General features: G+C 58.8%; 107 protein-coding genes (2 of these 107 only partly in view). 60 read left to right on the top strand and 47 right to left on the bottom strand.

Going from position 1 to position 115343, the window contains the following annotated elements:
* On the bottom strand, positions 1-1246 hold the 5' portion of the coding sequence (gene dauA / locus EDB94_RS12020; RefSeq protein ID WP_108018480.1) for a C4-dicarboxylic acid transporter DauA. It extends 506 nt beyond the left edge of the window; the window shows 1246 of its 1752 coding nt (coding positions 1-1246); its start codon is at positions 1244-1246; the stop codon falls past the left edge of the window.
* A 112-nt stretch (positions 1247-1358) separates the two neighbouring features.
* Here dauA and EDB94_RS12015 point away from each other — a divergent pair, with 112 nt between their 5' ends.
* Together EDB94_RS12015 and EDB94_RS12010 are read left to right on the top strand one after the other, a co-directional pair.
* Entirely contained in the window at positions 1359-1538 is a 180-nt protein-coding gene (locus tag EDB94_RS12015) for a hypothetical protein (RefSeq protein ID WP_062786146.1), read from the top strand.
* An 88-nt stretch (positions 1539-1626) separates the two neighbouring features.
* Positions 1627-2571 carry a ChaN family lipoprotein gene (locus EDB94_RS12010; protein ID WP_108018479.1) on the top strand — a complete coding sequence of 315 codons (945 nt, stop codon included), beginning with the start codon at positions 1627-1629 and terminating at the stop codon, positions 2569-2571.
* Between the two features lie 9 nt (positions 2572-2580).
* Here the strand turns inward: EDB94_RS12010 and EDB94_RS12005 are convergent, their stop codons facing one another.
* On the bottom strand, positions 2581-3114 hold the full coding sequence (locus tag EDB94_RS12005) for a macro domain-containing protein (RefSeq protein ID WP_108018478.1): 534 nt from the start codon (positions 3112-3114) through the stop codon (positions 2581-2583).
* Positions 3115-3230: 116 nt separating this feature from the next.
* Between EDB94_RS12005 and EDB94_RS12000 the strand changes: the two genes are divergently transcribed.
* Entirely contained in the window at positions 3231-3941 is a 711-nt protein-coding gene (locus tag EDB94_RS12000) for an SIMPL domain-containing protein (protein WP_014578449.1), read from the top strand.
* A 9-nt stretch (positions 3942-3950) separates the two neighbouring features.
* Here the strand turns inward: EDB94_RS12000 and EDB94_RS11995 are convergent, their stop codons facing one another.
* A complete protein-coding gene (locus EDB94_RS11995) occupies positions 3951-5018 on the bottom strand; it encodes a beta-N-acetylglucosaminidase domain-containing protein (protein WP_041645662.1) in 1068 nt (355 codons plus the stop codon).
* A gap of 118 nt (positions 5019-5136) precedes the next feature.
* On the opposite strand from EDB94_RS11995, the gene EDB94_RS11990 reads away from it, so the two are divergent.
* From EDB94_RS11990 to EDB94_RS11965, 6 genes are all read left to right on the top strand, one after another.
* On the top strand, positions 5137-5595 hold the full coding sequence (locus tag EDB94_RS11990) for a hypothetical protein (RefSeq protein WP_062786140.1): 459 nt from the start codon (positions 5137-5139) through the stop codon (positions 5593-5595).
* 145 nt (positions 5596-5740) lie between these two features.
* On the top strand, positions 5741-6817 hold the full coding sequence (locus EDB94_RS11985) for a TRAP transporter substrate-binding protein (protein WP_014578452.1): 1077 nt from the start codon (positions 5741-5743) through the stop codon (positions 6815-6817).
* A 102-nt stretch (positions 6818-6919) separates the two neighbouring features.
* Complete coding sequence (locus EDB94_RS11980) at positions 6920-7465, top strand: TRAP transporter small permease subunit (protein WP_008173316.1); 546 nt, start codon at positions 6920-6922, stop codon at positions 7463-7465.
* Positions 7462-8757 (top strand): TRAP transporter large permease subunit, encoded by a 1296-nt coding sequence (locus tag EDB94_RS11975; RefSeq protein ID WP_053113144.1) that lies wholly within the window; start codon positions 7462-7464, stop codon positions 8755-8757. Before EDB94_RS11980 ends, EDB94_RS11975 begins: the two co-directional genes overlap by 4 nt.
* Before the next feature lie 225 nt (positions 8758-8982).
* The gene (locus EDB94_RS11970) at positions 8983-10296 is read left to right on the top strand and encodes a cyclopropane-fatty-acyl-phospholipid synthase family protein (protein ID WP_062786137.1); all 1314 of its coding nucleotides are present in this window, start codon (positions 8983-8985) and stop codon (positions 10294-10296) included.
* Positions 10296-11420: an NAD(P)/FAD-dependent oxidoreductase gene (locus EDB94_RS11965; RefSeq protein WP_014578455.1), complete on the top strand. Its 1125-nt coding sequence runs from the start codon at positions 10296-10298 to the stop codon at positions 11418-11420. Before EDB94_RS11970 ends, EDB94_RS11965 begins: the two co-directional genes overlap by 1 nt.
* A gap of 63 nt (positions 11421-11483) precedes the next feature.
* Here the strand turns inward: EDB94_RS11965 and EDB94_RS11960 are convergent, their stop codons facing one another.
* Positions 11484-13208 carry a choice-of-anchor I family protein gene (locus tag EDB94_RS11960; RefSeq protein ID WP_108018477.1) on the bottom strand — a complete coding sequence of 575 codons (1725 nt, stop codon included), beginning with the start codon at positions 13206-13208 and terminating at the stop codon, positions 11484-11486.
* Between the two features lie 157 nt (positions 13209-13365).
* Complete coding sequence (locus tag EDB94_RS11955; RefSeq protein ID WP_014578457.1) at positions 13366-13839, bottom strand: Dps family protein; 474 nt, start codon at positions 13837-13839, stop codon at positions 13366-13368.
* 229 nt (positions 13840-14068) lie between these two features.
* Here EDB94_RS11955 and EDB94_RS11950 point away from each other — a divergent pair, with 229 nt between their 5' ends.
* Positions 14069-14344: a DUF2061 domain-containing protein gene (locus EDB94_RS11950; RefSeq protein ID WP_202945859.1), complete on the top strand. Its 276-nt coding sequence runs from the start codon at positions 14069-14071 to the stop codon at positions 14342-14344.
* An 18-nt stretch (positions 14345-14362) separates the two neighbouring features.
* On the opposite strand, the gene EDB94_RS11945 is transcribed toward EDB94_RS11950, so the two are convergent.
* Positions 14363-15805 carry a dihydrolipoyl dehydrogenase gene (locus EDB94_RS11945; RefSeq protein ID WP_108018476.1) on the bottom strand — a complete coding sequence of 481 codons (1443 nt, stop codon included), beginning with the start codon at positions 15803-15805 and terminating at the stop codon, positions 14363-14365.
* A gap of 173 nt (positions 15806-15978) precedes the next feature.
* Here EDB94_RS11945 and EDB94_RS11940 point away from each other — a divergent pair, with 173 nt between their 5' ends.
* Entirely contained in the window at positions 15979-16650 is a 672-nt protein-coding gene (locus EDB94_RS11940) for a LysE family translocator (RefSeq protein WP_108018475.1), read from the top strand.
* Here the strand turns inward: EDB94_RS11940 and EDB94_RS11935 are convergent.
* On the bottom strand, positions 16595-17647 hold the full coding sequence (locus tag EDB94_RS11935) for a 3-deoxy-7-phosphoheptulonate synthase (RefSeq protein WP_108018474.1): 1053 nt from the start codon (positions 17645-17647) through the stop codon (positions 16595-16597). The two genes, EDB94_RS11940 and EDB94_RS11935, sit on opposite strands and share 56 nt — an antisense overlap.
* Positions 17648-18007: 360 nt before the next feature.
* On the opposite strand from EDB94_RS11935, the gene EDB94_RS11930 reads away from it, so the two are divergent.
* Entirely contained in the window at positions 18008-18796 is a 789-nt protein-coding gene (locus EDB94_RS11930; RefSeq protein WP_108018473.1) for a secretin N-terminal domain-containing protein, read from the top strand.
* Between the two features lie 2 nt (positions 18797-18798).
* Here the strand turns inward: EDB94_RS11930 and EDB94_RS11925 are convergent, their stop codons facing one another.
* Positions 18799-19305, bottom strand: a complete 507-nt coding sequence (locus tag EDB94_RS11925; RefSeq protein WP_008173338.1) for a hypothetical protein — start codon at positions 19303-19305, stop codon at positions 18799-18801.
* 226 nt (positions 19306-19531) lie between these two features.
* Here EDB94_RS11925 and EDB94_RS11920 point away from each other — a divergent pair, with 226 nt between their 5' ends.
* Both EDB94_RS11920 and EDB94_RS11915 read left to right on the top strand, forming a co-directional pair.
* Positions 19532-20632, top strand: coding sequence for an efflux RND transporter periplasmic adaptor subunit (locus EDB94_RS11920; RefSeq protein ID WP_108018472.1), 1101 nt, complete (start codon positions 19532-19534; stop codon positions 20630-20632).
* On the top strand, positions 20632-23721 hold the full coding sequence (locus EDB94_RS11915; RefSeq protein ID WP_108018471.1) for an efflux RND transporter permease subunit: 3090 nt from the start codon (positions 20632-20634) through the stop codon (positions 23719-23721). Before EDB94_RS11920 ends, EDB94_RS11915 begins: the two co-directional genes overlap by 1 nt.
* A 64-nt stretch (positions 23722-23785) precedes the next feature.
* On the opposite strand, the gene EDB94_RS20900 is transcribed toward EDB94_RS11915, so the two are convergent.
* Together EDB94_RS20900 and EDB94_RS11905 are read right to left on the bottom strand one after the other, a co-directional pair.
* Complete coding sequence (locus EDB94_RS20900; protein ID WP_227497821.1) at positions 23786-24379, bottom strand: helix-turn-helix domain-containing protein; 594 nt, start codon at positions 24377-24379, stop codon at positions 23786-23788.
* A 462-nt stretch (positions 24380-24841) separates the two neighbouring features.
* The gene (locus EDB94_RS11905) at positions 24842-26530 is read right to left on the bottom strand and encodes a bifunctional diguanylate cyclase/phosphodiesterase (protein WP_108018469.1); all 1689 of its coding nucleotides are present in this window, start codon (positions 26528-26530) and stop codon (positions 24842-24844) included.
* Between the two features lie 238 nt (positions 26531-26768).
* Here EDB94_RS11905 and EDB94_RS11900 point away from each other — a divergent pair, with 238 nt between their 5' ends.
* The 5 genes from EDB94_RS11900 to EDB94_RS11880 all read left to right on the top strand — a co-directional run bounded on the left by EDB94_RS11900 (position 26769) and on the right by EDB94_RS11880 (position 32406).
* Positions 26769-28400, top strand: coding sequence for a PAS domain-containing methyl-accepting chemotaxis protein (locus EDB94_RS11900; RefSeq protein WP_062786114.1), 1632 nt, complete (start codon positions 26769-26771; stop codon positions 28398-28400).
* Between the two features lie 50 nt (positions 28401-28450).
* A complete protein-coding gene (locus EDB94_RS11895) occupies positions 28451-28765 on the top strand; it encodes a DUF3301 domain-containing protein (protein ID WP_108018468.1) in 315 nt (104 codons plus the stop codon).
* A 129-nt stretch (positions 28766-28894) separates the two neighbouring features.
* Complete coding sequence (locus tag EDB94_RS11890) at positions 28895-29821, top strand: triacylglycerol lipase (RefSeq protein ID WP_108018467.1); 927 nt, start codon at positions 28895-28897, stop codon at positions 29819-29821.
* Between the two features lie 7 nt (positions 29822-29828).
* Positions 29829-30932 carry a lipase secretion chaperone gene (locus tag EDB94_RS11885; protein WP_108018578.1) on the top strand — a complete coding sequence of 368 codons (1104 nt, stop codon included), beginning with the start codon at positions 29829-29831 and terminating at the stop codon, positions 30930-30932.
* Positions 30933-31011: 79 nt separating this feature from the next.
* On the top strand, positions 31012-32406 hold the full coding sequence (locus EDB94_RS11880) for a sensor histidine kinase KdpD (RefSeq protein WP_108018466.1): 1395 nt from the start codon (positions 31012-31014) through the stop codon (positions 32404-32406).
* On the opposite strand, the gene EDB94_RS11875 is transcribed toward EDB94_RS11880, so the two are convergent.
* Entirely contained in the window at positions 32339-32998 is a 660-nt protein-coding gene (locus EDB94_RS11875; RefSeq protein WP_108018465.1) for a response regulator, read from the bottom strand. The two genes, EDB94_RS11880 and EDB94_RS11875, sit on opposite strands and share 68 nt — an antisense overlap.
* Before the next feature lie 229 nt (positions 32999-33227).
* Between EDB94_RS11875 and EDB94_RS11870 the strand changes: the two genes are divergently transcribed.
* From EDB94_RS11870 to EDB94_RS11860, 3 genes are all read left to right on the top strand, one after another.
* The gene (locus tag EDB94_RS11870) at positions 33228-34526 is read left to right on the top strand and encodes a substrate-binding domain-containing protein (RefSeq protein WP_260312571.1); all 1299 of its coding nucleotides are present in this window, start codon (positions 33228-33230) and stop codon (positions 34524-34526) included.
* Between the two features lie 113 nt (positions 34527-34639).
* Positions 34640-35935, top strand: coding sequence for a pyridoxal phosphate-dependent aminotransferase (locus EDB94_RS11865; protein WP_014578472.1), 1296 nt, complete (start codon positions 34640-34642; stop codon positions 35933-35935).
* A gap of 56 nt (positions 35936-35991) precedes the next feature.
* A complete protein-coding gene (locus EDB94_RS11860; protein WP_108018463.1) occupies positions 35992-36816 on the top strand; it encodes an inositol monophosphatase family protein in 825 nt (274 codons plus the stop codon).
* Between the two features lie 523 nt (positions 36817-37339).
* Here the strand turns inward: EDB94_RS11860 and slmA are convergent.
* The 9 genes from slmA to EDB94_RS11815 all read right to left on the bottom strand — a co-directional run bounded on the left by slmA (position 37340) and on the right by EDB94_RS11815 (position 45879).
* Complete coding sequence (gene slmA / locus EDB94_RS11855; RefSeq protein ID WP_108018462.1) at positions 37340-37927, bottom strand: nucleoid occlusion factor SlmA; 588 nt, start codon at positions 37925-37927, stop codon at positions 37340-37342.
* Positions 37928-38017: 90 nt separating this feature from the next.
* On the bottom strand, positions 38018-38827 hold the full coding sequence (locus EDB94_RS11850) for a thiazole synthase (RefSeq protein ID WP_008173361.1): 810 nt from the start codon (positions 38825-38827) through the stop codon (positions 38018-38020).
* Positions 38828-38893: 66 nt separating this feature from the next.
* On the bottom strand, positions 38894-39094 hold the full coding sequence (thiS, locus tag EDB94_RS11845) for a sulfur carrier protein ThiS (RefSeq protein ID WP_008173362.1): 201 nt from the start codon (positions 39092-39094) through the stop codon (positions 38894-38896).
* Positions 39095-39119: 25 nt separating this feature from the next.
* Positions 39120-39479 (bottom strand): DUF423 domain-containing protein, encoded by a 360-nt coding sequence (locus tag EDB94_RS11840; RefSeq protein ID WP_108018577.1) that lies wholly within the window; start codon positions 39477-39479, stop codon positions 39120-39122.
* 43 nt (positions 39480-39522) lie between these two features.
* Positions 39523-40323 (bottom strand): symmetrical bis(5'-nucleosyl)-tetraphosphatase, encoded by an 801-nt coding sequence (locus EDB94_RS11835; RefSeq protein ID WP_108018461.1) that lies wholly within the window; start codon positions 40321-40323, stop codon positions 39523-39525.
* A complete protein-coding gene (rsmA, locus tag EDB94_RS11830) occupies positions 40316-41146 on the bottom strand; it encodes a 16S rRNA (adenine(1518)-N(6)/adenine(1519)-N(6))-dimethyltransferase RsmA (RefSeq protein WP_008173367.1) in 831 nt (276 codons plus the stop codon). The genes EDB94_RS11835 and rsmA overlap by 8 nt, the downstream gene beginning before the upstream one ends.
* Positions 41143-42153 carry a 4-hydroxythreonine-4-phosphate dehydrogenase PdxA gene (pdxA, locus tag EDB94_RS11825; RefSeq protein ID WP_014578478.1) on the bottom strand — a complete coding sequence of 337 codons (1011 nt, stop codon included), beginning with the start codon at positions 42151-42153 and terminating at the stop codon, positions 41143-41145. Before pdxA ends, rsmA begins: the two co-directional genes overlap by 4 nt.
* A complete protein-coding gene (locus tag EDB94_RS11820; RefSeq protein WP_108018460.1) occupies positions 42153-43493 on the bottom strand; it encodes a peptidylprolyl isomerase in 1341 nt (446 codons plus the stop codon). The genes pdxA and EDB94_RS11820 overlap by 1 nt, the downstream gene beginning before the upstream one ends.
* A 64-nt stretch (positions 43494-43557) precedes the next feature.
* Complete coding sequence (locus tag EDB94_RS11815) at positions 43558-45879, bottom strand: LPS-assembly protein LptD (protein WP_108018459.1); 2322 nt, start codon at positions 45877-45879, stop codon at positions 43558-43560.
* A gap of 243 nt (positions 45880-46122) precedes the next feature.
* Here EDB94_RS11815 and EDB94_RS11810 point away from each other — a divergent pair, with 243 nt between their 5' ends.
* From EDB94_RS11810 to EDB94_RS11800, 3 genes are read left to right on the top strand one after another with little or no spacing between them, the layout of a single operon-like run.
* Positions 46123-47181, top strand: a complete 1059-nt coding sequence (locus EDB94_RS11810) for an aminoglycoside phosphotransferase family protein (protein ID WP_108018458.1) — start codon at positions 46123-46125, stop codon at positions 47179-47181.
* Positions 47178-47876, top strand: a complete 699-nt coding sequence (gene murU / locus EDB94_RS11805; protein ID WP_108018457.1) for an N-acetylmuramate alpha-1-phosphate uridylyltransferase MurU — start codon at positions 47178-47180, stop codon at positions 47874-47876. Before EDB94_RS11810 ends, murU begins: the two co-directional genes overlap by 4 nt.
* Positions 47863-48624 (top strand): DnaJ domain-containing protein, encoded by a 762-nt coding sequence (locus EDB94_RS11800; protein WP_260312570.1) that lies wholly within the window; start codon positions 47863-47865, stop codon positions 48622-48624. Before murU ends, EDB94_RS11800 begins: the two co-directional genes overlap by 14 nt.
* On the opposite strand, the gene EDB94_RS11795 is transcribed toward EDB94_RS11800, so the two are convergent.
* Complete coding sequence (locus tag EDB94_RS11795; RefSeq protein WP_108018456.1) at positions 48621-49577, bottom strand: DUF3530 family protein; 957 nt, start codon at positions 49575-49577, stop codon at positions 48621-48623. The two genes, EDB94_RS11800 and EDB94_RS11795, sit on opposite strands and share 4 nt — an antisense overlap.
* Positions 49578-49694: 117 nt before the next feature.
* Between EDB94_RS11795 and rpe the strand changes: the two genes are divergently transcribed.
* The 6 genes from rpe (at position 49695) to trpC (ending at position 55411) form a co-directional block, all read left to right on the top strand.
* The gene (gene rpe, locus EDB94_RS11790; protein ID WP_008173385.1) at positions 49695-50381 is read left to right on the top strand and encodes a ribulose-phosphate 3-epimerase; all 687 of its coding nucleotides are present in this window, start codon (positions 49695-49697) and stop codon (positions 50379-50381) included.
* Positions 50378-51067 (top strand): phosphoglycolate phosphatase, encoded by a 690-nt coding sequence (locus EDB94_RS11785; RefSeq protein WP_014578485.1) that lies wholly within the window; start codon positions 50378-50380, stop codon positions 51065-51067. The genes rpe and EDB94_RS11785 overlap by 4 nt, the downstream gene beginning before the upstream one ends.
* A 232-nt stretch (positions 51068-51299) precedes the next feature.
* Positions 51300-52787: an anthranilate synthase component I gene (gene trpE, locus EDB94_RS11780; protein WP_041646392.1), complete on the top strand. Its 1488-nt coding sequence runs from the start codon at positions 51300-51302 to the stop codon at positions 52785-52787.
* A 16-nt stretch (positions 52788-52803) separates the two neighbouring features.
* A complete protein-coding gene (locus tag EDB94_RS11775) occupies positions 52804-53385 on the top strand; it encodes an aminodeoxychorismate/anthranilate synthase component II (protein WP_108018455.1) in 582 nt (193 codons plus the stop codon).
* Between the two features lie 11 nt (positions 53386-53396).
* A complete protein-coding gene (gene trpD / locus EDB94_RS11770; protein ID WP_108018454.1) occupies positions 53397-54425 on the top strand; it encodes an anthranilate phosphoribosyltransferase in 1029 nt (342 codons plus the stop codon).
* Between the two features lie 164 nt (positions 54426-54589).
* The gene (gene trpC, locus EDB94_RS11765) at positions 54590-55411 is read left to right on the top strand and encodes an indole-3-glycerol phosphate synthase TrpC (RefSeq protein ID WP_108018453.1); all 822 of its coding nucleotides are present in this window, start codon (positions 54590-54592) and stop codon (positions 55409-55411) included.
* A 134-nt stretch (positions 55412-55545) separates the two neighbouring features.
* Here the strand turns inward: trpC and EDB94_RS11760 are convergent, their stop codons facing one another.
* The 4 genes from EDB94_RS11760 to EDB94_RS11745 all read right to left on the bottom strand — a co-directional run bounded on the left by EDB94_RS11760 (position 55546) and on the right by EDB94_RS11745 (position 58785).
* Positions 55546-56163: a DUF4202 domain-containing protein gene (locus EDB94_RS11760; protein ID WP_108018452.1), complete on the bottom strand. Its 618-nt coding sequence runs from the start codon at positions 56161-56163 to the stop codon at positions 55546-55548.
* Between the two features lie 36 nt (positions 56164-56199).
* Complete coding sequence (locus EDB94_RS11755) at positions 56200-56817, bottom strand: glutathione S-transferase family protein (protein ID WP_014578490.1); 618 nt, start codon at positions 56815-56817, stop codon at positions 56200-56202.
* Between the two features lie 91 nt (positions 56818-56908).
* Entirely contained in the window at positions 56909-57643 is a 735-nt protein-coding gene (locus EDB94_RS11750) for an alpha/beta fold hydrolase (RefSeq protein ID WP_108018451.1), read from the bottom strand.
* A 41-nt stretch (positions 57644-57684) separates the two neighbouring features.
* On the bottom strand, positions 57685-58785 hold the full coding sequence (locus EDB94_RS11745) for a M14 family zinc carboxypeptidase (protein WP_008173407.1): 1101 nt from the start codon (positions 58783-58785) through the stop codon (positions 57685-57687).
* A 299-nt stretch (positions 58786-59084) separates the two neighbouring features.
* On the opposite strand from EDB94_RS11745, the gene EDB94_RS11740 reads away from it, so the two are divergent.
* From EDB94_RS11740 to EDB94_RS11725, 4 genes are all read left to right on the top strand, one after another.
* A complete protein-coding gene (locus EDB94_RS11740; protein WP_008173409.1) occupies positions 59085-60050 on the top strand; it encodes an ABC transporter substrate-binding protein in 966 nt (321 codons plus the stop codon).
* A 96-nt stretch (positions 60051-60146) separates the two neighbouring features.
* Positions 60147-61181 (top strand): proline/glycine betaine ABC transporter permease, encoded by a 1035-nt coding sequence (locus EDB94_RS11735; RefSeq protein ID WP_008173411.1) that lies wholly within the window; start codon positions 60147-60149, stop codon positions 61179-61181.
* An 11-nt stretch (positions 61182-61192) separates the two neighbouring features.
* Complete coding sequence (locus tag EDB94_RS11730) at positions 61193-62251, top strand: glycine betaine/L-proline ABC transporter ATP-binding protein (protein ID WP_014578493.1); 1059 nt, start codon at positions 61193-61195, stop codon at positions 62249-62251.
* Between the two features lie 82 nt (positions 62252-62333).
* Positions 62334-63176 (top strand): ABC transporter substrate-binding protein, encoded by an 843-nt coding sequence (locus EDB94_RS11725; protein WP_108018450.1) that lies wholly within the window; start codon positions 62334-62336, stop codon positions 63174-63176.
* On the opposite strand, the gene EDB94_RS11720 is transcribed toward EDB94_RS11725, so the two are convergent.
* Positions 63152-64126, bottom strand: coding sequence for an META domain-containing protein (locus EDB94_RS11720; RefSeq protein WP_260312569.1), 975 nt, complete (start codon positions 64124-64126; stop codon positions 63152-63154). The genes EDB94_RS11725 and EDB94_RS11720 overlap by 25 nt on opposite strands.
* Positions 64127-64266: 140 nt before the next feature.
* Here EDB94_RS11720 and EDB94_RS11715 point away from each other — a divergent pair, with 140 nt between their 5' ends.
* From EDB94_RS11715 to modC, 6 genes are all read left to right on the top strand, one after another.
* Positions 64267-65013, top strand: coding sequence for a glutathione S-transferase family protein (locus EDB94_RS11715; RefSeq protein ID WP_108018448.1), 747 nt, complete (start codon positions 64267-64269; stop codon positions 65011-65013).
* Positions 65014-65121: 108 nt separating this feature from the next.
* Positions 65122-66108 carry a sterol desaturase family protein gene (locus EDB94_RS11710; RefSeq protein WP_108018447.1) on the top strand — a complete coding sequence of 329 codons (987 nt, stop codon included), beginning with the start codon at positions 65122-65124 and terminating at the stop codon, positions 66106-66108.
* Positions 66068-67036, top strand: a complete 969-nt coding sequence (locus EDB94_RS11705) for an alpha/beta hydrolase (protein ID WP_108018446.1) — start codon at positions 66068-66070, stop codon at positions 67034-67036. The genes EDB94_RS11710 and EDB94_RS11705 overlap by 41 nt, the downstream gene beginning before the upstream one ends.
* On the top strand, positions 67020-67823 hold the full coding sequence (gene modA / locus EDB94_RS11700; protein ID WP_108018445.1) for a molybdate ABC transporter substrate-binding protein: 804 nt from the start codon (positions 67020-67022) through the stop codon (positions 67821-67823). Before EDB94_RS11705 ends, modA begins: the two co-directional genes overlap by 17 nt.
* Complete coding sequence (gene modB / locus EDB94_RS11695; RefSeq protein WP_108018444.1) at positions 67823-68503, top strand: molybdate ABC transporter permease subunit; 681 nt, start codon at positions 67823-67825, stop codon at positions 68501-68503. The genes modA and modB overlap by 1 nt, the downstream gene beginning before the upstream one ends.
* Positions 68500-69582 (top strand): molybdenum ABC transporter ATP-binding protein, encoded by a 1083-nt coding sequence (gene modC / locus EDB94_RS11690; protein ID WP_108018443.1) that lies wholly within the window; start codon positions 68500-68502, stop codon positions 69580-69582. The genes modB and modC overlap by 4 nt, the downstream gene beginning before the upstream one ends.
* Before the next feature lie 82 nt (positions 69583-69664).
* Here the strand turns inward: modC and crp are convergent, their stop codons facing one another.
* Positions 69665-70306, bottom strand: a complete 642-nt coding sequence (crp, locus tag EDB94_RS11685) for a cAMP-activated global transcriptional regulator CRP (protein ID WP_007153756.1) — start codon at positions 70304-70306, stop codon at positions 69665-69667.
* A 265-nt stretch (positions 70307-70571) separates the two neighbouring features.
* Between crp and EDB94_RS11680 the strand changes: the two genes are divergently transcribed.
* The 3 genes from EDB94_RS11680 to EDB94_RS11670 all read left to right on the top strand — a co-directional run bounded on the left by EDB94_RS11680 (position 70572) and on the right by EDB94_RS11670 (position 73020).
* Entirely contained in the window at positions 70572-70994 is a 423-nt protein-coding gene (locus tag EDB94_RS11680) for an OsmC family protein (protein WP_014578500.1), read from the top strand.
* Between the two features lie 247 nt (positions 70995-71241).
* The gene (speD, locus tag EDB94_RS11675) at positions 71242-72036 is read left to right on the top strand and encodes an adenosylmethionine decarboxylase (protein ID WP_008173437.1); all 795 of its coding nucleotides are present in this window, start codon (positions 71242-71244) and stop codon (positions 72034-72036) included.
* A gap of 135 nt (positions 72037-72171) precedes the next feature.
* On the top strand, positions 72172-73020 hold the full coding sequence (locus EDB94_RS11670; protein ID WP_108018442.1) for a pirin family protein: 849 nt from the start codon (positions 72172-72174) through the stop codon (positions 73018-73020).
* A gap of 4 nt (positions 73021-73024) precedes the next feature.
* On the opposite strand, the gene EDB94_RS11665 is transcribed toward EDB94_RS11670, so the two are convergent.
* Positions 73025-73891: a phosphoribulokinase gene (locus EDB94_RS11665; RefSeq protein ID WP_008173441.1), complete on the bottom strand. Its 867-nt coding sequence runs from the start codon at positions 73889-73891 to the stop codon at positions 73025-73027.
* Positions 73892-73909: 18 nt separating this feature from the next.
* Positions 73910-77671, bottom strand: a complete 3762-nt coding sequence (locus tag EDB94_RS11660) for a DUF1631 family protein (RefSeq protein WP_008173443.1) — start codon at positions 77669-77671, stop codon at positions 73910-73912.
* Between the two features lie 171 nt (positions 77672-77842).
* Between EDB94_RS11660 and EDB94_RS11655 the strand changes: the two genes are divergently transcribed.
* Entirely contained in the window at positions 77843-78913 is a 1071-nt protein-coding gene (locus EDB94_RS11655) for an aminopeptidase (protein ID WP_108018441.1), read from the top strand.
* Here EDB94_RS11655 and argA read toward each other — a convergent pair.
* From argA to coaBC, 7 genes are all read right to left on the bottom strand, one after another.
* Positions 78887-80194: an amino-acid N-acetyltransferase gene (gene argA, locus EDB94_RS11650; protein WP_014578504.1), complete on the bottom strand. Its 1308-nt coding sequence runs from the start codon at positions 80192-80194 to the stop codon at positions 78887-78889. The genes EDB94_RS11655 and argA overlap by 27 nt on opposite strands.
* A gap of 205 nt (positions 80195-80399) precedes the next feature.
* Entirely contained in the window at positions 80400-81569 is a 1170-nt protein-coding gene (gene argE, locus EDB94_RS11645) for an acetylornithine deacetylase (RefSeq protein ID WP_108018440.1), read from the bottom strand.
* A gap of 26 nt (positions 81570-81595) precedes the next feature.
* Positions 81596-82846 (bottom strand): acetylornithine deacetylase, encoded by a 1251-nt coding sequence (locus tag EDB94_RS11640; protein WP_108018439.1) that lies wholly within the window; start codon positions 82844-82846, stop codon positions 81596-81598.
* 24 nt (positions 82847-82870) lie between these two features.
* Complete coding sequence (gene argB, locus EDB94_RS11635) at positions 82871-83767, bottom strand: acetylglutamate kinase (RefSeq protein WP_008173452.1); 897 nt, start codon at positions 83765-83767, stop codon at positions 82871-82873.
* A 57-nt stretch (positions 83768-83824) separates the two neighbouring features.
* The gene (locus EDB94_RS20970; protein ID WP_108018438.1) at positions 83825-86467 is read right to left on the bottom strand and encodes a phosphomannomutase/phosphoglucomutase; all 2643 of its coding nucleotides are present in this window, start codon (positions 86465-86467) and stop codon (positions 83825-83827) included.
* A 95-nt stretch (positions 86468-86562) separates the two neighbouring features.
* Positions 86563-87024, bottom strand: a complete 462-nt coding sequence (dut, locus tag EDB94_RS11625) for a dUTP diphosphatase (protein WP_008173456.1) — start codon at positions 87022-87024, stop codon at positions 86563-86565.
* A gap of 41 nt (positions 87025-87065) precedes the next feature.
* Positions 87066-88265, bottom strand: coding sequence for a bifunctional phosphopantothenoylcysteine decarboxylase/phosphopantothenate--cysteine ligase CoaBC (coaBC, locus tag EDB94_RS11620; protein ID WP_014578509.1), 1200 nt, complete (start codon positions 88263-88265; stop codon positions 87066-87068).
* Between the two features lie 186 nt (positions 88266-88451).
* On the opposite strand from coaBC, the gene radC reads away from it, so the two are divergent.
* From radC to rpmG, 3 genes are all read left to right on the top strand, one after another.
* The gene (radC, locus tag EDB94_RS11615) at positions 88452-89126 is read left to right on the top strand and encodes a DNA repair protein RadC (protein ID WP_108018437.1); all 675 of its coding nucleotides are present in this window, start codon (positions 88452-88454) and stop codon (positions 89124-89126) included.
* Positions 89127-89354: 228 nt separating this feature from the next.
* On the top strand, positions 89355-89591 hold the full coding sequence (rpmB, locus tag EDB94_RS11610) for a 50S ribosomal protein L28 (RefSeq protein WP_008173462.1): 237 nt from the start codon (positions 89355-89357) through the stop codon (positions 89589-89591).
* 11 nt (positions 89592-89602) lie between these two features.
* Positions 89603-89758, top strand: coding sequence for a 50S ribosomal protein L33 (rpmG, locus tag EDB94_RS11605; protein WP_008173465.1), 156 nt, complete (start codon positions 89603-89605; stop codon positions 89756-89758).
* Between the two features lie 64 nt (positions 89759-89822).
* Here rpmG and EDB94_RS11600 read toward each other — a convergent pair whose 3' ends face one another.
* The 3 genes from EDB94_RS11600 to EDB94_RS11590 all read right to left on the bottom strand — a co-directional run bounded on the left by EDB94_RS11600 (position 89823) and on the right by EDB94_RS11590 (position 92136).
* Entirely contained in the window at positions 89823-90683 is an 861-nt protein-coding gene (locus tag EDB94_RS11600) for an endonuclease/exonuclease/phosphatase family protein (RefSeq protein WP_062786030.1), read from the bottom strand.
* Between the two features lie 65 nt (positions 90684-90748).
* Positions 90749-91384 carry a thiol:disulfide interchange protein DsbA/DsbL gene (locus EDB94_RS11595; protein ID WP_062786027.1) on the bottom strand — a complete coding sequence of 212 codons (636 nt, stop codon included), beginning with the start codon at positions 91382-91384 and terminating at the stop codon, positions 90749-90751.
* Between the two features lie 143 nt (positions 91385-91527).
* Positions 91528-92136, bottom strand: a complete 609-nt coding sequence (locus EDB94_RS11590; RefSeq protein ID WP_062786024.1) for a cytochrome c — start codon at positions 92134-92136, stop codon at positions 91528-91530.
* A 176-nt stretch (positions 92137-92312) separates the two neighbouring features.
* Between EDB94_RS11590 and yihA the strand changes: the two genes are divergently transcribed.
* On the top strand, positions 92313-92960 hold the full coding sequence (gene yihA / locus EDB94_RS11585) for a ribosome biogenesis GTP-binding protein YihA/YsxC (RefSeq protein WP_014578513.1): 648 nt from the start codon (positions 92313-92315) through the stop codon (positions 92958-92960).
* A 184-nt stretch (positions 92961-93144) separates the two neighbouring features.
* Here the strand turns inward: yihA and EDB94_RS11580 are convergent, their stop codons facing one another.
* Positions 93145-93825 (bottom strand): TetR/AcrR family transcriptional regulator, encoded by a 681-nt coding sequence (locus tag EDB94_RS11580; protein ID WP_053113179.1) that lies wholly within the window; start codon positions 93823-93825, stop codon positions 93145-93147.
* A 192-nt stretch (positions 93826-94017) separates the two neighbouring features.
* Between EDB94_RS11580 and EDB94_RS11575 the strand changes: the two genes are divergently transcribed.
* From EDB94_RS11575 to coaD, 4 genes are all read left to right on the top strand, one after another.
* The gene (locus EDB94_RS11575; protein WP_053113180.1) at positions 94018-95463 is read left to right on the top strand and encodes a coniferyl aldehyde dehydrogenase; all 1446 of its coding nucleotides are present in this window, start codon (positions 94018-94020) and stop codon (positions 95461-95463) included.
* Positions 95464-95632: 169 nt separating this feature from the next.
* On the top strand, positions 95633-96271 hold the full coding sequence (locus EDB94_RS11570) for a hypothetical protein (RefSeq protein ID WP_008173490.1): 639 nt from the start codon (positions 95633-95635) through the stop codon (positions 96269-96271).
* A 28-nt stretch (positions 96272-96299) separates the two neighbouring features.
* Complete coding sequence (locus tag EDB94_RS11565) at positions 96300-97901, top strand: GMC family oxidoreductase (protein WP_108018436.1); 1602 nt, start codon at positions 96300-96302, stop codon at positions 97899-97901.
* A gap of 263 nt (positions 97902-98164) precedes the next feature.
* On the top strand, positions 98165-98641 hold the full coding sequence (coaD, locus tag EDB94_RS11560; RefSeq protein ID WP_062786015.1) for a pantetheine-phosphate adenylyltransferase: 477 nt from the start codon (positions 98165-98167) through the stop codon (positions 98639-98641).
* Between the two features lie 62 nt (positions 98642-98703).
* Here coaD and EDB94_RS11555 read toward each other — a convergent pair whose 3' ends face one another.
* The 5 genes from EDB94_RS11555 to EDB94_RS11535 all read right to left on the bottom strand — a co-directional run bounded on the left by EDB94_RS11555 (position 98704) and on the right by EDB94_RS11535 (position 104768).
* Positions 98704-99993, bottom strand: coding sequence for a DUF945 family protein (locus EDB94_RS11555; RefSeq protein WP_108018435.1), 1290 nt, complete (start codon positions 99991-99993; stop codon positions 98704-98706).
* 21 nt (positions 99994-100014) lie between these two features.
* Entirely contained in the window at positions 100015-102156 is a 2142-nt protein-coding gene (gene ppk1 / locus EDB94_RS11550; protein WP_108018434.1) for a polyphosphate kinase 1, read from the bottom strand.
* Positions 102157-102205: 49 nt separating this feature from the next.
* Entirely contained in the window at positions 102206-103225 is a 1020-nt protein-coding gene (hemB, locus tag EDB94_RS11545) for a porphobilinogen synthase (protein ID WP_108018433.1), read from the bottom strand.
* A gap of 141 nt (positions 103226-103366) precedes the next feature.
* A complete protein-coding gene (locus EDB94_RS11540; RefSeq protein ID WP_108018432.1) occupies positions 103367-104389 on the bottom strand; it encodes a lipase secretion chaperone in 1023 nt (340 codons plus the stop codon).
* Positions 104390-104546: 157 nt separating this feature from the next.
* Positions 104547-104768, bottom strand: a complete 222-nt coding sequence (locus EDB94_RS11535) for a hypothetical protein (RefSeq protein WP_008173503.1) — start codon at positions 104766-104768, stop codon at positions 104547-104549.
* Between the two features lie 272 nt (positions 104769-105040).
* Between EDB94_RS11535 and EDB94_RS11530 the strand changes: the two genes are divergently transcribed.
* The 4 genes from EDB94_RS11530 (at position 105041) to panP (ending at position 109738) form a co-directional block, all read left to right on the top strand.
* Complete coding sequence (locus EDB94_RS11530) at positions 105041-105673, top strand: TetR/AcrR family transcriptional regulator (RefSeq protein WP_008173505.1); 633 nt, start codon at positions 105041-105043, stop codon at positions 105671-105673.
* A 2-nt stretch (positions 105674-105675) separates the two neighbouring features.
* On the top strand, positions 105676-107376 hold the full coding sequence (locus EDB94_RS11525) for an isovaleryl-CoA dehydrogenase (RefSeq protein WP_108018431.1): 1701 nt from the start codon (positions 105676-105678) through the stop codon (positions 107374-107376).
* A 151-nt stretch (positions 107377-107527) separates the two neighbouring features.
* Complete coding sequence (locus EDB94_RS11520) at positions 107528-107872, top strand: DUF503 domain-containing protein (RefSeq protein ID WP_014578525.1); 345 nt, start codon at positions 107528-107530, stop codon at positions 107870-107872.
* Positions 107873-108061: 189 nt separating this feature from the next.
* The gene (gene panP, locus EDB94_RS11515) at positions 108062-109738 is read left to right on the top strand and encodes a pyridoxal-dependent aspartate 1-decarboxylase PanP (RefSeq protein WP_008173510.1); all 1677 of its coding nucleotides are present in this window, start codon (positions 108062-108064) and stop codon (positions 109736-109738) included.
* Between the two features lie 187 nt (positions 109739-109925).
* On the opposite strand, the gene EDB94_RS11510 is transcribed toward panP, so the two are convergent.
* Positions 109926-110192: a hypothetical protein gene (locus tag EDB94_RS11510; RefSeq protein WP_008173512.1), complete on the bottom strand. Its 267-nt coding sequence runs from the start codon at positions 110190-110192 to the stop codon at positions 109926-109928.
* An 89-nt stretch (positions 110193-110281) separates the two neighbouring features.
* Entirely contained in the window at positions 110282-111841 is a 1560-nt protein-coding gene (locus tag EDB94_RS11505; RefSeq protein WP_108018430.1) for an inorganic phosphate transporter, read from the bottom strand.
* A 207-nt stretch (positions 111842-112048) separates the two neighbouring features.
* Between EDB94_RS11505 and EDB94_RS11500 the strand changes: the two genes are divergently transcribed.
* From EDB94_RS11500 to EDB94_RS11490, 3 genes are all read left to right on the top strand, one after another.
* Entirely contained in the window at positions 112049-113152 is a 1104-nt protein-coding gene (locus EDB94_RS11500) for a GGDEF domain-containing protein (RefSeq protein WP_108018429.1), read from the top strand.
* A 79-nt stretch (positions 113153-113231) separates the two neighbouring features.
* A complete protein-coding gene (locus EDB94_RS11495) occupies positions 113232-113678 on the top strand; it encodes a flavodoxin (RefSeq protein WP_062785999.1) in 447 nt (148 codons plus the stop codon).
* A gap of 81 nt (positions 113679-113759) precedes the next feature.
* On the top strand, positions 113760-115343 hold the 5' portion of the coding sequence (locus EDB94_RS11490; RefSeq protein ID WP_108018428.1) for an EAL domain-containing protein. The gene runs 996 nt beyond the window's last position; 1584 of the gene's 2580 nt are visible here — the first part of the coding sequence; its start codon is at positions 113760-113762; the stop codon falls past the right edge of the window.

Below are 115343 nucleotides of genomic sequence, written 5' to 3'. Positions count from 1 at the left end.
GAAAAACCAGGATGTCGCTGCGCGGCGCAGTTTTCAGAAGATGCAGGGACTTGGGGGCCTCACTCATATTCCAGGCCACCATCACCAGCAGGGCGGCCATGGCCGGCATGGGAAGATACGCCAGCAGGCCCGCCAGCGAAACCAGCGCCAGCAGAACGACCAGCGAATGCACCATTGCGGAGACCGGCGACTCGGCGCCGGCCCGGTAGTTGGCCGCCGAGCGGGCGATGGCGGCCGTGGCGGTAATGCCGCCGAAAAACGGCGTGATGATGTTGCCAAGGCCCTGCCCCATGAGCTCGCTGTTGGCACTGTGGCGTTTGCCAGTCATGCCATCAAGCACCACGGCGCACAGGAGGGACTCGATGGCCCCGAGCATGGCGATGGCAAAGGCTGCCGGCAGCAGATCCCGGACCAGCGACCATGACAGCCCGACGGGCTCGCCCGATGCCCCTGCCTGCTGCCACGGCCAGGCGAATTCCGGCAAGAACGGCGGAATACCCGCTCCCTCGGTGCTGTCCGGCAGGAGATAACTGAACCTTGAACCAATGGTATCGATAGCAGCACCCTGGGCATTCAACCAGAGCGCAAGCAGGCTTCCGATCACCACTGCTGGCAGATGCGGGGGCACCGGGGTTTTCAGGCGTGGCCAGAGCAACATGCAGGCAAGGGTGACACCGGCCACCAGGGCACTCATACCATCAAATTCCGGCAGCGCACCGGCCAGCAGGGCCAGCTTGTCCCAATAATGCTCGGGCATATCGCTAACCTGAAGGCCCAGAAAATCCCGGATTTGCAGGGTGGCAATCACCACGGCGATTCCCCCGGTAAACCCCAGGGTTACCGATTCTGGAATGTACTCGATAAAACGACCCAGTCGCATCAGAGCCATCAGAATCAGCAAAACGCCCGACATCAAGGTGGCCAAAAGCAGACCGCCCAGCCCATAGCTCTGGGCGATGGGGTATAGAATGACAACGAAAGCAGCGGTGGGGCCGGAGATGCTGAACCGGCTGCCACCGGTCAATGCGATCACAAACCCGGCAATAATGGCGGTGTAGAGGCCGTACTGGGGTGCAACACCACTGGCGATCGCCAATGCCATGGCCAGGGGTATGGCAATAATGCCCACCGTCAAACCGGCCATCACATCGCGCAGGAAACGGCGACCCCGGTAGGGCTCATCAATACACGCTTCCCGGAATGCGTGGGCCATCCGGAGAGAAAAAAGGTGGGCACGATGCGGCATGAGTGGCTCGTTAATTGCAACTTTTAACAACTAATTATATTCTCATTATATCTACATTCAATGTTAATACAGTTAACATAATCGAAAACCATCCGAGGTAAAGAAAAACCCAATGGAAAACCGCACTGCCCGCCTGACGTTGCTGATCGATCCCGAGAAAAAGGCCGCCTTTGAAGAACTGTGCAAGCAGGAAGATGTGACGCCATCCCAGAAAGTGCGCCAGTTCATTCGGGAATACGTGGAAGAAAGACTGGGAACGGACTGGCGCGAAGACCGTAAAAAGAAATCCTGACGGGGTTCATTACGTAAAGACTATCATGAAACCTATCGCGCCAATCCTGCTGTTTGCCACTCTGTCTGCTTTGAACGGATGCACTGCCATGCCTTCATCGAAAGCCCTCGACACACTGAATTCGGCACCGCAAACCCAGTACGATGCCTTGCTGGTAGACCCGGCAAACAAGACCGCGCTGACTCCGGAAGAACTGGCGCAGCAACTGGCAGACGTCGATGTTGTGGTTGTCGGGGAATACCACGGGCACCATGGCTCACACCTTCTGCAATCCCGGCTTCAGAGCGCCCTGTTTCGGCTGCGGCCGGAGCAGATTCTCAGCATGGAGCAGTTCAACCTGGATCGTCAGGACGAGCTGAACCGTTATCTGCGGGGAGAGACGGGCGAAACCGAAATGATCGAAGACGCCGAAGCCTGGGATAATTACCGTGCCTCCTATCGTCCATTGATGGAATTTGCACGCCGGCACGACCTTCCGGTGATCGCGTCCAATGCGCCGGCCGACGTGGTCCGCTGCGTTGGCCGCAAGGGCCCGGGCTATCTCGACCGTATTTCAGACACCTTGAGACAGAAATTACCCGCCACCCCCTTCATGGACACCCCGGAATACCGGGAAAAGTTCATGGCGGCCATCGGTGCCAGCCACCAGGCAGACGACACCATGAGCGAGCGGATGGACAACACCTACAAGGCCCAGTTGCTCAGGGACAACACCATGGCGACACGTATTCTTCAGGCGCGGACAGAGCACCCGGAGCACCAGGTACTGCACGTGACTGGCACCTTTCACAGTGAAAATAACCTGGGCACCGTGGCACTTCTGAAACAGCGTGCGCCGGAAATCTCGGTTGCCGTCGTAAGCCCGGTGTTCTGGCCTTCGGAGGTCAACGAAGCGCCCCTGGATAATAATCGCGCCAAGGGTGATTTCATCTACTTTATCCAGCCTCTGCCCGACGAATTCCGGGATGCCCAGCGGGAACGCGAGGCGATGACAGCCCGCTTCCGCCGCTCGACCGACAAAAGCTGTGACTGAAACAGCCGGCTACCGGCCTGACAGGCCCGATTCCAACTCAAGAGCCTGTTCAAACACCTTCCGGTCCTCGTCGCTGAACAGCACAAACCGGACAAGGCGAACAGAGTTGAGCTCCGTCAGCGTGTCAGACACCGCCTTCATGGCCACTGCCGCCGCATTCTGCAGTGGATAGCCGAAAACCCCGGTGGAGATGGCAGGAAAAGCGATGGACCCCAGCTTATGCCGATCTGCCAGCAATAGGGCATTTCTGAAACACTCAGCCAGCAAACGGTCGGATGGCTCGTCGACCCCGTAAACCGGCCCCAGACAATGGATTACGTGCTGGTTTGGCAGCTCGTGAGCCGAGCTGATAACTGCCTGCCCCGGCCTGATCGGCGCCAGAGCCCGGCATTCCTCTGCCAGCCCCGGTCCGGCGGCGCTGTGTATGGCGCCTGCCACGCCACTCCCTGGCAACAGTTCGGCGTTGGCGGCATTGACGATCACATCCATATCCTGCTGTTCAGCAATGTTTCCCCTGATGCACTCAACTTTCACAACCGTCATGTTTCCTTCCTTTTCGCTTGGGGCGTGAAACGCTAATCTTGACAATGATCTCAGGATAGCAGCCAGACACCGGGTGCTTTCCGGAACATTCCGGTGACGTAATACAGGGACACCCCATGAAACTTTTTGCCTCAGTGATTCTCGGCGTCAGTGCCATCATTTCTGCCGCCCTGATTGGCAATGGCCTGACCGATCTGCGCACAGGCGACCGCTACGTGACCGTTAAAGGTGTGGCTGAACGGGAAGTGAATGCCGATCTGGCCCTGTGGCCGATCCGCTTTGTCGCCACCGGTGCGTCACTGAGTGAAGCCCAGGAAAGGGCCAGAAGCAGCCGGGACGCGATCATGGCGTTCCTCAAACTACAGGCCATTGACCAGAATGCGGTCGAACTCCAGCGCCTGGATGTCACCGATACCCGGGCTAACCCCTACCAGGCCAACAACGGAGAGCAGAAGTTCATCATCAGCCAGACGCTGATGGTGCGCAGTACTGACATCGACCGAATCCGGCAGGCAGCCCAGGGTGTCAGTGAACTGGTGGACTCCGGAGTGGTCCTGTCTTCGGACTACGGCCCGTCCGGCCCGACGTACGTATTTAACGGGCTCAACGACATCAAGCCGGAGATGATTGCCGAGGCCACGGCATCGGCCCGGGAAGCTGCCGACCAGTTCGCCCAGGATGCAAAAGCAGAACTCGGGGGGCTGCGACGTGCCAATCAGGGCGTTTTCCAGATTCTGGCCCGGGATCAGGCGCCGGGCATCATGGAACAGCAACAGCCGGTAAAAACCGTCCGGGTAGTCTCAACCGTCGAATATTACCTTCGCTAGCCCAACCGCCTACTGCGTGGCCACCATCTCATCGGTCACCTGATATTCACCCGCCAGCCAGCGCAGAATCTCGTTGGCTGCAGGGTGGTCAAAGGCATCGTAGGTATGCTGAAGGCTCTGGCGCTTTTCATCACTGATCCGGCCCAAGCCAGCGTCCTGCAGCACCAGTAAATCCGAATGCAGCTGCGCTGCCAACTCCCTGCCCAGCACCTCGCGGGCGACATGGCGGAATGCCTGGCCGTATTGGTAGGAGGGTCCCAGGCGGTAGGACTCCGCCAGCGTGATAGCCGGGATGGCCGTCAGCGTTGGCTGCAGGGCCGGATTGATACCATGGCCGGCAAGGTGCGCCGCGTTGGCCGCCGGTCGCCCGGTGAAGGCTCGCAGGTGCAGATGTTGCGACATCCGGTCGCCGTCGTTGACCGGGTAGTTGTCCCAGAGCACCGGCTTGCGGCCAAGCAGGTCTCCGACACGTTTCAGATGGCCGGGTGACACTTCCCGGGAACACACTTCCTCTCCGGTCCAGAACACGTTCACCGAGTGGTCCAGCTTGCGCCCGAGCGTCTCCAGATAATCCGCCGGACGCTCCCCGAACACGCGGTCGAGAACCGGATCATCGGAATAATAGCTGGGACAGACACTCAGCTGTTTGATTGAAGTACGGTCACGGACCCAGTGCACAATGTCCGTCTGGGTACCGGCAAGGTCCGGAGTGTCTGACCGCATGTCATCGAACAGAATCGCCAGCTCATCTATCCCGATGCGCTCCAGCAGGGCGAGTTTTTCTGCCAGCGCCGCCCTGGCCTCGTCGTCAAACCGGTTGAACACCTCGAACGGACTCAGGCCGACACCAAAACGAACGCCTTCGCTACGGCAAAAGCGCGAGAAATCGGCCAGCTCCGCGGCCATCGCCGGCGGGTGCGGCTGCTGCCACTTCCGACGCAGAAAAACATCCGCCTTCGGGGCATAGAGATAAAATCCGTAACCATGAGGCGCCAGGGTGCGAACCAGTTGCCGCCGCTCCTGCCAGGTCCACATGGGGCCGTAAAATCCTTCAATGATGCCGAGTGTCGTTGCCATGGCCGATTTCCGCTCCGCTGGTTCCCGGGCCCGGTTCAGGTACCCTGTAACCTCCAAGTTTGACTAGACTTACCAGTAAAGCCAACTACAACCGAACTGCCCGACAAGGAGCAAATCAATGGAAATAAAAACGTTCGAGGATCTCATCGAATGGACGAGGCAACTGCACGCGCATCTTGCAAGGTGCCTGAAAGAGTCCGCCAAGCTCAACAACGACGAGCGAGCCAGCGCCCTCCTCGACTACGTTTCCAGCCACGAAACCATTCTCGAGAAAGCCGTACGGGAATTCGAGAAACAGGCAGATCCAAAGGCTCTTAATACCCGCATGTACGACTACCTGAACCACAAACCGATCAGGGCCAGTGCCGACTCCTACACGCACTACGCGTCAATGAGCTTTCAGGATATTGCCAGGGAAATCTTCCAGTTCCACGACCAGGTGATGGATCTCTACGATTCCCTGATTGGCAAGGCAGAGATTCCCGAGGCCAAGGCCTTGCTTGAGGATCTGCTTTCCCTCGAAGAGCACGAGGCCATGCGACTGTCGAGCCAGATCAGCCGCATGGACGACATCTGATCCGCCGTACGACCAAGGTCGTACACCAAGCGGTTTTTGATTTCGTTTGTTAACGATAATTGCTAACGTGAACTAGCATTGAGAGTGATTTTCCCCAAAAGGGGAGACGCTCGACCCACAAAAAAGATAAGAGGATAGAAGAGCAATGAAGATCCGTTCTGTTCTTTCCGCGGCTGTGCTGGCTGTGGCAACAACCTTTGCCTCCTCGCAGGCGCTCGCCCAAGACACCTTCACACTCCGCCTTGCAGAAACCTGGGGGCCAAACTTCCCGATTTTCGGTGACACCACCAAGCGCTTTGCCGAAACCGTCGAGAAAATGTCTGACGGACGCCTGAAAGTCCGCATCGATTCCGCCAACAAGCACAAAGCCCCGCTGGGCGTGTTTGATATGGTCAAGGCTGGCCAGTACGACATGGGCCACTCCGCATCCTACTACTGGAAAGGCAAGGTTCCCGAGACCCTGTTCTTCACCAGCATGCCATTCGGCATGATTGCCATGGAACAATACGCCTGGTTCTACCACGGCGGTGGCATGGAGCTAATGCAGGAAGTCTACGAGCCGCACAACATGCTGTCGTTCCCGGGTGGTAACACCGGCGTTCAGATGGGTGGCTGGTTCCGCAAGGAAATCAACTCCATTGACGACCTGAAGGGTCTGAAAATGCGCATCCCCGGCTTTGCCGGTGAAGTGTTCGCAGAAGTTGGCGTTAACCCGACCAACATCGCCCCGGGCGAGCTTTACACTGCCCTGGAGCGCAACACCATCGATGCGGTTGAGTGGGTAGGTCCTGCCCTGGACTTGCGTCTCGGCTTCCAGCAGATCGCCGACTACTACTACACCGGCTGGCATGAGCCTGCGACCGAGCTCCAGTTCCTGGTGAACAAGCGGGTTTGGGACAAGCTGCCGGCGGACCTGCAGGAAATCATGCGCGTTGCCATGCGCACTGCTTCCTACGACATGCTGGTTCAATCACAGCACGCTAACGCTGAAGCCTGGGCCAACATCAAGGAAGAGTATCCGAACGTACAGATCAAACAGTTCCCGGATGACGTGTTCGACGCTATGTACGCTGCCAACGAAAAGCTGCTGGATGAAGCCGCTGAAGGTAGTGAAATGGCTGCGAAGATCATCGAATCCCAGCAGAACTACCTTGAGAAGAGCCGCGCCTACACAGACATTTCTGAGCGCGCCTACCTCAACACCATGGCCGAAGTCGAGTAAGATATAGGCTTTAACGGAGCCGGGATCGCTCTCTGAGTGATCCCGGTTTTGTCGTTTATAGCAACGGATAAAAGCGCCAGTCCGTCTGGCGGGGGATCATCAATGCGGTGGATTATCAAACTGGACGACGGGCTTGCCCGGCTGTCCATCTTCTGTGGCTGGGTTGCCTGTGTCGCGATGATACTGATGGCAGCCAACGTCTTCTACGACGTAGTGGCCCGATACGCTTTTAACAACGTTTCAATCGGCATGCAGGAAATGGAGTGGCACCTCTATTCTGTGGTGTTCCTGCTGGGTATTCCCTACGCATTGCGCACGGATGGTCATGTTCGGGTCGACGTTTTCTATACCAAATGGAGCAACAAGGCCAAGGCCTGGGTCAACCTTGTTGGCGCCTTCATTTTCGTCATTCCCTTCGCTTACCTGATCGGCATTTACGGCTACGATTTCGCCCTCGACTCTTACAGCATGGGTGAAGGTAGCGGTGATCCGGGCGGGCTGCCGCACCGCTGGATTATCAAATCGGTTATCCCTGTCAGTGCCGTCTTCATCGGTATTGCCGGCCTCAATATGGCGACTTACGCCGTACGAGTGATGGCGGGGGACAAGGAGTATGAAGGTGAACACAGCGGAGGAGGCCTCGCATGATCGGTATGATTATGTTCGGTGTGGCCCTGCTGATGCTGATGCTGGGCTTCCCGGTTGCATTCACCTTCGGTGGCGTTGCGCTGTTTTTCGGAATTTTCGCCGAGGGCATGGATCTCTTTGCCTTCATGCCCTATCGCATCATGAGCGTGATGCAGAACACCGTTCTGATGGCAGTACCGCTGTTTATCTTCATGGGCGTGGTGCTCCAACGCACCAGGCTGGCGGAACAACTGCTGACCTCCATGGGCCGTCTGTTCGGTGGCCTGCCCGGTGGCCTGGCTATCTCGACGATTCTGGTCGGTGCACTGCTGGCCGCCTCTACCGGTGTTGTAGGCGCCAGCGTGGTTGCCATGGGTCTGATCTCGCTGCCGGTCATGCTGGCGCATAAATACGACAAGAGACTGGCCACCGGTACCATCTGTGCGTCCGGCACCCTCGGTCAGATCGTGCCGCCATCCATCATCCTTATTATTCTGGGCGATGTCCTTGGCCTTCCGGTTGGGGATCTGTTCAAGGCCGCGGTCTGGCCCGGCGTTGTGTTGGTGGGGCTCTACATCATCTACATCCTGGTGCTGACCAGACTGAAACCTGAAACCGCGCCGGCCATGCCGGATGAGCCAGGCGTTTCCCGTAAAAAGGAAGTTTTCAATGCGCTGTTGGCGATCATCCCGCCGCTGGCACTGATTGTGGTGGTTCTGGGCTCGATCTTCACCGGCATTGCCACGCCAACCGAGTCATCCGCTCTGGGCGGCGTTGGCGCCGTGGTTCTGGCCATCATCTACCGCCAGTTTTCCTTCAAGATGGTATGGGATGCATCCAAGGATACGGTCAAGGTGACCGCCATGGTCTTCGCGATCCTGATCGGTGCAACAGCCTTCTCCATGGTGTTCAGCTACACCGGCGGCGACTATCTGCTGGAAGAGTGGCTGCTCCAGCTGCCCGGCGAGAAGTGGGGCTTCATCATTCTGGCCATGGTGGTCATTCTGGTATTGGGTTTCTTCATCGACTTCGTTGAAATCTCTTTCATCATCGTGCCGATCCTTGCCCCGGTGGCGGAAGCTATGGGCATCAACATGCTCTGGTTCGCCATCCTGATCGCCATGAACCTGCAAACGAGCTTTCTGACGCCACCGTTCGGGTTCTCGTTGTTCTACCTCAAAGGCGTCGCACCGCCGGGAGTGCGAACGACCGATATTTATAAAGGCGTACTGCCCTTCATCCTGATACAGATGTTCGTGCTGGCGCTGATTGTGATTTTCCCTGAATGGTTTGGTATGAGCTCCTCATACTGACCCGAATAATGCCGGGCCCTGGGCCCGGCATTTTTTTATCCGCCTATTTTCGCTCTTCGCTATCCTTCCAATAGTTTTCCTCTATTTTCAGCCAACCTGACAAAATCTCACTGTTTTCTATACTGAACGGACAACCGGCGATTCTCAGACTGGTATTCGGGAACCCTGGCGCGCGCGCATCGACAAAAACATTGATGTTGAGGTTATCAAGGGAGAGCGGAGTCCATGAACCAGAGCACTGCCCAGAAAACCCGTGACAACGGGCAAGAATCCAAAAGCCATGTTCTGACCCTGCCACTGGAAAATACCCACGTGGACCGGTCACCGCACACTTACGAGCGCTGGCTGATCGCCAAGCTCATGCGGATGGCGGGATCACCGCCGCTGCGCTTCCGGCTCTGGAACGGCGATGTGATCGAACCGGAGGGCCAACACGCGCAGTTCACCCTGCATCTGACCGACCCCAAAGCCCTTTACGCGCTGGTAACCAATCCCAACCTGGCGTTCGGAGACCTCTACAGCGCCGGTCGCCTGGAGGTGGAAGGTGACCTGCCGGACCTGATGGAAACCCTCTACCGGTCCGTTCACCAGGCGCGTCAGAAGTGGCCGAAATGGCTGGAGGCCCTGTGGCGCAACCACAACCCCCGATCCACCGGCATCCCGGAAGCCAAGGAAAACATTCACCATCACTATGATCTGGGCAACGAGTTCTATCAGCTCTGGCTGGACAGCGCCGAAATGCAGTACACCTGCGCCTACTACGAGACGCCGGATCTGAGCCTTGAACAGGCCCAGTTAGCCAAACTCGAGCACGTTTGCCGCAAACTCCGGTTAAAGCCAGGCATGACGGTGGTCGAGGCCGGCTGCGGCTGGGGTGGCCTGGCCCGCTACATGGCCCGCAATTACGGCGTGAAGGTCCATTCCTACAACATCTCCAGGGAACAGCTCGCGTTTGCCCGCGAAGAAGCTCGCAAGCAGGAGCTCGATCATCTGGTGGAGTATATCGAGGACGATTACCGAAACATCAGCGGGCAATACGACGCCTTCGTATCCATCGGCATGCTCGAACACGTGGGCAAGGAGAATTACGAGGCCCTGTCCGAGTTGATCAAACGCAGCCTCAAGCCTGACGGCATTGCCCTGCTGCATAGCATTGGCCGCAACCGCCCGATGCTGATGAACGCATGGATCGAGAAACGCATCTTCCCGGGTGCCTATCCGCCGAGCATCGGCGAATTCATGCAGATCTGTGAGCACGGCGATTTTTCAGTCCTGGACGTCGAGAACCTGCGCCTGCATTACGCCCAGACCCTGAGTCACTGGATGGAGCGCTTCAACCAGAACGAGGACAAGGTCACTGCCATGTACGACGGCCACTTCACCCGGGCCTGGCGCATGTATCTGGCCGGTTCCATCGCCGCCTTCCGGGCAGGTTCTCTGCAGCTGTTCCAGGTGGTCTTCAGCCATGGCGACAATAACCAACTTCCCCGGAACAGACGGGATCTTTACGACTTTCCTGCGGCACCCGAGGAGGCCTGATGGACTACTACGACCTGATCATCGTTGGGGCCGGCCCTGCCGGATCCACCCTGGCCAGCGCCCTCGAAAACAGCGGCAAAAAAGTGCTGATCATTGATAAACAGAACTTCCCCAGGGACAAAACCTGCGCAGGCTGGGTTACGCCTGCCGTGATGGAGACCCTGAACATTGACCCGGAGGAATACTCCCGCGGACGAACCCTGCAACCCATCCGGCGGTTTCGCATCGGGATGATGGGCCAGCCGGCCGTGGAGAACGATCACGGTGACGTAGTCAGCTATGGTATTCGCCGGTGTGAATTTGACGACTACCTGCTCAGCCGCGTCAACGCTCCGAAACAGCTGGCCACGCCGGTCAAATCCATCGTTCGTAAAGACGGCAACTGGGTCGTCAATGACACCTGGGAAGCGCCTCTTATTGTCGGTGCCGGCGGTCACTTCTGCCCGGTTGCGCGATTGTTGGGGGATGGCCCCGGTGGCCATGAAACCGTTGTGGCGGCCAAAGAGGTTGAATTTGAAATGACACCGGACCAGGCTTCAGCCTGCCTGGCCCGGGGCGATACGCCCGAACTCTGGTTCTGTCGGGACCTGAAGGGCTATGCCTGGGTGTTCCGTAAGGGCAATTTCCTGAATATTGGCCTGGGCCGGGAAGACAACCACAAACTGACAGGGCATCTGGAAGCGTTTGTTGAGGAAATGAAATCCACCGGCCGGATTCCACAAGACCTGCCCGGACGCTTCAAGGGCCACGCCTATCTGCTCTACGCCCATGCCGACAGACCCCTGGTGGACGACGGTGTGATGCTGATTGGCGACGCCGCTGGCCTCGCCTACACCCAGAGTGGCGAGGGTATCCGGCCGGCGATCGAATCCGCCCTTCTGGCAGCCGATGTGATCGGCGAGGCCACCGACTACTCAGCCTCCTCCCTGCAGATTTACGGTGATGCCATTGCCGAACGCTTCGGCACTCGCGCCTCCGAGCCAGACCAGGGCTGGCAGGTTCCTGACTGGGTCAAGATGCCTCTGGCCAGCAGCCTGATGCGCTCCCACTGGTTTACCCGCAAGGTGGTTACAGAGAAGTGGTTCCTGCACCAGGAGGTGCCACCGTTGAAAGTTGCTGTCTGAGGCGAAAAGCAAAACCCGGGAGCACCTATCATGATGCTTCCGGGTTTATTTCAGGGTCAGAACTCAGTTTGCAGTCAGTTCAATTCCGTCGATGCTGTACAGCGTCGTGGTGCCGCTCACTTCGTTGCCAACCGCCAGCATTGGCTTACCGCTGGGGCTGTCATCCGCAGAAATGAACGCCAGGCCTTCCGGTCCAAGATCACCGGCCATACCCGCCTCCAGATCCGCCTGGGATACCGAAAAATCTCGATTATTCAGATATTGGACAAACTCCGGATTCTGGGGATTAGTAACGTTGTAGACCATGATGCCGCCAACTCGCTCCAATCCAATAAACGCGAAAGTCTGGCCATTGATTATGCCTACGGCCACCGCCTCCGGCTCAGGGCCCTTGTCGTCCGATCGATTGTCGAAGGAATTTTCGTCATTGTTGCCGTTGAAGTTGTCGGGGATCAGGCTAGCGGTGACTCGTTCGAATTCGCTGCCGCTGTCGAAAACACGCTGGCCGTCAGCGCTCCAGATACTGAATGAGCGTGCCCCATAGCTGTACAGGGTGTCGTATTCGCAGCTGTTTTCCACGTAGAACTTGACGTCGTCCACGTCCACATTGGTGTCACCGTTCAGGTCGCCGAGTTCAGCGGGCAGCTGTGATGGGTTGCAGCCGTTGCTGATGCCCATGGTGGAGGTGGTGTTGAGACGACCCAGGTTTTCGTCTTCCAACAGATTGGTTATGGCCGCCAGCTCACCGGCTGGGTTCAAGGTCAGGTCGCCCATGCGGAATTCTTCGGTCCAGCCATCGTAATCCCGCGAATCACCCTCGTTGGCGGTGATGTAGTAGGTTTTACCGTTGTAGCCGTAGCTTGCGATGGCGTCGGGCATGTACATGCCTTTCACTGGCCAGTTGCGAATGTTGATACCGCTGTCACGGTTGCTGGCGTCCAGTTCGTTGCCGATGATGCTGTGGTCCTTGAAGCCAAGCGGCACGATGGCCGTGATTTCACCGGCAGCGATGTCCAGTTCGGCCACGGCGTTATTTTCCTGCAGGGCTACCCAGGCTTTGGTGTTGTCGATGGAAACGGCTATGTATTCCGGCTCCATGTCCTGGGCCAGTGTGGCGTCTGGGCCGAAGACCCGCAGGCCCGCAGTTACCAGGTCGGCCTGGTCAGCATTGAAACCGGTGAAATCGGCGGTGGTCACGGTGGCAGACGCTACGCCGTTGGACAGATCAATAATGCTGACTGAGCCTTCAGGATCTACGCTATAGTCGTCACTCGGCTCGCCTTCGTTGGCAACCAGCACTTTCATGCCATCCCGCGTGAAGGTCACCATGTCGGGCAGCGCGCCAACCACAACTTCACCAACTTTGTTGAGGTCCGTGCTGTTGTAGAACACAACCTTGCCATTTGCCTGCTTGTTCTCGGCTTCAATGGCCACTGCCACAAGATCACCATAAACCGCGACGCTATTTGCAGCAGCACCCTCAGCTGTGGCGTCAATCGTGCTCAGTTTCACAGGCATCGCTGGATCATTGATATCGAGCACATCGATCGTACTGGCGAGGGCATTCACTACGAATAGTCGCTGATTCGAGGGGTCGTGGGCGACAATCTCGGCAGCACTCTCGTCAAAAACCTCTCCTTCCGCCTGATAGGAGCCCACCACATTCAGCTCAATGAGCGTCTGACTGGTGCCAGGTGCACCGTCTGTGCCGTCGTCGCCGTCACAGCCGGCAAGGCCGAGAACTGTTGCCAGTATGGCGGTACCAAGGAGGGATTTACGCAGTTCCATATTCGCCTCGTCTTTTAAAGTGTGTTGGTTCACGACACACGTTATTGAGGCAAGGTGACATAACTGCGTCAGACAGAAGACAATCTGATGACAAACGCATTGCAGCGACAAAAAAATGGCGACCCCGCAGGGTCGCCATTCATTCAGCGCACTCGGCTCAGTGACCGAGGTAGCTGCGATACATCCACACCGTCTTCTCTTGCTGGGAAATATAGTCGCTCATCAGGGCAACGGTACCCTCGTCGTCCGCTTCACCGGCCAGACTGAGCAGTGTCCGCTGTTTGCCAATCAGCTTGGCAAAACTTTCAACGATGTTGTCCATCGCTTCCTTGCCGTCGGAAACATCTTTTCGCTCCGGCACTTCCGAACGCTCTATGTAGGTACTGTAGGCATGAGCCGGGCGATGGCCGAGCGTCAGAACCCGCTCTGCGATCTCGTCGATCTTGAGTAGCAGATCGTCGTAGAGCTCCTCGAACTTTACATGCAGCTCAAAGAAGTTGTCGCCTTTGATGTTCCAGTGATAGCCGCGAACATTCATATAAAAGATCTGATAGTTGGACAGCAGATCATTCAGGGAATCAGCAAGCTTTGCCGTTTTCTCGGTATCAAGACCAATGAAATTCTTACCCATAACGCTTCTCCTTGGCGGTTATATAACAGGTTTATATATGAATATACGCCTGATCGGCGGTCGTCAGGAAGTTTAGTTTGCTAATCTCGATGATAGGAGCGATGCATGACCCTATAGAAGAAGAAATAAAGATAGCTCTAACCTATCAATCATCTCAATACATTTCATTTAACAATCATTCTCACCCGGCGTCTAATGATCACATTAAAGAACGACACCGGAGACAATCATGAGCGCGTTAAAACTATTCGTACACAACCATGGCACGAATGGCGACCAGTCGCTGATCAAGACGGTAACGTTCGCCCTCACCCATTTTACCGTCGCTTTTACCGTGGCTTACCTGCTCACTGGTGACCTGCTCATCGGAAGCCTAATAGCCATGGTGGAACCGGCCATCAACACGGTTGCCTATTTCTTCCACGAAAAGATCTGGGCGCGGCGCCAGCGAAATACAAGGGTTCCAGAGGGAACGCTGAGCGAGGCGAGGCCTCATATCTGTTGATTCCTTTTAAGGGCCGGCTCAGACACCCGGCCCGCAATCGGTGCACCCCTCCTCTGGCGCCGGTCCGATGCTGAGGTTGCGGTTCAGGTCCTTGAGTGCGGTCCTCAGACCTTCTTCGATAACCGGATGATAGAACGGCATTTCCAGCATCTCGGTGACGGTCAGCCTTCGCTGGGCAGACCATGCGAGCAGATGGGCAATATGCTCCGCGGCCGGGCCAAACATCTCTGCGCCCATGAACAGACCGCTTCCATGTTCTCCATAAACTCTGAGCAGGCCCCGGTTCTTGCCGATAACCCGACTGCGACCCTGATCCTCGAAGGACACCTGTCCAACGGCGAAACAGCCGCGGCAGCGCTCATCAACCTGGTGAATCGTCAGCCCCACCGTCGCAATCTGCGGATCGGTGAAGACCACGGCCAACGGCGTGCGGCGAAGCCCGGTTCGCACATCCGGGTATGACCCAGCGTTGTCGCCCGCGATCCGGCCCTCGTCGGCTGCCTCATGCAACAGCGGCAGACTGTTATTGGCATCGCCTGCGATAAATATGTGGCTCTGGCCACAACGCAGGGTATGGGGATCAAACAGCGGCGCTCCCTTTTTATCCAGCTCAATACCGGCGTTCTGAATATCCAGCCCGTCGACGTTGGGACGACGCCCGGTAGCCGCCAGCAGGTAATCGAAGGTTTCCGTCTTTGCATCGGCGTTGCCACTCTCAAAGGTAATGGCAACGCCCTCTTGAACACGTTCAACCTTCTTTACATCCGAATCCGCATCCAGAGGAAATTCTTTGTTAAACGTTTTCAGCGCGTAATTCCGGATGGTTTCATCCTGGATAGGACCAACCGAGCCGCCAACCCCGAACATACGGACACGCACGCCCAGCCTGCTCAGGGCCTGACCCAATTCCAGACCAATCACCCCCGGGCCAAAGACTGCCACCGAATCGGGAAGATCCTGCCATTCGAAGATATCGTCGTTTACAACCAGCCGATCCTTGGCATCTTTCAGGAACCCGGGAACATTGGGTCGGGAGCCTGTGGCGATGATGATACGCCCCGCCTCAACCTCGACACTGCCGTCGACGACCAGACGATTCGGGCTGGCAAACCGGGCGTGGCCTTCAATGCGGTGCGCATCCGGAAACTTCTCGACCGAATCAATCACCGAAGCAACAAAGCGGTCCCGTTCGCTTCGCACCCTTTCCATCACCCGCTTTCCGTCGATCCTGATATCCCCGGCAGACACGCCGAAAAGCTCACCAAGCTGCATCTGATGGGCGTTGTCGGCGGCCGCGATCAACAACTTGCTCGGCATACACCCGACTCTGGCGCAGGTGGTTCCATAATGGCCGCCTTCGATCAGCACAACCTTGTCGGTTACTTTGCGCACGCGCTGGTAAGCCACCATACCGGCGGTTCCAGCTCCGATAATGGCAACGTCTACGGTTCGCTTTTCCATACAAGGGTCTCCTGACAGGCATTCCCGGAATCGGGAACAGGGAAGATTGGGACGGCTGTGCCCCCAGTATAGAAGCCGTGACAAGTTTCACCCACACGATGAAAAACGCACCGATTCCGCCTATGCTGTCAGACTTTTCAGGCAACGGACGTCTCAACGGAGGAATTGGGAAGATGCAGAGTTACTGGCCGGAATTTCTGACGGTAGCCTTTGTCCACCTGCTGGCAGTGGCCAGTCCCGGGCCGGACTTTGCCGTGATGCTCAGACAGGCTCTGTGCCAGACCCGACGAAACGCGCTGCTAAGCGCCATTGGTATCGGCGGGGGCATTCTGGTGCATGTGTGTTATTCCCTGCTTGGCATTGGCCTGCTGATCCAGCAATCGATCATGCTCTTCAATGTTCTCAAGGTGCTGGGGGCACTTTACCTTGCCTGGATTGCTGTCCAGTGCCTGCGGGCAAGGGCCGGCGGCATTCATGTGGAACAGGATCCGACGGGTGGACAGTCCGGTATTGCAGCCCTGCGGTTGGGCTTTCTGACCAACGCGTTGAACCCCAAGGCAACTCTGTTCTTTGTGTCCCTTTTCTCTGTTGTGATCAGCCCAGGCACACCCATTCTGCTCCAGGCCGGCTATGGCATTTACATGGCCCTGGCCACGGCACTCTGGTTCGCCATGGTTGCCATTTTCTTTACCCTGCCCCGCGTCCGCCGCGGGTTTAACCGGTTCGGGCACTGGCTCGACCGGCTGATGGGCGGCGTTCTCCTGTTGCTCGCCGGACAGCTACTGCTGTCTACAGTGAGCGGATCAGAGCCTCCGTCTGCGCCCATCCAAGACACGGATCGGTGATCGAACAGCCGTAGCGCAGATCTTCGCCGTCGTCCTGACGCCCCGGCTCCAGGAAGCTTTCCAGCATCAGACCCCGGATATGGTGGTTACCGGCGCGGCGCTGCGCCATCACGTCCTGGGCAATATCCAGCTGTCGTTCTGACTGCTTGCAGGCGTTGTCGTGACTGCAGTCCACCATGACGGCTGTGGACAATCCCGCCTCTGCCAGGGCGCCCACGGCCTGCTCAATGCTGGCCGCATCGTAATTGGTGATACCGCGGCCACCGCGCAACACCAGATGGGTGTCGGGATTGCCCCGGGTGGTAATCATCACCGGCGCGCCTGTTGCCGAAACCCCAAGATGATGATGGGGATGGGACGCCGACTTCATGGCATTGGTAGCGACAGCGATACCACCATCGGTGCCATTCTTGAAGCCGGTCGGCATGGGTAGCCCACTGACCATCTCCCGATGCACCTGCGACTCGGTGGTTCGGGCACCAATAGCCGTCCAGCTCACCAGATCCCCGAGGTAATCCATGGCGAACGGGCTCAGGGCTTCGGTGGCCAGTGGCAGCCCCATGGCAGCCAGATTCAGGAGCAGGCGGCGGGAGCGACGCAGACCCTCATGCAGATCGCCTGCACCCGTGCGCTCGGGGTCGTACAACAACCCTTTCCAACCCACCGTGGTCCGCGGCTTTTCCAGGTAGGCCCGCATAACGATAAGGAAGCGGTCACTGACTTCATCCGCCAGCGCTTTCAGCTTTTCCCCGTATTCCAGTGCGGCCACCTCATCGTGGATGGAGCAGGGCCCCATGACGATCAGCGTTCTCGTGTCGCTGCCCTGCAGAATCCGCCGGATTGCCTGCCGGTGTTCATCGACCTGCCGGACAATGTCGTCGCTGGCCGGCATCTGAAGTTTGAGCTCCGCCGGCGTTGGCAGAACCACTTCTTCCCGGTGGGTGGCCGGTGATCCGACTACCTGGTGTGTCAGTTCAGTGTTCAAGGACATATTCATGTCAGTGCTTCCGTTTCCCTGCGTCAGAATCAAAAAAGCCCCGGCTGGTGGGCTACCAGTCGGGGCTTTTCGAGTCCGGTGGCAGCCTGGGTTTTCTGCCGGGCTGCCTTCCTCGTTATTCGTTCGATGAAGATCCTATGGGCGGCCCCGGCTCTGGCTAAAATAAAAGCCATAACCAAACCACCAGAAAAACACAGCAGCGACTGCAGCCGCCGGCTTGGCGCCGAAAGCTTGCAAAACATTCAATTGACAGGTCGCGTGTGTCGTCTTCATGCTTTTCAATATATACCCCCGGTTTTCACCTTGGCAACCCGCATGCCGGAGTTTTTTCACCACCGACATCAGGGTTGGGAGCAATCAATGGTCTATTTTGTCCGACGATACCCTCTGCAGCTGGCCCTGGCGTTCTTGCTCGGGCTGATCTCCAGCCAGGTTCTGGCCCAGGCCGAGTCCCGCACCTACCAGCTCAACAACCGGCCGGGCGACGATGTGGCGGTGCAGATCCGCGAGCTCTATCAGGGCTCGCCGGTAACCGTGACTGCAAGGGGGCAACAACTGGTGGTGCGAGGCGAACCGCCCTTGCTGGAGGAAATCGGACGGCTTGTCGAAACGCTGGATGTAGCGCCAGTCCAGGTTCGGATCACCGTTCGCTCCAGAACCGACAGCGGCGGCAAGCGCTCAGGTGCCGGCATCTCCGCGTCCAACGGGCAAGCAGGAATATCCGCAGAGCGTCGCGTTACCAGTACCGGCAGCGCTCAGGAACGATCAGTGATCATGCAGGATGGCCAGTCGGCGCACATCACCTCGGGCCAGGTCCGGACAATCCCCGTCGCTGTTCGTGGTGGCCGAAATCCTGCTGCCTTTCTACAGCAGGTCGAAACGCGCAGTGGCTTTCTGGTCAGCCCCCAGGTTATTTCTGATCAGGCGGTCGAACTGAGCATTGTTTCCTTCGAGGAAGAACCGGCAAACCTGGACGGCTACAAAACGGAGGCGGTGGTCACCATCCGGCGTGTGGAGCCGGGACAGTGGGTAACATTGGGAAGCACCGCAACCCGATCAACCCAGGAGCGCAGTGGCATTACCTATCAGGTGAACAGCAGTCGGTCCGAGAACCGGAGTTTTGAAGTGCGGGTCGACGTTCTGCCCTGATATCAGGCGTGGCGCTTGCCCAGCAGGACCTGCTTGGCTTCGTTCAGCTTGGCCGCCAGGTAGTCGTTCCCGCCGCGATCCGGGTGCAGTTTCTGCATGAGCCGGCGGTGGGCCATCACGATGTCCTCCTCGGCACAACCGGCTTTCACGCCGAGGATATCGCAGGCTTCGCGCTCTGACATCTGGCCGACCAGATCAGCGCCCGGACCAGCGTGATCGTTCCCCTGCGCATGCCCGTCTTCCCGCTGTTTCGACCCCATGAACCGGTTGATTTCAGGGGCAAACTTCAACAAGGCGGGGAGTTTGCGCAACAGCGGAATAACGGCCGCCACCGCCGCTGTAAGCACATGGATCCGGCCCGTTAGCACCATAAACACCAGCAGTGCGCCGCCCACGACCAGGATAACTTTCCAGGTGGCCGCCTTCTTCTTTTCGGCGGACAACGCACCCCATTGTTTCAGAATCACAAACACGGCGGCTGCCAACGCGATTCCCAGAATCCACTGCATGGTTGATCCTCACCCTGAATACCGTCGTAATTCTGTCACTGTCGCCTGTTACATTACCAGTGCCCTGCGCGGAAAAGCCCCCGCCAAGAAAACGACCATGATATCTGTCAAATCTGACCAATCCGAAGTCTAGATAGAAATACTTACAACCCGGTGACATTAGCGACCCTGTTTTGTAGGATGCTATGCTTCCCAAAATCTGACACAGATCCTCAGGACCCGAATCATGCGCACTGCTTCCCGCTTTCTGATCGTCATTATATTTCTCGGCGTAGTGCTCGGAGGCATCTTCGGCTACAAATTCTACCAGTTTGGCCAGATGCAAGAGCAGATGTCCCAGCCCCAACCGCCGGCGCAGATTTCCGCCGTTGAGGCTCAGAACGAAGCCTGGACACCCGCCATCAAGGCCGTGGGCAGTGTTGAAGCCATTAACGGCATCCGGGTGGCCAATGAGGTACCCGGTGTGATTGAGGCCATCAATTTCGAATCCGGCGACGTGGTCAAACAGGGCGATGTATTGATCCGCATCGACGCCGCCATTGATGAGGCTGCCCTTCGCACTCGCCGTGCCGAGGCGCAACTGGCCGAGCAGGAATTCAAACGGGTATCGGACCTGTTACCCAAGCGCGCAGTGTCGCAGTCCCAATACGATGAAGCCAAGGCCAATTTCGACGCCGCCCGCGCTCGGGTCAATGAAGCCGAGGCCCAGTTGAGCAAGAAAATCATCCGCGCGCCCTTCGATGGCACGCTCGGTATCCGGATGGTCGACCAGGGCGAATACATTGCCACCGGCACCCCAATTGTCGAGATCAACATGCTGGATCCGATTTATGTCGACTATACCCTCTCCGAGAAAAACCTGCCGAACGTAGCAACAGGCTACCCGGTGGTCGCCACCGTCGCAGCTGTTCCGGAGCAGGATTTCGAGGGTTCCGTCAGCGCAATCAACACCTCGGTTAACCCGGAGACCCGGACTGTCCGGGTCCGCGCCACGCTGTCTAACCCGGACAACCTCCTGCGCCCGGGCATGTTTGCCACCGTGTTGACGCAGCAACCGGAAGACAACGAGGTAGTCACGGTGCCGCGCACCGCCATCTCCTACAACACTTACGGCGACTTTGTGTTTGTCGTTGAAGAGAATGACGACGGGAATCTGGTGGTTAATCGTCGCACGATAACCACCGGCGAAACCCGCAACACCCGCGTAGCCGTTCTGTCCGGGCTGGAAGCCGGTGAAACCGTTGTAGAGAAGGGGTTGCTGCGCCTTCGCGCAGGTCAGAAAGTTGCCATTCAGGACGAAGAGCAGAAGCAGGGGGCGTCTGAGTAATGCGCTTCACCGACATTTTTATCCACCGTCCCGTGCTGGCGACGGTGGTCAGCCTGCTGATACTGCTCCTGGGCGCCCGCGCGGCCATGGAAATGGAAATCCGGCAGTACCCTGAGCTTGAAAGCACCACGGTGACCGTGACAACGGCCTACCCCGGTGCCAGCTCCGACCTGATCAAAGGCTTTATTACCACGCCGCTGCAGCAGGCCATTGCCGAGGCGAGTGGCATTGACTATCTCACATCCACAAGCTCGCAGGGCACTTCCACCATTGAAGCCAAAATGGTGCTGAACTATGACGCCAACGCAGCCCTTGCTGAAATCCAGGCGAAGGTGGCGAGCCAGCGCAACGTGCTGCCGGCGGAGGCCCAGGACCCGGTCATCACCTCCACCACCGGTGACTCCACCGCCCTGATGTATATCGCCTTCTACAGTAACGAGCTGGCGGTGCCCGAGATCACCGACTACCTGACCCGCGTTGTCCAGCCCCGACTGCAGGCGCTTTCCGGTGTTGGCAAGGCCGAACTGCTGGGGCGTAAATTTGCCCTTCGGGTTTGGCTGGATCCGGAGCGCCTGGCGGCCGTCGACATGACACCGCAGGAGGTAGTCGCAAAGCTCCGCGCCAACAACTATCAGGCTGCCGTAGGTAACACCAAGGGCACCTACACCGAAATCAGCATGACCAGCGACACCGACGTCGCTGATCCGGATGCGTTCCGCAACCTGGTCGTCAAACAGTCCGAAGGCACCCAGATCCGACTGCAGGACATCGCCCGAGTCGAACTGGGCTCGGAGACCTACGATCAACTGGCTCTTTACAAGGGACAGCCTGCCACTTACGTGGCGATTGAACTGGCCCCCGGAGCCAACCCGCTGACCGTCGCCGGCCTGGTGAAGGGCGAGCTGCCGGACATCGAAAGCCAACTACCTTCGGGCCTGGATGTTCGCCTGGCTTACGACGCCTCAGACTTTATCGAAGATTCCATCAACGAGGTTATCCAAACACTGCTGGAAGCCATGATCATCGTTCTGGTGGTGGTGTTCCTCTGCCTCGGCTCGGTTCGGGCTTCGATTGTTCCGTCGGTTGCGGTGCCGCTGTCACTGATTGGCGGCGCCTTCATCATGTTGATGTTCGGTTTCTCGCTGAACCTGCTTACCCTGCTGTCGATGGTTCTCGCCATCGGTCTCGTTGTGGATGACGCCATTATCATGGTAGAGAACGTTCACCGGCACATTGAGCAGGGAGAATCCCGTTTTGACGCCGCAATCAATGGTGCGCGGGAAATGGCGGTTCCCATCATTGCCATGACCACCACCCTGGTGGCGGTGTACGCCCCGATCGGCTTCATGGGCGGGCTTGTTGGCTCCCTGTTTACGGAGTTCGCCTTCACGCTGGCCGGTACCGTGGTTATTTCCGGCATTGTTGCCCTGACGCTTTCTCCGATGCTGTCGGGCAAGGTTCTCAAACCCCACGGCAACCCGGGTAAATTCGAAAACCTGGTAGAGAAAACGTTCAACGGCCTCGCCGCCACCTACAAGTCGGCCCTGAGCTCACTGATGCAAACCAAGTCGGTCGTGGTTTTCTTCGCCGTCGTGGTGCTGGGCTCAATCTATTTCATGGTCTCCATGAGCCAGAACGAGCTGGCTCCCACCGAGGACCAGGGCATTCTGTTCTATCAGGGCCTTGGCCCACAGACGTCGACACTGGATTACCTGCTGGAGCACGGCGATGAAATCCAGGAGCGTATGTCGACGGTTCCGGGCTACAACGAAGACTTCATGATCATCGGGATCACCGGCCCAAATGCCGTATTCGGTGGTTTCAAGATGGCGCCCTGGAGCGAGCGGGAAATCAGCCAGTTTGAGGCCCAGCCCAAACTTGATGCCGAGCTCAAAAACGTCACCGGACTGCAAACCGCAGTCTTCCCGCGCCCCTCGCTGCCGGGCTCCGGCGGCGGTTTGCCGTTCCAGTTCGTAATCACCACCGGCAACAACTATGAACAGCTCGACCAGGTGGCTGACGAACTGCTCGGCAAAGCCATGGGCAGCGGTAACTTCATGTTTCTGCAGAAGTCCATCAACTTTGATCGTCCGATCACGCGTATCAACGTTGATCGGGACCGGGTGGCGGACCTTGGCCTGTCCATGCAGGACGTCGGCCAGAGCCTGTCGAGCATGCTCGGAGGCGGCTACATCAACCGTTTCAGCATGGAGGGCCGTTCCTACCAGGTCATTCCGCAGGTGGATCAGCAGTTCCGGCTGGACGCCCAGGCACTCAATGAGTACTACATTCGGGCAGACAACGGCGAACTGGTGCCGCTGGGCAGCGTCGTCAGCTTCACCCAGGACGTTGAACCGTCCAACCGGACCCAGTTCAACCAGCAGAACTCGCTGACCCTTCAGGGTGTGGTTATGCCCGGGGTGGCCGCTGGCACTGCCATGGATTTCATGGAGCAGACCGCCGCCGAAGTGTTCCCGCAGGGTTACACCTACGACTACACCGGCCAGACACGACAGTTGGCCACCCAGGGCAGCGCATTGATGGTGACCTTCTTCCTGTCGCTGCTGGTCATCTACCTGGTTCTGGCAGCCCAGTTCGAAAGCTGGCGGGACCCGTTCATCATCCTGGTTTCGGTGCCCATGTCGGTAGCCGGGGCAATGGCGTTCATCGTGCTCGGATTTGCCACCATGAACATCTATACCCAGGTGGGTCTGATCACGCTGATCGGGGTGGTGTCCAAGAACGGTATCCTGATTGTCGAGTTCGCCAACCAGTTGCAGAAGGAGCGTGGGCTTAACAAAGTGGACGCGGTCATCGAGGCTGCCGCCATTCGTCTGCGGCCAATCATCATGACATCACTGGCGCTGATCTTTGCCATGGTGCCTCTGCTGATTGCCATCGGCCCGGGTGCAGAAAGCCGCTTTGCCATCGGCCTGACCATCAGCGCAGGTCTTGGTATCGGCACCCTGTTCACTATCTTTGTCTTACCGGCATTCTATATCCTGCTGGGCCGTGATCATCACAGCTCAGCCTCCGAGGAATACGGTAACGGCTCCGGACCTGAGGAAAAGTCAGCTCCGGCCCACTGATAGGAAGCAAGGTATCAGGCCCGGCCACGGCAACGTGCGCCGGGCCTTTTTTTGCGTGAGACAATCACGTCTCTACAAGTTCCTCCGCGGACGCAACGCTGCGTCGCAGCAGGTTACGGCGCCATTGGACGGTTTCGCTGGGCAGCTCCCCAAAATGCTCACGGTACATGGCGGCAAATCGGCCAAGGTGGGAAAACCCCTCATCCGCGGCGTACCAGGAGATGTGTGGCACCTCACACTGACAGTCAACCAACCGCTCCCGAACCCGGGTCAAACGAGCCCTCTGATAGAACCGATAAGGCGTAATACCCGTTTCCCGCTTCATCAGGTAGTAGAGATTCCGCTCGCTGACCCCGGCGTAACTTGCCAGTTCCTTGAGGTCGAACTCCCAGGCAGGATCCTGCATGATTTTTTCCACGACGCGCTGCAAACGGCGGTCAAGGTTGCGTTCCGAACACACCGCTGCCTTCCGGGGTGTCCAGGGCGTCGCCAACGTATCGAAAAAGCGGTTCGTCAACTGCCTGGCCTGTTCATCCCCCCGAACAAATGGCAAACGTTCCAGGTAACAGTCAATTATTGCTTCAAGAACGGTAAGACATTGATCAGATGATTGCGCGATCCAGTCACCCAGAGCACCAACATCTGGCCTCAGGATCATAACCTTTGTTCCAGGTGCCAGACGAAGTTCGAACCTGTCTTGTGGAACAAGTACAAGCAGTCGGTCCAGAGGCTGCCAGAGGCCTCCCCGAATGGCGATTTCCGGCACCCCTTCTCGGGGTAATAACAGGACAGATTCGGTTGAACGAAAACCCGACACGTCTATCCCTTTGCTGGCTTTGAGCAAAATAACCCGTCCGCGCGCACTATCAAGAGCAGAGAGAGAACCAATACTGCCGCCGCCCGAATGCGGGCGGCATTTTATATCGTCGCAGCCAGACAGCACACGGAGAGCGGTGATCCACTCCTCAAATGAGGCGTTATTCAGCCTCAAATACGCGTCCAGATCCGGTTTTGGAGATATCTTTCTCATTTGAGCCCTGAAACAAAATATTGGGCTACTTCTATAGGAGGCAACACTTTGCCACTAGCCATATCTTGCAAAACCCTGTGAATTTTAGGGTTATTTGCTCTTCTCTTGACCGTGGTCAATCAGATTGGCGCTCCATACTCTCCAGGGAGCCGGCCGCGCCATCAAATATCCCTGTCCTCTCTGGCATTTCAATTCTCTCAGTTTTGCGTGCTGCTCGGCGTTCTCGATTCCCTCAGCAACCACCTCCAGTTCAAGGGCATCGGCAATTGCCAAAATCGCGGAGACGATGCGTGAATCTCGCGATTCCCCACCCAATCTTTGAGTAAACTGACGATCAATTTTCAGCACCTGAACTGGCAACGTGTGAAGGTAGGCAAGCGAAGAGTATCCTGTGCCAAAATCATCAATGGCGACGACAACCCCCTGCTCACAGAATTCCGCCAGTCTGTCGAGACATTGACGTGAAAGATTCATCAAATGGGTTTCGGTAATCTCGATTTCAGGGCGCCACCCCACTGCTCGAATTCTCTCGAACAGTGGGTTCAAGAGGGCTTCAAGACGGGAATCCGTGATCTGCCGGGCCGAAATATTGAGAGCAAGCCGCAGACCACGGAGAAATGAGGCGGGGAATTCGGAGAGATCCGATTCGATGCAACGGACCAAATGCTCCGTTAGCTCGTGGATATGGCCTCGCTGTTCCGCGATCGGGACAAAATCGGCAGGTGACACGGCACCGAATTCGGGGTGGGTCCAGCGTAGAAGTGCCTCCAGCCCGGCCATCTTGCCGGTATCGAGGTGGTACTGTGGCTGGTAAACAACCGTGAACTCCTCCGGTGCCGTTTTCAGTGAAACAATTAACGCCTCGGATAGCAGCTCGGCCTGCCGACCCTGTTCGGTGTCGACCGCATCGTAAATCCGGAAACAGGCCCGCCCCGCAAGCTTTGCTGCGTACATGGCCCGATCCGCGTTCTGCAGAAGCTCGGAAGCCTGACTGCCATGGTCCGGATAGACGGCGGCGCCAACAGATGACGACAAAAAATACTCGCGATGATCGACAATCACTGGCGCCCTGAAGCTCTGAACCATCCGCTGACACACGCTCTCAAGGTCATCATCATTCCGCAGCTCGATGATAGCGGCGAATTCGTCACCCGACAGGCGGGCCACGACATCCCCGCGGCGAAGCACACTCTGGATACATAGAGCTGACTGCTGCAAAACCCGGTCACCACAATCATGTCCATGCAAATCGTTTACGGACTTGAAGAAATCCAGGTCGATATAGAGCACTGCAAACGCCTGACCGTCCTTTACCCTCTGTGAGACACGCGCCTTGAGGAACTCCTGAAACAGCGCGCGATTGGGCAGCTCGGTCAACGGGTCGTAATAGGCCAGCGAGGCGAGGCGCTCATCGTCAGCCGTCATATCACCGACATCCATGAAAACGCCGGCGTAAAACCGATGGTTTTCGTGCTCAACCGGATAGATCATCAACCACTGTGGATAGGTCTCGCCGTTCTTGCGCCGATTCCAGACCAGTCCCTCCCAGCGCCCCTTATGACCAATGGCCCTCCACATGGATTCATAGAACTCGCGGGAGTGAAATCCCGAGCTGAGCACAGAAGGGGGTTGGCCAAGCACCTCGTCCGACCGGTAGCCGGTGACTGAACGGAATTTCTCGTTCACGTAAAGAATCCTTGGCTCCCTGGTTGCCAGCATGATGGCTTTTGGGTGGTTGTCGACGAGAGCCCTGAAATCTTGTTGTTGTAATGCCTGCATGCACTGCTCACTCCTTTTTAGCAGCCCCTGAATCATGTCCGATCAGTTCCACCCACCAGCATAAGCAGTATCTGTCGCCAACCTAGCCACATATTGCAAAAGACGAGAAACCACCAGGGGAAACAGCAAATAGGTGAACATATTTTCATTTATTGCAATAACCGGATATTCAGGACAAAAGAACGGGTTGATAGTAGGCCAACAACGAGAAAAACACTGACCCGTGCAAGGAAACGCCATGCGAGTCAACGAACCGGTCACTCAGAAAGAACAGGTTTACCCGGACCACTACCACCTGATCACCACCACCGACCTTCGCGGTAAGATCACCGCCGCAAACGAAGAGTTTGCCGAAGTCGCTGGCTATACAATTGACGAACTGGTCGGCCAGCCCCACAACCTGATACGGCATCCGGACATGCCGCCGGGGGCATTCGAAAATCTCTGGCAAACCATTAAATCCGGCGAATCCTGGCGGGGTATGGTGAAGAACCGCTGCAAGAACGGCGATCATTACTGGGTGGACGCTTTTGTTACGCCAATTCGCAAAGACGGCGAGATTGTTGAGTTCCAGTCTGTTCGCACACGCCCCCGACCAGATCAGGTTGCCCGGGCGGAGAAACTCTATTCGGCCTGGAAACAAGGCAAAGTCCCCCGCAGATACCTTGCAGTCAGTCCGCCCCTGGCATTGAAACTGGGCTGCCTGTATGGACTGCTGGCGGTTGCCCTGCTCTGGTTCGGACTTTCAGAGCTCGCCCTGTCCCATCTAGTGACATTGCAAGGGCTGCTGCTGGCAGTATTCGCGGTACTGGTCTGGCTTACCCTTCCTGTGATGCGCAGCGCCAGATCGGCTTGTACCGAGACCCACCCGGCCATGCCCTGGATCTATACCGGGCGCAGGGATGAAGGTGCCTGGATCGAATTTGATCGCCAGAAACGGGATGCGGTTCTTCGGGCCGTTTCCGCCCGCATGCACGCCAATGTGGGCAAGCTCCACGGCCGGAAACAGCGGACCGTCGAGTGGGTCGCCAACTCTGTAGCCAGCATCCGCAGCCAGCAGGGCGATATCCAGGACATAACCCGTGCTTTTGAGGAGCTGGCGGAAAGCGTGCGGCGGGTCAGCGAACTGACCGCACGGACCCATGACGCAACGGACGACGCGCGCCAGTCAGCCAACCAGTGTCGCGGACAGATGACATCCATGAATCAGTCGCTGTCCGAGCTCGGCGGGCAGCTCTCTGTGGCCAATGACCGCATGCAGGCGCTGTCCGAGAAGAGCGATGCCATTGGCATGGTTCTGGATGTGATCTCCGACATCGCCGAGCAGACCAATCTGCTGGCTCTCAATGCCGCCATCGAAGCGGCGCGAGCCGGCGAATCAGGTCGCGGCTTCGCCGTGGTTGCCGATGAGGTTCGGGGGCTGGCCCAGCGAACTCACGAATCCACCCGCAAGATCGATGAGATGATTGCTGCCCTGCAAAGCGAAACCCGTGAGGTGGTCGAGGTGATCAACAACGGCACCCACTGCTGTCAGCAAACGGCAGGCATCGCCAATGAGGCCAGCGAGACGCTGGAAGCGACCCTCAGAGATGTGGATCTCATTACGTCCTGCACCCATGAGGTAGCCGGCGCTACCGAACAACAGGCGGCCTTGAGCGTTCAGGTGGAACGTCAGGCAGCACGACTCCTGGAACTCGGTAACCGCTCCGTCGAGAGCAGCGAAAACGCCCGGGAAGAGTCGGAACACCTCGGCAATAACGTGGATCAGGCCCAGTTGCTGACCAGCCATTTCCTGCAGATGCTGTGTGACCGACTGTTGCCGGCGCCGGAATCCGGGAAGCGTCAGCGATTCCCCGAGCCGACGCAATAGGGTAGGCTGGCGTTCATCCCTCTGAGCAACCGTGGAAGATCGCTGAGACCGTGACTCTTGGAACCCTGTTCTGGCTATTCGTGGCCGGATTCGCTGTCTGGTACTGGTGGCGCGCCAAAGCCATCAAGGATTTCGTGCTCCAGGCAGCGCGTCGCTATTGCAAAAGCATGGACGTGATGCTGCTGGATGATGCGGTATTCCTCCGTGGCCTATGGTTCAAACGCGACGATCAGGGGCGGATCCGAGTCTGGCGCCGCTTCCTGTTCGATTTCACATCCACCGGTGAGGAGCGCTACATCGGCCGTATCATCATGCTGGGCCAGCGCATCCAGCATATGGAGCTGGAACCCCACCGGTTTTCCTGAATACGCAGCCTTCCTGTCCTCACCCATTTGGGCGATTCCTGATCGCTCCTGACATACCAATAATCGACAACGCATCGACGACCGTCGGCTGCCTGATGCAGCCGTCAACAAAAACAACAGGAGTCACACATGCGTATTCGATTTACCACAGCAGTTGTGCTGGGGCTGGCCTTGCTGTCCGCCTCATTTTCAAGCCACGCCGGCTACACCCAGACCCGCCACCCGATTGTCCTGGTTCACGGCGTCACCGGGTTCAACACCATCGGCGGCCTGGTGAACTACTTCCATACCATTCCCTGGAATCTTGAGCGCAGTGGCGGACAGGTCTATTCCGCCAGCGTGTCCTTCGTCAACAGCAGTGAGCAGCGGGGCCAGCAACTGGCGAACTACGTCAACAGCCTCGGCCATTCCAAAGTCAACCTGATGGCCCACAGCCAGGGCGCGCCTACCTCCCGGGTGACTGCAGCCCTGATTCCTCACCGTATTGCCTCAATCACCTCCATCGACGGCGTTAACAAGGGCTCCAAAGTGGCCGATGTGGTCCGGGGAATCCTTCCGCCGGGTAGCTATGTCGAAGGCGGCGCCAACGCCATCGCCAACGCCCTGGGCGATCTGATCAATGCCTTGTCCGGAGCAGACAACCCTCAGAACGGGCTGGCGGCGCTGGAGACCCTCACCACACCTGGTACAACCAGCCTGAACGATGCCCTTGGCTGGAAAGGCGTGAACCGGAATAGCTGCGCCGGAACCAGCGAGGATGTCTGGATAGACGGCAATCGCATCAAGTTCTTTTCCTGGACTGGCCGGGGCGTGTGGACAAATGCGTTCGACATTACCGACCCGTTCCTGGGTATCACTTCACTGGCCTTTGGCAGCGAGCCCAACGACGGGCTGGTAGGCGTCTGCTCAACCATGATGGGCCGGGTGATCGGCACCCACTACGACATGAACCACGTGGACGCTATCAACCACCTTCTCGGAGCCCGTTCTCTGTGGACCAACCCTGTCACCCTTTACCGCACCCAGGCCAACCGGCTTAAAAACCGCGGTCTGTGAGGTGACCATGAAGCGGACATCCATCGAAGCGCGTCGGTGGCTGTTCCCGGGTGCACTGGCGGCCGTCCTGGTCGCCGGTGCTCTCTGGTATGGCCTTGCCGGAACAGCCCAGACAAACGCCGAAATTTCGGCTTCAATGCCACCATCATCCGCGGCCCCGGCGAAGTCGCCAACGCCAGCATCCGAGCACAGCGCCAAACCGGTCCCGGAAGAGCCTTCTTCTGGACAGGAGCAATCCCGAACTCCTGATTCCCTCGGGCCGACCCCGTTTGCGGCGTCGCTATCAGGGACACAAATTGACGGCGCCCTGACAGCCGATGACAACGGCGAGCTGGTTATCAATCTGCGGGTGCGTGACTTTTTCGATTACTTCCTCAGCACGGTCGGCGAGGTGACTCCGGAAACAGCCATTCAACAGATCGAAAGCATGGCCAGGAACCACTTGCCTGAGCCCGCTTCCACCCAGGCGCTGGCGCTCCTCGATGAGTATCTCGCCTATAAACAGGCGTCACTGCAGGTCCTGCAAACCCGACTCGACCCAGCCCGAACAGAGGATCCGGGCTATCAGCTGACGGCGCTGGGTGATGCCCTGGCACAGCTGAAACAACTGCGCGCCAGCACCTTCAGCCCTGATGCCCACCGGGCTTTCTTCGGGCTTGAGGAGGCTTACAGCGAATACACACTGGCGACACTCGCCATTCAGCAGCGCACAGACCTGAGCGAACAGGGCAAACAGGCACTCGTACAGTGGCACCGCAATCAGTTGCCCGAGGAATTGAGGACAACCGAAAAACACCTTCACGCGAGCAGCCGACAACAACAGGCCCGGACAGCAGCCATTGAATCTGCCTCGTCTCCGGAAGCCGCCGGCAGGCAACTGGAAGAGCTTGGCGTGGGTCCGGACGGTATCGAGAGCGTCGTAAAGTATCTCAAGCAGCGTAAGCGCTTCGACCAGCGCTTCGATGCGTTCCGGGAAGCGATGGAACGGGAGGAATCCTCGGGTCTGGCCGAGGCCGACATCCAGGAACAGCAAGAAGCTCTGCTGGAACAGCATTTCCCTGATGAGCAGGACAGAACCTGGGCACGGCTGAAGATGCTCGGTAACGGCTGACCGGAATGTGCTCGGGTTCGCGAAGCCAGTCGGCCGGGGCGGATACAATCCAGAAACCTGCCCGACACTGGAAACGGCCATGACAACCGAGCAGATCAGACAACAACAGGCCGCCGGATTTCGGAACCTGCGCTTTGCGCCCGATCTGGAGGAGGCTTACCGGCGAACCCGGTCCGGACTGATCCGACAGCGAGCCCGGCCCGTTTCAGTGGCCGGCCTGTTCCTTTTTTTGATCTACGCGGTTATGGATGCACTGACCCTGCCGCCCGACCTGGCTCAGGTCACGGTCTCCATCCGGCTCGCCGTCACCTGCCCGGTGATTGCCTCAGTTGTCTGGCTCGCCTACCGCGCGTCTCCCTCGGACAGGCTCTTCGAGCGCATCTATACCCTGGCCTACCTGGTAGGTGGCCTGAGCGTGGTCGCAATCATTGCCTCCGCGCGACAGGTTGCCTTTCCGCTGCCCTACGAGGGCATGATCCTGATGCTCATGTTCGGATACTTTGCCATGGGGCTGCCGTTCTTCAGCGCGTCCATGGTCTCGCTTGTTCTGATCGTCGGCTACCTTCTGACCGAACTCTGGAGCGGTATGTCCGGCTCCGACATCGCGACCAACCTGTTTTTCCTGACCACGGCCAACCTTATCGGCATGGTTGGCGCGTGGACCAGTGAATACCGCCACCGAGCGCACTTTCTGGACCGTAAGCTGCTGGATCAGATTCATCAGGCGGCCCGCGACGAGAGCCGGCGAAAAACGGAACTGATCACCGCAGCCAGCCATGACCTGCGCCAGCCTCTGAACGTGATCGACATAACGCTGGAAAGCCTGTCACCAAGCAAAGACGGCCCCGCAGCGCACCCGGCAACCCAACAGTTGCGGGACATGATTCGTCATCTCCGGCGCCTGCTGGGCACCGTATTCGACAGCGCAAGGCTCAACGAGGGCATGGTGCAAGCCGTTATCCGACCAACCACACTGGCACCGGTATTCCGGGATCTCAACGATTTGCTGGCGGACTCGCTTGGCAATAACAAGATAGAGGTTCGGATTGACCACCCGGGTAGTAATCTCAAGGTTTTGGCGGATCCATCACTGTTGTCGCGGATCCTCCAGAACCTGATATTCAATGCGGTGCAACACAGCGGCGGTACTGCCGTTACCCTGTCAGCAAAAGCCATGGGCTCACATGTGTTGCTGGAAGTCGCGGATAACGGCATCGGCCTGCCATCCGGGCTGGTGGATAACCTGTTCTCACCCTACGTGAGAGGCGCAGGCCCCAGTGAGTATCCGGGTCTGGGACTTGGCCTGACTATTGTTCAGGAATTTGTTGGGCTGATGCGGGGAGAGTGCGGCGCCGAGTCGAAGTCTGGCGGGGGGTCTGTGTTCTGGGTCCGGCTTCCCGCGGCCGTCACAACCACCCACGAGCCCGGGCCAGATTCACGCATTCTGTCCGATTGTGAACACCAAGCTGGGTAAAAATCGCCTTGAGATGGGTTTTCACCGTGTGCTCCGTCAAATTCAGGCTCTGGCAAATCCGTTTATTGGGAAAGCCCTGGGCCAACAACAGGAGCACGTCCATTTGCCTCGGGGTCAATGACAGCCCCGGTGCCACGGTATCGGCACCGCCAGGGAAATACCTCTCACCGCGGCTTACAGAGCGGACCATGCTCACCAGCGCCGACCGCCCGGCAGATTTCGCCAGAAAGCCACTGGCACCGGCTGCCTGCGCAGCTCTTACCGTGGCTTCGTCTTCACTGCTGGAAATGATCACCACCGGAGGTGGCTCCCTGTGGCTTGCCAGCCTGGGTAACAACGCCAACCCTGTTTCGCCCTGCAAAGCGATATCGAGCAGGATCAGCTGAAAATCGTCCTGACGGACCAACAAATCCGAGGCGCCCTCAACGGTGCTGGCGATCACAACGGATTCGGCCAAGCCTTCCTGACGGATCAGGCCCGCCAACCCCTGGGAAAAAAGGGCATGGTCATCGACCAGCAACACCTTCTTCATGGGAACTGGTCGTGCGCCCGCAGCAGGGGCCTGCCCGGCTTTCGATGTTATGGCATCCATGGATGTGCCTCTGCCCGCTGTGTTTATTTTTGTTACGGCGGATGCGTCACTATAGGCCAGCCGAACGCTGCGCTCCGCGCACTGCTTAACATTTTTTTACAGGGACCTGCGGCCTTGTGTCCCAATGTCTAGGCAATGAAACACAAATGTCATATTTCTGAAGCATCCTTCCAGCTTCTCAACCAACTGTCTGGTAAGGGTTTTTCGAAAGATGCCGCGATTCACACGGATGACTGCAACACTCCCGGGACTGCTACTGCCCGCTCTTATGGCCTTTCAGGCCCAGGCCTATGACCTGGAAATTCACGGTTCCAATACCGTCGGCGCTACCCTGGCGCCAATGCTGGTTACCGGCTATCTGGAAGAGCATGGCGGCGGACAGGTTGCAGCCAGGGGTACCGGCGTGGAAAACGAAAAAATCCTGCGAGCGCCTGTGAACAATCGGGCGGCCGAGGTGCTGGTTGCAGCGCACGGATCAAGCACCGGCTTCAAGGCAATGGCCGCAGGCAAGGCCGACATCTGGGCCTCTTCCCGCCCGGTAAAACCGCAGGAAGCAGAGCAATTTCGCGACCGGGCGGATCTCACTGCGCCCGAGAGCGAGCACGTTATTGCCATTGATGGCCTGGCCATTCTGGTGCACCCGTCCAACCCCTTAAGCAAAATGAGCATCGAAACCCTGCGCCGCGTATTCTCCGGGCAGATCCGGAACTGGTCCGAGCTGGGCGGCCCGGACCGCCCGATTCATCTCTACGCCAGAGATGACCGTTCCGGAACCTGGGACACCTTTAAATCCCTGGTTTTTGGAAAACAGTTCGAACTGGACAGCAACGCCAGGCGCTACGAATCCAACGACCAGCTGTCGGATGACGTAAGCAGGGATCCTTCGGGTATTGGTTTCTCCGGCCTCGCCTCAGTGCGTAACAGCAAACTCCTGGCGATCTCGGAAGGCAATGCCCCAGCGCTTCACCCCAACCAGCTCACCGTTGCCAGCGAGGATTATCCGCTATCACGACGCCTGTTCATGTACACGCCCGGGAGTGACGTCCCGCCACTTTCCGCAGGTCTGATTGGCTTTGCCCTCGGCCAGCAAGGCCAGGCACTGGTTGCAGAATCCGGATTCATCTCCCAGAACCCCATCGCGGTCAAGCCGGAATTCGACGAATCGACGCCCGAGAGTTTTCGCCGCCTGACCGGCAACTACCATCGCCTGACGGTCAATTTCCGTTTCTCCGAAGGCCGGACCAAGCTCGACAACAAGGCCCGCCGGGACCTGCAGCGAGTTCAGCAGTATCTGAACCAGAACGGCCGATCCGCTGACGACCTGTTACTCATCGGGTTCGCCGACACCCAGAGCCATGAATTACGCGCCCAGATGATTTCCGAGCTCCGGGCCCTGTCGGTCCGCAAGGCTCTGCAGGAAGTGAACGTGCCGGATGTTGCCTACACGGGTTATGGCCAGTACATGCCGGTGGGCGGCAGCGGCAGCCCGCGCAATGGTCGGGTGGAAGTCTGGATCAAATCCCGATAGCCGAGACCAAAGTCTGAGGAAAAACTGCGGCAATCACCTATCCGCCACGACATCACAGATATGTTGGGGTTTCCTATACTGACGGGGTCATTTCCAACCAACAGACAGGGACAATGGACATCCAAAACGACCACCGTTACGCGATCAACCTGAACGTCCGGGGTATTCAGCCCTCGGCCACCCTTCGAATCAATGAGCTGAGCAATCACCTCAAATCCGAGGGCAAGGACATTATCAAACTCGGGCTGGGGCAGTCCCCTTTCCCGGTTCCCGATCGCGTGGTGGAGGCGCTCAAGGAGCACGCCCACGAAAAGGACTATTTGCCGGTAAAGGGGCTCAAGGGCTTACGCGAGGCAATCGCCGGCTACATTCGCCGTAGTGAGCGCATGCACTGCACCTGGGAAGACGTGCTGATTGGCCCGGGCTCCAAGGAACTGCTGTTCATGCTGCAGCTGGCCTACTATGGTGATCTGCTGATCCCGCGTCCGAGCTGGGTTTCCTATGCCCCGCAAGCCCGGATCATCGGCCGCTCGGTTCACTGGCTGCCAACCCATGCCGAGAACAACTGGCAGCTTACCGCCGAAGAGCTGGATATCATCTGTCGGGATGATCCCTCGCGGCCCCGGATTTTGATCCTGAACTACCCGTCCAACCCGACCGGCTGCACCTACACCGACGACCAGCTACTCGCCATTGCCAATGTGGCCCGAAAATACCGGCTGATCCTGCTTTCCGATGAGATCTATGGTGAGGTGCATTTCGAGGGCAGGCACAAATCCATTGCCCGGTATTACCCGGAAGGCACCATCATCAGTACCGGCCTCAGTAAATGGGCCGGTGCCGGCGGCTGGCGCCTTGGTACATTCATTTTCCCCCGGGAACTGAGGCCGCTGCAGGACGCCATGGCCATCATCGCCAGTGAAACCTACACAGCGACGAGCGCACCGATCCAGCACGCGGCCATTGCAGCGTTTAACGGTGGTGACGACATCGACGAATACCTCAAACAGTCCCGTCGGGTACTGAAGGTTGTTGGCGAGTACATGCACCGTCGACTGAGCGACATGGGCGCGGTGGTCCAGAAACCGGAAGGCGCGTTCTACCTGTTCCCGGACTTCTCCGGCTTCCGCGAACAACTGGCCAGTAAAGACATCAAGACCAGCCAGGCCTTCTGCCAGGCCCTGCTGGAAAACACCGGCGTGGCCATCCTGCCGGCCAGCGATTTTGGCTTCGTGCCGGATCATCTGGCGGCGCGCCTGGCCTTCGTCGACTTCGATGGCGCCGAATCCCTGGAGCTCGCCGGCGGCGACTATGCCGAACAGGAACTAGGCGACGACTTCGTGAAACAGGCTTGCCCGCGGCTGGTCACCGCCATGGACAAGATGGAGCAGTGGCTGAACAGCCTCTGATCCTGCCGTGTTAGACTGGCGCCCTCATTCTCTAACGGGATATCAACGGGGGCGCCATGTCTGATTCAGTTTCTCTGCTCGAGATTACCGACTTTGCCGAAAACCTGGCCCGCGAGGCCGGCGAACTGATTCGCCGCGAGCGGGACAACAACGCCCTGCGCACCGATTACAAGCATCAAACCGAGCTGGTAACCCACGCCGACGTGATGGCGGACGAATTCATCACCGGCGCCATCCGCAAACGCTTCCCCGGCCACCGGATTCTCTCGGAAGAGACCATGCCGGACCTTAGCCAGGCCGAGGAGCTGGATACCCCCCTCTGGATCGTCGACCCCATCGATGGCACCGTGAACTATGCCTATGGCCATCCCCAGGTAGCCGTCTCCATCGCCTATGCCGAAAAAGGTCGGGTTCAGGCCGGTGTGGTGCATGCGCCCTTCCCCGGCGAAACATTCCGGGCGACCCGCTCAGAGGGCGCCACCCTGAACAACCATCCGATCCGCCACAGCGGCGCCACCGTGCCCCGTGATGCCCTGTTTGCAACCGGCTTCCCCTACACCAAAGACGCCCTGGAACCACTGGTCAAACGCCTGGATGCGATGATTCACCAATGCCGCGACCTGCGCCGCATCGGTTCCGCGGCACTGGATATCTGCTGGGTGGCCTGTGGCCGACTGGATATCTACTATGAAAACGTCAGCCCCTGGGACTTCGCCGCCGCCCGCCTGATCGCCCTGGAAGCAGGCGCCACCGCTGGCCATTTCAGTGAAGTGCCTGAGGGCTACCCTGCCGACCTCTGGGGCCGCGATATTCTGATCTCGGCACCGGCTCTCTGGGAGCCTGTTCGGTCTATTCTGAGGTCGGCCTCCGGATACGAATGATTGTAATACCGTGGGCCTCGGAGTTATTTCGGTAGCCTGCTCGTTTAAGGGAAGGCACAGGATGAGAACCTGCTCCCCGGAACCGCTACGAGCACATCCATGTGCGCTTGGCGTCGGCCATCCTTGGCCGTCGACATTCCGGGGAGCAGGCTCTCATCCCGTGCCGGCGGCGCTGCGGTGATAACGCGAATTCATCTTGGGGGATTTGGTAGGTCGGATTATACGAAGTCGTAATCCGACACAGTGAAGGTATTCCCAAAGTGTTTTGTTGGATTGCGGCTTAGCCTAATCCTACCTATAGCGTGCAACGCATGCCCAACAGACATGCCTGGTTCTTGGGGGGCGATATCGAAAAGGTTTGAAAGGCGGAGGCAGGAAGGGCTTTCCCGAAATGTCGGCGGCCATGGATGGCCGACGCCAAGCGCACATGGATGTGCTCGTAGCGGTTTCGGGAAAGCCCTTCCTGCCTCCGCCCCACCACCCGACAAAGCAGGCTAGGGATTTAAAGCGGCGACCGAAAAATTTAGCCCCAAACACCCTCGGCAACCAAACCCCAACTCTCGTCGAAGTCGGTCGAGGGCAACCGCGAGAACGAAGATCGGATAAACCGCTGAATCCGGCCCTCAACAAACACCAGGACAAAGTCCGCGCCGCGAGCAGACGTCGTCCGGGGCCGCAGACCCTGGCGGATTTCGCCTTCTTTGAGGGTTTGCCGTACCTGGGTTTCCAGGCGCTCGAAGAACTGGGAGGCACGCTTGCGCAGGTTGTCGTTCTCGCCCATCAGGGCATCGCCGGTCAGCACGCAGCACAGGCCAGGGTTGCGCTCGGCGAACACCAGCACCAAATGCACCAGCTGTTGAAGGCGAACGCGCACGTCCTCCTGCTCCTGCAGTATCACCTGGCAGCGGGAGAACACGGCCTCTTCAGCAAACTCGATAAGCGCCTCGAACATTTTCCGCTTGCTGGGAAAGTGCCGATACAAAGCGGCCTCGGTAACGCCCACGGATTTGGCGAGACCGGCAGTGGTGATACGGGCGCCCGGATCGGTCTCCAGGAGTTCCACAAGAGCATGGAGAATCGCCTCGCGGCGACTGGGTTTCTGGTCAGTCATGGCAGGACAGCAGCGCTCTGATTTATCGTTGTCGGGGCCGGTCGTTCAGCGCCGGCCCTCGGTTATCGTTAGTCAGGATTGTGCCCGAGATCAGAAGAAGGTGCCATCAATGGGCGAGGATGCGCTGGCATAGAGCTTCTTGGGCATCCGGCCCGCCAGATAGGCTTCACGACCAGACTCAATGGCCAGGCGCATGGCATTGGCCATTCGGATCGGGTCTTTGGCCTGGGCAATGGCGGTATTCATCAGTACGCCGTCGCAGCCCAGCTCCATGGCGATGGTGGCATCTGACGCGGTGCCAACACCGGCATCCACGAGTACCGGAACATTCGCATTCTCTACGATCAGACGGATGTTATACCGGTTCTGGATACCCAGGCCGGAACCGATCGGGGCACCAAGGGGCATAATGGCCACACAGCCCATCTCTTCCAGACGCTTGGCCAGCAGCGGGTCGTCCGAGCAGTAGACCATGACCTTGAAGCCGTCCTTGATGAGCTCTTCGGCGGCAACCAGGGTCTCAGTCATGTTCGGGTAAAGGGTTTTCTCCTCACCAAGGACTTCCAGCTTCACCAGGTCGTGGCCATCCAGAAGCTCGCGGGCCAGCTTGCAGGTGCGGACGGCGTCTTTAGCGGTATAGCAGCCCGCCGTGTTGGGCAAAATGGTGTAGCTGCTTGGGGAAATCACATCCAGCAAATTCGGCTCATCCGGGTTCTGGCCTAGGTTGGTGCGGCGCACCGCAACGGTAACAATCTCGGCACCGCTGGATTCGATGGCATGGCCGGTTTCCATCATGTCACGATATTTGCCGGTCCCGACGAGCAAACGGGACTGGTAGACCCGTCCGGCAATTTCGAGCGGTCTGTCTTCTGGAAGCTGGAGTTCGGATGTCTCTGTCATAGTGTTCCTGAATCGTTTGTTACGGGAGGATGGGAACCGCCGTCATGGGTGGGCTGGGCAGACTGTTCAGCCGCCGCCAATGGCGTGAACGACTTCTACACGGTCGCCATCGCTCAGGGTAAATTCCGGGTGCCGGCTTCGTGGCACTATGTCCTCGTTAACCTCAACCGCAAGCCGCTTGCCGGCCAGCGCCATCTTTTCAATCAGCGTGGCAATGGTGGCGCCACTCGGCAGCTCCATTTGATCGCCATTTACCTGAACCTGCATCGTGACTCTTGAACCTCTGTATTCTTCACTTGTTCCGGCGGAGACCGGAGGTTATTAACAGCGCCCAGCCCACCATGAAACACAACCCACCAAGGGGCGTGATCGGACCGATCCAGCGGATGTCTGTCAGCACCAGAAGGTAAAGACTGCCACTGAATAACAGAATGCCGGCAAGGAAAAACCCGACCGACCAGGCCAGTAGCTTTCTGGACAGGCCCTGTGCAGCCAGCAATGCCAGCAGAACCAGCGCAATGGAATGATACATTTGATATGTGACGGCGGTCTGGAAAACTTCAAGGCCCCGCTCACTGACCAGATTGCGCAGCCCGTGTGCACCGAAAGCGCCGGCCATCACTGCCACCAGGGCCAGAAAAGCACCTGCCACCAGCGGTAACCGAAGAATGCCGCTTCTGGCCGGTTGTACGGATTCAGCAGTCACAGTGGATCTTTTCTCCCGAATCCAGGTTCATCATGGTCAGTGCGCCACCCCAGACACACCCGGTGTCCAGGCCGACAAAACGGTCACTGCCGGTTTTTCCTTCCAGGGCTGCCCAGTGGCCAAACACCACCCGTACATCGTCATTGCGGGGAAAATGAAACCACGGCTGGTAACCTTCCGGCGCGCTGTCGACGCTTTCCTTGGCCGCCAGTTCCAGAGAGCCATCCTCGGCAATAAAGCGCATGCGGGTGAAATAGTTGGTAATGACCCGCCAGCGGTCCATTCCCTGCAGGGACTCGTCCCAGCGCTCGGGCTGATTGCCGTACATATGGGTAAAGTATTCCTCGGCGGTTTCGCCCCGGATCACGGCTTCAACTTCCCTGGCACACTCCATTGCCTGGCTGACCGTCCAGATATGGGGCAAACCGGCGTGGGTCATCACCAGATTCCGGGCCGGGTCGTGAACACAGAGATGCTGCTGCCGGAGCCAGTTAACCAGCCGCTCGTGATCCGGAGCGTCAAGGATATCGGACAGGGTGTCTTTGCGACGCGTCTGATGACCGCCCAGGGACACCGCCAGCAGATGCAGGTCGTGATTGCCAAGCACGACGACCGCCGAATCCCCAAGGCTCTCGATATATCTCAGGGTTTCCAGCGAAGACGGGCCGCGGTTGATCAGATCGCCGGCCACCCATAGACGGTCACGGGAGGGAGAGAAATCCACTTTCTCCAGGACATCCCTGAGACGCTCGTAACAGCCCTGAATATCGCCGATCGCGTAGTCAGTCATCACTTACCTCGTTTGCCGGATTGGCTGCACCCTTCTCGGTAAAAAGCAGGTCGGCTATCGCCACGAAATCGGCCAGCGCGAGGTTCTCCGGTCGCAGACCGTCATTGATGCCAAGGCTCCGGAGCTGTTCGGCCGACACCATGCCGCCCAGTGCCTTGCGGAGAGTTTTCCGCCGGGCGTTAAAGGCTGTGCGGACCACAGCCTGGAGTGTCGTCAAATCCTTCGCCGGGTGCGGCAGGGTCTTGTGAGGCACCAATCGGACAATCGCCGAATCCACCTTGGGCGCCGGTCGGAAAGCGCCGGGCCCCACTTCAAACAGCGGCTGAACCCGGCAGAAATACTGGGTCATGATGCCAAGACGCCCGTAATTGTTGTCACCCGGCACCGCTGCCATTCGTTGAACCACCTCTTTCTGCAGCATGAAGTGCATATCCTGCACAACACCGGCCTGGGACAGCAGGTGGAAAATCAGCGGTGTGGAAATGTTGTACGGCAAATTACCGATGATCCGCAAGGGGCGATCCACCATGAGCTGGCTGAAATCAAACTTGAGTGCGTCCGCCTCGTGAATCCGGAATTCGGGATAGTTGAAGAACTTGGTGCGCAGCACGGGAATCAGGTCCCGATCCAGTTCTACCACCTGGAGCTTCGGGTTCACCGCCAGTATTTCCTCGGTCAGTGCGCCCAGGCCAGGGCCAATTTCCACGATGGCGTCATCGGGTTTCGGGTTAATGGCGCGGATGATCTGCTCTATGACCCCCGGATCATGGAGGAAATTCTGGCCAAACCGTTTTCTGGCCTGGTGGCCGGCTTTGTTGCTCACGAACGGGTCTCTTCAATTGCAGATTTTCGACAACGAGCCATTTGCTCGCCTACCTTCAGGGCCGTATGCAGACTGCCGGCATCGGCTCGACCGGTTCCCGCCAGATCCAGAGCCGTGCCATGATCCACGGACGTGCGCACAATCGGCAGCCCCAGGGTAATGTTCACCGCACGCCCAAAGCCCTGAAACTTCAGCACCGGCAGCCCCTGATCATGATACATGGCCAGAACCGCATCGGCCTGGTCGAGCCAGTGCGGAGTAAACAGGGTATCCGCAGGTAAAGGTCCGGTCAGAGAAATGCCTTCGGCACGCAGAGCCTCCAGGGTTGGCTCGATGGTGTCGATTTCCTCCCGACCAAGGTGACCACCTTCGCCGGCATGAGGATTCAGGCCGGCCACCAGTATCCTGGGCCGGGCAACACCGAAGAACTTTTTCAGATCAGCATCGAGAATTCGCGTTACCTGAGTCAGGCGCTCCGGGGTAATGGCGGCGGATACGTCCTTGAGCGGTAAGTGGGTGGTAACAAGCGCAACCCGCAACTCTTCGGTCGCCAGCATCATGACCACACGATCCACACCGCAGAGCTCCTGCAGGAACTCGGTATGGCCGCTGAACGCGATGCCGGCATCGTTGATAACGCCCTTATGGACAGGCGCCGTCACCATGCCGTCAAAATCGCCGCTGAGGCAGCCGTTCGCGGCGACTTCCAGCGTTCTGAGCACATAAGCACCGCTGCCGGTATCCAGTGTGCCCGGTTCATGATTGGCACAACCGTCCACATGCAGAACCGACAGCAGGCCTGCCTCCATTTCCGGCGACTCTCCGGGCTGCCAGGCACGCAGTTCAACCGCCAGGTTCATTTGCTTCGCCCGGGCCTCCAGCAATGGCCGGCTGGCAACCACCACCACACCTGCGCTCCGGGCTTCAAGAGCCAGTTGCAGGCACAACTCCGGACCAATGCCGGCAGGTTCGCCGGCCGTCAGTGCCAGCACCACGGGATTACTCATCAGGAGACTGGCTCTTCTTCGGCCGGTTCGTCCTTGGCGTACTCGCCCTTGAACTCGACAAAGGCCTCATCGCGGATCTCCTGAAGCCAGTTCTGCAGTTCGGTCTCGAACTTGCGGCGATAGATGGCCTGGCGAGCCTCGGCGTCGCGCACATCACCGCTGATGTCTTTCTGGCGGCGCTCCTGAACCTGCAGAATGTGCCAGCCAAACTGGGAACGGAACGGCCCGCGCAACTCGCCAATATCAGCATCGAGCATGGCCTGCTCAAACGCCGGCACCATCTGGCCCGGGCTTACCCAGCCCAGATTACCGCCATCGGAGCCAGACACCGGATCATCGGAGTACTCTCTGGCCAGCGCACTGAAGCTGGCTCCATTCTGAAGCTGCTGGTACAGATCCCGGATCACGGTTTCAGCCTGGCTGTCCGTCGTGGCTTCGGAAGGCCGAACCAGAATGTGACGGACACGGTGCTGCTGGATCATCTGCTGCTGCTCGCCGCCGCGCTTGTCCATCACCATTACCAGGTGGAAGCCACTGTTGTTTTCCAGGACGCCTGAGGGCTCACCCACCGGCAGCTCCGGCACGACCGGAGCAACCAGAGACGGCAGCTGACCCTCGGCACGCCAGCCCATATCGCCACCTTCCAGGGCATTACTGGCATCAGACTCGGCAACAGCCACTTCGCGGAAATCACGGCCATTGGCGATCTCACTGCGCAGCCGCTCGGCTTTCTCCCTGGCGGCATCCACCTCCGCCTCATCAGAGGGGTCGTCTACGCTCACAAAGATGTACGCCAGCCGGTACTGAGCGTTATTCCCTCCACGGGCCTCCAGACTTTCCAGATAGTTTTCAACTTCTCGATCAGTCACCCGAACCCGGTTGCCGACCTGGCGCTGCTGAACCCGGCTGGTCAGCATTTCCTTGCGGATCTGTTCGCGGGCCTGGTTGTAAGTCACGCCTTCGGCTTCGAGCTGGTTTTCAAACTGCGGCAGGCTCATGCCATTGCGTTCGGCAATGTTGGCCATGGTTTCGTTCAACTCGTTATCGCTGATGCGCATACCGGCCCGATCTGCCATCTGCATCTGGATCGATTCGGTGATCAACTGGTCAAGCACACGCTCTTCGAGGACCTGCCTTGGCGGCAGCGCCGTGCCCTGTGCACCAAGGCGACTGGTGATGGTGTTGATTCGGGCCTCCAACTCGGTCTGAAGGATGACATCCTCATCGACGATGGCCACTACCTGGTCCAGCAACTTACGCTCGGCCTGAACAGACAACGGGGCCAGGACGGCTAGAAGAACCAGTAACGCTTGTACACCATGGCGAAGGGTCGCCTTCATAATCACCTCTACAAATAGAATTTGAGCTTTTCTGGCGTTTTGGGGGCCTTAGTCCGGGATCCAGTCAGGGAGTTCCAAAACGACGACGCTCCCTTTCATCAAAACCGTAAATGGCCTCGGAAATACTCGATGAGGCACCATCGCTGCCGCCCAGGCCCTTTAGCTGGATCTGGAACAGTATGCGGCTATCGAGCTCCCGGTCATCAGTCAGATAGTTCTGGTGAACCACCTGAACACTCCAGCAGCAGTTATTGTATTCCAGCCCGGCCAGGGATCCGACGGTTCGATCAAGGTCGGAGTCGTAGACCCAGCGGCCGATCAGACTAACACGGTCCGAGACCGGGAAAACCGCCGCGATATCCGACTGTTCCAGTTCGCCCCGGCTGTATGTGTGCCCGACACTGGCCAGATACCGGTAGTCAGTGGAGTGAAAGGTTAACTGGCTGCGGCCTTCCTCGGTATCCCCGGTATCAGGATCCCACAATCCGGAGGAGCGGATTTCCAGGGTATCGAGTGGATTCAGCACGACTTCGCCCGCCAGCGGTGAACGGCTCCGGGTACCGGCACCCTCGCCGAACAACGTCACTTCGCGATCCTCGAAATACTGTACCTGTCCAATACTGAATCGGGCACGCTCCGCACCGGTGAGGAGGTCATTGAAACGGCTGGTCAGGGCAACGGTCAACTGGTTGGCATCGCCTACCCGGTCACCGCCGGTGAACCGGTCCGGTCGAAACAGCTGTTCAAAACGGAAGGTCTGGAGGTCGGTGTCAAAATCCGGGATGTCGTTCTGATCCGGATCGGCATCGGACCAGGCGTAATATAGCCGGGGCTCCAGAGTCTGGTTGTAGGGCACATCAAACAGGCGGCTCTGTCGGTCGAAATACAACCCGTTATCCCACTCGGCAACCGGCACGGTGCGATCGAAACTGCCATCCCCCAGCACGTAGTCGTCCAGGTTGTAGCGGGTGTAATCCACGCTTACCGACGGCCGACTGAACCCCCACAACGCCCGCATGGGCAACGCCAGTTCCGGCCGCGCCCGGAAACGCTGCCCGTTGGCCCGATCCAGACCGGTCAGTGCTTCGTTGTCCCGGTAAAACACTGTGTACTGGCTTTCCAGGTTCGCCTCCACAATCCCTGCGCCGGTCTGGCCTGCGTAGATCACTTCCGGCAACTGGGCATAGGGCTTGTCCACATCGGCAATGCGATCACTGATGGTCTGGTAATCGTTGAGGTAGGCATCGAAATACTGCTTGTCGCTTCGGTAGGTAACCCCGCCCTTTCTTTGCAAGTGAGTGGCCTGGTTAATCTCCAGGCTGCGGTTCAGATCGCTGAGATAGTCCTCATCGCTCACCACGGAAAAATCTCCGTAGCCCCGCCAGCCACGGCCAAAGGCAGCCCGGGTTGTGGCATCCAGGGCCCAGCGCTCACCGGATTCACCGGGGCTTTCCTCCTGAAACGCCGAATCGTTGCCGATGTATCCCAGCTGCAGGGTAGTTTCCCCGAGAGAGCTGAGATACCGGCCCTCGACTTCGTTGAACAGGCCCCGGCCATGAATGTACTGGGGCGTCAGCGTCGCGTCGTAATGGGGTGCCAGATTGAAGTAGTAGGGCACGGCAAGAAAGCCACCGCTGCCGGCACTGGAAGAGCCGAACTGCGGGTAAAGGAAACCGGACTTGCGGCGGTCATCAATAGGAAAGCTTGCCCACGGCCAATAGAACACCGGCACATCAAGGACTTCCAATCGAACGTGTTTGGCGGTACCGAATCCTTGCGCCCGATCCAGCCTGATATCCGAGGCCACGATGGCCCAGTCATTCTGGCTGGGGCCGCAGGTGGTCAGAAAGCCATCTGCAATGACGACCTGCTCCTCGCTGATGCGCGACAGGCTGCCTGCACGACCGCGCATTTCCGGACCATGCAGCAGGAATGTCGCAGTGTTGATGTCCAGGCGTCCGCTATCGACGTCGTAGTTCGCGTTCTCACCGGTGAGAAGGAAACCCTCGCCGCGACTGACCAGCGGCCCCTGCACCGATACTGCACCCTCCTGCTGGCTGTAGCGGGCCTCTGAACCGGTTACCTGAAAGCCGCCCTGGCGAATGCGGACATCACCCTCAAGAAACAGTGTCCGGTCTATCTCATAGCGGGCGTTCAAGCCGCTTGCTTCCAGCGGTTGCTCGGAATCGCTGCCAACGGCAAACGCATTGCCAACACCATTGGCGCGACCGGAAGGCAGATACCCCCCTTCGCAGAAAAGGGGCAACGAGGCCCGGGCCTCGGCTGGCAACTCTGCTCTGGGCCGCCAATCTATTTCCGCCGCAGACGGCGGTGTCTGGGCATGCCCATCCGTAACGCCCAACCCAAAAACCGCGGCCAGCAACACACGGCCATACCGGCTCTGCCACCGGGTTTCCGGCGATTGCAGTGGGCGTTCGGGACATGGCACGGTGGCTGGATCCTGTTCCGGGTGAATTGGAGGACGGGCAATGATAAACGCCGCCTAGTTTACACGTGCCCTGAAGGGTTGTTAACGGAAACTCCGCTGCAAAACCGATTTACCCTCTTTATACTCGTCTGCTAACTTTCGCTGTCAGCGACAACTTTTTTCAGGATCGCAACCCGAACTATGGATACCCGCCTGCAGTTGCTGACCAACTGGGTCAGACAATTTCCCGGCTTCGAACAGTGCGAAGCCGAACCGGTTTCCGGCGATGCCAGTTTTCGCCGTTATTTCCGGGTCTGGCAGCACGCAAATCCGACGACCGCTCCCGGGGACGGTGCACCGTTTATCGTGATGGATGCGCCCCCGGAACATGAAAACTGCGAGCCCTTCGTGGCCATTGCCCGGCACTGGCACCGCCAAGGTATTGCGGTGCCGGACATTGTGCAGGCTGATCTGAAGCAGGGCTTCCTGCTACTGGAGGATTTTGGCGACCAGCTGATGCTTGGCCGACTGAACACGGAGTCCGCAGACAAGCTCTACAGGAACGCTCTGCAAGAGCTGACCCTGATCGCGAGCCAGACCTCCCCCAGTGATTACCCGCTACCGCCTTACGATGCCACCCTGCTTGAGCGGGAAATGGCGCTGTTCCCGGACTGGCTTCTGGAGAGGCATCTGGGCATAAACCTGGAAAACAGCGAGCGAGCCCTGCTGGACACGACCTTTTCCATGCTGCGGGAAAGCGCCCTGGCGCAACCGGAAGTGACGGTCCACCGGGACTACCATTCCCGAAACCTGCTGGTTCGCCAAGACCAACCTCGCCCGGGTGTCATCGATTTCCAGGATGCGGTTACTGGGCCCGTCACTTACGATGTGGTCTCGCTGCTGAAAGACTGCTACGTCCAATGGCCAGAGAAGCGCATCTGCGAATGGCTGGAAGACTACCGCCAGAGCAGCCTCGAGGCTGGCCTGCACCGTGCGGACCCGGAGACCTTCCGCCAGTGGTTTGAACTGATGGGCATGCAGCGGCACCTGAAAGCTGCCGGCATTTTTGCCCGGCTATCGATCCGCGATGGCAAGCACGGCTATCTCAAGGACATTCCCCGAACCGTTCAGTACCTGATCGTTGCCAGCGGTCGACAGCCAGCCCTGCGTCACTTCCACGAATGGCTGAGCGATACGGTTATGCCCCGGATCGAGACGAGCATCGGCCCGGCCCCGGGTCAGGAGCACTTGCCCCAGTGAAGGCCATGATTCTTGCTGCCGGCAAAGGTGAACGCATGCGGCCACTGACGCTGGCCACACCAAAGCCCCTGTTAAGGGCCGCTGGCAAGCCTCTGATCATCTATCATCTGGAGCACCTGCGGCGGGCGGGAATCCGTGAGGTGGTGATCAATCATGCCTGGCTGGGCGACCAGATTGAGGAAACCCTGGGAAACGGCGAAGGGTTCGGGCTATCCATTCAATATTCCCGGGAAGGCGAGCCGCTGGAAACCGCCGGTGGCATCGTGCGCGCTCTGCCTCTGCTTGCAGGTGACAAATCTGACTGGTTTCTGGCGATCAACGGCGATATCTGGAGCGATTTCGACCTGTCTCGACTGACACCGCCGCCTGACGCAGACGCCCTGCTGGTGGTCACCAGCAATCCGCCACACCATCCGGAAGGTGACTTTCACCTCACTGACCAGGGAGTACTCCATAGTGATGGCCCGGACAAGCTGACCTTCACCGGCATTAGCCTGTTACACCAGCGCCTGTTCGAGGGGCTGACCGATCAGGCGGGGAAACTGGGGCCGGTGCTTCGCGATGCCATGAGCAGAGGCCGGGTAAAGGGTCTTTTCCATCCCGGACAATGGGTGGACGTCGGCACCCCGGAACGCCTGCAGGCGCTCGACCGGCAACTGGGCTCCAAGGAACCTGAAAGTCATGGCAGGCGATAACAGACAACCGGCACTGCCGCCCCGAATGGAAGCCGAATTTTCCAGCTTGATGCGGGAACTCTCGGCCTGTGGTCACCAGGCCCCCGCTCTGATTGAGCGCGCCCGCCTTCCCCGCTGGTGCCGACATTCCCTGTTTTTCTTCCTCGGCTATATCGCCAAGGCAGACGGACGCGTCACCGAAGCCGACATCGGTTATGCCGAGTCGCTGATCAAGGCCATGAGGCTGTCCAGACGCCAGCGCAGGCGAGCCATTGGCTGGTTCCAGCAGGGCAAGTCGGCCGGGCAGCTGCCGTTCATCCGCGGGCTGGCCATGCGACTTTCCCGCCGTCTCTGGCCCGCTCCCGCGTTGAAAACCGCCATCTGTCTCTGCCACGCCAGCCAGCTTAACGGCCGCCCCGGCAAACCCAGGCGTTATCGCTGCGAGGACGCCATTGACCAGATTGGTCTGCCGGTAAGCATCAGCGAGGATATTTTCGACAGTTATGCCAGCAAGGTCTGGACCCGGCACAGCGAGAACCTTTCCAGACCCACCAGCTATCAGCAGGCCTGTGAACTTCTAGGCGTTACCCGCCGGGATTCCCTGGAAGTGATCAAACGGGCCTACCGCAAGAAGATATCCGAGTGCCACCCGGACAAGCTTGCCCAACAGCAGGTCGGTGACCGCGACCGAAGCCTGGCCAAGGAACGCCTGCTCCACTACCAACAGGCCTGGGAGCTGATAAAGCGCCACAACACGCTCCGTCCCTAACGCTCGCGGGATTCCAGCCAGGCGGCAACACGACTGGCCACGCCATCGCCCAGAGTCTCAGGCGCAGGGCTGATCCAGGCAATCGGTTGTCGCTCAAAGCCGCTCATTCCGGCGCGCCGCAACTGCATGCCAATACTCCAGCCCGATTGATCATCAGCCGTCCCTTGTGGATACAGCTCCAACAAATCAGTGCCGAGCGACTCCAGACGGTCCGGCAGACCTGACCGGTCAACGGGATAAAACTGTGGCACCACCCAGATCAGGGCAGAGGCATCGGCGCCATCCAGTACCCGGTTGGTCACATGGATACTGGCTCGCCCGACACCAAGAACTGCCGGAGCTTCATAGCCCCGCTCAACCAGCAGGGCCAGCCCTGCCTGCAGCATCTGGTTGATGCGGCTTCTGTAGCGCGCCTCAAGATCATCGGCACTCTCGGATGAGGCCATGACATCGATCATGACTGAATCTGATGCCCCCTCCTCACCTGCGCCTGCTTCAGCCGCCGGCGGCTCCATCACGGGTCGCATCAGGAACTCATTCAGAACCGGAGAGGGCGACTCCAGACCAAGCGTCAGCACGGCCCAGCCCCGGGAAGCCAGCCCCGCTGCCAGTGAGCCGGTTACCCCGGAAGCGGCAGTTTCACCTTCGTCCGACAGAACCAGCACCGCACCGCGAGCCGGCAACCTGGCTTCCGGGTAGAACAGGCCCAGCGCCCTATCACCCTCCTCAAGCTCCAGCCATACCGCTGATTCGGGAAAACACTGGATCAGGGAGCGTTCCCCGGTGCCTGTCCAGATCAGGGCCCGACTCGCAGACTCTGACGCCTCGACGCCTTCGGCCTCACCGGCCGTCCCGCTCTCCTCCTGCCCGAGGGTGATGGACGGTGCGACACACATCAGCGCCAGGATAAAAAGCCAGAACACGCCGGGCCGGTAAATCTCGAATCTCTGCACAGATACTGATCCTTTGACTGCGAAAAAACGCCACTGAGCTGTTAGACTAGCAGCCATCCTGAACGTGCGGCAGGGACCGCTGACCAAGCCATTATCCATTGTTGTGAGAGAGCCGTCATGAACCCTTACCTGATTGCCCCATCCATCCTGTCCGCCGATTTTGCCCGTCTTGGCGAGGAAGTCGATAACGTGCTGGCCGCCGGCGCCGACGTGGTGCACTTCGATGTGATGGACAATCACTACGTACCCAACCTCACCATTGGCCCCATGGTCTGCGAGGCGCTGCGCAAGCACGGCGTGACCGCCCCCATCGATGTGCACCTGATGGTGTCGCCGGTGGACGACCTCATCCGTATGTTTATCGACGCCGGGGCCAGTTACATTACCTTCCACCCGGAAGCGACCAACCACATTGATCGCTCACTGCAGCTGATCCGCGACGGTGGCTGCCAGGCGGGCCTGGTGTTCAACCCGGCCACGCCGCTGCATTACATGGATCATGTGATGGACAAACTGGACATGGTGCTGATGATGTCGGTAAACCCCGGCTTCGGTGGCCAGAAGTTCATTCCCGGCACGCTCGACAAACTCCGGGAGGCCCGCAAGCGCATCGATGCCAGTAACTACAATATCCGCCTGGAAATCGACGGTGGCGTGAAGACCGAGAACATCCGGGAAATCGCCGAGGCCGGTGCCGACACCTTCGTGGCGGGATCTGCCATCTTTAACACCGACGACTATAAGACCACCATTGATGCCATGCGCGAAGAACTGGAGCAGGCCCGCAGGGTGATCAGCCAATGAGCCTGGCAGGGCTGTTCAATCCACGCTGGCCGGGGGTTGCCCTGTTTGATCTCGACGGCACTCTGGTGGACAGTGCACCGGATCTGGCGGCCGCCGTGGACCAGATGCTGGCGCATCTTGGGCGCTCACCGGCAGGCATTGACCGGGTACGGAACTGGGTAGGCAATGGCGCCAGCGTTCTGGTGCGCCGGGCCCTGGCCGGCCAGGTGGACTGGGAACCGGCGCGACCAAAAGACGAGGCCCTGTTCAAGGATGCCCTGGCGATTTTCTATCACGCCTACGGCACGCTCAACGGACAGCATTCGGTAGTCTACGCCGGCGTCGAGGCCTGTCTCACGCACCTGAAGAACCAGGGCTGCCGGCTGGGCATCGTCACCAACAAGCCGGAACAGTTTGTGGCACCGCTGCTTGAGCAAATGGGACTGGATCACTGGTTCGACCTGACCGTGGGTGGTGACACCCTGCCGGTCAAGAAACCGGACCCCGCTCCCCTGCTTCATGCCATGGAAACCCTGGGGGGCACCCGCGGAACCACAGTCATGGTAGGCGACTCCGCAGCGGATATTAACGCGGCGCTGGCCGCGGGCATTCCCTGTGTGGCGGTGCGGTACGGGTATAACTACGGGCCTGCGGTGGATACTCTGGGCGCCGACGCGGTTGTTGATTCGCTGGCCGAGCTTTTGTAATCTCACAAGGAACTTACATTGAGCACTTCTTTACGGGAGATTCCTGCCGTGCAGGGACTGAATCTGACTGCAGCGCGAGGCATCCTGACAACCCGCGCAACACGATGGTGGCGATGGCGCACCGGCTGAGCAAGCCCGGAGGCTGACTGGCGTCTGCTGGTCGAGCCCGCAGCACCTGATGGAAGCACAGGCTTTCATCCACAATGCAGATCAGATTTCAGGAAACCGTACCATGACACCCGAGCAATTCATCGAGCTCGCCGACGCCGGCTTTAACCGCATCCCTGTGTATCGTGAGGTACTGGCCGACCTCGACACGCCCCTGAGCACCTACCTCAAACTCGCCAGCGGACCCTATTCCTACCTGTTCGAATCCGTTCAGGGCGGAGAGAAATGGGGCCGGTATTCGATCATCGGCCTGCCCAGTCACGAAGTACTGAAGGTCTTCGACCACCGGGTGGAGATCAGCCGCGGCGGCGAGGTTGTTGAAACCGAGGAAGTGGACGATCCGCTCGCCTTTGTCGAGGCCTACCAGAAGCGCTTCCATGCACCGGATCTGGATGAGCTGCCCCGCTTTAATGGCGGCCTGGTGGGCTACTTCGGCTACGACACCGTGCGCTACATCGAAAAACGGCTGCGCAAGAGCTGTCCGCCGGACAAAATCGGCACGCCGGACATCCTGCTGATGGTGTCCAACGAGATCGTGGTATTCGACAACCTGCGGGGCAAGCTGCATCTGATTGTCCATGCCGATCCGGCCATTGAGGGCGCCTTCGAAACGGCACAGAACCGCATTGATGAGCTGGAGAACCATCTGCACCGGCAGACCGCTGACGCGCCCCGCACCCCAGAACACCTGCGCGGAAAAGCCGTGGACGAGAGCGACTTCATTTCCGGCTTTACCCAGGACAAATTCGAAGCCGCGGTAGACAAGATCAAGGGCTACGTGCTCGACGGCGATGTCATGCAGACAGTGATATCACAGCGCATGTCGATTCCCTTCGAGGCACCGCCGCTGAACCTGTATCGCTCGCTTCGAGTGCTGAATCCTTCCCCCTACATGTATTTCCTGGATCTGGGTGATTTCCACATCGTCGGCTCCTCCCCAGAAATCCTGGCCCGGGTGGAAGACGAGGAAGTGACGGTTCGGCCGATCGCCGGCACCCGCAAGCGCGGCGCCACCGATGCCGAAGACAAGGCGCTGGAAGCAGAGCTGCTGGCTGATCCGAAAGAAATTGCCGAGCATCTGATGCTGATCGACCTGGGCCGTAACGATGCCGGCCGGGTGTCGGAAACCGGCACGGTCCGGCTGACCGACAAGATGATCGTGGAGCGCTACTCCCATGTGATGCATATCGTCTCCAACGTCACCGGCCGGCTGAAAGACAACACCAGCTGCCTGGACGTGCTGCGCGCCACCCTGCCTGCTGGCACCCTCAGCGGTGCGCCCAAGATCCGGGCCATGGAGATTATCGACGAACTGGAGCCGGTTAAGCGTGGGGTCTACGGCGGCGCCGTGGGCTATCTGTCGTTCAACGGCAACATGGATACCGCCATTGCCATCCGCACCGCGGTGATCAAGGACAACACCTTGCATATCCAGGCCGGCGCCGGCGTGGTGGCCGATTCGGTGCCCCGCCTCGAGTGGAAGGAAACCATGAACAAGGGCCGCGCCATTTTCCGGGCGGTGGCCATGACCTACAACGATTTCGACCACTGAGGCGGAGGAACAGATTATGTTGCTGATGATCGATAACTACGATTCCTTCACCTACAACGTGGTGCAGTATCTGGCTGAACTGGGTGCCGACGTGCAGGTGCACCGCAACGATGAAATTACCATCGAACAGATTGAGGCCCTGAACCCGGAACGGCTGGTGATTTCCCCCGGGCCCTGCACCCCGAACGAGGCTGGCATCTCCATGGCGGCCATCCGGCATTTCGCCGGCAAGCTTCCGATCCTGGGCATTTGCCTGGGTCACCAGGCCATCGGCCAGGTCTACGGTGGTGACGTTATCCGCGCCGGCCGGGTCATGCATGGCAAGGTGTCCCCGGTATTCCACAAGGACACCGGCGTGTTCCGGGGCCTGAGCAACCCGCTGCAGGCGACCCGCTACCACAGCCTGGTGATCGACAAGGCCACCCTGCCCGACTGCCTGGAAGTGACCGCCTGGACCCGCAACGACGACGGTTCCATCGAGGAAATCATGGGGGTTCGCCACAAGACCCTGCCCATCGAAGGCGTGCAGTTCCATCCGGAGTCTATTATGACGGAACAGGGCCACGAGCTGCTGCGCAACTTTCTGAGAACACAATAAGAGGCCGACACATGGACATGAAAGAAGCTCTCAACCGCATTGCTTCCAACCTGGACCTGTCCCGGGAGGAAATGAAGGACGTGATGCGTATCGTCATGAACGGCGAGGCCACAGACGCCCAGATCGGCGCTTTTCTCATGGGGTTGCGTCTGAAGAGCGAAACGATTGACGAAATCACCGGCGCCACCGAGGTTATGCGCGAGCTGGCCACCAAGGTTACGGTCAAGGCCGAACCCCTGGTGGACATCGTCGGCACCGGCGGCGATGGCGCCAACCTGTTCAACGTGTCTTCCGCCGCCTCCTTCGTGGTGGCAGCAGCCGGCGGCTTTGTGGCCAAGCACGGCAACCGGGCAGTTTCCTCCAAGAGCGGCAGTGCCGACCTGCTGGAAAAGCTGGGCATCAATCTGAGCATGAAACCGGAAGAGGTGGCCCGCTGCGTCGAGGAAATCGGCGTCGGCTTCATGTTCGCCCCGGCCCATCACGGCGCTATGAAACATGCAATCGGCCCCCGTAAGGAGCTGGGCTGCCGGACCATTTTCAACATCCTGGGCCCGATGACCAACCCGGCGGGTGTTAAACGCCAACTGGTGGGCGTGTTCAACCGGGAGCTGTGTCGCCCGATGGCGGAGGTGCTGCATCGCCTTGGGGCCGAGCACATCATGGTCGTTTGCTCCAAAGACGGCCTGGATGAGATCAGTCTGGCAAGCGCCACCCACGTGGCGGAACTGAAAGACGGCAAGGTCACCGAATACGACATCACCCCGGAGGATCTTGGCATCAAGAGTCAGGCTCTGGTGGGCCTGACCGTGGACACCGCCGACGATTCCTTAAAGCTGATCAAGGCAGCCTTCGGTCGTGGCCACGACGAAATGGCTGAAAAAGCCCGGGACCTGATTGCCCTCAATGCCGGCGCAGCGATCTATGTCGCTGGTTTGGCCAAGACGCCGAAAGAAGGTGTGGATATGGCCCTCGACGCCATGGGCTCTGGCCTCGCTGCCGGCAAGATGTCGGAGCTGGCTGATTTTTCTCAGTGCTTTTGATCCCGGCCTGCTGATTTTGCAGCCGGACGAGCCGGAGGGGAGGGAGCTTCCAAAACACGCCCGTGAATACGTCCATGTAGGGCTTGGCTGCAGCCATCCGTGACTGCAGACAGTTTTGGAAGCTCCCTCCCCTCCGGCTCTCGCTAACTTTTTACGAGCCTGATATGACTGACAGACATCTGGATAAAACACCGACGATCCTTCGGAAAATTGTTGATCGTAAGTGGGAAGAAATTGACGAGCGCAAGCGCCAAGTCTCGATTGCAGATCTGAAGGCCAAAGCTGGTGATCAACCGGCAGCCCGAGGTTTTGCTAATGCTCTGCGCAGCCGAATTGAACAGCAGACTCCCGCTGTTATCGCAGAAATCAAAAAAGCCTCACCAAGCAAGGGCATTCTGCGGGATCCGTTCGAACCAGCGGTCATTGCCGAGAGCTACGAGAAAGGCGGCGCCGCTTGTCTTTCGGTACTGACCGACCGCGACTTCTTCCAGGGCCACGAGGACTATCTGGTCGCTGCCCGTAATGCCTGCAGCCTGCCGGTAATTCGCAAGGACTTCATGGTCGCTCCATACCAGGTCTACGAAAGCCGGGCTCTCGGTGCCGACTGTATTCTGCTGATCGCCGCCTGCTTGACCAAAGACCAGATGCAAGAGCTGGAAGGTATCGCCCATGAGATCGGGCTGGATGTGTTGGTCGAAGTGCACGATGGCGAGGAGCTGGACGATGCACTGACGCTAACGACGCCTCTGGTGGGCATCAACAACCGGAACCTGCATACCTTTGATGTGTCGTTGGACACCACTTTTGATTTGCACGAGCGGATCTCCCAGGACAGGCTGACGATTACCGAGAGCGGCATCATGACCCGCAATGACGTCGAGGCCATGACCGGCCGCGGCATCTTCGGGTTCCTGGTGGGCGAATCGTTTATGCGGGCCGAGGAGCCTGGTTTGAAATTAAGGGAGCTGTTTTTCCCTGCAGGCTGACTCCCTCAGATGGGGCGAATCGGCGGGTGGAGTTTTCCAAAATCGTGCGGAGCCAGGGATGGCGGAGCCGAGCGTACAAGGATGTATTCACAGCGTATTTTGGAAAACTCCACCCGCCGATTCGCATGCTCCCATCAGGCATCAGGCTCCGCCAAAGCCTCCTGCAACAACTCCAACAAGTGCGCCGGCATCCCCTCTGCCAGCTTGAGTGCCGCCTCGTGCCCACGGGGCGACATCTTGCCCCAGGTCCGGCGCACTATGCGTAGCCACTTCTCCCGATCGTAGTCCGCTTTTTCCTCATAGAAATCCGCGAAGTATCGTTCCAGGAAGACCATGCAGGCCACGTCCTCCAGCAGTTGAGTGTCGGCATCCTGCCTCAGTTCGCGCTTGGTCAGGATGGTCTCCACCCGCTCGCACTCCTCCTTCGGGTAGCCACAATCCGCCATGATTTCCCCAGCACGCTGGCCATGCATACGGCCACAGGCCTGGCGCCACTGGTAATAGGCTTTACGACCTTCCGGATAGTCCTTCCGCGGCATGGTCCAACGCTCGATGTGCTGGGCGCGGCAGGCGATCTGCATGCGTTCGGAAGGATCGGATTCAAGCTCGAACAGCCAGCGGGTCATGTGCAGGCTGTAGGCGTATTCCTTCGGGAGGCGTTCGTTGTCGAAAGACTCCTGATTGGGATCGGCCTTATTGGCTGCGTCAATAGACGCCAGCGCGCACTGGAGTCTTGAATCCGTTGTGGTCATTAAGATCTCTCTTCTGGTTTCTGACTGGCCTGTGGCTCAGACCTGGGCAGAGGGGCGTTCCTTGATGCGGTCGTACCAGGCCTGCAGATTGGCCTGCTCAGGTTTGATCCGGATGCCCACCACCCGCGCGAATGCCACTGTTGTGAAGGCGTTGATATCGGCGGCCGTGAAGCGGTCGCAGCAGATGTATTCCTTGCCTTCGAGCTGCTTGTCGAGGAAGTGCATGAACTTCTCAACGCTCTTGCCGCATTCCTCACCCCACTCCTTGATGGGGTTCATCCGATCCTTGAAGTAGCCGGTGGTGTGCTGAAAACACATGCCGGTGGGCATGAAGAAGAACAGCTCGATCCACCGGAGCCACTGCTCAAGCTGGGCTTTTTCAAGCGGGGTGTCGCCCATCAGGGTTGGCGTGTCCGGGTAGCTCTCTTCGAAATAGCGGCAGATTGCCATGGTCTCGGCAATACAGGTGCCGTCATCCAGTTCCATCACAGGCACTTTCTTCATCGGATTTCGGGCCACAAATTCAGGTGTCAGGTTTTCACCCTTCTGCAGGTCAATCTCGATGAATTCGGCCTTTTCCAACAGGCCTTTCTCGGCCATGAACATGCGCACGCGGCGGGGGTTAGGGGCGGTTTTGGTTTCGAAGATTTTCATTATTATCGGCTCCGTTCCTGATCAATGGCGGCTTTGACGGTTCAAAACGAGAAGACTGACCGGAAAGAAGAGTTGCGTCAAGCAACCGGCGTTACCGGGGCAGCCAGTTGCGGATCTGCTGGATAATCCACTCCGGATCGTCCAGTGGAAGGTCATGGCCAGCATCCGGATGCAGTTTCATGGTCCATTGCCAGCGCTCCTCCAGCGTGGAACTGCAGCGCCAGTGAACGATGCGATCGCCGCGACTGGCGAGAATCAGGGCATCTGGCACAGGACGCTTTTCACCGGGTTTGTAGCGGGCGGCAGCCGCCAACTGGTTGATCGCATTGCGGGTACTGACGGGGCGTTGTCGTTGTATGCTGTACCACTGTTTTGCCAGTGACAGAGGCACCTCACGGTTAGACGTGAGCCGGAGAATATCCCGCTCACGGTCAAACAACTCCTGACGGGCCAGCAGCCGCAAAATTCGCGGCCAGACCCCGGGCCGCATGCGTTGCCAGGGCGGGCTGAAGCCGGAACTGGTATTGATCAGGACCAGGTTCTGGATCTGACCATCCGCAGCCTGCTGGGCCCAGTCCAGGGCCACCATACCGCCCATGGAAAGTGCCAGGATGCTGAAAGGACCGGGGATATGGCTGGTGTGCCTGGAGACGGCCTCCCGAATCGCCGCTACCGTTGCCGGACTGTCTTCTCGATATCGCACGCCCGTCCCGGGCAGGTCGACCAGATGGAACTGGTGCTCGGGAAATGCCTCCCCAAGGCGAGCCGGGAAGCTGCCCCAGTGGGCGTGTTCCCGAGTCAGACCCCGCAACAGAATCCAGTGCATACGATAGTTCCGATTGATGGATGCCAGGGCCGGCTGGATCGCTAGAGAGTATCGCGATACCAGTGCATGATCGCGGCTTCTTTCAGCATGGACTCCTCATCCCGAGCCGGCAACCAGTTTTCGTGGCTGGCGGCGGCGTTAATCAGGAAGTCCATCCAGGTCAGGTGACTGCGCAGGACCCGCTTGTGCCGGTGCGGAACCAGGGGATTGAAAAAGCCGTCGAGTCTCAGCAACTGACGGGGCCGCTTGCGAATCCAGCGCCAGGAGCCCATTTCCAGGGTCAGGGGCAGGAAAACACCGGCATTTTCGCGATTGACCTGTTTGTAGAAGTAATCCCACAAGTCGCCATGGGTGAGATAGTGGCGGGACTGGGGCTCGAAACGGTAGTCGTGATTTGGGTATGACTGCTCCCAGATAAGCTTCAGCGCCATAACCGATGCGACTCGACGCATGGGTCGACGCCGGTAAGCGTAGGGAAACCAGATCTGGTCCTGCATCCCGAATCCGGAATGGCAGTCCAGTGCCACACTGAACGGCCGCCCCGGCAGCAGCTGTTTTATGACCGCCTCAAGAGCCAGGTTTTCGGGCTCCATGCCCTGTTCAGGGTCACCGGTGTACCACGGCAATCGGGGTGAAATTCTCTGGCCGCCAAGCAGGAATGCGCTACGTTCCTGAGCCTGGATCGGCGCATTGCGCATCAGGTCCACGCCGTTGGGATTACTGCGCTGATTCAGGTACATACCGCCCGGGTTAAGGATTGGCAAAAGAGTAATTCGAACCTTCTGCAACAACCCCAGCAAATGTTCATCCCAGGTCACTCTGGCGAGTAGCGACTTCAGCCAGGCCATCACTACCTGGCTTCCAATGCGTTCAAGCCCGTGCACTCCACCAACAAGCAATACCGCTGGCACATCGGGCCGGGAAGAGCCGATATCGACACGGTAGATGGGCAAGGAGAGGTCCTTGAGGGCGACCCGCTCCACCACTTCGGTTGTGATGAAATCCGGCGCTTCCGCCAGGATGCGCTCCAGGCCAACGAGCTCCGGCAGGAAGGTTCTCAGGAGCCTTCGCTGACGCCCATCCCGGGAGGCCTGCTCGTGGCTGATTGATGTGTGAGGTGTCAGGTCGCGCAGCTCTGTCATGCTGTTCTCCGGGTTCAGGTACCCGGAGTGTATCCATCGATTACTACACCTTCTTGACAGTTCTCCCGGGGCATAATGTGTCTCTTTTAAAGACGCATTTGGAATACGCCCTTGTAACTGAGCTGAGGTTCGTTATCCTTACAGTTAAGTATTAACCGAGACCTCGTGATTTGTTCGACCTTAACAGCGACCATGAAAGAGCTGTTTTCCCGATCCTTATGGATCGCGGTCCCCTCGTATCGGCACTAACACCGACAACACCCTCCAAAAATCACAAACCCTGAAAAGGAGAAGTGACTATGCGAAAGCTTAAGTCTGCTGCACTGCTTTGCGCGCTATCCGTTCCCGTCGCGGCCCAGGCCAATTGCGGCGAGGTATCCATTACCGAAATGAACTGGGCGTCCAACACGGTCGTCACCAACGTGGCCACCTTCATCATGGAGCAGGGTTACGGCTGCGACGTCACCATCGTTCCTTCCGATACCGTTCCGGCGGTAACTTCCGTTGCCGAAAACGGTGAGCCTGACATCGTCACCGAGCTGTGGCTGAACTCCGCGGGCGAGGCCTACCTGCGCCTTGAAGAACAGGGCAAAGTGGAGCGCCTTGGCAAGGTTCTCGATCCGGGCGGTGTTGAAGGCTGGTGGATTCCCACCTACCTCGCGGAAGAGCATCCGGAGCTGAAGACCATCGAAGGCATCATGGCCAATCCTGAGCTCGTTGGCGGCACCTTCAACAACTGCCCGGACGGCTGGGGCTGCCGAGTTGTGAGTGACAACCTGGTTCGTGCCCTGGATCTGGAAGAGTCCGGCATTGACGTATTCAACCATGGTTCCGGTGAGACCCTGGCGTCCTCCATGGCGTCTGCTGTCCAGAACAAAGAGCCCTGGTTCGGCTACTACTGGGGTCCGACCGTTCCCCTCGGCAAGTACGACATGACCCGGGTTGATCTCGGCGACATCAAGCCGGACGTGCACCAGAAAAACCAGACGCCGGATGTCGACAATCCGGGCGTATCCGACTTCCCGGCGGCAACGGTTCTGACGTCGATCACTACCAGCTTCAAAGAGCGCGAGCCGGAAGTGGCCGAGATGCTCAGCAAGCTGACGTTCAAAACCGAGACCATGAGCAGCATCCTGGCCTGGATGGACTCCAACAATGCCTCGGGCGAAGAAGCTGCGGTTTACTACCTCAGCAACAACAGCGACGAGTGGTCAACCTGGCTGAACGACTCCGCGCGTGAGCGTCTGGCCAACGTTCTTAACTGATTGACCTGCCCCTCCCGGGGCATCCTTCGGGATGCCCCGGGTCGTTTCCCGAAAACCGTTCTGATTCCAGACGTGCGCAGGAGAGACTGACCGCCCATGGCAACCTACGATTCCCTTTTTTCATCGCTCGGCCTTGAGCAATGGTGCTCGGAAGGCAAAAGCAGCGGCCCCATGTCGATGGCCGACCTGCTGAATAAAACCAAGGGAGAGAGCGCCGAACCGGCCTCTATATGGGAACTCCCGTTTCCGTCCATGGACGCCCTGAACGAATCCTGCTCCGCCTTCCCCCAGTCCCGGGAACTTACCAAGGGCCTGGAACAGGGATTTCTGGCAATAAAGGACAGCCTGAGTCTGGTTCTCGATCCATTAACCCAGCCTCTTAGCTGGTTCCTGGATGGAGCACTTTACGCCATGCTGAACACGCCCTGGTGGATCGTGATTCCACTGTTACTGGCGGTTGTTTACGTGGTCACCAAATCCTGGAAACTGATGCTCTTTGTAGGCGGCAGTATCGTGCTACTGGCCTTCATCGACCATTACGATTACGCCATGCAAACACTGGCGATCATTTTTGTATGTGCCTTCCTCTGTGTCTTGCTGGGGGTACCCATAGGCATCGCCATGGCACGCAGCAATTCCCTGCAACGGATGATCATACCGGTGCTGGACATGCTGCAGACGCTGCCACCTTTTGTGTATCTGATCCCGCTTATCTTCCTGTTCAGTGTTACCGAATCAAAGCTGTACGGCATCGCCATCATCCTCTACGCGATTGTTCCTGTGATCCGGCTGACGAACCTGGGCATCCGGCTGGTAGACAAGGACGTGATTGAGGCCGCAGACGCCTTTGGCATGACGCCCCGACAGAAACTCTACAAGGTGCAGATCCCGTTGGCTCTGCCCAACATCATGGCAGGGGTTAACCAGACCATCATGATGAGTCTTGCCATGGTTGTTATCGCATCCCTGGTTTCCGCGCCCGGGCTTGGCGTTCTGGTCCTGCGGGGCATCCGTAATCTGGAACTGGGTGTTGGCCTGGTCTCCGGCCTTGGCATCGTGATCCTGGCGGTTATTCTCGACCGGGTAACCAAGGCGTCCCTGGCACGAATTAACGTCTCCCAGAAGCAGTGAGGAAAGCCCCCATGGCAAAAGACATCAAGATTTCGATCCGGAACCTTTACAAGATCTTTGGCCCGACCCCGGATGTTGCCCTGGAGTATGTTCGCAAGGGCATGGGCAAAGCCGATCTGCTGGAGCAGCAGCGACACGTCCTCGGTCTGCGGGATATCAACGTGGACATCCACGATGGCGAGATCACGGTCATCATGGGCCTTTCCGGCTCCGGAAAGTCCACACTCATCCGGCACCTGAACCGACTGATCGACCCCACGGCCGGCGAAATCCGTGTCGATGGCGAAGACATCATGAGCTACAGCGAAGAGCAGCTGCGAAAGCTTCGCCGCGAGCGGATGTCGATGGTGTTCCAGAAGTTTGCCCTGCTGCCCCATAAAACCGTGCTCGAGAACGCCGGCATGGCCAAGGACATTCGCGGCTATACGACATCGGACTTTGAGGCCGACGCCCGAAAATGGCTCGCGCGGGTTGGTCTGGAGGGTAACGAATACCAGTATCCACACCAGCTGTCCGGTGGCATGCAACAGCGGGTGGGCATCGCCCGAGCCCTGGTGTCCGACGCCCCGATCATGTTGATGGACGAAGCTTTCTCGGCACTGGATCCGCTGATTCGGTCCGATATGCAGGACCTGTTGCTGGAGCTTCAGGAAGAACTGCAGAAAACCATCGTGTTCATCACCCATGATCTTGATGAGGCCCTGAAACTGGCCGACCACCTGGTCATCCTGAAAGATGGCGAAGTAGTGCAGCAGGGAGATCCCCAGGAAATCCTGCTCAATCCCGGCGATCCCTACATCGTCGACTTCATCAGCGATATCAATCGGGCACGGGTGCTGAGGGTACGATCGGTCATGAGTCCCCCGGATGACGGTGAGGCCACGTTCGCCGGTGACATCTCGGAAAAGGACAACCTTGAAACGGTACTGCTGAAATCCGACGGGGATATGTCTCTGAATTTCCGGGTAGTCCGGGACGATCAGCACGTGGGCACCCTGCACATGAAAGACCTCGCCCGGGCGCTGGTGCCGACCGCCGCGTCGGCTGACAGGAACAAAACCGCAGCCTAGGGGCTTTTAGCCATTACAAAACCGCGACCAGGGTCTATGCTTCAGGGAGAGCCGACGTCATCGGCATCCCGGTTTTATCACCATGGCAAAAACCCTGGTTCTTTCAATCGCGCTCTTTCTTGCCGCCTGCTCGCAGCCAGAAGACCCGCCACCGCTGGTTCCTGAAACAGCGGCAAAGGCAACGAAGACCGCTCCCGCTGCGCCGGCTCCCACAGAGCCGCGCCAAAGCGTTGTCATTGCCGCTGATCCCTGGTGTCCTCACAATTGTGAAGCCGGCTCCGAGCACGAAGGCTATATGATAGATATTGCCAGGGAGGCGTTCGGACTCGCCGGTATCGATGTCGAGTACGTGAACATGAGCTGGGCACGGGCCCTGCAACAGGCCCGGGACGGGTATATTGATGCGGTTGTAGGAGCCCTTCCGGGGGATGCGCCGGACTTCGTGTTTCCGGACGCCGCTACTGGTTACTCGACGATCGCGCTCTACACCCACCCTGACAACAACTGGCAGTACGCTGGCATCGACTCACTCAGCCAATCCAAGCTGCTGGCGATCAACGGCTACGCTTACTCACCGGAACTGGACAGCTATATCGAGAAGTACCAGGACGATCCGGAGCGGGTCTGGGTGCTGTCCGGGCCGGCACCACTGAGCCGGGCAATCGAACTCCTGCACCAGCAGCGCTCTGACGTATTCCCGGAAGACCGCTATGTGATGCAGTGGCAACTGGAGCAGGAGAACAACACGGAAAGCCTGCGAATGGCCGCGGTGATCCACGAGTCGCCGATCTACGTTGCATTTTCACCGGTCGGCCGTGATTCCGCCCAGCTCGCAGCGCTCATGTCAGAGGGAGCGAGAGCCCTGCAAAGCAGTGGGCGGGTGGAAGAGATCCTGACGCGCTATGGACTGTCGTGGTCAGACTGAAACGCCCGGATAGACTCACCGCCCGGTGTCGACAACAGCAGTTGGCCCTGCTGCCCGATCCGCACTGAACTCACCTGGTCCAGCAGGTTCAGAAACCGCTCTTCCTGATTCATCAGCGCGGGCGCACAGGCCATCCGTGTTGATGCCAGTGGACCTATAGCCATGCCCTCACCCCTGAGTTCATAGGTGCCAGTGTATCGGTTGCAAGATGCCCTGCCCGCGATCCGATTGCCCTCAAGAAACTCGATCGTGATCCGGGACCGATCGATGATGCCTGCGCCCGCAAGATCCTCAACAACCCAGATTGCGCCCCGTAACAGACGTTGGCGATCACCACCACACCCCCTGAACTCATCATCACCAACCTGCAGGCGCACCTGCGCGGGATATTGAGCCCCGGACATGCTGTCGTCACAGAGCTGACGGGCGACTGTCAGGGTAATGGGTAGATCTGCCAGCGTCGCCACAAATGTCCGCCCATGCCGGTTGGCTGTTTTGACTTCAACCGGTACCCGACGGGTTCCCTGTTCCTCGAAAGGCCGTGTTATCAAGAGCTCACCGTCTTCGAGCGTCGCGTGCCAGAAAGGCTCATTCCCCCGCGCCTCAAACGGCATTTCCAGATCGCCTGGCTGCAAACACTCCGGATAGGTTTGCCCCTTCACTGTCAGGGTCGCTTTTTCAGCCTTGCTCCAGAACCGCGTCTGGTCGTCGCCGGGGGCTACGTACAATGCGCCCGAGGCACTTATCTCCGGCTTGAGCAGAATACGTCGATCCAGATAGTCGATGCTGATCAGATCGCTGTCGTCTGTGCCGGAGACGGCAATATCGAGTTGCCCGCAAGCATAGCTCGCGGAAACCGGCTGACTGGTTTTGGATAGAGAGGAGCAGGCGGAGATGGCAAGGCTCGCCGCAGTGACGACGGACAACATAAAAACTCGTCGTGAGTGCATGGTCAGTTCCCTTGTTTGAGCGTCTTTTCGGCCTACAGTTTAGAACCCAACGACCGATGAGGCCACCATGGGCATCTGATGGGACTTCTTATACCGCCCCACCGGCAGTATGCTAGAACGCTGAACCAAGGAGACACCCCATGGCACTGAAACTTTACCAATTTGCCATTTCCCACTACTGCGAAAAAATACGCTGGGCCCTGGACTACAAGGGGCTCAACTACGAAACGGTGAACCTGCTGCCGGGACAACATGTGAAAACCATCCGGAAACTGACCGGTGAAGCCTCCTCTGTGCCGGTACTGGACCATGACGGCCACGTGGTTCAGGGCTCAGCCGCCATTCTGGATTACCTGGACCAGACGTTTCCCGAGCACCCGCTGACACCGGCAGACCCGGACGTTCGTGAGAAGGCGCTGGCCTGGGAGCGCCGGCTTGACGAGGAAGCAGGGCCGGCTATCCGCTGCTATTCCTACCACCACTTCCTGCAGCGCCCCAAAATTGTGGTGCCCATGCTGGCTGCGGGAACGCCTTTCTATAACCGGATACTGCTCAGCCTTGCTTTCAGCCGGGTTGATGAAGTCATGCGTCAGTGGATGAAGATCAACGAAAAAACCTCTGAAAAGTCCCGCCAGGTCATGGAAGAGTTGCTCACCGAGCTGGCTGCCATCTACGCCGAAAGGCCTTTCCTGGCCGGCGACCAGTTTTCGCGCGCAGACCTGACCGCAGCCGCCCTGTTTGCACCCATGTTCCAGCCCGCACAGTATCCGGTGCCATGGCCGAAAACTGCGCGAATTCCCAAAGACATCAAACATTGGCTGGACCAGTGGCAGCCACAGATCCGGGCTCTGGAAAAAGTGTACGAAGACAACCGTCGACCAGGCTGAGTACCGGATTGTCGGAATCCGTTAGCCAATCTGGCGTGAACCGACATTCCGGTTTCCGGGTTACGTGCCAGAATAAACGGACTTGATGAGGAAACCGGCAGATACCCGATGGCTTTGACCGACATGATACTGGCCGTTCTGGAAGACAGCGGCCTGCTTTCTCTCTGGGCGATGGCTGCGCCGCGGCTGGCGCTGGATGAACGCCAACTGATCTTTGTGATTGCAACACCGGTTTTTGTGGGCGTTACCCTGTGGGAATACCTGAAGATTCGCCACGATCCGCAGCTGATGGATACCCGTGAGGCGGTCAGAAACTTTGCCCTTGGCGCCGGCTATCAGGTGACCGAACTGCTCTTCGCCGGCCTCATTGCCTTCCCTGTCTATGCCCTGTGCTACCACTACCGGCTGTTTGATCTGGAATTGAACGGATTCACCGTGCTGCTGGCTTTTCTGGGGGTGGACTTCTGTTTCTACTGGATGCATAGGGCCAGTCACAGGGTACGCTGGTTCTGGGCGGCCCATGTGGTTCACCATTCCTCCGAGCGGATGAACTTCTCCACTGCCATGCGCCAGAATGCCACCAACATTTTCAACGGCATGTGGGTGTTCTACCTGCCCCTGGCGCTGCTGGGACTCAATCCTGTCTGGATCGGCGTAGCCTATGCCCTGTCGCTGGTCTACCAGTTCTTTATTCACACCACACTGGTCGGGAAGCTGCCCGGCTGGGTCGAACTGGTGTTCAACACGCCCAGCCATCACCGTGTCCATCATGGCCGAAATCCCGGCTACATCGACCGTAATTACGGCGGCACGCTGATAGTGTGGGATCGCCTGTTCGGCACGTTTGTCGATGAAAATGCCCAGGATCCGCCCGAATACGGCATCACCCGGCCTGTTCGCTCCAATAACCTGATTGTGCTCTGGACCCACGAATACGTGGACCTGTTCCGCGACATGGCACAGCCCGGCGGATTATTGTCTCGCCTTACCCATCTATGGAAACCGCCGGAGTGGCAACGCCCGGCTGCGGAGAAAAACAACAAGGAACCGGGTCGTGACAACGAACGAACACCCTCTGACGCTGAGCAGTGGTGATGACCACAGCATAGCCGGAACAGTCTTTACCCCGACGGCTCCCACCGGGCTTCTGATCATCAGCCACGGCATGGCCGAGCATGGCGACCGTTACCAGTCCCTCGCTCGCTGGCTCTGCGAACGCGGCATGGCCGTTATCACCTTTCACCACCGGGGCCATGGCCCGAATTCAGGAGTCGAGAACCTGGGGCATTATGCCGACCAGAACGGCTGGGCCAGCGTGTTGGCCGACCTGCACCAGGTGGTCCAACACGCCCGTTCACAGTTTCCCGGGCTGCCGGTCAACCTGCTGGGCCACAGCATGGGCTCGTTCATTGCCCAGGGTTACGCCCAGAGGTACGGTGATTCCCTGGATACCCTGATCCTGAGCGCCACCAACCGGATTGATCGGTGCCAGCTATTAGCATCCCGGGCTCTGATCGGCCTGATCCGACTGCTCCGGGGCAAGCGGCACCGGAGCCCGTTGATCACCCGCATGACCTTTGAGCAATTCAATCGCCGGTTCGGCCCCAATCGGACCCATGCCGATTGGCTCAGCCGAGATCCGCACCAGGTTGACGCCTACGTTGCCGATCCGCTTTGCGGGTTCCAATGCTCAACCGGGCTCTGGCTGGATTTTATCGGCGGCATGCTGGCCATCAAGCCGCCGACCTGGCGAAAAGACCTGCCTGTGCACCTGTTCTCTGGAACGGCGGACGCGGTTGGTGAAATGGGCCGCGGCGTGCGCCAGCACTTTCAGGCCATTCGAGAGGCGGGTGTTGGCCATGTGACCCTGAGGTTGTTTGAGGGCGGGCGCCATGAGATGCTCAACGAAACCAACCGGGACGAGGTGTGGCAATACTTGCATTCCCTGTGCCTGCATAGGGACAATGCGTCTGCCCAATCAACCGCCGAACAGAAAGCCCTGCTCCATGCCAGAGCCCCATGAACGCCGCACCAGAATCTGCCACCCAATAACCCGGGCTTTCGCCTGCCTGTGCGTGTTGTTCAGTTTTGCTTCCGGAGCCATCGCCGGCGAAGTCAGTATTGGTGTGGCCGCAAACTTCACCGATACCACCCGGGAACTGACCAGTCACTTTGAAGCGGAAACCGGTCACCGGGTGTCCGCCAGCTTTGGCTCTACCGGCAAACTTTACGCCCAGATCAGGAACGGCGCGCCCTTCGACGTATTCATGGCGGCCGACGTGCTCAGGCCAGAGCTGATCGAAGAGGCGCAGGCCGGGGTCAACGGAACCCGCTTTACCTATGCCCGGGGCAAGCTGGTGCTCTGGAGCCCGACGCCCGATGCGTTTGAGGATGCCCCGCGCTATCTGGAGCAGCAGCCCTTCGCCAGACTGGCCATCGCCAACCCGAAAACCGCACCCTATGGCCTGGCTGCCCAGCAGGTTCTTGAGCACATCGGCCAATGGCAACCGTTACAACCGAAACTGGTCCGCGGTGATTCCATAGCCCAGACGTTCCAGTTTGTTGTCAGTCGCAATGCCCAGGCCGGTTTCGTGGCCGCTTCCCAGGTCAAAGTCTGGGACGAGGATGCCGGCACCCTATGGCAGGTGCCTCAGGCCTATTACCAGCCCATCGACCAGCAGGCCATCCTGCTGAACCGGGGCGCCAGTAATGAAGCAGCCCGCGCCTGGATGGATTTCCTGAAATCCGATGCAGCCATCGGCATCATCCGGAGCTATGGTTACGACCAAGGACATGACGCGATCAACTGATGTTTGAAACCTATTGGGATCCAGTCTGGCTGACCCTGAAACTGGCCACGACAACCACTCTGCTGCTGTTGCTGATAGGCACGCCCATCGCCTGGTGGCTCGCCAGAACCCGGCACTGGCTGCGCCAGCCGGTAGCGGCCGTAGTCGCGCTGCCTCTGGTTTTGCCGCCAACGGTCCTTGGCTTTTACCTGCTGCTGGTGATGGGGCCGGAAGGCTGGGTTGGCCAGGTTACCCAGTCGCTCGGTATCGGGCTGTTGCCCTTTACCTTCGAGGGTCTGGTGGTGGCATCCGTGATCTATTCCCTGCCGTTTACGGTGCAACCGCTGCAGAATGCCTTCGAGTCGGTTGGCGACCGTTTCCTCGAGGTCGCTGCCACGCTTCGCGCCCCGCCCTGGGATCGATTCCTGTTTGTTGCCGTGCCCCTTGCCCGCAACGGTTTCCTGACTGCCGCCGTTCTGACTTTCGCCCATACCATTGGTGAGTTCGGCGTGATTCTGATGATCGGGGGTAACATTCCCGGGGAAACCAAGGTCCTTTCGGTGGCCATCTATGACCACGTGGAATCCCTGGAATACACCGAGGCCCACTGGCTTTCTGCCGGCATGGTGGTGTTCTCCTTCGTGGTTCTGGTCACCCTGTACGCGCTGAACGGCAAGGCCCGGTCGGGAGCACTGAGATGAGCGGGAACAAGAGCATCTGTGCCCGCTTCCGGTGCGCATTTCCCGGGTTTGGTCTGGACGTTGACCTGACCCTGCCCGGCACGGGCATCACCGCCCTGTTCGGGCATTCCGGCTGCGGCAAGACCACCGTGTTGCGCTGCATGGCGGGCCTGCACCGCGCAGAGGGAACCATGACCGTTCTCGACGAACACTGGCAAAGCGCCGATGCCTTTCTTCCGGTCCATAAACGCCCCCTGGCCTATGTATTCCAGGAAACCCACCTGTTTCCCCATCTGACCGTGCGCAAGAATCTTGAATTCGGATACCGGCGTATTCCGGCCTCAGACCGGCAGATCGGGTTTGACGAGGCAGTGAACTGGCTGGGACTCGGCGGCCACCTGGACCGTATGCCCGCAGGCCTGTCCGGGGGCGAGCGCCAGCGGGTAGCGATAGCCCGCGCGCTGCTGACCAGTCCCCGGCTGTTACTTATGGACGAACCGATGTCGGCCCTGGACAAAGCCAGCAAACACGACATCCTGCCCTATCTGGAGCGTCTTAGGGACGCCCTGGCCATCCCGATCGTATATGTCTCCCACTCTACCGCAGAGGTGGCCCGGCTCGCCGACCATCTGGTGGTCATGGAGGACGGCAAGGTGTTAGCCAGCGGGCCGACCCGGGAGACACTTGCACGCATGGACAACCCGTTCCGTCTCGAGGACGACGCGGGCGTGCTTGTGGAGGGGACAATAGGAGAACTGGATCAGCGCTGGCACCTGGCGCGCTTTGAGTTCGACGGTGGCTCCCTTTGGCTGCGCCGGGACAACGGCATGAAAATCGGGGATCGGGTCCGGATCCAGTTGCTGTCCCGGGACATCAGCCTGGCTTTGGAAGAGAACCCTGACCAGAGCATCCAGAACCTGGTTCCGGCAACCATTGACCGGATTGAACCGGACGTTACCCCCGGCGTCAGTATCGTCCGCCTGCTCGCCGGACCCACACCGGTCATGTCCCGACTGACCACCCGGGCTGTTGACCAACTGGCTCTGGAACCCGGCCAGCAGGTGTGGATGCAGATCAAGTCCGTGGCCCTGGCCGACTGACACCGGCGCCCCTGCCCCAACCAGAAAGGCCGCTGATATCAGCGGCCTTTCTGGTTACATCGATGCTCTGCTGTCCGGAGACTCAGCGGGTGCCGTACACCACCATCGTTTTGCCCTTGACCCGAACCAGGCCCTGATCTTCCAGGGTCTTCAGAACCCGTCCAACCATCTCCCGGGAACAACCCACGATACGGCCGATTTCCTGGCGGGTAATCTTGATCTGCATGCCGTCCGGGTGGGTCATCGCATCCGGCTCCTTGCAGAGATCCAGCAGGGTGCGGGCGACCCGACCGGTCACATCCAGGAACGCGAGATCACCCACCTTGCGCGTGGTCTGGCGGAGGCGGGAAGCCATCTGCTCGCCAATGAAATACAGAACCCTGGGATCCTGCTGGGCAATCTCACGGAATTTGGTGTAGCTGATCTCCGCCACTTCGCACTCGGTCTTGGCCTTTACCCAGGCGCTGCGGGAATCCATGTTGTCGAACAGCCCCATTTCACCGAAAAAGTCACCGGCGTTCAGGTAGGCCATGATCATCTCGCGACCATCGTCGTCTTCAATGATAACCGTCACCGAGCCTTTGACGATGTAGAACAGGGAATCGCTCTTGTCCCCGGCATAGATAATCGTGCTCTTGGCTGGGTAACGGCGGCGATGGCACTGCGAAAGGAAATAGTCGAGATGCTTGGTTTTCTGCTCAACCGGCTTGACGATAGTGGCCATAATGCGAGTCGTGCCTCCTCAGATACTGGCGGGTCCCAATGTTTGTTATGCACCCGGCTTTCCTTGCGGGTTCGTTCTTTTTTACTGCAAAACTGCGCAACTTATAACAAGAAGGTCTGTTGCGGGCAACCGGAAAGAGTATACAACATGTATCCGAGATCGGCCTGCCTGACGAAGCCGGTTGTGCTAGCATCCGGCCACAGGTCATCTTTATCGGGGCCATCACACCAGTTGGTCCCGCGTCATCACAACGGAGAGTCGTCCCATGAAAGCAACCGTAGACTGGACCGGCAACGCCAGTTTCAAAGCCACCAGCGGCAGTGGCCACAGCGTGCAGCTTGATGGCCCGCCAGACCACGGCGGTGAGAACCTGGGCCCGCGCCCCATGGAAATGCTGCTGATGGGGCTCGGAGGCTGTTCGGCGTTCGACGTCATGAGCATCCTGAAGAAAAGCCGCCAGGACGTGACCGCTTGCCACGCCGAGCTCGAAGCAGAGCGGGCCGACGCGGTTCCGGCGGTGTTTACACGCATTCACCTGCACTTCGTGGTAACCGGAAACAGCCTGAAAGACAATCTGGTCAAGCGGGCCGTGAGCCTGTCGGCAGAAAAGTACTGCTCCGCATCTATCATGCTTGAGAAGGCCGGCGTCGAGATCAGTCACAGCTACGAGGTTCACCAGGCGTCATAACCCGTGTGAGAAATCTCGCCAGGGCCGCTCATGGACCGATTCCCCGGGCCGGATGCAGGGGAAATCACGAATGCTAAAATGTCATTGCGAATACTATTCAACGTCACTTGCGGTGTGCATAATACGCACCCTCTCCGCCGGTCTGCGCAAAAGGTGAACAACCCGGTCAGTAGTCGGTGGCGGCCTCGGCAGAGCTCAGCAATGCAGCTCTGCAGTCATTCATCTCCACGATCCGGAGGGGCTGAGCATGGAATCAAAACTCCAGCTGCATGGTTTCAACAACCTGACCAAATCCCTGAGCTTTAACATCTACGACATCTGTTATGCGCAGACCGAAGAACAACGCAAGGCCTATATCGACTACATCGACGAGATGTACAACGCCGAGCGCCTGACCCAGATTCTGACCGACGTCGTCAAGATTATCGGCGCTAACGTTCTTAACATCGCGCGTCAGGACTACGAGCCCCATGGTGCATCTGTCACCATGCTGATCGCCGAGCACGAGCTCACCAATGGCGAAGAGCCCGACAACGAAGAGTCTCCCGGACCGCTGCCGGATACCATCGTGGCCCACCTGGACAAGAGTCACGTCACGGTGCACACCTACCCGGAAAGCCATCCCCACGATGGCGTGAGCACCTTCCGCGCTGACATCGACGTATCCACCTGTGGCCTGATCTCACCGCTGAAAGTGCTGAACTACCTGATCCACAGCTTTGATTCTGATGTCGTTACCGTGGACTACCGGGTTCGCGGCTTTACCCGTGATGTGGACGGCACCAAGCACTACATTGATCACGATATCAATTCGATCCAGAACTACCTGACCGAAGATACCCAGAACGCGTATCAGATGATCGATGTGAACGTGTACCAGGAGAACCTGTTCCACACCAAGATGATGCTGAAGAACTTCAACCTCGATAACTATGTGTTCGGGGTGAACGCCGGTGATCTTGATCCCGCCGAAGCGCAGTCCATCGAGGACCGTCTGCGTCGGGAAATGCTGGAAATCTTCTATTCCCGCAACGTCGAATGATCGCCTCCTGTGGCGCCCCGCCCGGGGCGTCACGGGTCCTTCAGTTTTTTTGATGTCACCCCCCAGATTTCTGCGTTTTATTCTCTCCTCCCATCCCGTTTAAATAGAGCCAAGAGCTAACGAGAGGAGGACATCATGACCCTGCGCTCCCTGAAACAGATCATACCCGCCCTAGAAACGTCCGACGGCGCCGGCGTGCGCATCAAGCGTTCCATTGGCCAGCAACAGAACATTCGCCTTGATCCGTTCCTGATGCTGGACGAGTTTGGTTCCGCCGAGGCCGCCGACTATATCGCAGGCTTCCCCTCGCACCCCCATCGGGGGTTCGAAACCGTGACCTATATGATCGAGGGGCACATGCTGCATGAAGACCATCTCGGGAACCGAGGCGACCTGCGCAACGGCGGTGTGCAATGGATGACCGCCGGTCGCGGCATCATCCATTCGGAGATGCCCCAGCAGGAAGAAGGCGTGATGCGCGGTTTTCAGCTCTGGCTGAACCTGCCAGCGGCGGAAAAAATGACGAAGGCCGGCTACCGGGACATCCAGCCGGAAGAGATTCCGGAGCTTGCCTTCGACGGTGGCAAACTGAAGCTCATTGCCGGCTCATTACAGATCGATGGCCAGGCCCATGCAGGGGCGATGCCCGATCGCACCACCCAGCCGATCTACGCGGATATTCAACTGGCATCCGATGGGAGCCTGAGACTGCCCCTCCCGGAAGGCCACAACGCCATGCTCTATCTTTACGAGGGTAGCGCGAGCCTGGGGGAAAGCTCGCTGCAGCGAAGCGCCGCTAACGTTCTTTCCGACGACGGCGACCAGATCGAACTCCATGCGGGGAAAGCCGGAGCGCGACTGCTGCTGATTGCCGGCAAACCGATTGGCGAGCCGGTGGTCCAGTATGGTCCTTTTGTGATGAATACCCGCGAGGAGATCGAGCAGACGCTCCGGGATTACCGGGATGGACGCCTGACGGCCTGACGCCTCAGGCAAACGGCTTTCTTGCCATCAGCCGCTGCACCATCGGCCTGACAATCAGGTCCATGGCCAGCGGCATTTTTGTGCCCGGAACCACCAGGGTGTCGTGTCGCGACAGGCTGCTGCCTGCAATCACCTGCAGCAGATAGGGAAAGTCCACCTCTGACTGATCCCGGAACCGGATCACCAGCATGCTTTCGTCCTCAGTGGGAACTTCCCGGACGACAAAGGGGTTGGAAGTATCGACCAGGGGAATGCGCTGGAAATTGATGTGGGTGTGCGAGAATTGGGGCACGATGTCGTGCACATAGTCATCCATGCGGTTGATGATAGTTTCCACCACCGCCTCCTGGCTGTAGCCCCGCTTGTGCGTGTCCCGGTGGATCTTCTGGATCCATTCAAGATTCACAATCGGAACCACACCGATCAGCAGGTCCACATACTGGGCGATATTGCAGGTTTCGCTGACCACACCCCCATGAAGCCCCTCGTAAAACAGCAGATCGGTATCGGCGGGCAAAGGCCCCCAGGGCGTGAAGGTGCCGGGCTTGTGCCCAGCTTCAACCAGCCTGCGATCCTCATCGTGAACGTATTGACGATACCGACCGTTGCCGGTGTGGCCGTAGTCGTAGAACAGTGCTTCCAGCTTGTCAATGTGATTGGCGGCCAGCGCAAAGTGGTTGCGCTCACCGAACTGGCCCTTGGCCGCAAGCCTGGCCATCTGTTCACGGTTGTAGCGATGGAAACTGTCACCGCTGACCATTGCGGCGTTCAGCCCCTCACTGGCAAACATCCGGCTGAAAATCTGGCCGGTGGTCGTGGTGCCCGCTCCGGACGAACCGGTAACCGCGATGATGGGATGACGTTTTGACATAGAGGCAGGTTGCCGGAATCAGGTTAGGCTGTCGAGCAGACGGGGTTTTTCAACCACGAAGCCCTGAGCGTAGTCCACACCCAGCTGTCGGAGCATGTCCAGAACGTCCCGGGATTCAACCTGGGAGGCAATCACTTCCCGGTTCATGTAGTGGGCCATATCCACCATTGAGCGCACCATTGCCCGGTCAGTCTCGCTGGTCGACAGCTGGCCGGTAAAGGCGCTGTCGATCTTGATCAGGTCTACCGGTAACGAACGCATGAACTCGAACGAACTGGGGCCACTGCCAAAGTTGCCGAGACAGAACCGGCAGCCAAGCTCTTTCATCTCAATGATGAAGTCTGCCACTGACTGGACGTCGTTGATCGCCGAGGCCTCGGTAATCTCGAACCACAGCCGCTCGATAGGCGCGTCTTTCTCACTCAGCTTTTCGTAGATGAACTCCAGCAGCGACTGGTCATTCATGGAATAGCCGGACAGGTTGATGCAGACGCCGCCGAAATGCCTCGGGTCCGGCGCCTGCTCCCTGAGCCAGTCCAGCATGTGGCCAACAACCCAGCGATCCACGGCCTGCATTCGGTCATAACGCTCGGCCATGCGCACGAAGTCCCGACCGGTAATGAGGTTGCCTTCGTCATCGTACATGCTGATCAGCACCTCATACTGCGCAGCCATGGAGGACTTGGCATGCAGAGGGATAATCTTCTGGCAGCGCAGCAGCATGCGCTCCTCGTTCAGGTCGCTGAGGCTGGCAACCTTGGCGGCGATCTGCTCCTGACGGGCCTGGTCATCGGCGTCCAGGGCATACTCCGAAACCTTACCGTGGCCCTGCTGGCGAGACGCGGCAAGCGCCTGCTCCGACGCCCGTAACCAGCGTTCAGCACTGACCAGGGCCGGCAACGTGGGGACCACACCGGCGCTGGCAGAGAGCCGGTAGTCGCGACCACCAAAACTGAACTCGGCGGCCTCCACTGCACGGATGAGATCTCTTGCCGCGTCGCTGGCACTCTCGGACGGCACCAGCATGGCAAACTCATTGCCCGCAAGTCTGGCCACGGGCATACCGTCACCGACGTGGCTGCGCAGGATATCGGCAACCCGTTTCAGGGTCTCATCACCGGCCTGGTAGCCGGCGGTGTCGTTCAGCAGGCGGAACCTGCGGAGATCCAGGCGCACGAGGGAGCGCTCATCCTCCCGACGGGCCAACTGCTGATCGAGCATGCGCTCGAATTCGCGACGCCCGAGAAGGCCGGTCAATTCATCATGGGTGGAGGCCCAGGACAACTGGTCATAGACCTTGCGGACCATGCGATCGATACTCTCGTCCACCAGCGGGCGTTCATACTGGCTATCAGGCACGATGATGCCTTTTCGCATCTGCCGGGCCAGGGACTCCAGCTCCAATTCCACCACTCGCATGCCCTGGTGATTCACAAAGACAAAGCGGCTGAAACCGCGGGCCACCCAGACCAGACGAATGTACTGGGGTTCGTCCGGTTTTTCCTGGTCGCGAAGCCAGTCGCCGGTTCGCAATTTCTGCGCCCGGTTGATCCAGCGCTGAAGACTTCGTTGCTCCCGGTCGGACAGTTTTCTGGCATCCGGTTGCTCCGGCTTTGCCACTGGCACTTCAACCAGTTCGGGGCTTTTTTGCGGACTGCGAACCAGGAACTGCTTGAGCTCGTCCCGGATTTGCGAAGAAGGCATGTGGTTGCTGGAAATAGAGGCCAGACCATCCTGGATTACCCGCAGCAGCTCGGGCAGATTAATGGAGCTGTTCGGATCATCAGCGAAGGATAGGAGCGAATCGATAACGGCCAGGTAATCATGCCACAGCTGGCTGTCAGGCCCCTGCCGGATCCAGGTCAGCGAAAGCAGATCCCGCCAGCCACCATCCAACAGGCTGATTACCGCCTTTGGCACCTTGCGCCCACCCAGTTTGTTGTCCAGCACATCGGCCACAGCCTTTTTTGACTCGGCTACCTTCTGGGCCCCCTCTGCGGCCGCTGTCACTCGCTCGACATTCCGGCGATAGACAAGATTCTGGCGATCAATCAGGGTGTCCAGTTCCTGGACCGTTTGCTCGAATACCCCGGTGTCCTGCTCGAAGTCCGTTGTAATGCGCTCTACCAGCTCATCCACGCGACGCTGAACCACCGGATTGATGCGCCCGCCCTTTACCCCTAGCTGGGCCAGACGGTTCATCACCCCGCGTACCGGGCTATCCTGATCGTCAAAGAACGCAGGGTCCCTCATGACAACTTTGAGAACGGGCACTTCCAGCTGCCGCATGCGCTGCTGGGCATACTCGCTGAGCTTCGGGCTTTCCACCACCGATTTGAAAAACCGGTCGACCACATCGACCGTTTCCTGCTGTTCTTCATCCAGCCGGTTATCACCGCTTGCCTTTACTTTCTCTACCACCCGCTCCTTCAGGGGAGCCAGCTCCTCGCCAGTATCCACGGGCTGAGATTGCAGCTGCTGGAGTTCTCGCTGGAATTCTCCGGACGACAGAGGCCTGGCATTGGGCTGGAACGGCAAAGGCTCCGGATCGCCCCGGGCCACACGGCTCGCGCTCAGGGTATTCAGCAGGTTACGCACCGTGGCGAACGCAGTCTGGGCCGCCTGGGCATAACCCCGAAACTCGCCCCCCAGCATGCCGGCTCTGCGACGAGACTGGGGCTGTCCGGCGTCTTCGGCACCCGCCTTCGGCTTTGACTCTGCAGCAGCACTCTCCGCGGCAACCGGCTCGGGCTCCGCGGGCTCTTGTTGTGTCTCCGGCTTTGCCCCGGCCTGCTCGCTCAGATACTTGCTGAGATCCAGGTCTGGCAGAACACCGTGACGAATCAGAATATCGTTGAGCTCTTTGTACAGAGGTCCCAGCTGCTGCAACACGGTCTGCTCAAAGACCCGCAGACAGACTTTCTCCACCTCCCGGGTCGCCTTGAGCTGGCTGAGGCCATTATGGAAGGCTTCGCAGACCAGGGAGGGCCCGAGGGGATTGTGGTGTCCCGTGGCGTTCGCGATGCCAAGTTTGTCCAGGCGAAGCTTGAGCTGCAGCAGATCGCCCCGATACTGGGTATCCGCCTTGGTTACCATCACCCGGATCGTCAACCAGTCCTCGAATTCGCCCTTGTCGACCACGGACAGCTCGGACCCCGGAAACCCCTTGGGGGCGGGCTTCAGTGGTGATTCCAGGCTGCGAGCCATCTGATGCCAGATGACCCGTTGCCGGGCCTGAATCTGGCCCGAAGCATCCATGTATTCATTGGCCTGCTGATCATTTACGGCTCTCTGGGCCGCCAGTTTGAGACCCTCCACCATTTGCACGAAACAGGCGTCCATCAACGGCTCGATAAACTGGGTCACCGCCTTGGCGGACTGGTGCAGGACAAACTGTACGCGATCACTGGGTGCGCGGAGCGAGGAGCGATCCTGACTTCGGGAGCCCCCGCATTGCTGCAGCATGGCATCCACGGCTACCGGGTTGGGCCTGCTGAAATTGACCCCCATGGCGCCATCGATGCGACGGACAATACTGACATGAAGCTCGTGGCGGCGCGCGCCATCCAGACCCCGAAAACGTATCACCAGTTCTGGGGGTATGCCGGAAGCAAACGCCCGATCCAGCTTCTTCGAGGTTTCACCCGAATAGCGGACGAACAGACCCTCCGCACAGAAATCGGCGATCTGACACGGCCAGGCTTCACCGGTTCCCAGATCAATCTGGGCGGCAAGCTTGATTGGTTGGCGGGGGCTGCTACGACGTTCTCTCGGATCCATGAACTACCTGATATCTCGCAAAGCCGGAACGATCACCGAACACAGCGCCCGGTACCGGCTCACGTCCCTGAAACGATGGCGGATGCCACCGGCTGCTACTATAGAGACCATGATTGTACTATAGCGGCCTGGCCCCCACAGGCAAACCAATCCACTATAACATCCTGACCCATGAAACAGCTTAGTCAGATCTATCTACTTTTGCTACTGGTAACAATGCTTAACGGCTGTTCGACCATTGGCTACTATTCGCAGGCTGTCAGTGGCCATCTCTCCCTGATGATGTCGGCGGAACCGGTCGACGACATTCTCTCCGACACCTCAACGCCGATGGACCTTCGGGGAAAACTCACGGTAGCGCAACAGGCCCGGGAATTCGCCGGTCAACGACTGGCCCTGCCGGTGGGAGAAGCCTTCAGCGACTACGTGGATCTCGACAGACCCTGGGTAGTGGTGAACCTGGTGGCTGTGCCGGAGTTCTCCCTGGAACCGCACCGCTGGTGCTATCCGGTGCTCGGCTGTCAGGCCTACCGGGGATACTACAGCCTGGCGGATGCGCGTGCCGAGGAGTCGCAGTTTCGCAACAAGGGCTTCGACACGTTTATCGGCGGCGTGACGGCCTATTCCACCCTCGGCTGGTTCGATGATCCCCTGCACACCGGCTTTACCCGACTGACGGAGGATCGCATGGTCGCCCTGATGTTCCATGAGCTGGCACACCAGGTGGTCTACATCGCCGATGACACGGCATTTAACGAAAGCTTTGCCACCGCGGTGGAGCTGGAAGGGCTCAGGCTCTGGCTATCGGACCAGGGCAAACCCGGCCAGTTCGAGGAGGCACTGGACCGCCTGGCTCGCCGAAACCAGACGCTCTCCCTGGTCGAAGACTTCAGTGCCCGGCTGGACGTTCTTTATGCTCAGCAGGACGTCTTGCCAGACCAGCAACTGCGGAATCGCAAGGCGGCCATTTACCAAGAGCTGGCTCTTGCCTATCAGGAACTTTCCGCAGAGTGGTCCGAACCGGGCCCGTTCGGACCGGTACCAGTCAGCCTGAACAATGCCAACCTGGCGCTGTTTCGTCAGTACAACCAGCACGTACCGGCGTTCCGTCAGATGCTTCGGAATGCAGGCTACGACTTTGCGGACTTTTACAAGGCCGTCGAGACGCTGTCAGAGCAACCGGAACCCCAGAGGACTGAACATCTGGCCGCCCTGTCAGAGCGGTTTGAAGAACACCTTTGAGTTCCGCTGGGTGTTATAGGCAGCCAGCTTCGGCCCGGGCAGGGCCTGCACTGTCGAAGGCTGGAAGCCCCGCTCCCGGAACCAGTGCTCCGTCTGGGTGGTGAGCACGAACAGCTTCTGGATACCCTGCCCCCTGGCCAGCTTCTCCACCATTGCCAGAATCTCATCACCCCGTCCGGCCCGGCGATAGGTCGGGTCTACCGCGAAGCAGGACAACTCGCCGGCGCCTTCTTCAGGGTAGCTGTACAGAGCGGCACAGCCCACGATAGTGCCGTCGCGCTCCGCCACAACAAAGCGGTCAATCTCGGTTTCCAGCATCTCCCGGGAGCGGCGAACCAGAATGCCCTGCTCTTCCAGCGGCTGGATCAGCTCCAGAATCCCGCCGATGTCCTCGACCCGGGCCTGGCGAAATTGCTCGTAGTGATCGCCACTGACCAACGTGCCGGCGCCATCCCGCGTGAAGAGCTCCTTCAGCAGGGCGCCGTCATCCACATAGCTGATGATGTGGGCGCGACGTACACCCTTCACACAGGCATCACAGGCAGCTCGCAGCAAGTCGGCATCGTGACCGGTCACCGCACCGGCCGCCAGGCGCTCGGACGCCTGGCGCGCCGACAGCTCCCGGATCAAAGTACCGTCCTCTTCCTGCAACCCGGGATCATCAATAAACACCATCAGCTTCTCGGCCTGCAGTGCCGCTGCCACCTGGCTGCCAACATCCTCGTAGGAGAGGTTGAAGGCATCCCCCGTGGGCGAATAGCCCATGGGCGGCAACAGGACAATGTGACCGAGCTCCAGCAGCTTCTCGATACCAGCCACATCAACCCGGCGCACTTTGCCAGTGTGGCCAAAATCAATACCGTCGAGCACACCCACGGGCTTGGCAGCCACATAATTGCCGCCACTCACCCGGATACGGGCATTGTGCATCGGCGAATTGACCAACCCCATGGACAGGTGGCTTTCCAGGTAGGCTCTCAGGCCACCGACAGCCTCCATCACCATACTGAGGTGCTCTTGCGGCGTAATCCGCAAACCTTTTGAAAACGACGATTCGATTCCTGCAGCATCCAGCCGCGTCTGGATTTGCGGGCGGGCTCCAAAGGCAACGACCAGCCGCACACCAAGACTGCTCAGCAGCGCGATGTCATGGATGATGTTGATGAAATTCCCGTGTTCAATCGCATCCCCCGGAATGGTCAATACCACCGTGCGCCCGCGGTGGGCGTTGATGTAGGGGGATGAATGGCGGAATCCATGCAGCCAGTCGTTTGATTTCAAACCTTTCTCCTGGTCTCTCGTTATCTTCTAAAGGCAGGTAGTTTATCTTGAGGAGTTTGCCGAGTCCTGTCGAGGAGGGTGTGCCAAAACACGCCCGTAAATACGTCCCTGTAGGGCTCGGTCGCGCCATCCCTGGCGCTCCACGGTTTTGGAACACCCTCCCCGCCAGGACTCTCCGCAGAATTCAGAGGGGCCTGCCCCATGCTCACAGACAGAATTGTCGGATCAGCCCTCGCAGTACTTTAACGGTTGGATCAAGCTGGGACAGCTCTATAAATTCATCCGGTTGGTGCGCCTGATCGATTGAGCCGGGCCCCATGACCAGGGTTTCCAAGCCGAGCTTCTGGAGCCAGGGCGCTTCCGTGGCGAAGGCGACGGCATGAGCGGTATGGCCCGTCAGTTTCTCGCAGGCTTTGACCAGAGCGGCATCGGCCGGGGTTTCAAAGGGCGGAACCCCGTCGAAGAGCGGTTCGAATTCCAGGGACAGTTCCCGCCGTTCCGCGATCGGCTGCACCTTGCTCAAAATGGTCTGGCGCAGGGTTTCCATGTTCATGCCCGGCAGCGGACGCAGATCAAAGTGCAGCTCGCACTGGGCACAGATGCGGTTTGGATTGTCACCGCCGTGAATGCAGCCAAGGTTCAGGGTTGGAAACTGTACCTCGAAGTTCGGGTTCCGGTACTTTTCCTGCCAGCCTGACCGGAGTGCCAGCAACTCGGTGAGCGCTTCGTGCATTCCTTCCATGGCGTTGCGGCCGAGGGCCGGATTGGAGGAATGACCGGACTGGCCCTCGAATTTCAGGCGCTCCATCATGATGCCCTTGTGCATGCGCACCGGTTTCAGGCTGGTCGGCTCGCCGATGACCGCGTAGCGGGCCTTGGGCTTGCCAGCTTCTGCCAGGGCCCGGGCACCGTCCATGGAGCTCTCTTCGTCGGCAGTGGCCAGTATAATCAGGGGCTGTTTGAGATCTTCGTCCACAAAGGCCCTGGCTGCTTCAATGGCCAGCGGGAAAAAGCCTTTCATGTCGCAGGTACCCAGCCCGTACCAGCGATTGTCCCGCTCGGTCAGGGTAAAGGGGTCGCTCTGCCAGCGTTTGTCATCAAAGGGCACCGTATCGGTATGGCCGGACAACACAAGACCGCCCGGGCCGCTGCCAAGGGTTCCGATCAGGTTGAATTTTCCGGGCATGCCTGGCACTTCCAGGATTTCCACGGAAAACCCGAGGGCTTCGAGCCATTCTGCCAGGGTTCGCACCACGGGCTCGTTACTATGATCCCATTTTGCCGACGCGCTGCTGATTGAGGGCAGAGATATCAGGCGGGCAAGCATGTCACGAATGCCCGGCACCACTGCGGATTTGCTATCGGACTGCGACATAGTTTCCTCTCAGATTCCCATTGGAATCATTGTGCACGGCCACGCCGCCAGACTTCAAAGTTGGTAATCGCCCGGATCAACATCGGGTAGGCGACTTCACCGCCAGCGATAACCCGGGCCACTTCCAGCTCGCGTTCGCTGACGCTCACCAGACGCCCTTCCACCACGTTCTCGTTGGAAAGCGTTACCCGGACCTGCCGGTCAACCCATTGTTCGGCGGTTTCAAGATTCGCCGGATACCAGGTTTCGGTCTCAGGATCCTCCCGTGGCACCACCGGCTCGACGGCCACCTCTGGTGTTTCCTGAACAACCGGCTCAGCCTCGGCCAGATAGACGTCCGGCACGCCTGCACCGTTGTAACGAACTGGCCAGCTCATGCCCGCACCCTCGTTTTCAGCCGTTCTTACAGGCACTCCGAGCAGAGGCTGGGCCGGCTGCACATCTACCGTGAGCTCACCGCCCTCCAGCAGCCACTGCCGGTACAACGCTTTCAGCTGGACACTGGCGGCCAGGCCCCGGGCTTCAAGCCCGGCAGACAGCGCCTGCACTGCGCGCCCGGCCCATTCTCCGGTTTCGATACCGGCTTCGCGGGCGCAATAGGCGGCGATGCGACGCATCAGGCCACCATCACGCAAGGTCAGCGTCATCGGCTCGGCGCCACCGGAAACGGTCAGCTCGGCATCCTGGATTCGGATTCGAGCATCACGCCAGTCCAGTTCCAGACTGCCGGTGCTGACGGTATTCAACTCAGCATGGAGATTGCCCGGAGTCTGTCGCACAAAGCCATCCCCGGCGAGTGCTGTGATGCCCATGCGGATCAGGTCACCGCTACCCAGCTGTTGGCGCGGATCTGGCGCGCAGGAAAGCGCAAACAAGGCCGGATCGCCCTCGCTATTGGCGCCTTCTGCAGTAACCCAGTTACGAAGCATGGTCGGGTCGAGGGTCAGGCCAAGGCCGTCGAGTCGCAAGGTCCATTGTTCCGGCATGCCAGCCGGGTCGAACAGGACAGAGAGCAAACTGACGGGTGAGCCGGTATCAAGCTCCACCCTCGCCATGTCCAGAGGCTGGGTGAGCTCGAAATCCTGCCAGCTGGCGTCGTTGAGAACCAACCGGCCCTCAACGCCGGAACTGATGCTGCCCCTGTGCAGAACACCGTGGGGCTCCAGCGCCTGTCTCGCCTCGGCCATGCGCTGATCCGCCAGCCACCAGACCCCCGCCTTGAATGCGGCAAAGCCGACCAGAACCAGTATTACCAGCGTCGCAAGCAGGCGCTTCATCCGGAGACTCCTTGTCGGGTGCCGTCAGTTACGGGAAATCAGGGTGCCGACACCCTCATCAGTGAAGATCTCCAACAGACACGCATGAGCGACCCTGCCGTCGATAATATGGGACGTGCGCACGCCGTTTTCGACGGCACTCAGTGCACAACGGATCTTGGGGAGCATGCCACCATGAATGGTGCCGTCCTCGATGAGATCATTGACCTGCTTGGCCGTGAGCCCGGTAAGCACCTTGTCTTCCTTGCTCTTGAGGCCGGAGACGTTGGTCAGCAGCATCAGCTTCTCGGCCTTCATGGCCTCGGCCACCTTACCCGCCACCAGGTCGGCATTGATGTTGTAGGAGGCGCCATCCGGTCCCACGCCAATCGGTGCAATCACGGGAATCAGGTTGCTGCGGGTAAGCATCTCAATCACATCCACGTTGACACTGGCGACCTCGCCCACATGGCCGATGTCGATAATCTCCGGGCGTTCCAGTTCGGGAGAGCGGTCGACCACCTCCAGCTTGCGGGCTCGTATCAGATTGGCGTCTTTGCCGGTGAGCCCCACCGCCATGCCGCCGTGAGAGTTGATCAGGGAGACAATTTCCTTGTTCACCTGGCCACCAAGCACCATCTCCACCACGTCCATGGTTTCGGAATCGGTTACCCGCATGCCGTTGACGAATCGGGACTGGATGTTCAAACGCTCCAGCAGCTCGCCGATCTGCGGGCCACCGCCATGGACAACGATCGGGTTGATGCCTACAAGTTTCATCAGCACCACATCGCGGGCAAAACTGCTCTTCAGGTCTTCGTTTTCCATGGCGTTACCGCCATACTTGATGACCACGGTCTTGCCGGTAAATCTCTGAATATAAGGCAGGCCCCGGCTAAGTACCGAAGCCACCTGCATTGCTGTTTCACGATCCAGCGCCATGTTTTTGCCTTGTTGATCCTGTATTGAAACTTGCCTGTGAAACTCGGTGACTGCGAATCAGAAATCCGCCACCAGATCCGGCGCTGCCTTCTGAAGCTGGTCACGGAACACAGACTTGATACGCTCCAGTGCCTCGTCGGTCTCCGCTTCAAAGCGTAAGACCAGCACCGGTGTGGTGTTTGATGCCCGGCACAGCCCCCAGCCGTCGGCGTAGTCCACCCGGATGCCGTCGATGGTGCTGATATTGCCGTCACCGAAATCCCCGGACTCGCCGAGGCGTTTGATAATGTCGAACTTGGAACTTTCCGTCACTTCGACATTCAGCTCTGGCGTACTGATGTCATCCGGGAAATCCTCGAAAACTTCATCGCTGTGACGATCCTCAATGCCCAGAATTTCCAGCAGGCGGGCCGCAGAATACAGACCGTCATCAAACCCGTACCAGCGCTCGCCAAAGAAAATATGACCACTCATTTCCCCGGCCAGCAAGGCGCCAGTCTCTTTCATTTTTGCCTTCATCAGGGAATGACCGGTTTTCCACATGATCGGTCGGCCCCCGGCTTCTGAAATCACCCCGGCCAGCCTGCGGCTGCATTTCACATCGTAAAGGACATCGGCCCCCGGATTCCGTGAAACCACATCCCGGGCAAACAGCATCATCAGCCGGTCCGGCCAGATAATCTTGCCGGAATTGGTTACTACACCGAGACGGTCACCATCGCCGTCGAAGGCCAAACCGATGTCGGCCCCTTCCGATTCAACCCGGGCAATCAGATCCGCCAGATTCGCCGGCTTACCTGGGTCGGGATGGTGATTCGGGAAGTCACCGTCCACCTCGCAGTAGAGCGGAATCACTTCGCAGCCCAGCTCCTCGATCAGCATGGGGGCCAGCTCACCGGCAATGCCATTGCCGGCATCGACGACCACCTTGAGCGGTGCCGCTACCGCAATATCGCCAACAATCCGGTCCAGGTAAGCACGGCGCACATCCTCGGTGCTCTGGCTGCCCCGACCGCTGGCAAAATCTCCGGTCTGGATGCGCTGATACAGTTTCTGGATGGCCTCACCTGAAAGGGTTTCGCCACCCAACATGATTTTCAGGCCGTTATAGTTGGCCGGGTTGTGACTGCCGGTCACCATAACGCCAGAGCCAGTCTGGAGTTCGTGGGTGGCAAAATAGAGGACCGGTGTGGGCACGGCCCCCACGTGAATCACGTTGCACCCGGCTGCCATGACACCGCGTGCCAGGGCATCGGCCAGATCCGGGCTGGAATGGCGGCCGTCATAACCAATGCAAAGGCTGTCGACACCGCGCTCCCGGGCCTCCGAACCGATGGCCCGACCGATGACTTCAACGCCCTCGGCGGTCAGGGTTTCGCCGACAATACCCCGAATGTCATAGGCCCGGAAAATATCCTGGGAAAGCTCCACCTGAGGCAGGGTCACCTCTTCCACGTCCGGAGTGTCGCCGGAACCAAAGACGGTATCATCGCCGCTGCCGAAGCCCAGAACGTCCTCATCCCCATCAAGCATGTCGATATCGGGCATGTCCTTGTCCTGGAACAAAGGCTCATCGCCGCCCTTGGCGGCACCACCGCCAGCCTTTCCGGAACCGGCGGGCCTGGGTTTGGCGGTTTCTCCAGCCTTGGCGACCCGTTTATCAACCACCTGGGACAAACGGTAGAGCACCTCACCGGTTGAGGCCACCATGTCCCAACGGAAGGTCGGCAGCTTTACCCGCTCTCCGCCGAACACCTTGTGCGCCCACTGGATCAGGGCCGTCACATCCTGACGTAAGCCCTTCTGGGCCCCGCCCAGCAGTACCCAGACGATGATGGCAGCGATCAACGCGGGCACGCCGACCAGAAGCGCTATCATTACCGTATCAACCGGCGCTGCGGACGATTTTGCAGGGGTGTAGGCTACGGTCCAGTCCGGATTGGAAAGCCGGCGGGATTCCGCGTTTCCGGAGCCGCTGCCGTTACTGACCACGGTGCGGGATGAACCGGACACGGTCTGCACCAGCGCGAGCTGACCACCGAGGCTGGAGTTGACCACTTGCAGCAACGGCTGGATCTGGCCGGAGTCGAAGATAATCAGCAGGCTGCCGATGACCGCATTGCTGGTCGGATTGCGAACCGGGGTTGCCATCTGGACAAACCACCGGTTATCCCGTGGAAACGCGTCGGGAAACAGTCGCTGGCCGGTTTCAGCGCGCCGGGCCAGCTCAAGCCCGGAGAAGCCCAGCAGGCCCTCACTGCTGGAGGTGCGTGGAATGTCACGGTAGGGAAACAGATGAACCGCCTCGATGCCGGGCAGTGAATCCGCCAGCTGCACCTCGGTCGTCGGAATCTCGTTTCGGCTGTTCAGGGCCTGAACGACATGGGGCTGGGTAGCCAGACCATTGACGCTTTTCTGGACCTGGTCAAAATACTGGTTCAGTCGAAGGGCGGCGGCATCCGCTTCCAGAACTTTCAATGACTCGAAGCGTTCCTTTGCCGACGGCTGAACCACCAGAAAATGAAGCAAGGCAACGGCAATCACCCCCGCAAGGACCACGACCAGCGACTGGCTCACCGCCACGGAATTGAGTTTCTTCAGTTTGGGTCCCGAAGAACTGGTTTTTTCCTTCTTCACCGCCTTCTTCGCCGGCTTTTCATCAACTGACGCGTCGGCATCTTTCTTTTTACCCAGCTTCATAGTCCATCCTGCAGTTGTAATTTTATCGTCCTGGACAAGCAGTTATCCGCAAAGTATAGACGCCGGCACAATGTTCTGCGTGGCCGGCTTCCCGGTCACCTTGTGCCGGTGGAGCCAAAACCGCCTTCACCGCGGGCGCTGGCGTCGAATTCCGAAACCACCTCAAAATCAGCCTGCACAACGGGTACCAGCACCAACTGTGCCAGACGCTCCCCCACATCCACGGTAAAGCTGGTGCGCCCCCGGTTCCAGCAGGACACCATTAACTCGCCCTGGTAATCCGAATCAATCAAGCCCACCAGGTTGCCAAGCACAATACCGTGCTTGTGGCCGAGCCCGCTTCGGGGCAGGATCATGGCCGCCAGCGATGGATCGGCAATGTGGATCGACAACCCTGTCCTGATCAGTTGGGTATCGCCCGGCTCGAGGGTCAGCGGCTCGTCCAGACAGGCCCGAAGATCAAGGCCTGCGGAGCCTTCGGTGGCATACTCGGGAAACGGAATCTGGCTGCCAATGCGATCATCCAGAATACGTACCTGAAGATTTTTCCTGCTCATGAGGGGTCCTGTCGATTGTAGTGCAGGTGCGCTTCGCTGAGTCAGCGGGCCGCCTGACCAAGATGTTCACCTATCATCGCCACAAGCTGTCGGGCAATGTTCGTTTTGCTGTCGGGACCGATCGACGTCTGGCCACCCGGCCAGAATACGGTCACCGCATTGTTGTCGCTGTTAAAGCCCAGCCCGGGCGCAGACACATCGTTGGCCACGATCATGTTCAGTTTCTTGCGTTGCATTTTGTCGGTGGCGTAGCTCGCCACATCGGTGGTTTCGGCCGCGAAACCTACGCTAAAAGGCGCATCGTCGCGGCCGGCTATGGTAGCCAGGGTGTCGGGATTGCGCACCAGCGAGAGCGCCATGGCGTCACTGGACTTCTTGATCTTGTCTCCGGCACAGGTTTCCGGACGGTAATCGGCGACCGCAGCTGTCGCAATAAACAGGTCACAGCCTTCATCCACGGCGCTTGAGGCTTCCTGCAACATGTCCTCGGCCGTTAACACCGGACGAACCTCGACACCGATAGGCGCGGAAAGCGCTACCGGACCACTGACCAGAATCACCCGGGCACCTGCCTTCTGCGCCTCGCTGGCCAGGGCATAACCCATTTTCCCGGAGCTGTGATTGCTTATATAGCGCACCGGGTCGATAGGCTCTCGGGTCGGGCCTGCAGTAATCACGACCGTCTTGCCAGCGAGCACGCCTGTGCGACCGTGATCGACAAGCGCAACAATGTCCTCCGGCTCCAACATTCTCCCTGGCCCGGTATCACCACAGGCCTGCGCTCCCTGAGCCGGCCCCCATAATTCGATCTGGGGATCCTCTTCAAGCAGCCGGATATTTCTCTGGGTACGGCCATTGCTCCACATTGCCTGATTCATCGCAGGCACCACGGCAATGGGCGCCTCGGTTGCACAACAAACGGTGGTTAACAGATCGTCTGCCATCCCCTGGGCAAGGCGGGCGATAAAATCGGCCGACGCCGGCGCAACGACCAACTGATCAGCCCACTTGGCCAGTTCAATATGCCCCATACCAGCTTCCGCCTCAGGGTCCAGCAAGGACGTCCTCACGGGCTCGCCACTGAGGGCCTGAAAGGTCAGTGGTGCCACGAACGCTTCCGCCCCGCGGGTCATAACAACCCTCACCTCATGGCCCGCTTTCTTTAACTGGCGAACCAGCTCGGCACTTTTATAGGCAGCGATACCACCGGTTACTCCCAGGAGGATTCGTCTGGCGGCCATAGGGGCTCCGTTTCCGCATAAAATGAAAGGCTTATAAGATAGCATGCTCAGGCCGCAGCGACAGCCTGCCAGACCCGGCATACGTTTACCGATTGTTAGTTTTTAAAGTAACCTTTGTAACCCTGAGATGCCCGTCGCGGTGCAGGAAGCACCAGGGCAGGAGACAACCAATGCAAGGAAGCCACGATGTCAGACCCCGCCTGGCCCACGGACGAACGTCCACGGGAACGCCTGCTCGCCCACGGACCGCAAACCCTCTCCGACGCCGAACTGCTCGCCCTGTTTTTACGCACCGGCACCACCGGCATGCCGGTCATGGCATTGGCTCGCTACCTGATTGAGGAGTTTTCCGGGCTTCGGGGGTTGCTGACGGCTTCCCGTCGCCAGTTCTGCGATGTCAAAGGTCTGGGAACCGCCAAATACGCCCAGGTTCAGGCGGCCATGGAAATGGCGCGCCGGGTCATGGATGAACCATTGCGCCAGGGTGATCCCCTGCGCTCTCCCGAAGATACCCGCCGCTTTCTTACCAGTCGGCTCGGCACCTACCCGCACGAGGTTTTCGCAGGCCTGTTTCTGGACAATCGCCATCGCGTTATTCAATACCGTGAGTTGTTCCGGGGCACCATCGATGGCGCGGCCGTCTATCCGCGGGAAGTGGTGCGACAGGCTCTGGAGGACAATGCAGCAGCGGTGATTTTCGCTCACAACCACCCGTCGGGCGTCGCCGAACCGAGCCAGGCCGACATTTCCCTCACCCGCCGCTTGAAAGAGGCCCTCGGACTGGTGGATATCAGGGTTCTTGACCATATGGTTGTTGGCCATGGTGAGGTAGTATCTCTCGCTGAACGGGGTCTGCTGTAAAGCCCGATGGTTAACCTTGCACGTCAATGCCGGAAAACTGGCCAAATTCCCAACAATTTTTTGCGTTGGGGGGTGAGTTCTGGTATAAAAGCGTCCCTTTCTGGCGGCGTCTGGCGAGCAGCGTTCAGTTTAGAGGCGCGAATGGGGGCGTAATAGCTCCTTAGCAACCAGAGACGCATTAAAAACGAATTCGTATTATTGAGACCATTGCTCAGGTCGGAGGCAAGTATGTCCAGAGTTTGTCAGGTTACCGGTAAGCGTCCGGTATCCGGTAACAACGTTTCCCACGCGATGAACCACACTCGTCGTCGTTTTCTGCCGAATCTGCAGAACCATCGTTTCTGGGTTGAGTCCGAGAAGCGTTTCGTGAAGCTGCGCGTATCCACCAAGGGCATGCGCATCATCGACAAAAAAGGCATTGACGCTGTGCTGGCCGATCTTCGTGCCCGCGGCGAGAAATTTTAAGGAGCCGCATCATGCGCGAGAAAATCAAGCTGGTTTCATCAGCAGGTACTGGTCACTTCTACACGACCAAGAAGAACAAGCGTAACACTCCGGAAAAAATCGAGATCAAAAAGTACGATCCGGTTGTCCGCAAGCACGTTGCGTACAAGGAAGCCAAGATCAAGTAATTCCTGATCCGGCATCCAAAAAAGCCCGGCCAATGCGCCGGGCTTTTTTTTGACTTGATGCTATTCAGAACTTCTCCAGGTAGCCCTCCGGCAACGCCACATCCATGGCGATGGGCAGGTGATCCGACATCGGATAACTCACCACCTCGGACCGGCGGATCTCGAGTGAAGGACTTACCAGGATATGATCCAAAGCTTTCTCCGGCCGCCAGCTGGGGAAGCTATGGGCGGTATCCGGTAGCGGTACCAGATCGGTTTCCCTGAGGGGCGTCTGAGTCAGTAGCTGTTCGGCATGGGCGTTCATATCTCCCATCAGAACCACATGCCGGTAGTCGGCAATCAGCTCCCGGATGTAACCCAGCTGGCGTTGCTGAGCCGTCTTGCTGAGGGAAAGGTGCATCAGCACCAGCACCAGTGGATCATGCTCGGTTCCGTATCGGGCGATGATGGCGCCCCGGCCCGGAATCAGGCCCGGCAACTTGTGTTCGGTAACGTCAAGGGGCCGATACCGGCTCAGCAGGCCATTGCTGTGCTGGGCGATCTGACCGAGATTCCGGTTCAATTGCTGGTACCAGTAGGGAATGCCGGCCGCTTCGGCCAGGTACTGCACCTGGTTGATATAGCCGCTGCGCAGACTGCCCCCATCGCACTCCTGCAAAGCCACCACGTCGTACCCGCGCAGCAGGGAGGCAATCCGGTCAAGATTTTCGATACGGTTACGGTGAGGCAGTATGTGCTGCCAGCTTCGTGTGAGGTAATGACGGTAGGACGAGGTGTTGATTCCCACCTGGATGTTGAAGGTGAGCAGGCGAATATGTCGTTGCGGCTCGAACTCGGGCACATGCTCGGTCCCGGAGCAGGCACCCCTTGGCCCGCCGGCCGGCTTCAGGATGCCATTCAACTGTTTTCGGATATGCTTGTACATAATGGGCGGTCTCGACCCGGCCGGCGGCTTGTCTTACTCGGCTCTTGCGTCCCTGGCCGGGCTCCTTACTCCACGTCGCCCCGCTCTTTGGCAACCAGGTAGTCCACCACGTCAAGAACGGCCTCATGGCTGCCGGCCATAGATGCACTAACGGTGTACTTGCCATTAACCAGCATAGTCGGAGTTCCGGTAATCCGCGCACCGCGGATTTTCGACTGGGCTTTTTGCATGCGGGCGTTCACACCAAAGCTTTTATAGGTGCTCACAAACTCATCCGGATCAACCCCATACTCCGCGACGAAATCCGCAAGGGCTTCCGGTGTATTCAACGGACGACGCTCGCCGGCAAGCGCATCAAACAGGGCATCGTGCACCTTGTCCAGCTCCCCCATCGCTTCAAGCGCATAGAAGGCGTAAGCATGGGGTTCCCAGTTTCTCCCCAGGGCAGCGGGAATCTTCACGTAATTGACGTAGTCAGGCGCGTTGGCCGCCCATTCTTCAACCAGAGGCTTGAACCGGTAGCAGTGGGGGCAGCCATACCAGAAGACTTCCGCTACCTCGACTCCGGAATCGCTGTCGGTACGTACCGGGTTGTCCAACCGGTTGTAATGAACCCCTTCTTTCCACTCTGCGGCGTTGGCCAGGCCGGTGACAGACAGCGCCAAAAAAAGCAGGAAGGCCGTTCTGAAGGATCGAAACATGAAAAATCTCCGGTTATCTCTATGTCGTTTTGGGAGGATTATGACCCAGCGTACCCGAAAAGTTCCACCGGTCGGCAGTTACAGAAACGAAAGGCAACAAAAAACCCCGCACAGGGCGGGGTTTTCAACAGAGTCCGGCAGCTTCAGTTCAGGCCGGAAATGTAGCTGGAGACCGCTTCGATTTCGGCATCCGTCAGCTTGGCAGCCACGTCCATCATGATCGCAGCATTGGCGCCATTATTACGATCACCATCGCGATAGGCTTTCAATTGCTTGACCAGGTACTCTGCGTTCTGACCGCCCAGGGCCGGATAGCCTGCCGGTGCATTACCGTTACCCTGCGGGTTGTGGCAGCCGGCACAGGCCGGAACGCCAGTTGCCATGTTGCCCCCACGGTACAATGCCGAACCCTGATCAACCAGATCGGGATCTGCCTGACTGACAACCATTTCCTGAGAATCAAAGTAGGCTGCAAGATCCTGCAGATCCTGATCCGACATGTTGTCCAGAATGCCAGTCATCTCCGGAATGTTTCTTTCTTTGCTCTTGATCGCCACCAACTGGCGATACAGGTACTTCTCACCAAGGCCAGACAACTTCGGGTATACGCCCATCACCGGCTTGGCACCGCCTTGACCGTGACAACCAGCACATACCGCTGCGTTCTGTTCGCCTGCTTGAGGATCTCCCGCCCCGTGCGCCATCGCTGTGAGGCCAACACCGAGAACTACTCCTGCGATCAGTTTTTTCATGCTCGCTCCGCTTCTCTCATCTTTTAAGGGTATTCTTCGCTACGCAGCCGGCAGGCACTGACCAGTCAGGCTCAAAACCGGGGCTGACAGCGGTCGCGCACAGCGCGCCGCCCGGAATTGGTGTAGCATTATACATTAATCCCTGATAACTGAAATCCAAAGGAAAGCCAACCGCTGTGGACCCTGATCTGACTCAAAAAAGCCTCTCATTTAACAGCGCCCGATTCCTCATCAGCGCCTCCCGTCTGGACGAGTGTCCGCCCGATTTCGGAGCGGAAGTTGCCTTCGCCGGCCGATCCAATGCCGGAAAGTCCAGCGCACTGAACGCGATCACCGCCAACGGCAAGCTGGCGCGAACCAGTAAAACTCCGGGGCGCACCCGACTGATCAACTTCTTCTCTCTGAACCGCGAGAATTGCCGAATGGTCGACCTGCCCGGATACGGCTATGCCAAAGTGTCCAGGGACATGAAAGACGATTGGCAAAAGCACTTGGGCCACTATCTGAATGACCGGCGCTGTTTACGCGGCCTGGTTCTGGTGATGGACATTCGCCACCCACTGACCGATTTCGACCAAATGATGGTGGAATGGTGCGAACATAACAACCTGCCGCTGATGATTCTGGCCACCAAAGCCGACAAATTGAAATACGGCCAGGCCAAGACCGCCATGCTGGGCATTGCCAAGAACCTGAAATCGTATTCCTGCGTCGAACATCTGATCATGTTCTCTGCAACGTCAAAACGGGGCGTGGACGAATGCCGGGAGGCATTAATCGAGTGGCTGGAGGGCGATGCTGGAGAAGCAGAGACAACGGCTTGAAGGCATAAAAAAACCGGCCTGCCAGAAAGCAGACCGGTGAAACGTCAGGGTTTGCGACGTGCTAAAACCTGAGATCGCACTCAGGAGACGCAAGGAATGTCCGAATTCCCAACGTCACTCCATATGACTGTACTGTTCGACAAAAGTTCCGGAATAGATCGTTTTTTGACCACATTTTCGGGTTTCACTTATAAACCCCGGTGCCGGTGTCGCCCAGTTCATGAAGCGACGGCCGGTACTTTTCTCTCAGCGCCATAACACGCTCGCGATACGCCGGGGTGAGATAGGGAATTTCCAGAGTGAGCACCTGGTAGATGCCCTGCTTCAGCTCCGTGAGCGTCAGGCAGGCGGATGCCTCGGCCGCATGTGCTGTCTTCAGGAAAGCCATCCAGTTGGTTATAACCAGCCACACGTTCAGCGACATGGCCGATCGGAGATCCTCTTCCTGGGGTTCAATAATGCCCGCTTCCGCCAGCTTCTCGAAGATACGACTGATGGACGCCAAACAGCGGTTGGTGAAATCCCGATAGTCCTGACGCAGCCTCTGATCACTATCGAGAAGGTATTCCAGATCCCGGTGGAAGAACCGATAACTCCAGAGACCGTCGAAGACCGACTCCAGGTAGAAGGTCATGTCGTCCAGGGTCATCGCCCGGTCTTCCGGAATATCCAGGTAGAAATCCACCAGTTTTTCGTATTCCAGAAAGATCTCGTAAATGATGTCCGACTTGTTGCGGAAGTGGTAATACAGGTTGCCCGGCGAGATGGCCAGGTGCGCCGCAATATGGTTGGTCGTGACGTTGCGCTCGCCACGTTCGTTAAAAAGCTCCAGGCTGGAGAGCAGAATTTTGTCTCTTGTCTTCATAGACCCGTCGGCGTTTGTTGTTGTGTCGCTCACAGATGGCCCGATTCGCCATCCGCCTCCGCTTGACTCACTAGAGTATATACTCTAATAATACCCCCAGACGCAAATTGAGTATTTTTTCGCCAGCCTTTCAATATCTGGAATAACAGGTCGCCGACGGACTCTGATCGGCACCAATGAGGAGAAAGCATCATGGGAGCCACTGTCGTCCAGCTCACCGAGAGCAAGAAACAGATCCAGCACACCCACCGCGTGTTTGAGGATCAGAAAAAGGCGTTCCGCAACAATCCGATGCCCTCCCTTGCCGAGCGGCAGGAGAACCTGAAACGCCTCAAGCGGGTTCTGCTCAACAACCAGGACAGGCTTCTGGATGCCATCGACCGGGATTTCAGCTGCCGCTCGAAGGACGAATCCCTGATTGCCGAGGTCATGCCGTCGATCCAGGGCATCAACTACACCCTGAAGAGCCTCAGCGGCTGGATGAAGCCGTCCAGGCGCCACGTCTCCGTGCTATTCCAGCCCGCCAGCAACAAGGTCCACTACCAGCCCAAGGGTGTGGTTGGCGTGATCGTGCCCTGGAACTACCCTCTGTACCTGGCGGTGGGCCCACTGGTCGCATCTCTGGCAGCGGGCAACCGCACCATGATCAAGATGTCGGAGTACACGCCACACACCTCGGCCCTGTTCAAGGAGCTGATCGAAGCCAGCTTCCCGGAGGACCTGGTCTCGGTTATTAATGGCGAGGCCGACGTGGCTGCAGACTTCTCGTCACGTCCGTTTGATCATCTGCTTTTCACAGGCTCCACGTCGGTGGGCAAGCTGGTCATGAAGGCCGCAGCGGAAAACCTGACACCGGTCACACTGGAGCTGGGAGGCAAATCCCCGGCCGTGGTCTCTCCGGATGTGCCCATGGAAGACGCAGCCCAGAGGATCGCGTTTGGCAAGGCTTTCAATGCCGGCCAGACCTGCGTGGCGCCCGATTACGTCCTTTGCCCCGCTGACCGGGTGCAGTCGTTTGTCGACGAGTTCCGTGCCCGTTTTTCCGAGATGTATCCCAGCCTGCGGGACAATGACGACTTCACTGCCATCATCAATGAGCGGCAGTACGATCGACTGCAAGGCTACCTTGAGGACGCCCGGGAGAAAGGCGCCGAGCTGGTGGAGATCAACCCTGCCCGGGAGAATCTGAAGGACGGCACCCGAAAGCTGCCCCTCACGCTGGTACTGAACACCACGCCGGATATGAAGGTGATGCAGGATGAGATCTTCGGTCCGATTCTGCCGATCGTCAGTTACGGCAGCCTGGATGAAGCCATTCACTACATCAATGATCGTCCGCGGCCTCTGGCGCTGTATTTCTTCGGATACGACAAGACCCAGCAGCAGCATGTGGTGGATAACACCCACTCTGGAGGCATGTGCATCAACGATTCCCTGATGCACGTAGCCCAGGATGATCTGCCGTTCGGTGGCATCGGCGATTCCGGCATGGGGCACTATCACGGCCGCGAGGGGTTCCTGACCTTCTCCCATCACCGGGCCATTTTCACCAAGCAGAAATTCAACAGCGGCAAGTTTGTCTATGCGCCCCATGGGACAACTGCGCACAAATTGGTTTACAAGTTCTTTATCCGCTGAGAACTCGGAGTCTGTCGCGGGCTGGTAGCCCCTTCCAAAACACGCCGTGAATACGTCCGTGTAGGCTTGAGCAAAACATCCCTGTTTTGCACAGTTTTGGAAGGGGCTACCAGCCCGCGACGATTCAGCATTTTCCCCGCTATCCAAAAACAATAACGAGAACACACCCATGCAGAAACAGATCCCTGATCCGTCAGGACACCCTCAATTTGCCGATCTCAACCGCCGAAGCTTTCTAAAAACCGGACTTGGCGGTGCAGTGTTTCTGGGCACCGTCAGCGTCACCGCCGGGCTTAGCGGATGCGCCACGCAGCCGGCGGGCCGGCTGAGTGCCGTTGGCACCCGGATGGACGCCAGCTACCAGTTCCGGTTTTTAAACGAGGATGACATTGCGCTGTTCGAGGCCTTGTTGCCCGCCATGATTGGGCCGGGTTTGCCAGAGCAGCCACAGGCCAGAAACCTGGCAATTGCCGGGACGATCGAGCGGATTGATGCCGGCATCCACAAGTTCGGACCAGCTAACCAGAAGGAACTGCGGCAACTGTTTGACCTGCTGAACTTCGGGCTCACCCGGGTGACCGTTGCCCGGGTCTGGTCCAGCTGGCCGAATGTGACAACGGCGGAAGCCGACGCGTTTCTGGAGCGCTGGCGCACCAGCCGTATCGGGCTGTTCAACAACGGCTACATTGCGCTGACCAAGATCAGCAACGTGGCGTTTTATGGCTATCGGGATTTCTGGCACCTGTCCGGCTATCCCGGACCACCGCAATACGCGGTCGACGCATTGCCACAATTCCAAAACGCCTGATTGCCAGCTGATCTGACGGAGCACAAACATGTCATTGACCGATCGTATTGCCCAGGGCCTGGAATCAGGCTGGAACGTCACCGATAGCGCCCTCCTGACGCAAAACCTGACCGCAGAAGCGGACGTTGTTGTTATCGGAATCGGCGCCGGTGGCGGCACCACCGCCGAGATTCTGGCCCGCAGCGGGTTGTCCGTGATACTCGTGGAGGAGGGCCGGCTTTACTATCAGAAAGACTTCAAGATGGACGAGCAGACCTCCTATGCCAACCTTTACCAGGAAGGCATGAGCCGGGTAACCCGGGACGGGGCAATCGCCATTTTGCAGGGCCGCTGCGTGGGCGGTTCCACCACGGTAAACTGGACTTCCAGTTTCCGGACACCGGCGCCCACGCTCAATTACTGGGCCGAGCAGTTTGGCCTGGACGAACTTCGGCCGGACGCCATGGCGCCCTGGTTCGATGGCCGGGAAGAACGCCACTCCATGGCCCCGTGGCAGGTCGACCCGAACGTCAACAACGACATCTTGCGCCAGGGCTGCGAAAAACTGGGTTACAGCTGGCAGATCATTCCCCGCAATGTGAAAGGCTGCTGGAACCTGGGCTATTGCGGCGTCGGCTGCCCGACCAACGCCAAACAGGGCGCCCTGATGACCACCATTCCGGGGGCGCTCGATAACAACGCCCGGCTATTCCACAGTTTGCGCGCCGACCGCCTGGTCATGCAACAGGACCAGATCGACCACCTGGAAGCCTCCGCATTCGCCACCGATGGCATCACCCCGACCGGCATCAAGGTCAATCTCAAAGCCAGACACTTCGTGGTCGCCGCCAGCGCCATCGGCAGCCCCGGCCTGCTACTTCGCTCCAACATCCCGGACCCGCACCAGCGGATCGGCAAGCGTTCGTTCATCCATCCGGTCAACGCCACCGTCGCCCAGATGCCTCAGCGCGTCGATCCGTTCTATGGCGCGCCCCAGTCCATCTACTCGGACGAATTCAACTTCCGAAACGGCGTCGACGGCCCGGTTGGTTACAAACTCGAGGTGCCACCGCTGCACCCGGGCATGTCCAGCGGCGTCATACCCGGCCACGGCGAAACCCAGATCAACAACATGGCCGGCCTGCCCCACATGCAGTCCGTCATCGCCCTGCTCCGGGACGGCTTCCACCCCGAAAGCCCCGGCGGCACAGTCTCCCTCCGCGACGACGGCAGCCCGGTACTGGACTACCCCGTCAGCGACTACCTCTGGAAGGGCATCCGCGAAGCCTTCCACACCATGGCCGAAATCCAGTTCGCCGCCGGTGCCGAAAAAGTCCGCCTGATGCACCTGGATTCCGACTGGTACACCAACTGGACCGACGCCAAAGCCGCCATCGATCAGCTCCCCATGGCACCCCACCGCGTCCGCCTGTTCACCGCCCACCAGATGGGCGGCTGCGCCATGGGCAGCAATCCGCAAAACTCGGTCGTCAACGGCTTTGGTGAACACCACCACGTTGGCAACCTCAGCGTCCACGATGCTTCGATTTTCCCGACCAGCATCGGGGCAAATCCGCAGCTGTCGGTTTACGCTTTGGCCGCAAGAAACAGCACTCGGTTAGCGCAAAAACTCTCGCAAACCGCCAGTTAGCAGTGCCCGCTGATAAAGGCCCGGCTTCCGTCGGGGATGCTTGCGCGGGACTAGACGGGCTGGCTGGAAGGGCTTGTCCGGGAATGTGAGAAGCCAGGGATGGCTTCGCTCAAGCGCACAGGGATGTGCTAGTAGCGTTTCCCGGACAAGCCCTTCCAGTCGGCCCCAGAACATAGCCGACATACATGGCCCGAAGCCCCGGACGCCTACAGAGTCTCCAAAAATGCTGCTATCCTAGGCCCTTGCAAAGAAAGGAGCTGCGCATGTCCAAAGTCATCTACCCGGGCACCTTCGATCCCATCACCAACGGCCACACCGACCTGATCGAACGGGCCGGCCGAATGTTTGATGAAATCGTTGTTGCCATTGCCTACAACCCCAAGAAACAGCCACTTCTCGACCTCGAAGAACGCTGCGAACTGGTCCGCCAGGCAACCGCGCACCTCCCCAATGTCACCGTCACCGGCTTCAGCAACCTGCTCGCCGACTTTGTCCGTGAACAGGGCGCCACCGTGATTCTTCGCGGCCTCCGGGCGGTGTCCGATTTCGAGTACGAATTCCAGCTGGCCGACATGAACCGCCGGCTCGCGCCGGAAGTCGAAAGCGTTTTCCTGACGCCGGCCAACCACCTGTCCTACATCTCCTCCACGCTGATCCGGGAAATTGCATCCCTGGGTGGCGATGTCTCGGAGTTTGTTGATCCGGCGGTAGAGGCTGCCCTGAAAAAGAAGTTCAGCTGAAGCTGAACTAACAAAAAAAGCCCCGACCAGCGGGGCTTTTTTATGGCAATGAACCTGCGGCGTCAAAGCAACGGCGGCAAAGGAATTTCCACACCGTTCACGTCCAGCACAAGATCTTTCATACTGGCATCAAGCACCAGACTGTCGCCCTGCTCTACCAGCAGCCCCTGCTTAATCAGCGGTGCCAGCTGTAACCGGAATTCCGGGTATTCCTCCGCGAGCGCGACGGGCAGACTGAGATCCATTTCGCCAGTCAACTGCTGCATCACCATCAGCATTTCGGCTTTCTGATCCGCCGTCAGCTCCGGATGGGCGATCCGGGCGCTACCTTCAATCACACCCTCCGGGGTGGTCACGGTCAGCTCTGGAAAACCAACCGAGAACCCCGCTGCTGCCAAATCCCGAACGGCGGCATTCACCTGCTGCATGGCGGCCATCTGCTGCTCAAACTGCTGGGGACCGCCAGAGGCCTGAGTGATAGCCAGCGCCTGCATAGATGAAAGGCTCTCGGTCAGGTTGCTCCAGGCCGCCACATCCAGCCCGGACAATGCGAACACCAGTCTCTGGGGACCATAACGCTCATCGGCCGTTGAAACGCCAGCGACCTCGAACGTCATTCGTGAATCCAGGCGCTCACCATCGTTGACCGGCTCGCTGCTGCTAAGAACCGAAATCCCCTGAAGCATGAAGGGGGCTTCCGCCGCCGGGGTCACAGCAACCGATTCCACCGCAATCTCGCCGGAGCCGGTCCAGACCTCACCGGTCAGATGACTCATGGTTTGCTCGAGGCGGAAGTCGCTGACCTGGATATCCAGGTCCGGACCGGACAGGGTTACTCCCGGCCAGACCATCAAGGCATCGGCCTGAGAACCGGCGTCACTAACCTCAATTCGTGCCAAGCCGCCACTTGAGGCAAGGGTCTCCCCGGTATCCGGGTCCGTCAGGGTCATCTGGGGCGCTTCGAGTTCGAGAACAGCAGTACCCCAGAGACGGGTTTCCAGGGTCAGCCTCGGCTCCTCACCGGAGAACCAGTCGGTATCGCCGGCGGCCCAGCCATCCTCGGGCTGGAAATCCATCAGGCTGCCGGTCACGCCATGGGTCACATTGGCCCGATAGGCAAGCTTCTGGGATTCACCGGTTTCCGGATTGATCAGGTTCACCGAACCTCTCAAACGGGCTCCGAGAATACCTCTCTCATAGTTATCCGTTTCCATGCGAAGGAAGGGTTGTGCATCGTTCACCTCCGCTGTTGCCTGGTGCCACTGCTGCTCAGTTACGTATCCCACGACCCAGGGCAGGCCGCCCGCTACAGCCAGCACACCAGCGCCGGCAATCATCCATTTGGTGTTCAAACACTTTCTCCAGTTCGGGAATCAGGTTTTTCCGGTCAGCCGTTCAAGCAACACCAGTTGTGAGGCAAGGCGCTCTTCACCTTCTGCGGGCTGGTTCTGAATATAACTGCCGTCCGGTTGCAGTACCCAGGACTGGCAATTGTCGGCCAGGTAGGTGTCCAGATCTTCTCTAACCCGGGCGGCGAGATCAGTATCGTCCAGGGGGAAAGCGGTTTCCACCCGGCTGAGCAGGTTCCGTTCCATACCATCGGCACTGGAACAGTACACATCCGGGCGGCCATTGTTGCCAAAGTAGTAGACACGGGTGTGCTCCAGGAAGCGGCCAATGATCGACCTCACCCGAATATTCTCCGAGAGTCCCGGCACTTCCGGACGCAGACAACAGATGCCGCGGATGATCAGATCGATTTTTACACCGGCCTGTGAAGCCCGGTAAAGCGCCTTGATCAGCTGGATTTCCGTCAATGCATTGAACTTGAGAATAATCCGGCCTTTCTCGCCAAAGCCTGCTTCCCGATCAATCAGGCTCAAGAGCCGGGCATGCAGGGTGAAGGGCGCATGGAACAGCTTCTTGATCTTCAGGGCCTTACCCATGCCGGTAAGCTGCTGGAACAGCTTGTTGACGTCGTCGCTGATGGACTCATCGCAGGTCATGAAGCTGTAGTCGGTATACAGACGGGCGTTACCGGCATGGTAGTTACCGGTGCCCAGGTGCACATAGCGGCGCAGCCGTCCCTCCTCACGCCTCACAATCAGAATCATCTTGGCGTGGGTCTTGTAACCAACCACGCCGTATACCACGATCACGCCCGCTTCCTGCAGCCGACTGGCCAGCTCGAGGTTCTCGGCCTCACTGAACCGCGCCCGTAACTCGATAACCGCGGTAACCTCCTTGCCGCGGCGGGCCGCATCCGCTAGCGCCTCGACAATCTCCGAGTCTGCCCCCGTCCGATATAGGGTCTGGCGAATCGCCAGAACCTGAGGATCCTTGGCGGCCTGGCGCAACAGATCAACGACCGGGCTGAAATTTTCGTAAGGGTGCAACAATAGAATCGGGCGCTTGCGAATGGCATCGAACATCGATTCCTTGCTGCGTATCAGCTTGGGAATCGACGGCGAAAAACCGGAATAGGTGAGGTCCGGACGGTCCACCAGCCCTCCGACCGCCATCAATCGGGTCAGGTTCACCGGGCCATGGACCTGGTAAAGATCGCGCTCGGTCAGACCGAATTCCTTTAGCAGGAACTGAACCAGCTCTTCCGGGCAGTTGTCTGCAACTTCAAGGCGCACGCCGTCGCCAAACCGGCGGCTGAGCAGCTCACCACGCAGGGCCGAGGCCAGATCTTCCAGATCATCTTCAAGCTCAAGGTCGGCGTTACGGGTCAGCCGGAACTGATAGCAGCCTTTCACCTCCATGCCGGGGAAGAGCTCGTCGGCATGGGCGTGGATCATGGACGACAGGAACACTAGGTTTTCGCCACCATTGCAGACATCATCAGGCAGACGGACCAGGCGGGGCAGCGAACGCGGAGCCGGCACAATCGCCATGCCGGTTTCCCGCCCGAAGGCGTCCTTGCCGTCAAGCTCAACAATGAAGTTCAGGCTTTTGTTGACCAGACGCGGGAACGGGTGCGAAGGATCCAACCCGATGGGGCTGACCACCGGCAGGATCTCCTCCTCGAAATAAGTGCGCACCCACTCCGCCTGCTCCGGCGTCCACTCCCGGCGCCGGACAAAGTGAATGTTCTGCTCTTCCATCTCGGGAATCAGCACATTGTTCAGTATGTCGTACTGCTCGCGAATGTACTCGTGAGCAACACGGCTGATCTCCGCCAGGGCCTGGTCCGGCATCATGCCATCGGCACCAACGGTCTCACGGCCGTACTTCATCTGCTGCCGCAGACCGGCCACACGGATCTCGAAGAACTCGTCCATGTTGCTGCTGAAAATGCAGCAGAAAATCAGACGATTGATCAACGGGTGCGTCGTATCCAGGGCCTGCTTGAGCACGCGGTAATTAAACTGGAGCTGGCTCAGTTCCCGGTTAAAGTAATTTTCATTGGCATCCAGGTTGATCTCCTCACCAACCGGGGGCACATCCACCGGCGCAGGCACACTCCGGTCATCCCCTGCCGTCTGATTCTTCGCCGTTTCCGTTGTCATGATTCCTCGATTCCAGTGTGTTCGCCACCGCTGGCGAATGATTTTGGCCTTATCCGCGCTGACGATCCCGCATTAGTCGGGCCGCGCGCACGGCAAAGTAGGTCAGGATTCCGTCGGCCCCGGCTCTGCGCATGGCCATCAGGCTTTCCATCATCACCGCATCCCCGTCGAGCCAGCCGTTCTGGGCCGCGGCCATATGCATGGCGTATTCGCCGCTGACCTGGTAAACGAATGTCGGTACCCGTAATTCCGTCTTCACCCGGTGCACGATATCGAGATACGGCATACCGGGCTTGATCATCACCATGTCCGCGCCTTCGGCCAGGTCCATCGAGACCTCATGCAATGCCTCGTCACCGTTGGCCGGATCCATCTGGTAGGTCGCCTTGTTACCCTTGCCGAGATTGGCGGCCGAGCCTACCGCATCACGGAAAGGCCCGTAATAGCTTGATGCGTACTTGGCAGAATAGGCCAGGATCCGTGTGTTCACATGGCCGCCGTTTTCCAGGGCTTCGCGAATGGCACCAATACGGCCATCCATCATGTCAGACGGTGCGACCACATCGGCGCCCGCATCGGCATGGGAGAGCGCCTGATTGACCAGTGCCTCGACCGTCACGTCATTGAGGACATAACCGTTGTTATCGATGATGCCGTCCTGGCCATGGGTGGTGAACGGGTCCAGCGCCACGTCTGTAATCACTCCGAGTTCCGGGTGGGCCGACTTGAGGGCGCGAACCGCTCTCTGCGCCAGGCCATCGGAATCCCAGGCTCCGGAGCCGGAGAGATTTTTCTTCTCGGCCGGAACTACCGGAAACAGGGCAATTGCCGGGATACCCAATTCCACCAACTCCGCCGCCTGTTCAACCAGCAGATCAATGCTCAGGCGCTCCACTCCCGGCATTGAGGGCACCTGTTCCCGCTGGCCCTCACCCTCCAGCACGAATACCGGATAGATCAGGTTGTCCGGCGTGAGCTGGTTTTCCCGAACCAGGCGACGCGAGAAATCGCTGGCCCGGTTACGGCGTAAGCGGGTGGCAGGAAAAGTACGGGGAGTCGGAATCGGCACTGACAACCTCCTGAATGGCTGAACAAAAAGTCTGATGGACCGTCTCGGCATCCGCCGGGCGCCCTTTGCGCCATCATACACGGCCGGCGCCGCTGGTTGCAGACTCCCCCGACAGGATAGGGCGATTAAATGACAGGTTAATTACCGTATCGAATCCAGCGCCTCGGCTCGAACCTGTTCGGCTTCATTGAAGTGGCTGGCCCTGAGGCGCTCCAGCGCCTGTTGACGTTCCGGCTCGGCAAGCCCGGAGGACAATAGCCGGTCCCGCTCCTGTGAATAGACTTGCCAGCGGCGGTCCCAGCTCTTTTGTTCCTCCTCAAGGCGAGCCAGCCTGTCCGCCGCGGCTTCCCCAAAGGCCTCCTGACGCCACGCATCGAGTGCACGGGGATCATCCGCCAACTCCCGGCGCACCTGTTCATAGTCTGCAAATCGTCGGGTCTCCTCCCTGGCCTTGCGGAGCGGCTCCGGCAAGGCAGACTCGGCCTGGCGAAGAGCCTCTGCTTTCTGCTCATCGGTCAGGCTGTCATCGCTTGCGATCCTGAGCTTTTCGATCTGGAAGCGGTCGACTGCCTCATCGTCAGCAAAGAAAGCGGCGGCGGTATCGGCATCAAGCCAGGTCCGCCGCAGTGCCTGGATCTCTGCCATCCTTCGCTGCATCTCACCCGCGCCAAGCCCGGACACCTCACCATAGCTTTGTTCCAGCTCAGAAACCGCAAGTTTGTATTCCAGGTAGTTTCCAAGGGTTACCAGGGCCTGGGATCTAGCTGGCTCTTCCAGGCCCGACAGCGCCGCTTCAATGCGCGCCACCAAAGCTTGCAGCGATTCCTCTCCCAGGGCTGAAAGGAAATACTCGAACAGCTGTCGCAGATGCGGGGTCGGGACAAGATTGCCGAACCTGTCCGTTCGAGCCCAACCATCCGGGACTGAGGTGCCGGCCAGCGAGGCTGGCAACTGCTCGGGAACACGGACCGTGGAAGCGTTGTTTACCAGGTCGGAGGGCGCAGAAGCGGCCGCCTCCTTGTTCAGTGATTTCAGAGACTCACCAACAGGCGCCGATACGACCGGCTCACCCTCGGCAGCCGGATCTGTCGTCATCAGCCAGAAGCTGACAACAGCTGCTATGATCAGTAGCAAAACAAGGAAAAGATGGATTCGGCGCTTCATTACCACACAGGAGTCCGGATTACGGGTGACTGGCGATTTGCCCGGGCTAACGGCGCAAAATGATAATGAACGAGGATAAACGACGCTGACAGGTCATACCGAGACAGGGATCAAAAACGGAGCCGGGGCGAAGCGCCCCGGACTGCCGTCTGAACGTTCAGAGGGAGCGGTTGTTAAAACCCACTTCCACCTTGCGAGGCGTATCAGAACGGAAGGAGGTATCTACTTCCTGGATCCTTCCGCCCTGGCTCAGGAACGCTTCGATGTCTGCCTGCAACTGTGCTCTAACGCGGGCACGGCCGGCGATGGAATGGTTGTCGTCACTGTCGCTGGTCCAGCTTCCGGACTGCTCCAGGTTGCTTTCGTCGAATTCACTCATGATCTTTTCTCCATCAACGAAAACAGATGGTCGAGTGCTGCGACCCCGCAGGGAACCTCACTCCGTATCGACGAAAGACCGCCTGCGGCTTCGTCTTGGCGTCTTTATAATCTGCTTTTCGTGACCACGCTATTTATTGGCAACGACTTTTTTGTAAATTTTTGTAAACCACAACAAACAATTGAATTACATGCGAAAATTTTATATTCGTCTGTAGATCAAAAAATTGACAGAAAGAATGAATAGTGATTCACTACTTATAGGGAGCCCGAATGGCCTATCGAGAAACGGAAAAAATGCGCCAGCGCAAGGCGGAGGCGCGCAAACGGATTGTGGACTGCACTTATCAGTGCGTGGCCGAAGGCGGTTTTCGAAGCGCGCGGGTTACCCGGATCGCCGGGCTGGCCGGCGTTGCCACAGGAACTATCTACCGGCATTTCGAGTCCAGAGAGGACCTGTTCGCCGAGATTTTCCGGCTGGCAACCCAGCGGGAGGTCGACAAGGTCGCCGAAGCTCTGGCCTCCGATGGCAACGCCGCCGAGCGGCTTGAGCGGGCACTCAGACAATTTGCCGAGCGGGCACTGAAAGGCCCGCAAATGGCCTGGTCACTGATCGCCGAGCCGGTGGACCCGAAAGTGGAAGAAGAACGACTGGCATACCGCAAGGCGTACGCCAACCTGTTCGAAAAAGCGATCCGCGAAGGCATTGAAGAAGGATGCATCCCGGATCAGGACGCTCGCCAAAGCAGCACCTGCCTGGTGGGCGCCATAGCGGAAAGCCTGGTTGGCCCCCTGTCACCGACACAGACCAGCCAGGCCACCAGCACAACAGAAGACAACAATGACCCGCTGGTCAATTCCATCATCTGCTTTTGTATGCAGGGGTTGACCGGCACCAGGAGGTAGCTATGAACGCGCGGCAGCCCCGGCCAGAGACACCATCAAACGACCAGGAAGATCGCTACCTGGCCAGCACCCACGAGGTCTTCAACCAGCCACCGGCCCTGGAGAACTACAACCTGTTCGAACAGGACATTGCCCTGCAGGAAGCTGCCCTCCGGGAGGGCGCCGGTAAAGCTGCCGAGGACCTCAAGGCATTCGGAGCCCTGGCCGGAGCCGCGGAAACCATTGATCTGGGATTTCGTGCCAACGCCAACAAACCTGTGTTCAATACCCATGACCGCTATGGCCACCGCATTGACGAGGTGGACTTCCACCCGGCCTATCACGAGCTGATGCGCATCGCCTTCGAAAATGGCCTCCACAGCAGTCCGTGGAGCCAGCCCGGCCAGGGCGCCCACGTTGCCCGTGCTGCCAAGTACTACATGCACTCCCAGGTAGAGGCCGCCCACTGCTGCCCCGTGACCATGACCTTCGCGGCCATCCCGTCGATCCGGAAACAACCAGAGCTGGCGGCGGACTGGGAAGCCCGGATACTGGCCGACAGCTACGATCCTCGCAACCTGCCGGACAGTCAGAAAAACTCGGTTACCATCGGCATGGCCATGACCGAGAAACAGGGCGGCAGCGACGTTCGCGCCAACAGCACCAGAGCCTACCCAATCGGCGCGGGGGGCCCGGGCCAGGCCTATGAGCTGGTGGGTCACAAATGGTTCGTCTCTGCCCCCATGTGCGACGCCTTCCTGGTACTGGCTCAGACACCGTCAGGACTGTCGTGCTTCCTGATGCCCCGCTGGCGTCCGGACGGTAGCAAAAACCCCTGGCAGGTCCAGCGCCTGAAAAACAAGATGGGCAACGTCGCCAATGCCTCCAGCGAAGCCGAACTGCGGGGCGCCCTGGCCTGGATGGTTGGCGAGGAAGGCCGCGGTGTACCCACCATCATTGAAATGGTGGCCATGACCCGCTTCGACTGCATGATCGGCAGCTCAGCCGGCATGCGTCAGGCCATCGCCCAGGCCAGCCACCACTGCCGTCACCGCAGCGCCTTCGGTGCCCGCCTGATCGACCAGCCCCTGATGCAGAATGTCCTGGCCGACCTGGCCCTGGAAAGCGAAGCGGCTCTGGCCTATACCATGCGCATCGCCCGCGCCCTGGACAACCAGGACAAAGAACACGAACGGCTGCTGGCCCGCCTGGCCACACCGGTCGGCAAATACTGGATCTGCAAGCGCACCCCGAACCATGCCTATGAGGCCATGGAATGCATCGGCGGCAGCGGCGTGATGGAAGACTGCATCATGCCCCGACTGTTCCGGGAATCCCCCGTCAACGCCATCTGGGAAGGCAGCGGCAACGTCCAATGCCTGGATACACTGCGCGCACTGCAGAAAGAGCCCGAAACCCGCGACGCCTTCTTCAAAGAAGCCGCCGAAGCGAAAGGCGCCGATCGCCGCTTCGACCAGTTCCTGGCGCAGCTGCAACACGACTTTGCCGACATCAGCGATTTCCAGTACCGCGCCCGCAACCTGGTCGACCGCATGGCCCTGGCCCTGCAGGGCTCCCTGCTGCTCCGCCACTCGGATGCCGCCGTCGCCGACGCCTTCTGCGCCTCAAGACTGCAGTCCAGTGGCGGTATGAACTACGGCAACCTGCCCTCGGGCACCGATCCGGCAGCCATTATCAAACGGGCAACGCCTGTAGTAGGCTAGAAACAACAGAATCCAACTGAGAGATCGAGAACCGGCGGGGAACTCCTTTCCAAAACCTTGCGGAGCCATGGATGGCGGAGCAGAGCGTACAAGGACGTATTCACAGCGTGTTTTGGAAAGGAGTTCCCCGCCGGTTCCTGCACCCAAGTCTATGTCTGAAGCACTCAGAAAACTCCTGCGGGAAGGCCACGCTCCCCAGCAGCCGGTTATCACGCCCCATGTGGGCGTACTGACCCTGCACTTCCAGCTCTACGGCTGCGACGACCTCAAAGCCAAGCGCAAAGTCTTCACCGCCCTGAAGGCCGTCTGGGGCAAAGAGCCCGACCTCGCCGTCGCCGAAACCGCCGATCAGGAGGCTCTCGACTGCGCCACCTGGACCATCGCGGCCCTGGGCACCTCCTCACAGCAGATTACCCAACGCCTGGACCAGATCGAAAAAGCCATCGAAGAACGCGTGGATGCTGCCATACTGGATATACACCGGGAAATACTCTGACCGGGAAATCCCGGACAGGAGCCGTGTGGCGTAACCTGTTGCCAGGCCGTATACTACGCCCCCTCAGGGATGCCAGTGTGCCTGCCAGCAGCAGGCGACCAGAAATTAATGCCGGACAGCAATGCCGGCCGTATCCGCAGGGCATCCGGAACCGGCCCTTCGGATGACCACTGATTGTGAGTGGCGCCTATGACCGGAAAGAAAAAATCCGCCCAGGCCTCGGTAGAGGCCATGTATCGCGTATTCACGGTGCCCGAGGCGCCGGAATCGACGCTGAGCCGGATTGACCAGAACATCTCCCGCAATCTTGCAGGCTTTCTGCAGGAGCACATCGTTGCGGTTGAACGGGACCTCTCGGATGTGGAGAAAGACTTCTCCGACTACAGCATTCCCGAGAAGCCCGTCTTCGTGTCTGAACAGGCCCAGTTCCTGCTCGACAAACTGGTAGCCAACTCCGTTCACACTGCTTCGCCGGCCTTTATCGGGCACATGACATCAGCGCTGCCTTATTTCATGTTGCCGCTGTCGAAAATCATGATTGCCCTGAACCAGAACCTGGTCAAAACCGAAACCTCCAAGGCGTTTACCCCCATGGAGCGCCAGGTACTGGGCATGATTCACCGCCTGGTATACCAGGAAGACGGCGCCTTCTACCGCAAGTGGATGCACGACCCCCGATACGCTCTGGGAGCCATGTGCTCCGGCGGCACGGTCGCAAACCTCACCGCCCTGTGGGTAGCCCGCAACCGGGCCTTCCCGGCCGAGGGCAGCTTCCGCGGACTGCACCAGGAAGGCCTGTTCCGGGCTCTGAAATACTACGGCTACGAAGGCGCCGCCATCGTCGTCTCGCGCCGCGGCCATTATTCCCTACGCAAAGCCGCCGACGTACTCGGCCTGGGCCGGGAATCCCTGATTCCCGTGGATACCGACGACGAAAACCGCATCAACACCGATGCCCTGCGGGACAAGTGCCTGGAACTGCAGCGCCAGAAAATCAAAGTCATGGCCATCTGCGGCGTGGCCGGCACCACCGAAACCGGCAACGTCGACCCTCTGGACGCCATGGCCGACATCGCCCGGGAATTCGGCGCCCACTTCCACGTGGACGCCGCCTGGGGCGGGCCCACGCTTTTCTCCCGCACCTACAAACACCTGCTGCGCGGTATCGAGAAGGCAGATTCCGTCACTTTCGACGCCCACAAACAGCTCTACGTCCCCATGGGCGTCGGCCTGGTGGTATTCCGCGACCCGAGCCTCGCCAGCGCCGTGGAACACCACGCCCAGTACATCATCCGTAAAGGCTCCCGGGACCTGGGCAGCACCACCCTCGAGGGCTCACGGCCCGGCATGTCCATGCTGATCCACTCCGGCCTGAAAATCCTGGCCCGGGAAGGCTACGAGATCCTGATCGACCAGGGTATCGACAAGGCCAAGACCTTCGCGGAAATGATCGAGGCAGAACCGGATTTCGAACTGGTCACGAGACCGGAACTGAACATCCTGACCTACCGCTACTGCCCGGAAAACGTTCAGGAAGCCCTCGCCTGCGCCGACCCGCTGCAGGCGGAAAAGCTCAACACCTGTCTGAACCGGATTACCAAGTTTATCCAGAAAACCCAGCGGGAACGGGGCAAGGCGTTCGTGTCACGGACCCGGTTGGAGCCGGCCCGTTACTACAACTTCCCGTGCATCGTGTTCCGGGTGGTACTGGCCAACCCTCTGACCACCAAAGAAATCCTGGCCGACATCCTTTCGGAACAGAGAGAGTTATCACGGGATGAGGGCATAGAGGATGAGATCAGCATCCTGCACCAGATGGCGGATGCGGTATTGAAGCAGGCGACGCCGAACGCGAGACAGGCCTGAAGAGCCCAAAAGACTTAGCCATGGCGATTTTAGGCCACAACCATGGCTCAGGTGAGCCGGGCGGGGGATGGTTCAAAAACTGTGCGGAGCCAGGGATGGCGAAGCCAAGCGTACAGGGACGTATTCACAGCGTGTTTTTGAACCATCCCCCGCCCGGCTCGCTTCTCCCAAGCCTGCAGACAAGGCCTTAGTACAGGGCCTCTTCATCATCCAGAACATCATGGATGATATCCAGGAACATCTTGTCTGCCTCACTCCAGTTCTCCGGAATCCGGATATTGGTGCTGGCACTGATTTCCTGCGCAATCAGCTCCTCGGCATTCGGCTGACCCCGGTGCTTGCGAGCAATCTCCATGGACTTGACCGCAATGGTCGGGTCGCTCAAAACCTTCTTGATGAAGGTCCTCAGCTCATTAATCATCTTCGCCTGACGGCCTTCAACGGATGAACTCATACTTCACTCCACGGACAAATAGGCTTGAGGGGTGAAACACCCCTTTTTACAGATAGTATGACCAAACTCGGTTTATACAACCAGCCCGGTCAGATCAACAAGCCTCGCAGGGTGAAGAACAGAATCGCAGCCATAATGGCCGATGCCGGTACGGTGATGATCCAGGCTGCGGCAATGCGCACCAGATGCGAACGCTTCACCAGCTCTTCCCGGTAGATCTTCTTCAGGCGTTTACGCTCGGACTTGGACAGAGGGACCTGCTTTTTCTTCTTGGCCCGCTTGAGCAGATTCTCCATTTCCTCAACCGACGCGTTGCGGAAATCATCCAGGAACGGCTTCAGACGCTCCTGCTCGGCAGGATCATGGTGCTCCATGATCTTGTGCAGCTGGGTTGCGTAGTTGGACTTCAGGTACTCGCGAAGGAAGCCAACGCCGAAAACGCCACCAATCGCGATATGGGTGGAGCTGACAGGCAGGCCAAGCTGAGACGCAAGGATCACCGTGAGCGCTGCCGAAAGCGCGATGCAGAACGCTCTGGTCTTATCCAGTTCGGTGATTTCGCTGCCGACGGTCTTGATCAGGCGTGGGCCGAACAGCATCAGGCCAACGGCCAGACCCAGGGCACCCACCATCATGACCCACAGGGGAATATTCGCTGACATAACCACCGAATCAGCCGAGAGGGCATCGTTAATGGCAGCGAGCGGACCAATGGCGTTCGCCACGTCGTTGGCGCCGTGGGCGAAACTCAGCAGCGCCGCGGCAAAGATCAGCGGCCAGGTGAACAGGGTGTTTACCCCGGCGGAGCTGTTTTCCATGGTCGAGGCCATGCGACCCACCAGGGAACGCATGACAAAGAACACCACGGCGGCGGCAGCGAGGCCGATCAGAGTCGCTTCCATAAAATCGACTTTGACGATTTTCTTGACGCCCTTGATCATCAGATAGGTGCCGAAAGCCCAGGCCATAATTGCGACCAGCCAGGGCACGAACGTGCGGGCGGCCGGAATGACCTCCTTGCGATAAAGCACGGTCTTCTTGATCGCGAACAGGAACAGGGCCGCCAGCGCACCACCAAGAACCGGGGAGATCACCCAGCTGGCGGCAATCTTGCCCATCACCGCCCAGTCAGCGATACCCCAGCCGCCGGCAGCGATACCGGCGCCGAGAACACCACCAACGATGGAATGCGTCGTGGAGACAGGGGCTCCCATCCAGGTGGCCAGGTTCAACCAGAGCGCACCCGCCAGCAAGGCTGCGGTCATCAACCAGACAAAAGCCCGGCCTTCTTCAAGGCTCGAGGGATCGATGATGCCGCCCTTGATGGTGGAAACCACGTCACCGCCGGCAATGATTGCGCCGCTTGCTTCAAAAATGGCGGCAATCACCACGGCCGCACCCAGGGACAGGGCCCCGGAACCAACAGCAGGCCCTACGTTGTTGGCAACGTCATTGGCGCCGATATTGATCGCCATGTAACCGCCAATGACCGCAGCGGCCATCAGCAGCATATTGTTAGGCATTCCCTGACTGAAAGATCCGACAGTCAGCCACACGCCAAGTAGGAAAAGCAGGCTGATGCCGACCCTGTATCGTTCCGTGGTAGGGCTGGTGAGAAGGGTATCCAGGAATCCGCTCGAACGGGCCATAACAGATCAGGTCTCGTTTAGTCTGTGAGGATTAGAGGCGAACACTGTCGCGCGGCAACTATAATTTTTTTGACATGAAAATGAAATAAAACGGTCACAATTCACACAGACTAAACACATCACAGACTGGAGTGCAAAAACGCACTAAATTGACTCATAATTCCGAAAAGAAGCGTCAAAATTATAAAAATAGCAAACAAGGTCTCCATGCCCCATCCAACTTCCTCCGGGCAGCTCGCTGCCGGCGAACGGGAAGATGCCCAGGTCTCGCGACTTCTGACCTGGCTGTCTGCAACCGCCATTGGTTTCCTGATTGGCATCGGCGCCAAGGCCTGGTTCGCCGGGCACTCGACCCATGCCTGGGTGCTCTGGACTTTTATCGGCCTGATTGCCCTGAACATGCTTTACTTCGCCAGCACCGGAAACCGTGCCCGCCAGAAAGCGGGGATGATCGTGATTGTGGGGCTGCTTTTCACCTACCTGATCGCCTCCGGCGGCGAGAGCAACACCGGGCCACTCTGGTTTTATGTCTTCCCCCCTCTCCTGTTTTATCTGACCGATCTCAAAACCGGCACGGCGGTTCTGCTGTTCTGCTACCTCGTTGCCGTCGTGGTGTTCCAGTTTCCCGGGCTCCCTCTGGTCTCCGCGGAATACAGCATGGATTTCAAGATCCGGTTTTTCGCAGCCCTGACCTTCGAATCCATTTTCTGTTTCGTGCTTGAAGCCAGCCGCCTGAAGGCACGCAATGAACTTCTCACCCTCGCCGAAACCCATGAGCATGCAGCACGAACCGACGAACTCACCGGGCTGGCCAACCGGCGCGACATGCAGAATCGCCTGGCGATGGAGTTTTCCCGTTACCAACGTTCCGGCCACCATTTCTCCATTGCCCTGATCGATCTGGACCTGTTTAAACAGATCAACGACCAGTTCGGCCACGATGCCGGTGATGACGTCCTGCGCGAGTTCGCCGGACTGATCAGAACGGTGATCCGGCAGGCGGATGTCGCAGCCCGATGGGGCGGTGAGGAGTTTCTGGTGTTGTTGCCGGATACCTCCCTGTTGCAAGCGCTGACCCTGGCAGAGCGGTTGCGTTCTGACGTGTCCAGGCATGCGTTCCGGTTCAGGGATCAGGCATTGCCGGTGACCATCAGTGCCGGCGTCTGCTCCATTGCCAAGGCCCGCTCACTGGACGATCTGCTCAAGCAGGCCGACCTGCACCTCTACAATGCCAAGGAATCCGGACGTAACCGGATAGCGCCCCGGGTCCGAAGCCAGGAAACCGAATCTTCGCCCTCGCCGTCTCCTTGAGGCGGCAAAGCACTCCCGCTATGATCGTGCGCCACCGAACGACCGTATGGTCATTCCTCAGGCGACGAATGGATAACCTATGACATCAATCAGAATCCTGGTGGGCAGCGTCTATGGCGGCGCGCTCCTGACGGCCAGAACGCTCAAGAAAGAGCTTGAGGGGGAAGGTCACCACGTGACCGTGTTGGAAAATCCGGTACTGGATGACATCACGTCGAACAACGATGCGCTGCTGGTATGCACATCGACAACCGGACAGGGCGAGCTTCCGGCCAATCTGCTGCCCTTCTACCTGGACCTGAGGGACCAGTTGCCACAACAACCCGGCCGGCCGTTTGGCATCATCGTCCTGGGTGACAGCTCCTACGGAGATACTTTCTGTGGCGCTGGCGACCTCATGGAGGAAGCGCTTTACGAAACCGCTGCCCGTAAGGTTGGGGACACGCTTCGGATTGATGCCCTGGAAACCATGGAACCGGAGGCCGAAGCGCTGCCCTGGGTCCGGGGGTGGCTGGAGCAGATCTGAGACACGGCTACAAAAATTTGCCAATCAGGCTCTGCCAGCGACTTGAGCCGCCAAAGACGACACGCCATACTCCCAGAGACAATGACAATTAAGCGGTACGACGTGGCATCCACCCTCTGGCTTCGTTTACTGATAACACTTCTGCTGTTATCCGGCCTGTCCGCCCCATCCTTCGGGGCCGAGGATTCCTATGTTCCGCAAATCGAGTACCTGCGCGTTGCCCCCGACAACAAGCTGACGGTCAGTGAAGCCCTGGCCTCCGACAGCTGGCAAACTCTCGAGGAAAAAAGTCCGAATTTTGGCTATATCCGCGATACCGTCTGGCTTCGGTTTCCGGTATCGCAGCCGGCGACCATCAACCTTCTTGAAGTTCGCTACTCGCAATTGGATAAAGTGACCTTCCACCTGATTGAGAACGGCCGAATCGCACGGCGGGTGGAGACCGGAGACCACGTTCCGTTTGAACAGCGCCCGATACTGCACCGCCATTTCCTGTTCCCCTTAGAACAAAGCATAGCCAGCGAGTACCAGATTCTGCTGGAGGTGCGCACCGAGGGGGCCATGCAGATTCCGGTTCGTCTCTGGAACGCCCAGGCGTTCTTCGAGCATTCTTCCACCGAAGACCAGATGCACTCGCTTTACTACGGCATCCTGATCACGGTGATTTTCTTCAACCTGTTTATTTTTGCCGCGCTACGAGAGCCGGTTTACCTGCTCTACGTGCTCTCGACACTCGGCTATCTATTACTTATCGGAAGCCTGAATGGCTCCACGTTTCAGTTTCTCTGGCCTGACAGCCCTGCCCTACAGAATCAGATCATGTTGCTGGCTGTGCCTTTCTCTCTTTTCTTCACCCTGGTGTTCTCCCGCTCATTCCTGAAACTTGAACACACCGGGCCTGTTCTGAACCGGCTCGTACTGTTCATGATCTCACTGAATGCAGTGGTTGGTCTGATGACATTCTTTCTGGACTACAGCACGGGCAGCCGACTGACCGTGGCCCTGGCAATACCCAGCTGCCTTTTGCTCACTGTTCTGGGGCCCGTGCAATGGTGGAAGGGGAACCCGCAAGCCGGTTATTACACGGTGGCCTGGGCGGCACTGACACTGGGCAGCGCAATAACCGCGGCCAACAAATACGGCCTGCTGCCAAACAATTTTGTGACCACCTACGGTATGCAGATTGGGTCGGCACTGGAGGCCATTCTGCTCACGCTGGCCCTCGCGGCGCGAATTTATCAGGAACGCCAGGACAAGGTTGACGCCCGGGAAGCCGAACTGAATGCTCTGGCAGCACGACGGTCAGCAGAGCTGAAACTGATGGATCATGCGCTGCATAATCCCCTTACCGGCCTCCCCAATCGGAGCAGCCTGGAAATGATGCTGAACGACCTGATGCTGCGCAGCCCCGAGCGACGCTATGGCGTCGCCGTCATCCACCTGAATAACCTGCAGTCGGTCACGAAGACGCTGGGGCATCGCAACAGCGACCGGATTCTGGCGTTGGCATCCAAGCACTACAATGCCGTGGCGAGGGAGCTCCCGGGCGCCTTGCCGATTGAGCAGAGTGATCAGCGCAATTTCTACCTGGCGTCACTGGACCCACAGACATTCGCCTTTGTTGTCGACGCCGATGCAACCGGCCACGTTCCCAGAGCCATTCTG

This window comes from Marinobacter sp. 3-2, assembly GCF_003751355.1.
Taxonomy (GTDB): domain Bacteria; phylum Pseudomonadota; class Gammaproteobacteria; order Pseudomonadales; family Oleiphilaceae; genus Marinobacter; species Marinobacter adhaerens.
The sequence above is the reverse complement of the archived record's forward strand: the minus strand, read 5'-3'. Positions and strand labels throughout refer to the sequence as shown.

Coding starts and splice junctions, on each gene's coding strand:
- EDB94_RS11595 (WP_062786027.1), bottom strand. CDS start 91,384: ATGTTTCGATCCTTCAGAACGGCCTTCCTGCTTTTTTTGGCGCTGTCT.
- EDB94_RS11935 (WP_108018474.1), bottom strand. CDS start 17,647: ATGAATATGTCCTTGAACACTGAACTGACACACCAGGTAGTCGGATCA.
- EDB94_RS11730 (WP_014578493.1), top strand. CDS start 61,193: ATGGCAAAAGACATCAAGATTTCGATCCGGAACCTTTACAAGATCTTT.
- EDB94_RS11875 (WP_108018465.1), bottom strand. CDS start 32,998: ATGGATGCCATAACATCGAAAGCCGGGCAGGCCCCTGCTGCGGGCGCA.
- EDB94_RS11955 (WP_014578457.1), bottom strand. CDS start 13,839: ATGGGTAAGAATTTCATTGGTCTTGATACCGAGAAAACGGCAAAGCTT.
- EDB94_RS11760 (WP_108018452.1), bottom strand. CDS start 56,163: ATGACCACAACGGATTCAAGACTCCAGTGCGCGCTGGCGTCTATTGAC.
- EDB94_RS11535 (WP_008173503.1), bottom strand. CDS start 104,768: ATGAGTGAATTCGACGAAAGCAACCTGGAGCAGTCCGGAAGCTGGACC.
- argB (WP_008173452.1), bottom strand. CDS start 83,767: ATGGCGCTGGATCGTGAAACAGCAATGCAGGTGGCTTCGGTACTTAGC.
- EDB94_RS11960 (WP_108018477.1), bottom strand. CDS start 13,208: ATGGAACTGCGTAAATCCCTCCTTGGTACCGCCATACTGGCAACAGTT.
- EDB94_RS11810 (WP_108018458.1), top strand. CDS start 46,123: ATGGATACCCGCCTGCAGTTGCTGACCAACTGGGTCAGACAATTTCCC.
- EDB94_RS11975 (WP_053113144.1), top strand. CDS start 7,462: ATGATCGGTATGATTATGTTCGGTGTGGCCCTGCTGATGCTGATGCTG.
- EDB94_RS20970 (WP_108018438.1), bottom strand. CDS start 86,467: ATGAAGCTGGGTAAAAAGAAAGATGCCGACGCGTCAGTTGATGAAAAG.
- EDB94_RS11735 (WP_008173411.1), top strand. CDS start 60,147: ATGGCAACCTACGATTCCCTTTTTTCATCGCTCGGCCTTGAGCAATGG.
- coaD (WP_062786015.1), top strand. CDS start 98,165: ATGTCCAAAGTCATCTACCCGGGCACCTTCGATCCCATCACCAACGGC.
- EDB94_RS12005 (WP_108018478.1), bottom strand. CDS start 3,114: ATGACGGTTGTGAAAGTTGAGTGCATCAGGGGAAACATTGCTGAACAG.
- EDB94_RS11775 (WP_108018455.1), top strand. CDS start 52,804: ATGTTGCTGATGATCGATAACTACGATTCCTTCACCTACAACGTGGTG.
- EDB94_RS11590 (WP_062786024.1), bottom strand. CDS start 92,136: ATGAAAAAACTGATCGCAGGAGTAGTTCTCGGTGTTGGCCTCACAGCG.
- EDB94_RS11640 (WP_108018439.1), bottom strand. CDS start 82,846: ATGAAGCGCCTGCTTGCGACGCTGGTAATACTGGTTCTGGTCGGCTTT.
- coaBC (WP_014578509.1), bottom strand. CDS start 88,265: ATGGCCGCCAGACGAATCCTCCTGGGAGTAACCGGTGGTATCGCTGCC.
- crp (WP_007153756.1), bottom strand. CDS start 70,306: ATGGCCACTATCGTCAAGCCGGTTGAGCAGAAAACCAAGCATCTCGAC.
- EDB94_RS11505 (WP_108018430.1), bottom strand. CDS start 111,841: ATGGCCCGTTCGAGCGGATTCCTGGATACCCTTCTCACCAGCCCTACC.
- EDB94_RS11835 (WP_108018461.1), bottom strand. CDS start 40,323: ATGACTGACTACGCGATCGGCGATATTCAGGGCTGTTACGAGCGTCTC.
- EDB94_RS11930 (WP_108018473.1), top strand. CDS start 18,008: ATGGTCTATTTTGTCCGACGATACCCTCTGCAGCTGGCCCTGGCGTTC.
- EDB94_RS11575 (WP_053113180.1), top strand. CDS start 94,018: ATGGGAGCCACTGTCGTCCAGCTCACCGAGAGCAAGAAACAGATCCAG.
- EDB94_RS11925 (WP_008173338.1), bottom strand. CDS start 19,305: ATGCAGTGGATTCTGGGAATCGCGTTGGCAGCCGCCGTGTTTGTGATT.
- EDB94_RS11970 (WP_062786137.1), top strand. CDS start 8,983: ATGAACCAGAGCACTGCCCAGAAAACCCGTGACAACGGGCAAGAATCC.
- slmA (WP_108018462.1), bottom strand. CDS start 37,927: ATGACTGACCAGAAACCCAGTCGCCGCGAGGCGATTCTCCATGCTCTT.
- EDB94_RS11880 (WP_108018466.1), top strand. CDS start 31,012: ATGACAACCGAGCAGATCAGACAACAACAGGCCGCCGGATTTCGGAAC.
- EDB94_RS11680 (WP_014578500.1), top strand. CDS start 70,572: ATGAAAGCAACCGTAGACTGGACCGGCAACGCCAGTTTCAAAGCCACC.
- EDB94_RS11755 (WP_014578490.1), bottom strand. CDS start 56,817: ATGAAAATCTTCGAAACCAAAACCGCCCCTAACCCCCGCCGCGTGCGC.
- EDB94_RS11495 (WP_062785999.1), top strand. CDS start 113,232: ATGACATCAATCAGAATCCTGGTGGGCAGCGTCTATGGCGGCGCGCTC.
- EDB94_RS11660 (WP_008173443.1), bottom strand. CDS start 77,671: ATGGATCCGAGAGAACGTCGTAGCAGCCCCCGCCAACCAATCAAGCTT.
- EDB94_RS11900 (WP_062786114.1), top strand. CDS start 26,769: ATGCGAGTCAACGAACCGGTCACTCAGAAAGAACAGGTTTACCCGGAC.
- trpD (WP_108018454.1), top strand. CDS start 53,397: ATGGACATGAAAGAAGCTCTCAACCGCATTGCTTCCAACCTGGACCTG.
- EDB94_RS11530 (WP_008173505.1), top strand. CDS start 105,041: ATGGCCTATCGAGAAACGGAAAAAATGCGCCAGCGCAAGGCGGAGGCG.
- panP (WP_008173510.1), top strand. CDS start 108,062: ATGACCGGAAAGAAAAAATCCGCCCAGGCCTCGGTAGAGGCCATGTAT.
- EDB94_RS11745 (WP_008173407.1), bottom strand. CDS start 58,785: ATGACAGAGCTGCGCGACCTGACACCTCACACATCAATCAGCCACGAG.
- rpmG (WP_008173465.1), top strand. CDS start 89,603: ATGCGCGAGAAAATCAAGCTGGTTTCATCAGCAGGTACTGGTCACTTC.
- EDB94_RS11655 (WP_108018441.1), top strand. CDS start 77,843: ATGAAACAGCTTAGTCAGATCTATCTACTTTTGCTACTGGTAACAATG.
- EDB94_RS11570 (WP_008173490.1), top strand. CDS start 95,633: ATGCAGAAACAGATCCCTGATCCGTCAGGACACCCTCAATTTGCCGAT.
- EDB94_RS11885 (WP_108018578.1), top strand. CDS start 29,829: ATGAAGCGGACATCCATCGAAGCGCGTCGGTGGCTGTTCCCGGGTGCA.
- EDB94_RS11785 (WP_014578485.1), top strand. CDS start 50,378: ATGAGCCTGGCAGGGCTGTTCAATCCACGCTGGCCGGGGGTTGCCCTG.
- EDB94_RS11950 (WP_202945859.1), top strand. CDS start 14,069: ATGAGCGCGTTAAAACTATTCGTACACAACCATGGCACGAATGGCGAC.
- EDB94_RS11915 (WP_108018471.1), top strand. CDS start 20,632: ATGCGCTTCACCGACATTTTTATCCACCGTCCCGTGCTGGCGACGGTG.
- EDB94_RS11860 (WP_108018463.1), top strand. CDS start 35,992: ATGTCTGATTCAGTTTCTCTGCTCGAGATTACCGACTTTGCCGAAAAC.
- modA (WP_108018445.1), top strand. CDS start 67,020: ATGCCAGAGCCCCATGAACGCCGCACCAGAATCTGCCACCCAATAACC.
- thiS (WP_008173362.1), bottom strand. CDS start 39,094: ATGCAGGTTCAGGTAAATGGCGATCAAATGGAGCTGCCGAGTGGCGCC.
- modB (WP_108018444.1), top strand. CDS start 67,823: ATGTTTGAAACCTATTGGGATCCAGTCTGGCTGACCCTGAAACTGGCC.
- EDB94_RS11870 (WP_260312571.1), top strand. CDS start 33,228: ATGACTGCAACACTCCCGGGACTGCTACTGCCCGCTCTTATGGCCTTT.
- EDB94_RS11510 (WP_008173512.1), bottom strand. CDS start 110,192: ATGAGTTCATCCGTTGAAGGCCGTCAGGCGAAGATGATTAATGAGCTG.
- EDB94_RS12000 (WP_014578449.1), top strand. CDS start 3,231: ATGAAACTTTTTGCCTCAGTGATTCTCGGCGTCAGTGCCATCATTTCT.
- EDB94_RS11525 (WP_108018431.1), top strand. CDS start 105,676: ATGAACGCGCGGCAGCCCCGGCCAGAGACACCATCAAACGACCAGGAA.
- EDB94_RS11940 (WP_108018475.1), top strand. CDS start 15,979: ATGCAGAGTTACTGGCCGGAATTTCTGACGGTAGCCTTTGTCCACCTG.
- EDB94_RS11600 (WP_062786030.1), bottom strand. CDS start 90,683: ATGTACAAGCATATCCGAAAACAGTTGAATGGCATCCTGAAGCCGGCC.
- radC (WP_108018437.1), top strand. CDS start 88,452: ATGTCAGACCCCGCCTGGCCCACGGACGAACGTCCACGGGAACGCCTG.
- EDB94_RS11890 (WP_108018467.1), top strand. CDS start 28,895: ATGCGTATTCGATTTACCACAGCAGTTGTGCTGGGGCTGGCCTTGCTG.
- EDB94_RS12015 (WP_062786146.1), top strand. CDS start 1,359: ATGGAAAACCGCACTGCCCGCCTGACGTTGCTGATCGATCCCGAGAAA.
- EDB94_RS11665 (WP_008173441.1), bottom strand. CDS start 73,891: ATGTCAAAACGTCATCCCATCATCGCGGTTACCGGTTCGTCCGGAGCG.
- EDB94_RS11565 (WP_108018436.1), top strand. CDS start 96,300: ATGTCATTGACCGATCGTATTGCCCAGGGCCTGGAATCAGGCTGGAAC.
- EDB94_RS11905 (WP_108018469.1), bottom strand. CDS start 26,530: ATGCAGGCATTACAACAACAAGATTTCAGGGCTCTCGTCGACAACCAC.
- EDB94_RS11990 (WP_062786140.1), top strand. CDS start 5,137: ATGGAAATAAAAACGTTCGAGGATCTCATCGAATGGACGAGGCAACTG.
- rpmB (WP_008173462.1), top strand. CDS start 89,355: ATGTCCAGAGTTTGTCAGGTTACCGGTAAGCGTCCGGTATCCGGTAAC.
- EDB94_RS11980 (WP_008173316.1), top strand. CDS start 6,920: ATGCGGTGGATTATCAAACTGGACGACGGGCTTGCCCGGCTGTCCATC.
- EDB94_RS11865 (WP_014578472.1), top strand. CDS start 34,640: ATGGACATCCAAAACGACCACCGTTACGCGATCAACCTGAACGTCCGG.
- EDB94_RS11725 (WP_108018450.1), top strand. CDS start 62,334: ATGGCAAAAACCCTGGTTCTTTCAATCGCGCTCTTTCTTGCCGCCTGC.
- EDB94_RS11985 (WP_014578452.1), top strand. CDS start 5,741: ATGAAGATCCGTTCTGTTCTTTCCGCGGCTGTGCTGGCTGTGGCAACA.
- EDB94_RS11520 (WP_014578525.1), top strand. CDS start 107,528: ATGTCTGAAGCACTCAGAAAACTCCTGCGGGAAGGCCACGCTCCCCAG.
- EDB94_RS11500 (WP_108018429.1), top strand. CDS start 112,049: ATGCCCCATCCAACTTCCTCCGGGCAGCTCGCTGCCGGCGAACGGGAA.
- argE (WP_108018440.1), bottom strand. CDS start 81,569: ATGTCGCAGTCCGATAGCAAATCCGCAGTGGTGCCGGGCATTCGTGAC.
- EDB94_RS12010 (WP_108018479.1), top strand. CDS start 1,627: ATGCCTTCATCGAAAGCCCTCGACACACTGAATTCGGCACCGCAAACC.
- ppk1 (WP_108018434.1), bottom strand. CDS start 102,156: ATGACAACGGAAACGGCGAAGAATCAGACGGCAGGGGATGACCGGAGT.
- EDB94_RS11995 (WP_041645662.1), bottom strand. CDS start 5,018: ATGGCAACGACACTCGGCATCATTGAAGGATTTTACGGCCCCATGTGG.
- EDB94_RS11710 (WP_108018447.1), top strand. CDS start 65,122: ATGGCTTTGACCGACATGATACTGGCCGTTCTGGAAGACAGCGGCCTG.
- EDB94_RS11965 (WP_014578455.1), top strand. CDS start 10,296: ATGGACTACTACGACCTGATCATCGTTGGGGCCGGCCCTGCCGGATCC.
- trpE (WP_041646392.1), top strand. CDS start 51,300: ATGACACCCGAGCAATTCATCGAGCTCGCCGACGCCGGCTTTAACCGC.
- EDB94_RS11800 (WP_260312570.1), top strand. CDS start 47,863: ATGGCAGGCGATAACAGACAACCGGCACTGCCGCCCCGAATGGAAGCC.
- EDB94_RS11850 (WP_008173361.1), bottom strand. CDS start 38,827: ATGACAGAGACATCCGAACTCCAGCTTCCAGAAGACAGACCGCTCGAA.
- EDB94_RS11945 (WP_108018476.1), bottom strand. CDS start 15,805: ATGGAAAAGCGAACCGTAGACGTTGCCATTATCGGAGCTGGAACCGCC.
- EDB94_RS11750 (WP_108018451.1), bottom strand. CDS start 57,643: ATGCACTGGATTCTGTTGCGGGGTCTGACTCGGGAACACGCCCACTGG.
- EDB94_RS11720 (WP_260312569.1), bottom strand. CDS start 64,126: ATGCACTCACGACGAGTTTTTATGTTGTCCGTCGTCACTGCGGCGAGC.
- modC (WP_108018443.1), top strand. CDS start 68,500: ATGAGCGGGAACAAGAGCATCTGTGCCCGCTTCCGGTGCGCATTTCCC.
- EDB94_RS11580 (WP_053113179.1), bottom strand. CDS start 93,825: ATGAAGACAAGAGACAAAATTCTGCTCTCCAGCCTGGAGCTTTTTAAC.
- EDB94_RS11740 (WP_008173409.1), top strand. CDS start 59,085: ATGCGAAAGCTTAAGTCTGCTGCACTGCTTTGCGCGCTATCCGTTCCC.
- pdxA (WP_014578478.1), bottom strand. CDS start 42,153: ATGAGTAATCCCGTGGTGCTGGCACTGACGGCCGGCGAACCTGCCGGC.
- speD (WP_008173437.1), top strand. CDS start 71,242: ATGGAATCAAAACTCCAGCTGCATGGTTTCAACAACCTGACCAAATCC.
- dut (WP_008173456.1), bottom strand. CDS start 87,024: ATGAGCAGGAAAAATCTTCAGGTACGTATTCTGGATGATCGCATTGGC.
- EDB94_RS11820 (WP_108018460.1), bottom strand. CDS start 43,493: ATGAAGGCGACCCTTCGCCATGGTGTACAAGCGTTACTGGTTCTTCTA.
- rpe (WP_008173385.1), top strand. CDS start 49,695: ATGAACCCTTACCTGATTGCCCCATCCATCCTGTCCGCCGATTTTGCC.
- trpC (WP_108018453.1), top strand. CDS start 54,590: ATGACTGACAGACATCTGGATAAAACACCGACGATCCTTCGGAAAATT.
- EDB94_RS20900 (WP_227497821.1), bottom strand. CDS start 24,379: ATGATCCTGAGGCCAGATGTTGGTGCTCTGGGTGACTGGATCGCGCAA.
- EDB94_RS11920 (WP_108018472.1), top strand. CDS start 19,532: ATGCGCACTGCTTCCCGCTTTCTGATCGTCATTATATTTCTCGGCGTA.
- EDB94_RS11670 (WP_108018442.1), top strand. CDS start 72,172: ATGACCCTGCGCTCCCTGAAACAGATCATACCCGCCCTAGAAACGTCC.
- EDB94_RS11715 (WP_108018448.1), top strand. CDS start 64,267: ATGGCACTGAAACTTTACCAATTTGCCATTTCCCACTACTGCGAAAAA.
- EDB94_RS11540 (WP_108018432.1), bottom strand. CDS start 104,389: ATGAAGCGCCGAATCCATCTTTTCCTTGTTTTGCTACTGATCATAGCA.